The 115,343-nt window shown below is 52.4% G+C and carries 98 protein-coding genes, 2 tRNA genes and 3 rRNA genes (2 of these 103 running past the window's edge); 69 read left to right on the forward strand and 34 right to left on the reverse strand.

The genetic code is table 11. From position 1 onward, the window contains the following. Together H924_RS06250 and H924_RS06255 are read right to left on the reverse strand one after the other, a co-directional pair. A protein-coding gene (locus tag H924_RS06250; RefSeq protein WP_015651115.1) for an LLM class flavin-dependent oxidoreductase crosses the window boundary here: on the reverse strand, positions 1–425 show its beginning. It extends 568 nt beyond the left edge of the window; the window shows 425 of its 993 coding nt (coding positions 1–425); the start codon lies at positions 423–425; its stop codon lies beyond the left edge, outside the window. A gap of 90 nt (positions 426–515) precedes the next feature. Further along, positions 516–833, reverse strand: coding sequence for an ArsR/SmtB family transcription factor (locus tag H924_RS06255; protein ID WP_015651116.1), 318 nt, complete (start codon positions 831–833; stop codon positions 516–518). A 159-nt stretch (positions 834–992) separates the two neighbouring features. On the opposite strand from H924_RS06255, the gene H924_RS06260 reads away from it, so the two are divergent. After that, positions 993–2,042, forward strand: a complete 1,050-nt coding sequence (locus tag H924_RS06260) for an alpha/beta fold hydrolase (RefSeq protein WP_015651117.1) — start codon at positions 993–995, stop codon at positions 2,040–2,042. Here H924_RS06260 and H924_RS06265 read toward each other — a convergent pair. Next, positions 2,039–2,923 (reverse strand): helix-turn-helix transcriptional regulator, encoded by an 885-nt coding sequence (locus H924_RS06265; RefSeq protein ID WP_029703071.1) that lies wholly within the window; start codon positions 2,921–2,923, stop codon positions 2,039–2,041. The genes H924_RS06260 and H924_RS06265 overlap by 4 nt on opposite strands. Positions 2,924–3,094: 171 nt before the next feature. On the opposite strand from H924_RS06265, the gene H924_RS06270 reads away from it, so the two are divergent. Continuing rightward, positions 3,095–3,937: an SDR family oxidoreductase gene (locus H924_RS06270; protein WP_015651119.1), complete on the forward strand. Its 843-nt coding sequence runs from the start codon at positions 3,095–3,097 to the stop codon at positions 3,935–3,937. Between the two features lie 38 nt (positions 3,938–3,975). On the opposite strand, the gene H924_RS14355 is transcribed toward H924_RS06270, so the two are convergent. Together H924_RS14355 and H924_RS06275 are read right to left on the reverse strand one after the other, a co-directional pair. Further along, positions 3,976–4,365, reverse strand: coding sequence for a hypothetical protein (locus tag H924_RS14355; RefSeq protein WP_155885567.1), 390 nt, complete (start codon positions 4,363–4,365; stop codon positions 3,976–3,978). 356 nt (positions 4,366–4,721) lie between these two features. Beyond that, positions 4,722–4,798 (reverse strand) — tRNA-Leu (locus H924_RS06275). A gap of 173 nt (positions 4,799–4,971) precedes the next feature. On the opposite strand from H924_RS06275, the gene polA reads away from it, so the two are divergent. Next, the gene (gene polA, locus H924_RS06280) at positions 4,972–7,614 is read left to right on the forward strand and encodes a DNA polymerase I (protein WP_015651120.1); all 2,643 of its coding nucleotides are present in this window, start codon (positions 4,972–4,974) and stop codon (positions 7,612–7,614) included. 46 nt (positions 7,615–7,660) lie between these two features. On the opposite strand, the gene H924_RS06285 is transcribed toward polA, so the two are convergent. Both H924_RS06285 and H924_RS06290 read right to left on the reverse strand, forming a co-directional pair. Further along, complete coding sequence (locus H924_RS06285) at positions 7,661–9,028, reverse strand: MFS transporter (protein ID WP_015651121.1); 1,368 nt, start codon at positions 9,026–9,028, stop codon at positions 7,661–7,663. A 69-nt stretch (positions 9,029–9,097) separates the two neighbouring features. Then, positions 9,098–9,589: an SgcJ/EcaC family oxidoreductase gene (locus tag H924_RS06290; RefSeq protein WP_015651122.1), complete on the reverse strand. Its 492-nt coding sequence runs from the start codon at positions 9,587–9,589 to the stop codon at positions 9,098–9,100. Positions 9,590–9,754: 165 nt separating this feature from the next. Between H924_RS06290 and H924_RS06295 the strand changes: the two genes are divergently transcribed. Continuing rightward, the gene (locus H924_RS06295; RefSeq protein ID WP_015651123.1) at positions 9,755–10,696 is read left to right on the forward strand and encodes a helix-turn-helix transcriptional regulator; all 942 of its coding nucleotides are present in this window, start codon (positions 9,755–9,757) and stop codon (positions 10,694–10,696) included. Between the two features lie 3 nt (positions 10,697–10,699). Then, positions 10,700–11,584 carry an aldo/keto reductase gene (locus H924_RS06300; RefSeq protein ID WP_015651124.1) on the forward strand — a complete coding sequence of 295 codons (885 nt, stop codon included), beginning with the start codon at positions 10,700–10,702 and terminating at the stop codon, positions 11,582–11,584. Here H924_RS06300 and H924_RS06305 read toward each other — a convergent pair. After that, on the reverse strand, positions 11,581–12,384 hold the full coding sequence (locus H924_RS06305; RefSeq protein WP_029703069.1) for a class I SAM-dependent methyltransferase: 804 nt from the start codon (positions 12,382–12,384) through the stop codon (positions 11,581–11,583). The genes H924_RS06300 and H924_RS06305 overlap by 4 nt on opposite strands. Before the next feature lie 199 nt (positions 12,385–12,583). On the opposite strand from H924_RS06305, the gene rpsA reads away from it, so the two are divergent. From rpsA to H924_RS06335, 5 genes are all read left to right on the forward strand, one after another. Then, entirely contained in the window at positions 12,584–14,047 is a 1,464-nt protein-coding gene (gene rpsA / locus H924_RS06315) for a 30S ribosomal protein S1 (protein ID WP_015651127.1), read from the forward strand. Between the two features lie 748 nt (positions 14,048–14,795). Then, positions 14,796–16,826: a glucose PTS transporter subunit IIA gene (locus H924_RS06320; RefSeq protein ID WP_029703066.1), complete on the forward strand. Its 2,031-nt coding sequence runs from the start codon at positions 14,796–14,798 to the stop codon at positions 16,824–16,826. A gap of 47 nt (positions 16,827–16,873) precedes the next feature. Next, complete coding sequence (gene coaE / locus H924_RS06325) at positions 16,874–17,476, forward strand: dephospho-CoA kinase (RefSeq protein ID WP_015651129.1); 603 nt, start codon at positions 16,874–16,876, stop codon at positions 17,474–17,476. 83 nt (positions 17,477–17,559) lie between these two features. Continuing rightward, entirely contained in the window at positions 17,560–17,919 is a 360-nt protein-coding gene (locus H924_RS06330) for a DUF4259 domain-containing protein (protein WP_015651130.1), read from the forward strand. Positions 17,920–17,985: 66 nt separating this feature from the next. Next, on the forward strand, positions 17,986–18,462 hold the full coding sequence (locus tag H924_RS06335) for an FABP family protein (RefSeq protein ID WP_015651131.1): 477 nt from the start codon (positions 17,986–17,988) through the stop codon (positions 18,460–18,462). Positions 18,463–18,464: 2 nt separating this feature from the next. On the opposite strand, the gene uriH is transcribed toward H924_RS06335, so the two are convergent. From uriH to H924_RS06365, 6 genes are all read right to left on the reverse strand, one after another. Further along, a complete protein-coding gene (uriH, locus tag H924_RS06340; RefSeq protein WP_015651132.1) occupies positions 18,465–19,403 on the reverse strand; it encodes a uridine-preferring nucleoside hydrolase UriH in 939 nt (312 codons plus the stop codon). Positions 19,404–19,439: 36 nt separating this feature from the next. Then, positions 19,440–20,882, reverse strand: a complete 1,443-nt coding sequence (gene uriT / locus H924_RS06345) for a uridine transporter UriT (RefSeq protein WP_015651133.1) — start codon at positions 20,880–20,882, stop codon at positions 19,440–19,442. 13 nt (positions 20,883–20,895) lie between these two features. Next, entirely contained in the window at positions 20,896–21,819 is a 924-nt protein-coding gene (gene rbsK1 / locus H924_RS06350; RefSeq protein ID WP_015651134.1) for a ribokinase RbsK1, read from the reverse strand. Continuing rightward, positions 21,812–22,852, reverse strand: coding sequence for a transcriptional regulator UriR (uriR, locus tag H924_RS06355; protein WP_015651135.1), 1,041 nt, complete (start codon positions 22,850–22,852; stop codon positions 21,812–21,814). Before uriR ends, rbsK1 begins: the two co-directional genes overlap by 8 nt. Positions 22,853–23,315: 463 nt before the next feature. Continuing rightward, positions 23,316–25,343, reverse strand: coding sequence for a glycosyltransferase (locus tag H924_RS06360; RefSeq protein ID WP_015651136.1), 2,028 nt, complete (start codon positions 25,341–25,343; stop codon positions 23,316–23,318). A 139-nt stretch (positions 25,344–25,482) separates the two neighbouring features. After that, positions 25,483–26,421: a WcbI family polysaccharide biosynthesis putative acetyltransferase gene (locus H924_RS06365; protein ID WP_162139359.1), complete on the reverse strand. Its 939-nt coding sequence runs from the start codon at positions 26,419–26,421 to the stop codon at positions 25,483–25,485. Between the two features lie 142 nt (positions 26,422–26,563). Here H924_RS06365 and H924_RS06370 point away from each other — a divergent pair, with 142 nt between their 5' ends. From H924_RS06370 to H924_RS06395, 6 genes are all read left to right on the forward strand, one after another. Then, positions 26,564–27,415, forward strand: a complete 852-nt coding sequence (locus H924_RS06370; protein WP_015651138.1) for a glycosyltransferase — start codon at positions 26,564–26,566, stop codon at positions 27,413–27,415. After that, complete coding sequence (locus tag H924_RS06375) at positions 27,412–28,521, forward strand: glycosyltransferase family 4 protein (protein WP_015651139.1); 1,110 nt, start codon at positions 27,412–27,414, stop codon at positions 28,519–28,521. Before H924_RS06370 ends, H924_RS06375 begins: the two co-directional genes overlap by 4 nt. Continuing rightward, a complete protein-coding gene (locus H924_RS06380; protein WP_015651140.1) occupies positions 28,518–29,453 on the forward strand; it encodes a glycosyltransferase in 936 nt (311 codons plus the stop codon). The genes H924_RS06375 and H924_RS06380 overlap by 4 nt, the downstream gene beginning before the upstream one ends. 7 nt (positions 29,454–29,460) lie before the next feature. Beyond that, a complete protein-coding gene (locus H924_RS14140) occupies positions 29,461–30,210 on the forward strand; it encodes a glycosyltransferase family 2 protein (RefSeq protein ID WP_029703062.1) in 750 nt (249 codons plus the stop codon). A 593-nt stretch (positions 30,211–30,803) separates the two neighbouring features. Next, positions 30,804–32,900: an excinuclease ABC subunit UvrB gene (uvrB, locus tag H924_RS06390; protein ID WP_015651142.1), complete on the forward strand. Its 2,097-nt coding sequence runs from the start codon at positions 30,804–30,806 to the stop codon at positions 32,898–32,900. 98 nt (positions 32,901–32,998) lie between these two features. Continuing rightward, positions 32,999–33,442 (forward strand): universal stress protein, encoded by a 444-nt coding sequence (locus H924_RS06395; protein WP_015651143.1) that lies wholly within the window; start codon positions 32,999–33,001, stop codon positions 33,440–33,442. Between the two features lie 63 nt (positions 33,443–33,505). Here H924_RS06395 and H924_RS06400 read toward each other — a convergent pair whose 3' ends face one another. Further along, entirely contained in the window at positions 33,506–33,907 is a 402-nt protein-coding gene (locus tag H924_RS06400; RefSeq protein WP_015651144.1) for a winged helix-turn-helix transcriptional regulator, read from the reverse strand. Between the two features lie 107 nt (positions 33,908–34,014). Here H924_RS06400 and H924_RS06405 point away from each other — a divergent pair, with 107 nt between their 5' ends. Next, a complete protein-coding gene (locus H924_RS06405) occupies positions 34,015–34,860 on the forward strand; it encodes an SDR family oxidoreductase (protein WP_015651145.1) in 846 nt (281 codons plus the stop codon). Between the two features lie 7 nt (positions 34,861–34,867). Here the strand turns inward: H924_RS06405 and H924_RS06410 are convergent, their stop codons facing one another. From H924_RS06410 to H924_RS06420, 3 genes are all read right to left on the reverse strand, one after another. Further along, positions 34,868–37,168 (reverse strand): HelD family protein, encoded by a 2,301-nt coding sequence (locus H924_RS06410; protein WP_015651146.1) that lies wholly within the window; start codon positions 37,166–37,168, stop codon positions 34,868–34,870. A 367-nt stretch (positions 37,169–37,535) separates the two neighbouring features. Then, positions 37,536–38,438 (reverse strand): DoxX family protein, encoded by a 903-nt coding sequence (locus H924_RS06415; protein WP_015651147.1) that lies wholly within the window; start codon positions 38,436–38,438, stop codon positions 37,536–37,538. Between the two features lie 288 nt (positions 38,439–38,726). Continuing rightward, entirely contained in the window at positions 38,727–39,329 is a 603-nt protein-coding gene (locus H924_RS06420; RefSeq protein WP_015651148.1) for an MBL fold metallo-hydrolase, read from the reverse strand. A 94-nt stretch (positions 39,330–39,423) separates the two neighbouring features. Here H924_RS06420 and uvrA point away from each other — a divergent pair, with 94 nt between their 5' ends. Further along, positions 39,424–42,273, forward strand: a complete 2,850-nt coding sequence (gene uvrA / locus H924_RS06425; protein ID WP_015651149.1) for an excinuclease ABC subunit UvrA — start codon at positions 39,424–39,426, stop codon at positions 42,271–42,273. Here uvrA and H924_RS06430 read toward each other — a convergent pair. Beyond that, positions 42,257–44,251 (reverse strand): DUF2339 domain-containing protein, encoded by a 1,995-nt coding sequence (locus H924_RS06430; protein ID WP_015651150.1) that lies wholly within the window; start codon positions 44,249–44,251, stop codon positions 42,257–42,259. The genes uvrA and H924_RS06430 overlap by 17 nt on opposite strands. A 339-nt stretch (positions 44,252–44,590) precedes the next feature. Here H924_RS06430 and infC point away from each other — a divergent pair, with 339 nt between their 5' ends. From infC to H924_RS06470, 8 genes are all read left to right on the forward strand, one after another. Continuing rightward, a complete protein-coding gene (gene infC, locus H924_RS06435) occupies positions 44,591–45,160 on the forward strand; it encodes a translation initiation factor IF-3 (protein ID WP_015651151.1) in 570 nt (189 codons plus the stop codon). Between the two features lie 28 nt (positions 45,161–45,188). Next, positions 45,189–45,383 (forward strand): 50S ribosomal protein L35, encoded by a 195-nt coding sequence (gene rpmI / locus H924_RS06440; RefSeq protein ID WP_015651152.1) that lies wholly within the window; start codon positions 45,189–45,191, stop codon positions 45,381–45,383. Between the two features lie 62 nt (positions 45,384–45,445). Then, entirely contained in the window at positions 45,446–45,829 is a 384-nt protein-coding gene (gene rplT / locus H924_RS06445; protein ID WP_015651153.1) for a 50S ribosomal protein L20, read from the forward strand. A gap of 110 nt (positions 45,830–45,939) precedes the next feature. After that, entirely contained in the window at positions 45,940–46,269 is a 330-nt protein-coding gene (locus H924_RS06450; RefSeq protein WP_155861933.1) for a YciI family protein, read from the forward strand. Between the two features lie 334 nt (positions 46,270–46,603). Continuing rightward, on the forward strand, positions 46,604–47,536 hold the full coding sequence (locus tag H924_RS06455; RefSeq protein WP_029703057.1) for a carbohydrate ABC transporter permease: 933 nt from the start codon (positions 46,604–46,606) through the stop codon (positions 47,534–47,536). Next, positions 47,533–48,369 carry a carbohydrate ABC transporter permease gene (locus H924_RS06460; RefSeq protein ID WP_015651156.1) on the forward strand — a complete coding sequence of 279 codons (837 nt, stop codon included), beginning with the start codon at positions 47,533–47,535 and terminating at the stop codon, positions 48,367–48,369. The genes H924_RS06455 and H924_RS06460 overlap by 4 nt, the downstream gene beginning before the upstream one ends. Before the next feature lie 57 nt (positions 48,370–48,426). Then, positions 48,427–49,752, forward strand: a complete 1,326-nt coding sequence (locus H924_RS06465) for an ABC transporter substrate-binding protein (RefSeq protein ID WP_015651157.1) — start codon at positions 48,427–48,429, stop codon at positions 49,750–49,752. Positions 49,753–49,825: 73 nt separating this feature from the next. Continuing rightward, positions 49,826–51,046, forward strand: coding sequence for an ABC transporter ATP-binding protein (locus H924_RS06470; RefSeq protein ID WP_015651158.1), 1,221 nt, complete (start codon positions 49,826–49,828; stop codon positions 51,044–51,046). A gap of 57 nt (positions 51,047–51,103) precedes the next feature. Here the strand turns inward: H924_RS06470 and H924_RS06475 are convergent, their stop codons facing one another. Next, on the reverse strand, positions 51,104–51,811 hold the full coding sequence (locus H924_RS06475) for a glycerophosphodiester phosphodiesterase (protein ID WP_015651159.1): 708 nt from the start codon (positions 51,809–51,811) through the stop codon (positions 51,104–51,106). A gap of 115 nt (positions 51,812–51,926) precedes the next feature. Here H924_RS06475 and H924_RS06480 point away from each other — a divergent pair, with 115 nt between their 5' ends. The 13 genes from H924_RS06480 (at position 51,927) to tyrS (ending at position 66,994) form a co-directional block, all read left to right on the forward strand. Beyond that, entirely contained in the window at positions 51,927–52,748 is an 822-nt protein-coding gene (locus H924_RS06480; RefSeq protein WP_015651160.1) for a TrmH family RNA methyltransferase, read from the forward strand. A gap of 114 nt (positions 52,749–52,862) precedes the next feature. Next, positions 52,863–53,900 (forward strand): phenylalanine--tRNA ligase subunit alpha, encoded by a 1,038-nt coding sequence (gene pheS, locus H924_RS06485; RefSeq protein WP_015651161.1) that lies wholly within the window; start codon positions 52,863–52,865, stop codon positions 53,898–53,900. 42 nt (positions 53,901–53,942) lie between these two features. Beyond that, the gene (pheT, locus tag H924_RS06490) at positions 53,943–56,450 is read left to right on the forward strand and encodes a phenylalanine--tRNA ligase subunit beta (protein WP_015651162.1); all 2,508 of its coding nucleotides are present in this window, start codon (positions 53,943–53,945) and stop codon (positions 56,448–56,450) included. Between the two features lie 123 nt (positions 56,451–56,573). Beyond that, positions 56,574–57,617 (forward strand): N-acetyl-gamma-glutamyl-phosphate reductase, encoded by a 1,044-nt coding sequence (argC, locus tag H924_RS06495; RefSeq protein ID WP_015651163.1) that lies wholly within the window; start codon positions 56,574–56,576, stop codon positions 57,615–57,617. A 33-nt stretch (positions 57,618–57,650) separates the two neighbouring features. Next, positions 57,651–58,817, forward strand: a complete 1,167-nt coding sequence (gene argJ, locus H924_RS06500) for a bifunctional glutamate N-acetyltransferase/amino-acid acetyltransferase ArgJ (RefSeq protein ID WP_015651164.1) — start codon at positions 57,651–57,653, stop codon at positions 58,815–58,817. Positions 58,818–58,894: 77 nt separating this feature from the next. Then, positions 58,895–59,848, forward strand: coding sequence for an acetylglutamate kinase (argB, locus tag H924_RS06505; RefSeq protein WP_015651165.1), 954 nt, complete (start codon positions 58,895–58,897; stop codon positions 59,846–59,848). 1 nt (position 59,849) lies between these two features. Beyond that, complete coding sequence (locus H924_RS06510) at positions 59,850–61,055, forward strand: acetylornithine transaminase (protein WP_015651166.1); 1,206 nt, start codon at positions 59,850–59,852, stop codon at positions 61,053–61,055. An 18-nt stretch (positions 61,056–61,073) separates the two neighbouring features. Then, a complete protein-coding gene (argF, locus tag H924_RS06515) occupies positions 61,074–62,033 on the forward strand; it encodes an ornithine carbamoyltransferase (protein ID WP_015651167.1) in 960 nt (319 codons plus the stop codon). An 11-nt stretch (positions 62,034–62,044) separates the two neighbouring features. Next, positions 62,045–62,578: an arginine repressor gene (locus H924_RS06520; RefSeq protein WP_015651168.1), complete on the forward strand. Its 534-nt coding sequence runs from the start codon at positions 62,045–62,047 to the stop codon at positions 62,576–62,578. A 142-nt stretch (positions 62,579–62,720) separates the two neighbouring features. Beyond that, on the forward strand, positions 62,721–63,926 hold the full coding sequence (locus tag H924_RS06525) for an argininosuccinate synthase (RefSeq protein WP_015651169.1): 1,206 nt from the start codon (positions 62,721–62,723) through the stop codon (positions 63,924–63,926). A 67-nt stretch (positions 63,927–63,993) separates the two neighbouring features. Next, positions 63,994–65,427: an argininosuccinate lyase gene (gene argH / locus H924_RS06530; protein ID WP_015651170.1), complete on the forward strand. Its 1,434-nt coding sequence runs from the start codon at positions 63,994–63,996 to the stop codon at positions 65,425–65,427. Between the two features lie 95 nt (positions 65,428–65,522). Further along, positions 65,523–65,702 (forward strand): Trm112 family protein, encoded by a 180-nt coding sequence (locus H924_RS06535; RefSeq protein ID WP_015651171.1) that lies wholly within the window; start codon positions 65,523–65,525, stop codon positions 65,700–65,702. Between the two features lie 26 nt (positions 65,703–65,728). After that, entirely contained in the window at positions 65,729–66,994 is a 1,266-nt protein-coding gene (tyrS, locus tag H924_RS06540) for a tyrosine--tRNA ligase (RefSeq protein WP_015651172.1), read from the forward strand. 359 nt (positions 66,995–67,353) lie between these two features. Here the strand turns inward: tyrS and H924_RS06545 are convergent, their stop codons facing one another. Beyond that, a complete protein-coding gene (locus H924_RS06545; RefSeq protein ID WP_015651173.1) occupies positions 67,354–67,620 on the reverse strand; it encodes a hypothetical protein in 267 nt (88 codons plus the stop codon). Positions 67,621–67,622: 2 nt separating this feature from the next. Between H924_RS06545 and H924_RS06550 the strand changes: the two genes are divergently transcribed. The 16 genes from H924_RS06550 to H924_RS06620 all read left to right on the forward strand — a co-directional run bounded on the left by H924_RS06550 (position 67,623) and on the right by H924_RS06620 (position 87,401). After that, positions 67,623–69,146 (forward strand): 16S ribosomal RNA (locus H924_RS06550). Positions 69,147–69,532: 386 nt separating this feature from the next. Further along, positions 69,533–72,614 (forward strand): 23S ribosomal RNA (locus H924_RS06555). A 129-nt stretch (positions 72,615–72,743) separates the two neighbouring features. Next, positions 72,744–72,860, forward strand: a 5S ribosomal RNA gene (gene rrf, locus H924_RS06560). Together the 16S, 23S and 5S rRNA genes form the textbook arrangement of a ribosomal RNA operon. Positions 72,861–72,989: 129 nt before the next feature. Beyond that, the gene (locus tag H924_RS06565) at positions 72,990–74,336 is read left to right on the forward strand and encodes a hypothetical protein (protein WP_015651174.1); all 1,347 of its coding nucleotides are present in this window, start codon (positions 72,990–72,992) and stop codon (positions 74,334–74,336) included. Positions 74,337–74,347: 11 nt separating this feature from the next. Continuing rightward, positions 74,348–75,331, forward strand: a complete 984-nt coding sequence (locus H924_RS06570) for an HAD-IIA family hydrolase (RefSeq protein ID WP_015651175.1) — start codon at positions 74,348–74,350, stop codon at positions 75,329–75,331. Next, entirely contained in the window at positions 75,325–75,483 is a 159-nt protein-coding gene (locus H924_RS14360) for a hypothetical protein (protein WP_015651176.1), read from the forward strand. The genes H924_RS06570 and H924_RS14360 overlap by 7 nt, the downstream gene beginning before the upstream one ends. A gap of 38 nt (positions 75,484–75,521) precedes the next feature. Then, positions 75,522–76,343, forward strand: a complete 822-nt coding sequence (locus H924_RS06575) for a TlyA family RNA methyltransferase (protein WP_015651177.1) — start codon at positions 75,522–75,524, stop codon at positions 76,341–76,343. After that, positions 76,343–77,293, forward strand: a complete 951-nt coding sequence (locus H924_RS06580; RefSeq protein ID WP_015651178.1) for an NAD kinase — start codon at positions 76,343–76,345, stop codon at positions 77,291–77,293. The genes H924_RS06575 and H924_RS06580 overlap by 1 nt, the downstream gene beginning before the upstream one ends. A 71-nt stretch (positions 77,294–77,364) precedes the next feature. Further along, on the forward strand, positions 77,365–79,146 hold the full coding sequence (recN, locus tag H924_RS06585; RefSeq protein WP_015651179.1) for a DNA repair protein RecN: 1,782 nt from the start codon (positions 77,365–77,367) through the stop codon (positions 79,144–79,146). A gap of 86 nt (positions 79,147–79,232) precedes the next feature. Then, positions 79,233–80,426 carry a putative cytokinetic ring protein SteA gene (gene steA, locus H924_RS06590; RefSeq protein ID WP_015651180.1) on the forward strand — a complete coding sequence of 398 codons (1,194 nt, stop codon included), beginning with the start codon at positions 79,233–79,235 and terminating at the stop codon, positions 80,424–80,426. 20 nt (positions 80,427–80,446) lie between these two features. After that, positions 80,447–81,451, forward strand: a complete 1,005-nt coding sequence (locus H924_RS06595) for a copper transporter (RefSeq protein ID WP_015651181.1) — start codon at positions 80,447–80,449, stop codon at positions 81,449–81,451. Between the two features lie 382 nt (positions 81,452–81,833). Continuing rightward, complete coding sequence (locus H924_RS06600; protein ID WP_015651182.1) at positions 81,834–83,498, forward strand: CTP synthase; 1,665 nt, start codon at positions 81,834–81,836, stop codon at positions 83,496–83,498. A 16-nt stretch (positions 83,499–83,514) separates the two neighbouring features. Then, positions 83,515–84,186, forward strand: a complete 672-nt coding sequence (locus H924_RS06605; RefSeq protein ID WP_029703310.1) for an NUDIX domain-containing protein — start codon at positions 83,515–83,517, stop codon at positions 84,184–84,186. Beyond that, complete coding sequence (gene xerD / locus H924_RS06610) at positions 84,183–85,097, forward strand: site-specific tyrosine recombinase XerD (protein WP_015651184.1); 915 nt, start codon at positions 84,183–84,185, stop codon at positions 85,095–85,097. The genes H924_RS06605 and xerD overlap by 4 nt, the downstream gene beginning before the upstream one ends. A gap of 449 nt (positions 85,098–85,546) precedes the next feature. Then, positions 85,547–86,419: a ParA family protein gene (locus tag H924_RS06615; RefSeq protein ID WP_015651185.1), complete on the forward strand. Its 873-nt coding sequence runs from the start codon at positions 85,547–85,549 to the stop codon at positions 86,417–86,419. A 91-nt stretch (positions 86,420–86,510) separates the two neighbouring features. Continuing rightward, a complete protein-coding gene (locus tag H924_RS06620) occupies positions 86,511–87,401 on the forward strand; it encodes a segregation and condensation protein A (RefSeq protein WP_015651186.1) in 891 nt (296 codons plus the stop codon). Positions 87,402–87,420: 19 nt separating this feature from the next. Here the strand turns inward: H924_RS06620 and H924_RS06625 are convergent, their stop codons facing one another. Beyond that, complete coding sequence (locus tag H924_RS06625) at positions 87,421–87,984, reverse strand: GNAT family N-acetyltransferase (RefSeq protein ID WP_015651187.1); 564 nt, start codon at positions 87,982–87,984, stop codon at positions 87,421–87,423. Between the two features lie 265 nt (positions 87,985–88,249). Between H924_RS06625 and H924_RS06630 the strand changes: the two genes are divergently transcribed. From H924_RS06630 to der, 5 genes are all read left to right on the forward strand, one after another. Further along, a complete protein-coding gene (locus tag H924_RS06630; RefSeq protein ID WP_029703312.1) occupies positions 88,250–89,119 on the forward strand; it encodes a sulfurtransferase in 870 nt (289 codons plus the stop codon). Positions 89,120–89,164: 45 nt separating this feature from the next. Then, a complete protein-coding gene (gene scpB, locus H924_RS06635) occupies positions 89,165–89,743 on the forward strand; it encodes an SMC-Scp complex subunit ScpB (RefSeq protein WP_015651189.1) in 579 nt (192 codons plus the stop codon). 125 nt (positions 89,744–89,868) lie between these two features. After that, complete coding sequence (locus H924_RS06640; RefSeq protein WP_015651190.1) at positions 89,869–90,831, forward strand: pseudouridine synthase; 963 nt, start codon at positions 89,869–89,871, stop codon at positions 90,829–90,831. Continuing rightward, positions 90,828–91,538 (forward strand): (d)CMP kinase, encoded by a 711-nt coding sequence (gene cmk / locus H924_RS06645; RefSeq protein ID WP_015651191.1) that lies wholly within the window; start codon positions 90,828–90,830, stop codon positions 91,536–91,538. The genes H924_RS06640 and cmk overlap by 4 nt, the downstream gene beginning before the upstream one ends. Next, entirely contained in the window at positions 91,535–93,184 is a 1,650-nt protein-coding gene (gene der / locus H924_RS06650) for a ribosome biogenesis GTPase Der (RefSeq protein ID WP_015651192.1), read from the forward strand. Before cmk ends, der begins: the two co-directional genes overlap by 4 nt. An 84-nt stretch (positions 93,185–93,268) precedes the next feature. Here the strand turns inward: der and H924_RS06655 are convergent, their stop codons facing one another. Continuing rightward, positions 93,269–93,679 (reverse strand): GyrI-like domain-containing protein, encoded by a 411-nt coding sequence (locus H924_RS06655; protein ID WP_015651193.1) that lies wholly within the window; start codon positions 93,677–93,679, stop codon positions 93,269–93,271. 181 nt (positions 93,680–93,860) lie between these two features. Beyond that, a complete protein-coding gene (locus H924_RS06660) occupies positions 93,861–94,664 on the reverse strand; it encodes a class I SAM-dependent methyltransferase (protein WP_015651194.1) in 804 nt (267 codons plus the stop codon). Positions 94,665–94,831: 167 nt separating this feature from the next. Here H924_RS06660 and H924_RS06665 point away from each other — a divergent pair, with 167 nt between their 5' ends. Genes H924_RS06665 through zupT form a run of 3 tightly spaced genes read left to right on the forward strand, consistent with a single transcriptional unit; the run spans position 94,832 to position 98,983 of the window. Then, positions 94,832–96,325 carry an ABC transporter transmembrane domain-containing protein gene (locus H924_RS06665; RefSeq protein WP_015651195.1) on the forward strand — a complete coding sequence of 498 codons (1,494 nt, stop codon included), beginning with the start codon at positions 94,832–94,834 and terminating at the stop codon, positions 96,323–96,325. Further along, positions 96,322–98,118 carry an ABC transporter ATP-binding protein gene (locus H924_RS06670; protein WP_015651196.1) on the forward strand — a complete coding sequence of 599 codons (1,797 nt, stop codon included), beginning with the start codon at positions 96,322–96,324 and terminating at the stop codon, positions 98,116–98,118. The genes H924_RS06665 and H924_RS06670 overlap by 4 nt, the downstream gene beginning before the upstream one ends. A 58-nt stretch (positions 98,119–98,176) precedes the next feature. Further along, positions 98,177–98,983, forward strand: coding sequence for a zinc transporter ZupT (gene zupT / locus H924_RS06675; RefSeq protein ID WP_029703315.1), 807 nt, complete (start codon positions 98,177–98,179; stop codon positions 98,981–98,983). A gap of 13 nt (positions 98,984–98,996) precedes the next feature. Here zupT and H924_RS06680 read toward each other — a convergent pair whose 3' ends face one another. Further along, on the reverse strand, positions 98,997–100,550 hold the full coding sequence (locus H924_RS06680; protein ID WP_015651198.1) for a cation:proton antiporter: 1,554 nt from the start codon (positions 100,548–100,550) through the stop codon (positions 98,997–98,999). Between the two features lie 204 nt (positions 100,551–100,754). On the opposite strand from H924_RS06680, the gene H924_RS06685 reads away from it, so the two are divergent. Beyond that, the gene (locus H924_RS06685; RefSeq protein WP_029703316.1) at positions 100,755–101,726 is read left to right on the forward strand and encodes an arsenic resistance protein; all 972 of its coding nucleotides are present in this window, start codon (positions 100,755–100,757) and stop codon (positions 101,724–101,726) included. A 42-nt stretch (positions 101,727–101,768) separates the two neighbouring features. On the opposite strand, the gene H924_RS06690 is transcribed toward H924_RS06685, so the two are convergent. From H924_RS06690 to H924_RS06700, 3 genes are all read right to left on the reverse strand, one after another. Next, a tRNA-Pro gene (locus tag H924_RS06690) sits at positions 101,769–101,842 on the reverse strand. A 99-nt stretch (positions 101,843–101,941) separates the two neighbouring features. Further along, a complete protein-coding gene (locus H924_RS06695) occupies positions 101,942–102,331 on the reverse strand; it encodes a YchJ family protein (RefSeq protein ID WP_015651200.1) in 390 nt (129 codons plus the stop codon). Next, entirely contained in the window at positions 102,332–103,522 is a 1,191-nt protein-coding gene (locus H924_RS06700) for a bifunctional alpha/beta hydrolase/OsmC family protein (protein ID WP_029703317.1), read from the reverse strand. Positions 103,523–103,719: 197 nt separating this feature from the next. Between H924_RS06700 and secA2 the strand changes: the two genes are divergently transcribed. The 5 genes from secA2 to H924_RS06725 all read left to right on the forward strand — a co-directional run bounded on the left by secA2 (position 103,720) and on the right by H924_RS06725 (position 108,801). Further along, positions 103,720–106,011, forward strand: coding sequence for an accessory Sec system translocase SecA2 (secA2, locus tag H924_RS06705; protein ID WP_015651202.1), 2,292 nt, complete (start codon positions 103,720–103,722; stop codon positions 106,009–106,011). Between the two features lie 138 nt (positions 106,012–106,149). Further along, a complete protein-coding gene (gene odhI, locus H924_RS06710; protein ID WP_015651203.1) occupies positions 106,150–106,581 on the forward strand; it encodes an oxoglutarate dehydrogenase inhibitor Odhl in 432 nt (143 codons plus the stop codon). Between the two features lie 137 nt (positions 106,582–106,718). Further along, entirely contained in the window at positions 106,719–107,462 is a 744-nt protein-coding gene (ftsR, locus tag H924_RS06715) for a transcriptional regulator FtsR (RefSeq protein WP_015651204.1), read from the forward strand. A gap of 7 nt (positions 107,463–107,469) precedes the next feature. Continuing rightward, complete coding sequence (locus H924_RS06720) at positions 107,470–108,099, forward strand: bifunctional nuclease family protein (RefSeq protein WP_015651205.1); 630 nt, start codon at positions 107,470–107,472, stop codon at positions 108,097–108,099. A 126-nt stretch (positions 108,100–108,225) separates the two neighbouring features. Continuing rightward, on the forward strand, positions 108,226–108,801 hold the full coding sequence (locus H924_RS06725; RefSeq protein WP_015651206.1) for a MerR family transcriptional regulator: 576 nt from the start codon (positions 108,226–108,228) through the stop codon (positions 108,799–108,801). Positions 108,802–108,888: 87 nt separating this feature from the next. Here the strand turns inward: H924_RS06725 and H924_RS06730 are convergent, their stop codons facing one another. From H924_RS06730 to gndA, 6 genes are all read right to left on the reverse strand, one after another. Then, on the reverse strand, positions 108,889–110,274 hold the full coding sequence (locus H924_RS06730; RefSeq protein WP_029703318.1) for a vWA domain-containing protein: 1,386 nt from the start codon (positions 110,272–110,274) through the stop codon (positions 108,889–108,891). A gap of 96 nt (positions 110,275–110,370) precedes the next feature. After that, entirely contained in the window at positions 110,371–111,270 is a 900-nt protein-coding gene (locus H924_RS06735) for a hypothetical protein (protein ID WP_015651208.1), read from the reverse strand. A 10-nt stretch (positions 111,271–111,280) separates the two neighbouring features. Next, positions 111,281–112,321: a hemolysin family protein gene (locus tag H924_RS06740; RefSeq protein WP_282101577.1), complete on the reverse strand. Its 1,041-nt coding sequence runs from the start codon at positions 112,319–112,321 to the stop codon at positions 111,281–111,283. A 20-nt stretch (positions 112,322–112,341) separates the two neighbouring features. Continuing rightward, positions 112,342–113,724 carry a hemolysin family protein gene (locus tag H924_RS06745; protein WP_015651210.1) on the reverse strand — a complete coding sequence of 461 codons (1,383 nt, stop codon included), beginning with the start codon at positions 113,722–113,724 and terminating at the stop codon, positions 112,342–112,344. A 45-nt stretch (positions 113,725–113,769) separates the two neighbouring features. After that, on the reverse strand, positions 113,770–115,155 hold the full coding sequence (locus tag H924_RS06750; RefSeq protein WP_015651211.1) for a DEAD/DEAH box helicase: 1,386 nt from the start codon (positions 115,153–115,155) through the stop codon (positions 113,770–113,772). A gap of 110 nt (positions 115,156–115,265) precedes the next feature. Further along, on the reverse strand, positions 115,266–115,343 hold the 3' portion of the coding sequence (gene gndA / locus H924_RS06755; RefSeq protein WP_015651212.1) for an NADP-dependent phosphogluconate dehydrogenase. It continues 1,377 nt past the right edge of the window; only the last 78 of its 1,455 coding nucleotides appear in the window; its start codon lies off the right edge, out of view; it ends in the stop codon at positions 115,266–115,268.

Here is a 115,343-nt window from a genome sequence, read left to right on the forward strand (position 1 = left end):
AGTTCTTCCACCATGCCGGGGAAATCATCGGAGTTGCTGCGGTGTAATGCGCGGGCTGTGATTTGATCGGTGCCAGGGGCACGACCTAGACCCAGATCAATACGTCCAGGGAAAATGGATTCGAGGGTGCCAAACTGTTCGGCGATAACCAGAGGGGAGTGGTTTGGCAGCATAATGCCGCCGGAACCTACTTTGATGTTTTTGGTGCGCTGGGCCACCAGACCAATTAAAACTGAGGTAGCTGCGCTGGCGATGGGCGCCATATTGTGGTGTTCTGCAATCCAATAGCGTTCATATCCCCAGCGGTCGGCGTGTTCAGCCAGATCGAGGGTGTTGCGGAAAGCATCGGCCGGGGTGGAACCATCGCTAATTGTTGCTAAATCGAGAATAGAGACCTTGAGGTCGGTGAGGTTTTTGGCTGTCACTGGCTTTCCTCCTTGGAAGAAAAGATGATCATAAGTATTGCGAATATTCGATATTATGGCTAAGCGCAGGCAAAGCGCGGAGAAAACTATTTAAAGTTCTTCGGAGATAAAGTGTGCGATGTTCTTGATCGTTTCCTCCTTGCGGCGGTAATAGGTCCATTGTCCAACCCTTTCGGATTCAACCAATCCGGCACGCTGCAGAATCTGCAAATAGTGCGAGACGGTGGACTGAGACATATTGGCTTTTTCATGAATGTCTCGCACGCAAACACCGCCGGCGTTTCTAATTTCTTCGGTGGCATGTTTAGCGGGCTCAACAAAATAGCGGTCCGGTTCGCCGAGCCACCGGAGAATATCTAACCGTGCTTCATTTGCAAGTGCTTTAAAAATTTCTACCTGGCTTGCCATGTCCACGATACTAATCGAGAATTCTCGATCTATCAATTATTGCCCGCGCAGCGCGTCGAAAAGCGCTTTTCGACGCCACCTTGGTGGCCAAGCTTATCTGTGACCTCTACTATGGCGGTGGTCAATTAGTGATCTGTCTCTCAAGAATGAGGTATATGCATGTTAAAGAATGGTTTTTATGGTGCCGAGGCACATGGAGCATATGAAACCGCATCCATTGGACGCTTGGAATTGGAGGAGGGCGGAGTAATTGAAGATTGCTGGTTGGCCTATGCCACCGCCGGCACCCTCAATGAGGATAAATCCAATGCGATTTTGCTTCCTACCTGGTACTCCGGCAGTCACGGTGCATATTTTCAAACCTATGTTGGTGCTGGCCATGCACTAGATCCGGAAAAGTACTTCATCATCTCCGTCAACCAAATTGGCAATGGACTATCTGTTTCTCCCTTCAATACCGCTGATGACAGCATTTCTATGTCAAAGTTCCCGGATGTGCGCATTGGGGATGATGTCGTTGCCCAGGAACGACTATTGCGTGAGCATTTTGGCATCTCTGAGCTTTTTGCTGTGGTTGGCGGTTCCATGGGAGCGCAGCAAACCTATGAGTGGATCGTCAGATTCCCCGACAAGGTTAAGCGCGCAGCTGCAATCGCCGGCACAGCGAAAAACACCCCACATGATTTCCTCTTCACCCAGATTTTGAATGAAGCTATTGAATCCGACCCCGGGTTTAAGGGCGGAGAGTATGGCTCGCATACAGAGGTTGCTGATGGATTGCGCCGGCAGTCCCATATTTGGTCAGTGATGGGCTTTTCTACGGAATATTGGAAGGGTGAAGAATGGCGCACCCTGGGATTCGAGACCAAGGAAGCTGTACTTTCCGACTTCCTGGATCCACTCTTTTTGTCCATGGATCCCAATACCTTGCTAAACAACGCTTGGAAGTGGCAACGCGGAGATGTCTCCCGCCACACCGATGGTGATTTGGCTGCTGCTCTAGGCCGTGTAACAGCAAAGACCTTTGTTATGCCTATTAGTGAGGATATGTTCTTCCCGGTACGCGATTGCGCCGCCGAACAAGAGCTCATCCCGGGAAGTGAACTGCGGGTAATTGAAGATAACGCAGGACATTTGGGACTTTTTGGAATGTCTGCAAACTATATGCCGCAGATCGATCGAAATCTTAGCGAGCTTTTTGCCTCCTAATCCTTTTGCTCCACGTTGGCTGGCGTGGAAGTCCAACTATTAAGCAAGGACAGTCCATCGTGGGAGGGAGTACCTACGGCTGCTGTTAGTGCCACAAACAGTAGCCCAGGTTCGCTCTCTAAATTCATGGCTTCAAAATTAAGATCCAGATCTCCGACAATCGGATGATGGAAATGCTTTAGTCCGGTGCGGTGCTCGCGCACATCGTGTGAAGCCCAAAGAGTTCGGAAATCCTCACTATTGACGGAAAGTTCACCAACTAGGTCACTCAAAGCGCGTTTATGGGGGTTCCTTCCAGCTTCGGCTCGCAACAATGCCACAGTTTGCTGTGCTACTGCGTCCCAATCCCGATAGAAGTCCCTAGATGTTGAGTTCACAAAAACAAAACGCGCAAAATTGGGTGCTTGTTGTGCCTGCCGGGGCTCTTCATAGATTTCAGAGAATACGGCACGGCCAAGACGATTAATCCCAATCACATCGAGGCGTCCATTATTAACGTATGCCGGAACCGAATCCATCGCGTCGAGAAGCTGCTGTACCCCGGGCCTTATCTGCGCGGTTGCGGGCTTCGTGCACCGCTTTTTGGCACTCGTGTCTTGATTGGCGACTCTGATTAAATCATTCAGGTGGGAGCGTTCAGCTTCATCGAGCTGTAGTGCCCGGCACACACCTTCGAAAACAGCCTCTGAAATGCCCTTGGCATTGCCACGTTCGAGGCGGACGTAGTATTCCACGCTCATTCCAGCCATTAGTGCGACTTCCTCACGACGTAGCCCCGGAACTCGACGGCGTCCGCCAAAATTAGGTAATCCAACATCTTCCGGCCTAAGGCGGGCTCGGCGGGTGGTCAAAAACTCGCGAATATCGTTGCGATTGTCCATTCCTCAAGCTTAAGCCAGTTCATAGCTGTTAGGGGGTCACTGGAATTAACCCTATAAGCAGAGACTGTTTGGGGGCTTGAACACGCTATTTACTTGTAAAAGGAAAGAGTTTCCCTACCGCTTGGCCATTGGATTCAGCAGCGGTATTTCACAAGTAGGAAGTTGGATCTCATGGGTTCTTCAAAAGTTTGGTTTATCACTGGTGCAGGCCGCGGGCTTGGAATCGATATTGCGCACAAAGCATTGGCGGCGGGGCACAGTGTTGTGGCCACTGGTCGCAGTGCAGAACAAGTACTGAAAGCAGTAGGGCAGCACCCACAGTTGCTCACTGTTTCCCTTGATATCACTGATCCTCAGGCGGCATTGGATGCAGTTGATGCTGCAGTTTCGCGCTTTGGTGGAATTGATGTACTGGTTAACAACGCAGGTAACTTCTATGCAGGCTACTTCGAGAACATCAGCCCAGCCCAATTCCGGGCGCAGATGGAAACCAATTTCTTTGGCCCTCTCAATGTCACTCGCGCAGTGTTACCAGTAATGCGCGCGCAGCGCTCCGGCCAAGTTATTACAGTGACCTCAACCGCAGGATTGATTGGCCAAGAATTCTGTGCGGCCTATGCTGCCTCTAAGTTTGCCCTCGAAGGCTGGATGGAATCCCTACGTTATGACCTTGAGCCATATGGGATCTCCACCATGGCAGTTGAACCGGGATTCTTCCGTACTGAATTGTTGGTGGAAGGTGCCTCTACAATTTGGCCAGAATTGGAGATCGACGACTATGCAGAACGCACCAGCCAGACCATTGAGGCTTGGAAGAGCATGAATGGCCAGCAAGGCGGTGACCCAGCCAAGCTTGCTGCAGCGCTAGTGACGTTATCTGATTCGGAAGACCTGCCACTGCGTTTTATTGCCGGCGCTGACGCAATGGAGGGTGTTGAAGACAACTTGGCTACGATTCAGGGGCAGATTGATGCAAACAAGGGACTGTCCGCATCATTGGTTTTTGAAGATTAGGGGAGAGACACTGCCATTAGCTTTTGCAGAGGTATGGATTAGTGACGATTTCGGTTGCTCTCTACTCGTCCAGCCCGGCTAGCGCGAACGGAATTTTCTCCGCCTTCCCAGCCGAGGTGATCTTTACCCCAAGAATCTTCAGCCCAAATTGCGAGATCGTCCTCTTCTCGCCGGCGTTTGCGGCTTTCGCGACGATCTTCACGTGAGGGCAGGGGCGCCTTAGCTTTCAGGGGCTGGACATGAACTTTAGGGCTGATGAACTTATAGATTTTCTTTGAGCCATTGCAGGTTTTCTGAGTGGAATTAACTTCTAGGTGCACTCCAAGCTCGCCCGATAATTTCAAAGCCCGAACCTTTTGTCCACACTCTGGACAAGTAGTCTTACCAGCTGAATCAAGCTGCAGCGGTCTTTGAATTGAAGGGTTCATGGGGTCAACTTTCAAAGTATTTTTGACACTCGATTGGCGTTATTTTAACCATGAGTACGCTGCGAAAGCAGGAGAATGTGAAAATTTACAAAAGGTGTTAGCAAATTTGATGCATGGGTGAGGTGGTGATGTAAGATTCCTATGTTCCCGTCTGTGGTGGGCGGGAACTGGTAGGTGGACGTGGTGTTCCACTCCATGGTGGGACCCCCGTACTAGGCGCCTAGTACGGGGGTATTTTAAATGGTGAGGTGAAGCTTGAATTCTAGGAGTCGTTGTTGCAACGACCCTCTGAACTTAGGTCTCCAAGAAAAATAAAAATCCTCCTACCTGACATATTGCCTGGTAGGAGGTGTATTTGGTGCCCCTGGTGAGACTCGAACTCACACTGGACGGGTTTTGAATCCGTTGCCTCTGCCAATTGGGCTACAAGGGCATTAAAAATAAATCAACTCAAGTTCGTGGAAGAACTTGTCTTGCTGACTGGAAGAAATATTAGACCAAGTTGCCCACAAAATGGAAATCGGGAGGTGAAGTGGGGGAATGTGTCGCCAAATTTAACACTCGCCTACACTCGGATAGGTGACTGAGAAGACTGACCAGACCCTCATGCTTATCGACGGCCATTCTATGGCCTTCCGTGCATTTTTTGCGCTTCCCGCGGAGAACTTCTCCACCACGGGAGGCCAGGCAACAAATGCTGTCTATGGCTTTCTCTCCATGCTCTCCACCTTGCTCAAAGAAGAGCAGCCTTCACATATTGCGGTGGCTTTTGACGTGGGAAGAAAGACTTTCCGCACGGATATGTTCCCGGAGTACAAGGCACAACGTGACGCCACCCCTCCTGAATTTAAGGGGCAGGTGGAAATCCTCAAGGAGATTTTAGCCACGTTGGGCATCACCACCATTGAAAAGGTGGATTTTGAGGCTGACGATGTGATTGCCAGCTTGTCCGTAGCAGCAAAACCTTTGGGCTATAACACCCTCATCGTTACCGGCGACCGCGATTCCTTCCAGTTGGTTAATGACACCACCACGGTGTTGTATCCAATGAAGGGTGTGTCCGTGCTGCACCGCTTTACTCCTGAAGCCGTGGAAGAGAAGTATGGCCTGACCCCACAGCAATATCCAGAATTTGCAGCTCTGCGCGGTGATCCTTCCGATAACCTGCCCAATATTCCAGGTGTGGGTGAAAAGACCGCCAAGAAGTGGATTGTGGAATATGGCACCTTGGAAAACCTTTTAGAGAATGCCGAAGAAATCAAGGGAAAAGTAGGCATTAGCCTGCGAGAACGCATTGATCAGGTGCGTATGAACCGCAAACTCACCGAAATGGTGAAGGATCTCGAGCTACCTGTTGGCCCCGATGATTTAGAGATGAAACCTGCGCAGGTTGCAGAAATTGCTGCGAAGTTTGATGATCTAGAGTTTGGTACCAACCTGCGCGAGCGTGTCCTCGCAGTTATTAAAGCGGAGGGCAATGTTGTTGAAGCCGCCGCTGAAGAAGCTGAGCAGGTTGTCGTCGATACGCTCCCTTTGGCTAAATGGCTGCCAGCCCGCGCTGGCCAGCCACTCGCACTGGCACTAAGCGGTGTGGCCAAACCTGCTGGTGGGGACGCATACGCGGTGGGTATTGCGGATACCGCGCGCCACGCTGTGTTGGCCGATTTGGCTGACATCAGTGCCGAAGATGAACAAGCGTTGGCCACGTGGCTGGCTTCGGAGGACCCGAAGCTGCTGCACGGCGCCAAAGCCGCCTTCCACATGCTGGCTGGCCGCGGCCTTGAGCTCAACGGGGTGGCACACGACACCGCCATTGCGGCGTACCTGTTGCGCCCGGGTCAGCGTACCTATGAGCTTGCCGACGTTTACCAGCGTCATTTGCAGCGTCGCCTCAGCACCAATGACAACGGTGGACAATTAACCCTGTTGGATGCTGCCGATGATCAGTCGCTGGTGGATGATGCTATTGCGATTTTGGAATTGTCTGAAGAACTAACCAAGCAGCTCCAAGAAATTCAAGCCTTTGAGCTTTACCGGGATATGGAAATTCCTTTGGCGGGAATTTTGGCGCGCATGGAAGCCCTGGGTATTGCAGTTGATGTCAATACGCTGGAACAGCAGCTTGAGACCTTTATTGACCAAGTTTCCCAGGAAGAAGAAGCAGCTCGGGAGCTCGCTGGCGATCCAACTCTCAACCTTTCCAGCCCTAAGCAGCTGCAGGTTGTGCTTTTTGAGACCTTCGGCATGCCCAAAACTAAGAAGACTAAAACTGGATATTCCACCGCAGCTGCAGAAATTGAAGCTTTGGCAGTGAAGAATCCACACCCATTCTTGGATCATCTTTTGGCGCACCGTCAGTACCAAAAGATGAAGACCACCTTGGAGGGTTTGATTCGCGAGGTCGCAGCTGACGGGCGAATTCACACCACCTTTAATCAGACTGTTGCCTCAACAGGTCGACTTTCATCCACTGATCCAAACCTGCAGAATATTCCAGTGCGTACCGAGGCTGGCCGTAAAATTCGCTCTGCCTTTGTGGTGGGCGAGGGCTTTGAAACCTTGCTTACCGCGGACTACTCGCAGATTGAAATGCGTGTGATGGCGCACTTGTCTCAGGATCCAGGGTTGATCGAGGCTTATCGCGAAGGCGAGGACCTGCACAATTATGTAGGTTCTAAGGTCTTTGATGTGCCTATCGACGGAGTCACCCCGGAGCTGCGTCGCCGCGTCAAGGCTATGTCCTATGGTTTGGTTTATGGACTTTCTGCCTTTGGACTATCCCAGCAATTAAATATTTCTGCCGGCGAAGCAAAGTCCATTATGGAGTCCTATTTTGAGCGCTTTGGTGGAGTGCAACGCTACCTGGGTGAAGTAGTAGAAAAAGCCCGCAAGGCCGGATATACCGAAACTCTCTTTGGCCGCCGCCGTTACCTGCCAGAGTTAACCTCTGATAACCGCGTGGCCCGCGAAAATGCCGAGCGTGCCGCACTTAATGCACCAATTCAGGGCACCGCAGCTGACATCATTAAGGTAGCGATGATCCGTGTTGATCGTGAGCTACGTGCAGCGGGCGTGAAATCACGTGTCTTGCTGCAGGTTCACGATGAATTGGTGGTTGAAATTGCTACCGGTGAACTTGAGCAAGTACGTGAAATTGTAGAAAAAGAAATGGACAGCGCTATTACATTGTCTGTTCCACTGGAAGTTTCTGCAGGTGATGGCACTAACTGGGATGCTGCCGCGCACTAGGTGAGGAGTAAGCCAGGGTATTTAAGCAATTCGCTGTATTTGCGGATTAAGCTTGATGCCCTGGCTTTTGCTTTTTGATAAAGAAAATAGCGATGGCAGTGGCGAGCGAAAGTGCCAAGGTGGACATAAAAAATCCCAGGTGTGCGCGCTGTAGGACCATCTCCGGGGCGGTAGAGTTGCCCAGGAAAGTAACTGCTAGTGCAGAAAATACCCCAACTCCAAAGGTGCCACCGATTTGGTGAACTGAGTTGACGAGGCCTGATACTGCACCGGATTCTTCCGGCTGTGCACCTTGTACTGACATTGATGTCAAAGGACCAAAAGCAATACCTTGGGCTGCGCCCAGTAGCCCGATGGGGATTATTAAGGACGCGGTAATGCCTGCAGATTGTGGGATAAAGGCAAGTCCCGCCATTGCGATTACCATAAAAACCAACCCGCTAATCAGAAGGGTGCGATTGGAAAAACCTGCGCGTGATAAGCGTGGCACAAAAGAGGCACTAAAGAACTGTAGGAGTGACATGGGTAGGAAAGTAAAACCTGCTTGCAGTGGAGTGAAATCATAGTTGTCCTGCATTAACTGTGTTGCAAAGAAAAAGTAGGACATCACGGAACCCACTAAAAGGAAGCGAGCCACTAGCGCGGCATTCCTGCTGCGATCTCGGAAAAGAGTTAAAGGCATTAATGGGGAAGTTGCTCGCGACTCATTCCAGAGGAACACTCCAAAAAGCACGAGACCTGCAATTAATGAGGCAAGTACCAGTGGGGAACCCCAGCCTTGCTCTGCGCTCATCACTACGGCATAGAGGATCAGCGCAATTGAGCTCGCGGAAAAAATAGTTCCGGGTAAATCCAAACTGCCTTGTTTTGTGACAGATTTAGGCAGTACTCGCGAAGCCATCCAGTACAAGAGGATGGCAAGTGGGACATTAATAATGAAGCCAACTCGCCAAGACAGCATTTGGGCAAATATGCCACCCAGCACCATTCCTAAAGCCACTCCGATGCCAGCAACTGCACCATAAGCAGAGGTTGCGCGCAGACGTTGAGGGCCTTCAGGGAAAAACTCCGTAATAAGTGCCAAAGTTGCTGGAGCGATAATGGCCGCGCCTGCACCTTGCACAAAGCGCGCTCCAATAAGCACCGCAGCATTAGGGGCGAGGCTAATAGCAAGGGAAGAAAGCCCAAAAAGTAATAGGCCTACGTTGAGTACTCGGCGGCGACCAAAAGTATCACCAGCACGAGATCCGCAGAGCAAAAGTGCTCCAAAGCTGAGGGTATAGATATTTTGCACCCATGAAAGATGCAAGGGATCAAGACCTAACTCGGCGCCGATGGCAGGTAGTCCGGTGACCACGATGGAGGTATCTAGCAAAATCATGAGATACCCAAGGAGCACAATAGCTAAAATCATAAATTCTATTGTTGGCTCTTTGGAAAGCAGCAAACAGTGGTGAGTTAGCCCGGTAACGCCAGTACCTGTTTAGGACTCGTGCGAATTCTCAGGTGGACTCTTGCGCGGAAGCTTGCGGACATAGCTAGCAGGAGTCAATGTGTCAGCACTAGCAATGTGAGTTTGTTTTCCGGGAACTTTGTCCGTGTTATGCGCACTTACACATATCCACGAAGCATCGTCTTGGCGGGAAAGAGTAAAACTAAATACGCCAGTGCGCACTCCGGCTCTTTCACCCTGTGGGGTAATTTGTCCTTCCATTGTCCATGCTGCATGAACCACCGCCACATCTACACCCAAGAGACGAGTAGTTACTTTATTTAAGGTCATGACGGTGTCGGGGAACATACGATCAAAACCGTAGGCATGAGCATCGCGGATTTGTTTGCGAGAGTTCCACCACAAGCCGACGACGTTGACAAAATCTGCATCTTCACTAAAAAGCTCTGCTATTTCATCGGCATTTGCTTTGTTCCAGGCAGCCACAAAGTTTTCCGCAACTTGTGCTGGGGAGTTAATCAATGTCCTATTCCTTCTGCCGGGCGAGCTCTGCTTATCACTAGCTTTGAAGTAACCCTAATAAAGTCTAAAGAAAAGCTACCGTGGGGAGGGTTAGGCTCAGATTGTGCCTTGCCTGGTAATCGCAGTACCTCCCTTAGTTTTCAGTGGAGGAATAGATTAGGGGTTATGGATCTACAAGCTGACGTCAAAGAATTCCTCACCACCCGCCGCAATAACTTAAGCCCCAAAAATGCGGGCATGCCGTTTTATCAAGGTAGAAGGCGGGTCCCCGGGCTAAGGCGTGAAGAGGTAGCCATGCTTGCTGGAATGAGCGTGGACTATTACACCCGCTTGGAGCGCGGAAACCTCAGTGGTGTTTCCGATCAAGTCTTATCTGCGCTCGCTCAGGCATTACAGCTTGATGAGGCAGAAACTACGCACCTTTTTGATTTATCTCGTCTGGCAAATGCTGGGGGAGCCGCACGCAAAAAGGCGCAAACTCCAGCTGCAGATAAGGACTCAGTGCGACCAGAGATTAGACGCATTTTGGATTCCATGCAGGATATGCCAGCATTTGTACGCTCTGAGCGTCGCGATATTATCGCAGCCAATGCTTTGGGCCGTGCACTTTATTCACCCTTATATGAGAGCAAGGTATCGCAAACACTTGGCGATAATAAGGATGCAGTCAACGTTGCTCGCTTTACATTCCTGGATCCGGCTGCTCGTGACTTTTTCCCGGAGTGGGAGAAAATGGCAGGCAACTTGGTGGCCAGCCTGCGCGCAGTGGCAGTGAAGTATCCCTTTGATACAACCTTTAGCAATATGATCGGCGAGCTAGTTACCCGCAGTGAGGACTTTGCTCAAATGTGGGCTCAGCATAATGTGCATCTTCACCGCGCAGGTTCCAAAACGGTGCACCACCCACTTGTTGGAGATATCACCCTAGATTTTGAAACCCTCGTGCTACCCGCGGAATCAGAGTTGGCGTTAATAGTTTATTCCGCAGCTCCAAATTCCAGCTCGGCTGACAACCTGCAATTGCTGGCTAATTGGAGCGTGGGTGGCATCGCCGAAACAGGTAATAACAGCCCCTCCCTCAACCTTTCTGTGGAAGATAGCCTTTAAAACATGACCATTCCTAGTTTTACTTTGAACAATGGTGTTAGCCTCCCAGCCCTAGGCTATGGAGTCTTCCAAACACCACCCGCCGAGACAATTGCTGCAGTTAAAGAAACCCTCAAGGCTGGCTACCGTCACATCGACACCGCAGCTGCCTACGGCAATGAACGTGAAGTTGGACAAGCAATCGCTGAATCCGGCATTGATCGCTCTGAAATCTTCATCGAAACCAAAGTCTGGATCTCCGACTACGGCTTTGATGCTACTTTGCATGCTTTTGAAAAGTCCGCCGCCAAGCTTGGGGTTGATACCATTGACCTTTTTATCCTCCACCAGGCACTTCCCACAAACTTTGACCTGACCATCGAGGCTTATAAGGCACTTGAGCAGCTACTTGCTGAAGGCAAGGTGCGCGCAATTGGCGTTAGTAACTTCATGGTTGAGCACCTGGATAAGCTGATTGCAGAAACCACTGTCGTACCAGCAGTAAACCAGTTAGAGATTCACCCTTATTTCCAGCAGCGAGAAGTCCTTGCACGCAATGCTGAGCTGGGCATCCTGAGCCAAGCTTGGTCCCCAATTGGCGGAATTACCTTCTATCGCGAGGGCGAGCACACCAGCACCCTAAACGATCCCACCATCGGCGAGATCGCCAAGAAGTACGGTAAAACCCCAGCTCAAGTTATGTTGCGTTGGCAATTCCAAGAAGGACACCATGCTATTCCAAAGTCGGTGACACCTTCTCGAATTGCTGAGAACATCAATATCTTTGACTTTGAGCTTAACGACGAAGAACTGCGCGTCATCGATGCGCTGGACACTAAAAAGCGTGGCGGCCCTGAGCCCGAAGACATCAACCTAGAAACCTTCGGAATGCCTATTCCAGAGGCTTAAAACGGAAGTGATGCAATAAAAATAGCCGTGCCGGGGAAAAGCTTTCCGCGCAGTGGCGACCATTGGCCCCAGGTCTCAGTGAGATCTGCGGGCCATTCTGGTTCGATAAGCTTTTCCAGCACAAAGCCTGCGTCGATAAGCTCATTAATCCGCGCACCCATGGTGCGGTGCTGTTCGGCATAGGTTAAATGCCCGGTTTCCTCATCTTCTTCCACATAACCTGACTGGTCGAAGTAGCTAATGGTTGCCTCGAGGCCCGCGGGGCCGGGATCATCAGGAAAAATCCAGCGCATGGGATGGGTAATGGAAAAAACGAGGCGACCGCCAGGTTTAAGGACGCGCGCAAATTCACGCATTAATGCCGCGGAATCCTCAACAAATGGGATCGCCCCAAAGACAGAAAATGCCAGATCAAAGGCATTATCTAGGTAGGGAAGTGCCATGGCATCGGCTTGTACCAAAGATACTGTGTGGTTTGGGCCAGCATGGCGCAACATTTCTCGAGAAATATCAAAGGCAGTAACAAACGCCTCTGGGATGTCATGGGAAAGCCAGCGTGAACACGGCGCGGAGCCACAGCCAATCTCTAAGATTTTTGCACCTTTAAGCTGCTCCGCTGTGCCAAGCAGGCGAACATCTTTTTCATGCAGCATCTCCGGGCACCAATAAAATTCACCTTGTGGACTATCCGTTCCAAGGTATGAACCATGCCGTTGGTGATAGTCGGAAGCGTCTAAATCCCACCAATGACGATTGGCTAGCGAAAACTCATTGGTCTCACTGGTATCATATGTGCCCATTTGCTGAATTCTATTTGCTCTAGCTGCACAAACAGCGTAGTGTTGATTAGGCGTGTCGCTGCGTAGGGTGTCGGCGTGTTCTTGTAGGAAAGCACACCGAGCTTGTACGTGAAATCAAAACCCCGTCTATACAGGGTATTTGGGAGACATTGCTTCCTGTCCATTCTAAATTTCCTATCCATTTCGGAGCAATTTACATATGCCCACCAACAATGCACCTCAGGTAGCCATCAACGATATTGGCTCTGCTGAGGACTTCCTTGCAGCAATCGACGCAACCATCAAGTACTTCAACGATGGCGACATCGTTGAGGGCACCGTGGTCAAGGTCGATCGTGACGAGGTTCTTCTCGACATCGGATACAAGACCGAGGGTGTTATCCCATCCCGCGAGCTTTCCATCAAGCACGATGTCGATCCCGACGAGGTTGTCGAAGTTGGCGACCAGATCGACGCTCTTGTTCTCACCAAGGAGGACAAAGAAGGCCGTCTGATCCTTTCCAAGAAGCGTGCTCAGTACGAGCGTGCATGGGGAGCCATCGAGGAGCTCAAGGAGAAGGACGAGCCTGTTACCGGCACCGTCATCGAGGTCGTCAAGGGCGGCCTTATCATCGACATCGGACTGCGCGGCTTCCTGCCAGCATCCCTCGTCGAAATGCGTCGCGTTCGTGACCTGGACCCATACATCGGCCAGGAGCTCGAAGCGAAGATCATCGAGCTGGACAAGAACCGCAACAACGTTGTTCTTTCCCGCCGTGCATTCCTCGAGCAGACCCAGTCTGAGGTCCGTTCCGAGTTCTTGCACCAGCTCCAGAAGGGCCAGGTCCGCAAGGGCGTCGTCTCTTCCATCGTCAACTTCGGCGCATTCGTCGATCTCGGCGGTGTCGACGGACTGGTTCACGTTTCCGAGCTTTCTTGGAAGCACATTGACCACCCATCTGAGGTTGTCACCGTTGGCGACGAAGTCACCGTTGAGGTTCTCGACGTTGATCTCGACCGCGAGCGCGTATCCCTCTCCCTGAAGGCAACTCAGGAAGATCCATGGCGCGTCTTCGCACGTACCCACGCTGTGGGACAGATCGTGCCAGGCAAGGTCACCAAGCTTGTTCCATTCGGTGCGTTCGTTCGCGTTGAAGAGGGCATCGAGGGCCTCGTCCACATCTCCGAGCTGGCTCAGCGCCACGTTGAGGTTCCTGACCAGGTTGTCGCCGTTGGCGAAGAGGTTATGGTCAAGGTCATCGACATCGATCTCGAGCGTCGTCGTATCTCCCTCTCCCTCAAGCAGGCAGACGAGGATTACACCGAGGAATTCGACCCATCCAAGTACGGTATGGCCGATTCCTACGACGAGCAGGGTAACTACATCTTCCCTGAGGGCTTCGATGCAGAGACCAACGAATGGCTCGAGGGCTTCGATGAGCAGCGTCAGGCATGGGAGGCTCGCTACGCAGAGTCCGAGCGTCGCTTCACTGCTCACACCGCTCAGATCGAGCGTCGTCGCCAGCAGGCAGAAGAGGCAGCTGCCGAGGCTCCTGCAGGCAACTACTCCTCCGAGTCCGAAGAGGCAGCTCCAGCAGCAGCATCTTCCGAAGAGACCACCGGTGGATCCCTGGCTTCCGACGAGCAGCTCGCTGCTCTGCGCGAGAGGCTTGCAGGCAACTAATAATTCCTGCGCTTAGCTCTAAGGTGTCAACTGACGTTGACAATTGGCACCACTAGCGCTTGCTCCGCATAAACACCCCGTATCACTTGCTTTAGGGCAGTGGTACGGGGTGTTTTGTATGGGTTGATGGTCGAGCGGCCAAATGGTGGTCTGCACCCGTGCCGGCCCGCACTCATGGCGAACCGAATGGAATGTTGCGCCATAGCCCGCTTAAGAATTGGCTACTCTAATTAGCTTCAGAGACGTTAATAGGGAAGTGTTGTAATGAACTTCGTGGGGTTCAAAAATCTCTGCGCTAGCGCCGCTGAATGCTTGGGGGAAATTTTTGGGAAGCTGGGCCGTTAGATAAAGTTTTGGCCAAATTTGGCCTTTGAGGTGGCATTTCAATAAATTAGATAAGTAATACCTTTTGGATTTGTTTGTACTTGTGTGTTTCGTCTTGTTTTGTGCGGTATTCGGACATATCATTAGGGAGACTTACCACTTATTCGGAATTAAGTGTTCTCCATCACAAAAGATGTAGAGCCCTTGCCAAAAGAAGATTAAAAGCTTCCTGAGCTATCAGGAAAAAAATTTTGCATAGTGTGCAATCGTTTTCTTATGCGGTTCTATTATCACCCTCGATGATAGCACCCCGGAGAATTGGTAGGCGCTGCAGGATCGAACCGCGATCTTGACGGCTCCAATTTCGTTGCGGTAGATAACTCTCTTTGGAGAGCTAAGAGCCGCGCGTTCAGAAAGGTTTGACATGGCGTCCAAACTAACGACGACATCGCAGCATATTCTGGATAACCTCGGTGGTCCAGACAATATTACGTCGATGACCCACTGTGCCACCCGCTTGCGCTTCCAGGTGCGAGATCAATCCGCTGTTGATCAGCAAACGATTGACTCAGATCCTTCAGTGCTGGGCGTTGTGCCACAGGGCTCTACCGGTATGCAGGTAGTGATGGGTGGATCTGTTGCCAACTATTACCAAGAGATGCTCAAGCTTGACGGCATGAGCCGCTTCGCCGGCGGTGAGGATGACGCTAAGCCAGCCGCTGCTAAGAAAGAATACGGCGGAGTCCGTGGCAAGTTCTCTGGCGTAGACTACGCCTTCGAGTTCTTGTCTGATACTTTCCGACCAATCCTGTGGGCCCTGCTTGGTGCCTCACTGATTATTACTCTGTTGGTTCTTGCGGATACCTTCGGTTTGCAAGACTTCCGTGCTCCAATGGATGAGCAGCCTGATACCTATGTATTCCTGCACTCCATGTGGCGCTCGGTCTTCTACTTCCTGCCAATTATGGTTGGTGCCACCGCAGCTCGAAAGCTCGGCGCAAATGAGTGGATTGGTGCAGCTATTCCAGCCGCACTACTTACTCCAGAATTCTTGGCACTAGGTTCTGCCGGCGATACCGTCACCGTCTTTGGCCTGCCAATGGTTCTTAATGATTACTCCGGCCAGGTCTTCCCACCACTGATTGCAGCAATCGGCCTGTACTGGGTTGAAAAGGGTCTGAAGAAGATCATTCCGGAAGCAGTGCAGATGGTGTTTGTACCATTCTTCTCCCTGCTCATTATGATTCCAGCAACCGCATTCTTGCTCGGACCATTCGGTATTGGTGTGGGTAATGGCATCTCCAGCCTGCTTGAAGCTGTCAACAACTTCAGCCCATTCATTCTGTCTATCGTTATTCCTTTGCTCTACCCATTCTTGGTACCACTGGGCTTGCACTGGCCTCTCAACGCCATCATGATCCAGAACCTCAACACCTTGGGTTATGACTTCATCCAGGGACCAATGGGTGCATGGAACTTTGCCTGCTTCGGTCTGGTTACCGGCGTATTCCTGATCGCTTTGAAGGAAAAGAACCGCGCAATGCGCCAGGTTTCCCTTGGTGGCATGCTTGCAGGTCTCCTCGGCGGTATTTCCGAGCCTTCCCTTTATGGTGTGCTCCTGCGCTTCAAGAAGACTTACTTCCGTCTGCTTCCAGGCTGCCTTGTTGGCGGTATCGTCATGGGCATCTTTGACATCAAGGCTTATGCCTTCGTGTTCACCTCCCTGCTCACCATCCCAGCAATGGATCCATGGTTGGGCTACACCGTTGGTATCGCAGCAGCCTTCTTTACCTCAATGCTCTTGGTTCTCTTCTTCGATTACCGTTCCGATGCAGAGCGCGATGAAGCTAAGGCACAGATGGCAGCAGCTGAGCAGGCTAACAACACCCCAGCAGCACCCGCAGCTCCAGTTGCTCCTGCAGCAGGCGCAGCCGTAGCTGGTGGCGCAGCAGCCGCAACTGCAGTTGCTACCAAGCCTCGTTTGGCAGCCGGTCAGGTTGTGGAAATCACCTCACCACTCGAGGGCCGCGCAGTTCCCCTTTCTGAGGTACCGGATCCAATCTTCGCTGCTGGCAAGCTTGGACCAGGTATCGCAATTGAACCAACCGGTAACACCGTAGTAGCACCAGCTGATGCGACTGTCATCTTGGTTCAGAAGTCCGGACATGCCGTAGCGTTGCGCTTGGATAGTGGCATCGAATTGCTCATCCACATTGGTCTGGACACTGTTCAGCTCGGTGGCGAAGGCTTCGAGGTTCATGTTGAGCGCAAGCAGCAGGTAAAGGCTGGCGATCCTTTGATCACCTTCGATCCAGAGTTCATTCGCTCCAAGAACTTGCCTTTGATCACCCCAGTTGTGGTCTCCAACGCTAATAAATTCGGTGAGATCCTTGGCATCGAAGCAGCACAGGCAGACGCCACCACCACGGTAATTAAGGTTAATGGCGCTGAATAAGCTCAAACCTTGCCCATAACAGGGCAGAACAAACTAATCTGGTCAGTATGTTAAAGATTGGACTGACCGGCGGGATCGGCAGCGGTAAATCAACCGTTGCCGATCTTTTGTCGTCTGAAGGATTTTTGATCATCGACGCAGACCAAATCGCCCGCGAAATAGTGGAACCTGGTCAACCAGCCCTAGCGGAATTGGTAGAGGCTTTTGGCCCAGAGATCATCAAAGAAGATGGTTCACTGGACCGTCCAGGGCTTGCTGCCAAAGCATTTGTAGACCCTGAGCACACCGCATTGCTTAATTCGATTACGCATCCACGCATCGCTGAAGAAACTGCTCGACGTTTTGCGGAAGCCGAGGCCAATGGCACCAAGGTGGCGATTTATGACATGCCGCTGCTCGTGGATAAGGGCTTGGATCGTGGCATGGATATGGTGCTGGTGGTGGACGTCAACGTTGAGGAGCGCGTGCGCCGCCTCGTCGAAAAGCGCGGTTTGGGGGAGGAAGACGTGCGTCGCCGCATTGATTCCCAGGTTCCCGATGAGGTGCGTTTGAAAGCTGCAGATGTGGTGATTGACAATAACGGCAGCTTGGATGACCTTAAGGCGAATATGAAGAACGTTATTGCGGAGATTTTGACGCGTTCTAAGTAGCATCCTTGGGCAGAAATTTATCTGCGCCAGAGATTGCAGCTTAAACCCCCACGCACCTTCCTAAAAGCGGTATTCTAGCGCCCATGAAGATTTGGAATACTGGTCCCTTTGATAATGAGGAAGCTCAGGAAGTGTTAGAGGATCTCCGCGAGGGGCACCTGGATCCCGCGGAGCTGCTGCCTGACATCGGCCAGCGGCATATCGAAGAGGACCAGGGAGCTCTGATTATCGCGCTCGCACACCTGGCAGCCGGTAATCAGCCTGCGGAAGGCGCGGCGGTGGACGTCGAAAAGCTTCAGACTCCGGCTATGAAGGATAAGCTGCGCCAATGCCTGGAAGCGGTATTGATTGATGGTACGGTTTCGGCGCTTTATGCGCGCTGGCAGCGCGAGGGCGAGAAGCTCCACGAGTGGAAATCGCGTTCCTACGTGCTCTTAAAATAAGACGCTTTTCGACGAAAAACCGCTGCGCGGGCGCGAAACTGGGTTAAGTGGTTAGGCTTAGTGCTTATGAACCTTCACCCAAATGTTGCGCCATTTTCCTTTTTGATCGGTACTTGGAGCGGTGCTGGCCGTGGATATTATCCGACTATTGCGGGTTTTGAATACCGCGAGACCGTAACTTTTAGTGCGATTCCCGGCAAGCCCTTTTTGCGCTATGAGCAAAAGACGCAGGGTGCACACGGTCCGATGCATACTGAGCTGGGATTTTTCCGTCCTGTGGGGGAGGGCAAGCTGGAATTCACTCTCGCTCAGCCTACGGGCCAAACTGAGCTTTTGGAAGGCGCTGTTGCAGAGTTTGATGGCGAGCTGCGCTTCGATTTTGAGCAGTCCACTGTGGTGAACTCGCCGGCTGCTAAAGAAGTAAAAAGCACTGCGCGTTTTTATGTGTTAAATAAAGAACGCACAGTGCTTAAAACTCGATTTGATATGGCTGCTGCAGGTCAACAATTGCAGCAGCATTTGGAAAGCCACTTAGAAAAGTAGGCTTAGCCGATTCGCTCGACGGCGTTGATAACCAAGTTCCAGAACTTATCAAAGTCCAGCTTTACTGCAACCTGAGTGGTGCAATCGGCAGGCGCTGGGGAGCGGAAATCTGCAACGGTCATGCCGGTGGTGAGCGCACCCGTGAGCTCTACATCAAGTGGAGCCTTGCGGGTGGTGAACACTGAATTATCGATGAGGTAAGCAACTGCGCAAGGATCGTGCACTGGTGGGTTCTCAAAGCCCTGGGCATCTTGGTAGTTCTTGCGGAAAGCGGCAAATAGCGCAACCACAAAATCAGCGGTATGAGTGCCAAGTACTGCGATCTTGGCCTCCACCTCAGGGGTTGCCAGTGCTTGGTGGGTAAGATCCAGGCCGACCATGGTCAGTGGCCACTTTTCATTAAAAACAATGTGGGCTGCTTCAGGGTCAATCTTGATATTAAATTCCGCAACAGCAGTCCAGTTGCCCTCGTGGTAGCCACCGCCCATGAGCACAACTTCCTTCACGCGCTCAGCGATGCGAGGTTCCTTTCGGACTGCCAGTGCGATGTTGGTCAGTGGTCCAGTAGGAACCAATGCCACAGTGCCGGGCTCATTGTTCATGATGGTGTCGATGATGAAGTCCACAGCGTGGGTATCAGAAACCTGCTTGGTGGGTTCTGGCAACTCAAAGTTGTGGATTTCCATACCGGTATCGCCGTGGATGTCTTCTGCAACTTCAACGGCGCGCACCAGTGGGCGGGTAGCACCGGGGTAAATTGTGGCATCAATGCCTGCGATAGTGGCCACTACCTGCGCATTGTGGGTGACCTTATCGATGGTGTGATTGCCGCCCACAGTGGTGATGCCCAGCAATTCAATTTCTGGGCTGCCGGCAGCAAGCAGCATAGCTACTGCATCATCGTGGCCAGGATCGCAGTCGAGAATAATTTTCGTGCTCATGTGGTTCTCCTTTGAAATGGGGTGGTTTTAGGCCTGCTATTTTGCGGAGGTTTCCGCGAGGTTTTTAGCCGCCACGGTGTCTTTGATGGTTTCTGGACGTGGAATCATCAGGGAGCAGAGGAAGGCAGCTGCCAAAATGATCACGCCAGCCCACATACCTGCTGCGTATCCGCCATTATTGTCACCAAAGCTGGTAGCTACGGCGAAGAGGATGGCAAAGGAAATTCCAGCACCCAAGTTAAAGGCACCAGCATTCATTCCTGGGAGGTAGCCCTGGTTATCTGCAGGGGAGAGAACCACGCCAAGGCCGTTGAGCATGATATTGGCGATGCCGGCATAAGCGATACCCACAAAGACGGACATTGCCAAATAAGCCAGGTGTGAGTCGGTACCCACCAAGAAAGTTGCTCCGGCGACGCCAATGATGGTCAAGACGATGCCGATTTGCAGCACAATCTTATAGCCGAGCTTTCCAGCCATTGCTCCGGCGATTGGTCCAAAAATAAGTCCAGCCAGCGCATAGGGAGTAAGAGTCCACCAAGAGACAACTCCTGCGGACATGCCAGCGCCATTGTCCACGTCTTGCGCCAGGTTTGGCAGCAAGCCGTTCATCACCGCAAAGACACCAGTCATGGTCAAAAGCGTGGTGAGCAGCAGCGCCCAGGTGCGACGTTGTCCCAAATATTCCACGCTAACCAGAGGGTTCTTAACGCGCTTTTCGATGTTGTAGAAGACCACAACGCCGGCGATGCCGATAATAAAGAGCGCAACAACCAGACCCCAGTTAGCTGCGGAGAGCTTGCCTGCCTCATTAAAGGCCATAAGCAGAGAGCCGATGGATACTGCCAGCGGAAGCACACCCAGCCAGTCCATCTTAGGAGTTTCGGTAGCGGTGGATTCCTTCACACTGAAGGGGAGCGAGAGGGCAGCGACAGCACAGAAGGCAGCCATGACCCAGAAGATGGAACGGAAACCAAACGTTTCAGCCAGCCAGCCACCAGCAAGCGCATCCACGCCACCGATACCACCGTTAACGGAGGTGACAATTCCGAGTAGCAGCGCATATTGCTTTTCATTGGTTACCTGCTGGCGCAGAATAATCAGACACAGTGGCACGGTTGGACCAGCAACACCTTGGATGAGGCGACCCAGGAAGAGGATGGTCACATTCGGGGCAAAGGCAGCGACAATACAGCCGATACCGGTAACAATCATCATGCCGACCAGCACTTTGCGGCGACCAATCAGATCGCCCCACCGTGGCAGGAACAGGGAAAACAGCGCGGCCGCGGTGAAGAAGGCAGTCTGCGTCATGCCGATTTGGGCAGCTGTTGCATTAAGTTCAGTTTCCATGGTGGCCAGTGCTGGCGCCAGCATAGAGGCGTTGAGCTGGAAGGCGAATACCGCGACCAGCAAGGCGATCATCAATGGTACGACTGTGGCGGCCGAGGTTTTACTCGGCTGAACAGGAAGTGACATCAGTGTTCTCTTTTCAGTGAATGATTGAGGGGAGTTCAGTGGTCAGGGTGGGGTAGGAGGCTTGAGCACCCGGTTTGGTTGCGGCATAGGCGCCAACGCGCGCAGCAAAAGTTGCGGCCTCAATAAGGCCAGCACCTTCAGAAAGCTTTGCGACGAGTGCCCCCGCAAACGCGTCTCCACTTCCGGTTGTGTCGACTGCCTGGATTTTGGGGGTAGGGATTTCCGTGAGTTGGCCAGGTGTGCCAACCAGAGCACCTTCGGCACCAAGGGTCATCACCACGGAAGCAAAACCCTGATTCAGCAATTCCGCGACCAATCCTTGGGGATCCGAAGTGGTCGCTGGTGTTCCGAGCATGTCCAGCACCAGAGCACCTTCGTGTTCATTGACCAGCAATGGATCTGCACGACGCAGCTGAACATGGCCCACGGACACAACTGGAGCCAAATTGATCACCACACGTCCTTGTGAAAGATCGACGGCACGCTCGAAACCATCGGCAGGGATCTCACCTTGAAGCAACACGATGCCGGAATTCTCAATGAGTTGGGAATGTTTATCAACAAATTCCGCTGTGACAGACGCGTTTGCACCAGGGATAACAATGATGGAGTTTTCCCCATCGTCAGACACAGTGATGATGGCAAGACCAGTGGGACCATCCACAATGGCAATCGCGGACATATCTGCTCCTGATTGACGCATGTGTGTCAGCGCCTCGCCAGCCATTTGATCAGTTCCAACCGCACCGATCATGGTGACTTTGGCACCTAATTGTGCTGCCGCCACAGCTTGATTGGCACCTTTGCCACCAGCACTAACTGTGCCGCCGCTGCCCAGGAGGGTTTCTCCGGGTTCAGGGTGGCGTTGAACTTTGGCGGTGAGATCGGCATTGATGGATCCAACAACGACAATGTCGGTACAGGTTGAGTTACTCATTGGGGAGTGCATTCTTCTTCCTTAGAGGGGAGTTGATGATTGATTCACGATGAATAAGGGCAGTGGGGATCGTAGTTTTCGTGACGTTGGGCACCGTGCCTGCTATTAATTCGGTCAGGATAGACACTGCTCGTTGGGCTAGTTGTTCCACATTTTGATCAATCACCGTCAATGGATGGGGCTGTAGGGCAAAGAGCGGATGGGTATCAAAACCAATCACGCTGAGATCCTTTCCGATAACCAAACCAGCCTTATGGCAGGCTTCAATGACACCGATCGTCATCATGGAATCGCCCGCAAAAAGAGTTTTAGCTCCCTGGTTGAGCAATTTTGTAGCACCGTCAAATCCAACGCTTTGTTCGTACCCACCCAGAAAAACGAGCTGCTCGCCGATGTTGGAGTTGGCACAGGCTGCTTTGAAACTCTCTAATCGTTCGCGACCTGTCGAAGTACCCATGGGGCCAGAGAGATAGCCGATCGGCACAGCGTTGTTGTAGGCCAGGAGTTCTACTGCTGTGGCGATTCCTGGTTGGGGATTAGAAGTCACCGTCGGGATTGTGGAGTCTCCCGGAAGCTCTCGGTCAACCAACACCACGGGCATTCCTTGCTTCTGCAAGTCCTCTAGTTGATTCGCACATTCTTCATTAGGCACGCAGACGATTCCATCGACACCATGCGAGGTTAGAAACTCCAAAGACCTAGACATAGTGGTGGCATCTTCATTGCTGTTGGTGATAATCGTGGCTAGTCCGGCATTGCTAGCAATGCTCTGAATCTCGGTAACCATGGCGGCGAAGTAATGGTTAATCAAACTGGGAACAATGACACCAATGGTGTTGCTGCGAGAACTGCGAAGCGCACGAGCTTGGGCATTGGCCCGGTAGCCCAGATCAGAGGCTAATTGCTGGATTCTTTCACGAGTCGATGCGGCAACCGCCGGATTATCCGCCAGTGCCCGCGATGCTGTGGCGATGGAGACACCTGCTTGACGAGCGACATCTTTAAGAGTCGGTCGGAATTTTTCCGTCGCCACGACGCCCCCTCCTTATCTCATTGCCTACCTTGATGCAATCGTTTACATAAACTGTTATTTCAACCTATTACGTGCAGGGCTACGTTGGCAACAGGGGTAGGAATTGGGGGATTACTTTCATCAAGATGACCCTTTTGTCCCAATTGGGTCTGAGACTGTCTCTACTTTAGTGGTTGAGGGTTTGATAGCTCATGTTCTGCGAGAAGTGGCAGGTGAATTTTTCTGAATGTAACCGGCTAGCCAAGGTATTTCGCTCTGTAAGCGTGGACGGTGAACTGTTACATTGCGGTTCTTACCCGAGACCTAGAAGCGGGCACCAAGTAAAAACCCTACGACTGGTCTCCGCATTAGATATGACATTTAGACGCTACAACCAAAGCGATGAAAAATCTTCTCTCACAACTCCAATCCTCCCAAAGCCATATCCGGGCGAAAATGACTCTGATGGTAATCGCAAAGGAGATCACCAGCTGGCAAACCATCTTTCTAATCGTAGTGATCCCTGCCATGGATTCATCTGGGTGTGGATAATTGCGGGGGTTTGGCAAGTAATTCGCTTATATCGGATTTGCCCTACATTCCGGTTTTTGTGGCACAAAACTCCGTGGCCACCGAGCTGCTCCACACGCAGGAGACATTCCGCGAGATCGGTAGGAGGGCAGAGGGGTTGGCTCAGTTCGATGCTGATTCTCCCTGTTGCAAGACCCACGCGTGGATCGGCTTGGAATAGCTCGGACATGGGACCCACCACACGAACGTCACCGGCTTGGAGCCAGGCTGTTACCACTGGTTCGGGAGTATTCCCTGGAAGGTATACAACAATGTCTTGTTGCTTGAAAAATACACCGGCAGGGCGCGCTATCGGGTGAGTTATGCGTGAAGCCAGGGCGATAGACTCAGTATTTTTCTGCGCGAGCTTGTCCTTCTCAGGCTGGACGCGGACATCCCACTCCGGCTCAAGGTGATCGGCGACGGCTTCGGGGTCGTGAATGAAGATAGCACCGGTGTTCCACAGTCGCCATCCGAATTCCCAGTCTTCCCCACCATAACCAATCATTGTCTCGTCGAACCCGTCGACGTGAGAAAACAATTGCTTCGAGGTACCTAGCACTGAGGAAATAATGAAGCGCCAGGAGGTATCATCGGATAGACGCAGGTGGTCGGTATATTCCCAGGCATCACGGAGCCACTGCGGTTCTACTCCGTCCTGAAGACGGGTACCCACCACCACACTGCGGGGATCAGCTGTGATCCATCTGCTCATCGCACTTAAATACCCAGGGCGGGGGACCGTATCGCCGTCGAGAAAAATTAGCACCTCGTGAGAGGCTGCCCGGGCACCTAAGTTGCGTGCGGCTGCTGCACGAAACCCCTGGTCTTCCTGGCGAACTACTGTAATGGGCAACGTCGAGGTAACCTCAGGCGGAATGTCGGATCCGTCGTCGGCGATAATAATCTCCACTTTGCCTTCATGGTTGTTTTTCTCGATCCCTGCGATGACTTTTTTTAAGGAGTCGATGTCGTTGTAATAGGGAATTACGACGCTGACTGGTGCCGGATCATCAACAGGCCTTGGTGGTATGTTGCCACGCAGCCATGGTCCGAAATGTTTGATCCATAGATCCTGCCAGGAGGTGGACACCTCCTGCCACCCCCAGGTAGGGAGTGTGTTAACGCGCTGGGTAAATTCTGGGTCTTTGGCCGCTTCGGCGAGCGCAGAAGGCCAATCGTTAACCACCACCACCTGCTCGGGATGATTAGCTGCAACTTCACGAGCATAATCGCTATCGGCTACCAACACACGTCTCCCGGCAGCGAGCCAGCGCATTAAAGATCCTGATGCAGAGAAGTGTCGGTGGGCACATACGGGGATGGCAATGCGGTCCATCTCCGCCCACAAATCAGCATCGGAAAGGTAACCGGTAACTTCCACCCCGGGCAACTCCATGTTCTCATGGCCTAAGGAGTACGTGCCGAGTGCGCGAACAGAAAGTCCGTCCACCTGCCGCGCCGCTGTGGCAATGGTCTCATGGCCTTTGCCTGGATAGATAAAACCAAGGATACCGACAGTACCAGGATCCGGGGTGCTGGCAGGGTCGGGTGCCTCAGGAAGCGGTAGAGCAATGACATGAATATCGCTGTCGAAGAAGGAAGCCTCGTGGAATGAGTTAGTAACCGAGAGGTCAGCCATTCGGGCCAGGCGCTGGTAAGCATTACTGCGGCGTTCGAAACGCTCCAGTCCTTCCTCGGGTTGAGGTACGTCATGGAAGGAAACACTAAACGGATGACCTTCTACAGCGGCCAAAACGGCATCTACTGCAGACTCTGGATCGGGGCCGAAAAGGTGGTCGGTAAACGTAACATGGATCGGGCCCGGGTGAAGTGTGTCCTCAAGCCCAGCTCGGAGGCCGCCACTGTGAGTTGCTAGTAGTCGCGCGTATTCGGTTACACCGTGTTCTGTGGGACCTACTAACAGGTGGGTTATATTCATCCGTAGCGCTCCTTTTCAAGCCAAGCATTGCATCGGGCAATGATCTGCGACTTTATCAAAACCCACTGGGGCTGCGGGGTGTGATTGCCATGGTCGGTCATCGTTATGGTTCATTTATTCCATCCATCGGACCACATTTCTAGATCAAACCTAGCAATCTCAGTCGCTGCCCATGACGTTTCATTCCTGCTTTCATCACCTCTGGGTGCTCGTGGTAGAACGCAAGCTGCGCTTGATGGATATCTTCAGGGGGTAGAGGATGCCACGTCTCACGTCCCATTACCGTCACACCTAAGGCGCAGGCAGCCCTGGCGTCTATCGGGGCATCTAAGCCGCCCAGTAATTCGCGGCCAGGATCCTGCAGTTCACCGGATACACCGATGGCTGACAGTACCTGATGTGCGAGAAATTCCAAGGTGCTGTTGTCAGGATGGTTAATGGTATGCCAAATAGGCCAGGTCTCGATGAAGTCAGAAACCCGCACCGTGCCATGGGCCTTTTCACGCTTCCGCAGCTCAGCGATGCTCATCTCAGCCAGTTCACGCAGTTTTTCTTCCTCTACGGAAGGCACAGCTGGAGCATCGATTCCTCGTGACGCAGCGACTAGGGTCCGCAGATCGTGGTAGGGCACAACCGGCGGATTGAGGGACGAATCGCTTGGGGAGCGGATGATGACCTGATAGGGCATGAGGCCATCAAAACGCAATACTGGGAACGTAACTACCCTGCCACTATCTGGCAGAAAACTGGCCAACTGGTCGGTGCCACAGGGCAACCCCCGATAATTATCGCGCACCGGTTGCATAATCAGAATATCGGTGGTCTGCAACACCACCCTAATAAGATCGATATCTTCGCAGGTCCATTCATGGATGGCGGGGATACGGAAAGAATTCACGGCTCCGGTGGAATCAAGGAGTATGCGCAAGGATTCCGCCTGGCAGTTGCCGACTACCGCTATAGTGGGATTTTCACTGATTTGGATGGGAGCGCGAAGTCGGTAGAACTCTGCGTAATGGCGACGGCGGGCCACAGTAGCAGCTCCCAAAAGCCTATTATCATATACCTGCGTAATCATTAAAGATAATATTACAGGTTATACAAGAAGATTCGCCCATATCTAGAAAGGTGGTGCTGTGTCAATCAAAGTGCTGTCCATTCCGTCAAGCCATCCATACCCGCGAGCGTTGCAACCCGTGGGGGGATGGGAAGGAATCACAGTGTTGCCGGATCCAGTGGTGAACCCTGATAAGCCAGAGCAGTGGTGGCCCCACCCCGCGTTTACACCTGAATGGTGGATCAACCCACGGAAGGTGGATGTGGTTCATGTTCATTTCGGGTTTGAACATCTTACCGTGCAACAGACCAGACAGTTCACTGAAGTTCTCGATCGCAATGGTATTCCGCTGGTGCTTACGATTCATGATTTGGATAATCCCCACCTGACTGACCAGACCAATTACCACGAACAACTGCGTATCCTTACCCGGGCTGCTGCTCATGTATTTACGCTGTCGCAGCAGGCAGCGGAGCTCGTCAACAGGCGTTATAACAGCGCAGTCGAGGTGACGCCACACCCCGCGATCACCAAAGGTCAGCCACACCCGACTACTAACCGCGCCGGGGTGTTCCTTAAATCGGTGCGTGCCAATGTCATCACCGATCCGGGGTTTTATCGCGATCTAGGTGCGGAGATCTACATCCATGAGAATGGGCCATTGGAACTAACCAGTATGGCCGATCACGTACACATGCCCATGGATGATCAAACATTGCACACCACGATCGCTCGACACCGAGTGGTTGTATTGCCATATAAATGTGGAACCCATTCTGGCTGGTTGCGCATGTGCCGCGATCTCGGCGTCAGCGTAGCCGTCCCTGATTGTGGTTGCTATGCATCTCAGATGCCGGGTGATGACGGTGTGGCTACCTACCGCACCGGTGACGGCAAAGATGCAGCTCGCGCCGTGGCAATGCTAGAAAGCTGCTACCCCGCGCGTCCACACCCGGTGCCAGATGTCAGTGGCCAACATCGTCACGTTTATCTCGCTGCAGCGGGTGAGTTATGAAAATTGCTGTTGTTGCACCGGGCCGACACCCCATTATTGAACCCTATGCCGGTGGCCTAGAGGCCTATTGCGGCATCCTAGTCAATAGTCTGCGCAACCGAGGGCATGAGGTGGACTTGTACGCCACAGCTGGGTCCGAGGGGCATGTCCGTGATTTTGAGTTCCCCAGACCAGATTGGCGGTTCACTGCCACCGAGGAAAACGATCACGACTATCCGCCTGGGCATTCGGAACAGGAAGATCGGGCATTCGCGCGTCTGCGGGCGCACCTTGAGGCAAGCAACTACGACGTGGTGCATAACAATAGTTTGCACCCGGAACTGTTGCTATCACAGACCCTACCCCTGGTTACCACCTTGCACTGCCCACCAGTAGATCGTATGGCAGCGGTGGCACCGGAATCGAGAAGCGTTTTTACCGCAGTTAGCAACTCTACCGCCGCCAGCTGGGCTCTGCCTGGAATCCAGGTCATCCCTAACGCGGTGGATTGTTCTGTCTGGCGAGAGGGGCCTGGAGGTCAGAGTGCTATTTGGTTTGGACGTATTGTGCCGGAGAAGGCACCACACTTGGCTATCGACGCCTGCCGCAAGGCTGGAATCCCACTGACGATTGTGGGCCGACGTTCCAGCCCGACCTATTGGGCAAGCGAGATCGTACCGCGTCTAGGCAACGATGTGGAGTGGATCGGAACTCTCAATCACACCCTACTGGCGGAGCGGGTTGGTCATTCTCGCGTCGCGGTGATCACCCCGGAGTGGGAAGAACCCTTCGGGTTGGTCTCCATCGAGGCGATGTCTTGTGGCACCCCGGTGGCGGCATTTGCCCGTGGTGGGATGGCTGACGTACTAGATGCCTCACCATGCCCTTCGGTACAGGCTGGTAACGTTGAAGCGCTCGCTCAGGCCATTCGTGATTCGAGGTTCATCGACCGTGCAAGGGTCGCCCATTATGCCCGTGAAAATTATGGGATAGCTGCTTTCCTCGACCGCTACCTCGCGGTGTATAGAAAAGTAACAGCAGAGAGATCGGACCGGAAAAAAGCTCCAGTCACCACCGGAATTGTGTCCCGTATCGCCGCTTTTGCCCATGAGGAGGCCCAGCCATGATAGGCATGTATGCACACCACAGCGGTAGCGGGCACCTGCACCGCGTTCGCTCAATTGCCAGGCATCTGAAAGACGAAACCGTGGTCTTTTCCTCCGCACCCGGCGCGGATATCCAGTTGCCCTTGGACACTGACCCGGATAATCCCGCCCCCCGGGATCTGACGGCTGGGGGGACCCTCCATTGGTCGCCTATAGGAGTACCAGGACACACACAGCGTTTGGCGCTTATCGCCGCCTGGATCACCAAGCATCGCCCCCGCGCATTCTATGTAGATTGTTCCGTCGAGATCGCTAGCTTCGTACGTCTCATGGGCATTCCCGTAATTACGATCGCCATGCCAGGATTTCGACATGATCAACCCCACCAATTGAGCTACCACCAGGCTAGCGCCATAATCGCTGCATGGCCGGACTGGGTTCCCGTACCTACTCACCTGATTGCCCACGTGAATAAGCTTCACATGGTTGGTGGTATCTCCCGCTTCGAACCTCCGACGCAGTCATGCCAACGGTCCGGCGTCATAATCCTTCGTGGTGCAGGCGGAGACGACTTTGATAAGCATACCTGGCCGGAGGCCACGGTGCTTGGCGGAGATAGATTCGTGGACAACCCCATTCCACTCCTTTTGAGTGCTTCGGTAGCGATCGCAGCGGCCGGACAGAACTCCGTGGCTGACCTTGCCATTACTAGAACTCCTGCAATCATCCTCCCGCAGGACCGTCCCTTCGGTGAGCAGAGCACCACTGCAAAGACGCTGACTCAAGCCCGGATTGCCGTAGTTCCCACCACATTCCCGGAACCGGGAGAGTGGGAGGTTTTGTTTGAACAGGCGAGGAATAGAGCAGCGAACTGGCACCTCTGGCAAGCCGAAGGTGCAGCTAAAAGAGCTGCAGCGGTGATTGATGATGTGGCCAACGTGGAAGGAAATTAACCAGAATATGAAGTATGCGGTAGTGACCATAGCTGATGATTCACGACAAGCGCATGTGGACATGCAGCTGGAAGGATTGAAGAAATGGGCGCAAGGTACTCCACACTACCGTGGGTATATTGACACAGATATGAACCTTGCGCGTGCCCGCAACGAAGTAGCTGCCAGGGCTGTGGCAGATGGGGTCGAGCTGCTGATTTTCCTTGATGCTGATTGCATTCCAGGGCCCTTCTTAATACCTTTCTACGTGGAGGCAGCGCGTAACTGGCCTGATGAAGTCCTCTGTGGCCCGGTCACTTACCTTCAGGAACCTGACGATCGGGGATATCAATTAGACACTTTGCTGGAGTTGACTAACCCCCACCCAGCGCGTCCGAACCTGCCCGCGGGGCAGAGTAGATTAGGGACAGAAGAGGAGTGGAAGTTATTTTGGTCGCTTTCCTTCGCGATGAGTACTTCCGCATGGCAGGATAGCGGAGGCTTTGATGAGGGTTATGCTGGGTACGGAGGCGAAGATACTGATTTCGCGTTTAGCCTCCGGGCGCAGGGTAAAAAACTGCGCTGGGTGGGCGGAGCCCACGCCTATCATCAGTGGCACCTAGTATCCTCTCCACCAGTCGAACACCTCGATGATATCTTGGCTAACGCGACGCGCTTCCACTCCATTTGGGGTATCTGGCCTATGGAAGGCTGGCTGGTGGCATTTGCTGAACGCGGGTTGGTGAAGCGTAGTGACGATGGCTGGGTACGCACCTAAAGTGACACTTGTCGACGCTAAACCTCTACATCTGAATGGCATGTTCTAGATGGAGTGGGCATCACTGCAACTTTGCCTGAAAGTTTTTGAAAATCGACCTGAATCTGGACAATGATATGGCCCGTCCGGCAATCAGAAACTTTCTCTAGGAGACTCTGAATGGTCTAGCTCAGCAGAATTATGCTTGATTGATCGTACGTTTCGACATGATTGGCATTCTTCCGACAATAATTAAAAATGGGAACTGAATATAGGGCTTTGTACTTTTCTCAATACAAACCTCTCTGGTCTATGAAGAGATAAAAACCAGAGATCTCACCGGTTGCGGTTTATTCTCCCTTTCAAGTGGTGTGTACCACGCAGTAGATTACTGTCGCATCAGCTGCCAAATAACGATTCGAAAGGCTGAATCGTGTGCTAATGGTTCGGGCTTCTTAATGTGTATGGAATCTTTAGGGTATTTGATGCGAATTCTAGAGGTTCGCCACAACGCCATGTGTGAACCAAAGGGATCAACCGTCGAAAAGCGTTTGCTTGCGCAGTGATTTGCTGTGGGCCGCAACGTGTCCATCCTGTGGCGTATCCTAGAATGCATGGCTTTTGCTGCTGAACATCCTGTCCTGTCCTACTCTGAGCACCGCCCGGTTGGTGAGATCGAGCGAAGCGATGACAAATTTGAGGTTATTAGTGAATTTGAGCCTGCGGGTGACCAGCCCGCGGCTATTAAAGAGCTCGATGAGCGCTTAGACCGTGGTGAGCGGGACGTGGTGCTGCTGGGTGCTACCGGTACGGGTAAGTCCGCAACGGCGGCGTGGTTGATCGAAAAGCAGCAGCGCCCCACTTTGGTTATGGCTCCGAATAAGACGTTGGCTGCGCAGTTGGCTAATGAATTGCGGCAGCTGTTGCCCAATAACGCGGTGGAGTATTTCGTGTCTTATTACGATTACTACCAGCCAGAAGCGTATATCGCGCAGACTGATACCTATATTGAAAAGGACTCCTCGATTAATGAGGATGTGGAGCGTCTGCGTCACTCGGCGACGTCGTCTTTGCTAAGTAGGCGAGACGTCGTGGTGGTTAGTTCGGTGTCATGTATTTATGGTCTGGGCACTCCGCAGTCTTATCTTGATCGCTCCGTTGTGTTGAACGTGGGGGAGGAGATCGACCGAGATCGCTTTTTGCGCCTGCTGGTAGATATTCAATACGAACGCAATGATGTGGGCTTTACTCGTGGAGCTTTCCGCGTGAAAGGCGACACCGTGGACATCATCCCGGCCTATGAGGAATTGGCGGTGCGCATTGAGTTTTTCGGTGATGAAATTGATGCGTTGTACTACATCCACCCCGTGACTGGTGACACCATCCGGCAGGTGAATGAGATCCGTATTTTCCCAGCTACGCATTATGTTGCAGGACCAGAGCGGATGGAAAAGGCTGTCACAGATATTAAGGCGGAGTTGGAAGTACGTCTGGCTGATCTGGAGAATCGCGGCAAGTTATTGGAGGCGCAGCGTCTTCGGATGCGTACTGAATATGACTTGGAAATGATCGAGCAGGTTGGTTTTTGTTCGGGCATTGAGAACTATTCTCGCCACATCGATGGGCGTGGGGAGGGGACAGCGCCGGCCACGCTCATTGACTATTTCCCAGAGGATTTCCTCACCATCATCGATGAGTCTCATGTTACGGTCCCTCAGATCGGCGGCATGTTTGAGGGCGATATGTCCCGTAAACGTAACCTCGTAGAATTCGGTTTCCGCCTGCCGTCTGCGATGGATAACCGCCCATTGACCTGGGAAGAGTTTGATGAACGCCGTGGCCAAACAGTATTCATGTCCGCAACTCCAGGCAAGTTTGAGATCGCCGCTGCCGATGGTGAGTTTGTGGAGCAGGTCATTCGCCCGACAGGATTGGTGGATCCAAAGGTCACCGTGAAGCCAACGAAGGGGCAGATCGATGATCTAATCCATGAAATTCGCGAGCGCACCGATAAAAAAGAGCGCGTCTTGGTGACCACTTTGACCAAGAAGATGGCCGAGGATCTCACCGATTATCTGCTGGAAAACGGCATTAAAGTGCGTTACCTGCACTCCGATATTGACACCTTGCAGCGTGTGGAATTGCTGCGTCAGCTGCGCCTTGGTGAATATGACGTGCTCGTTGGTATTAACCTGCTTCGCGAGGGTCTTGACCTGCCGGAAGTTTCCCTGGTAGCAATTTTGGATGCCGATAAAGAAGGCTTCCTGCGCTCGACCACCTCGCTTATTCAGACCATTGGCCGTGCCGCCCGTAACGTCTCCGGCGAGGTCATCATGTATGCCGATAAGATCACCGATTCCATGGCTAATGCCATTGAAGAAACGGATCGACGCCGTGAAAAGCAGGTTGCTTATAACAAGGAGCACGGCATCGACCCGCAGCCGTTGCGCAAAAAGATTGCCGATATCCTAGACCAGGTCTATGAAAACACTTCCGACTCCGCCGGCAGCGGATCCGGAGAGGCTGCGGTGGTTGCGAAACCAGATATCTCCAGCTTGCCTGCCAAAGAGGTGCAAAAGCTTATCGACGACCTGAGCGCCCAGATGGCTGCGGCGGCCAGGGAGTTGAAGTTTGAGTTGGCTGGACGTCTGAGGGATGAAATCTTTGAGCTCAAGAAAGAACTCCGCGGAATTAAAGACGCAGGTATATAAGATGAATTAAGCCCTTAATCACCAACTATTTTGTTAGACTTATGCACAATGACACAGCAGCAGGGATTATCCTGCCTAGAGCTTTAGGGAAAGGTGACATGAGCGAGAATTACAGCAAAGTCGTCGTCGGAACAGATGGATCTAAGTCTTCTCTGCTCGCGGTGGAGCGCGCTGCGAAGATTGCCGCAGCCTTTGATGCCACATTGATCATTGGTTGTGCATATTACGAGAGCAAAGATGATGCCTCCAAGACGCTGCGCCAGGATTCCATGACCATTCTCGGTGATGATCCCGCCCGTGCAAACCTGGAAAAGGCTTCTGAGGTTGCTCGCGCAGCTGGTTGTGACAAGATTCAGGCAGAGGTTCGTTCTGGCACTCCAGTTGAAGCACTGATGGCCATGGTTAACGATAACCAGGCTGACCTACTCGTGGTAGGTAACCGCGGTATTAACTCACTGACCGGCCGTTTGCTAGGTTCGGTTCCTGCTGATGTGGCTCGTCAATCCGACTGTGATGTCATGATTGTTCACACTGTGAGCTAAAAGATTTTCTTTAAAGCTAAAGCCGGTTTTCATTCACCCTAAACAGGGGAGTGGAGACCGGCTTTAATCGTCTTGATGTTTGGCATCAAATTCTTCTTGGGCCTCGAGGACTTTGGCGAGCTCGGCTTCTACTGTGCCGGCTAGTAGGCGCAGCGGTTCAGCGATCTTTAGCCCGAGAGGCGTTAAGTGATAATCCACATGGGGTGGGATTGAGCTGTGGACAGTGCGTTCAATCATTCCATCCCTTTCCAACTTGGAAAGGGTTTGGGAGAGCATGCGATCACTTACGCCCTCCACCTGACGGCGAATTTCGGAGAACCTAAGTGGGCTTTCTGTTTGTTCCAAGGCCAGAATGGTTAATCCGCCCCATCTGCCGGTGACCTCTTGCAAAGCTACTCGGGAGGAACACGCAGCGGATAAAACATTGGGCGCTGGGGTTTGAGTATCAGTGGCTTGATCTGTCATGGGAAATAGTTTAGTCCCCACCATTAACTAAAGAAAGTATTGCGCTTACTTTTTATTAGTGCTAAGTTTGCATAAGTAAATTTTCCCGCAGAAAGAGATATAGAAAAATGCGCATTGCAGTTACTGGTGCAACCGGAAACCTCGGACACTTTGTCATTGATTCCCTCATCAACCGTGGCGTCGCCGCTGCAGACATTGTGGCAATTGTCCGCAATGAAGCAAAGGCTGCAGATTTGGCTGAGCGCGGTATCAACCTTGGTGTTGCAGCCTATGAGGATGAAGTAGCACTCACCGCAGCTTTGCAGGGCGTGGATCGCCTTGTACTGATCTCCGGCAGCGAGGTAGGAAAGCGCGTTGAGCAGCACACCAACCTCATCAATGCAGCCAAGGCTGCAGATGTAAAGCTCATCGCTTACACCAGCTTGCTCAATATTGAGTCCTCTGACCTTTCCTTGGCTGAAGAGCACCGCGTCACCGAGCAACTCTTGGCAGACAGTGGCGTTGAATATGCACTACTGCGCAATGGTTGGTACTGGGAGAACTACGCTTCCGCAATTGATACCGGCAAGGCTATGGGCCAATTCTTCGGTGCAGCTGGCGATGCCAAGGTATCCGGCGCAGCACGTAAGGATTATGCAGAGGCTGCTGCTGTTGTCATCACCAGTGAGAACCAAGCTGGCAAGGTATACGAGCTTGCCGGTGCGCCAGCTTTGACCTACCAGGGAATTGCAGATGCTGCCGCTGAGGTTATTGGTTCCCCAGTCACATATGTTAACCAGACTGTTGCTGAGTACCAGGCAGTTCTTGAGGGCGCAGGCCTACCAACCGGACTTGCCGGCATGATTGCAGATTGGGATAGCAGCATTGAAAAAGGTGCCCTCTATTCCGAGAGCACCGATCTTCAAGACCTCATTGGCCGTCCATCCACATCTGCTGCAGAGGCACTTGCTTAAGCATTAGTTAAAGAGAAATCTCTCCAAGAACACTCAAGGTCTGGGTTGCACGCGTTACTGCAACATAAAGATCCTGCAGCCCTTGGGGAGATTCTTTTATAATCCCCTCCGGATCAACCACAATGACGTGGTCAAACTCCAAGCCCTTGATTTCCTCAACCAGGAAATGATTATGGGCTTGAGTAAAGCGTGCTTGGGAAGAAATAACCGCGATGCTACGTTCTGGATCCTCTCGGAGAAATGCCTCTTTGAGCTGCTCAGTGTCGGCATCTGTGGGAAAGAATTCTACGGCACGTCCAGATTCTCGGATTGCAGTTGCCGGTGCCAAATCAGGATTAATTCGGGCTAACAGTTGGTTTGCCACCACCATAATTTCCGCAGGGGTGCGGTAATTCACTGTGAGTTCGTGATGACGGAATCTGTTCTTGATAAATGGTTCCAAAGACTCGGACCAATCGTCAACACCTGCAGGCGAACCGGTTTGTGCGATATCACCAACCAGCGTCATCCACCTGGAAGGGCTGCGACGGAAAACCATACGCCATTCCATGGGGGAGAGTTCCTGTGCCTCATCTACAATGACATGGCCATAAGCCCAGGTGTGGTCAGCCTTTGCACGTTCAGCGGTGGAACGGTTATCCCGCACTTCTTGGCGCTGGGCGAGGGTTTCCGCATCGATAATATCGAATGCCGAGAGAATTTCTGCGTCTGGATCGATATCAGGATTTTCATCAATATCCGAGGACTGAGAAGAACTCAAGACGTCTAGGACTTCTTGAGCATCTTCAATTTCCTGACGCCACTTTTTCTGGGCTTCTTCTCGAGCTTCATCTGGATCAGGTAAGCCAATAAGAGTGGTTAGTTCATCTAAAAGCGCTGCATCAGAAGGTGCCCACGGAGCGTCTTCTGCACGAAGGAGTGATGCGTGGGTTTCCTCGTCATAACCGGCTGCTGCAGTTTCGATGCGCTCAGCGTCGGTAAGCAGATCCTGGAGGACCTGCTGAGGCGCCAACTCCGGCCAAAAACCTTCAATGACCTGCAACAGGGCCACGTCGTCAAGCAAATCGTCGTGTAATTGATCAATATCTGCTGCAGAGAGCAGGTTTTTGCCACCCAAAGGATCGGCGCCAATGGTCTGCGCCATTTGGTGAGCCAACTGCTCCACCAGATGCTCGCGGAAAATTGGACGCGCTAAATTATGCGGCTGACGGGAGCGACGGGCGCGGGTGCGTGACTTAGCCACAGTTTTTTCATCGATAACGATCACGATGCCATCAACGGTGACTTCAAGCGGGATTTCAGGAACAGTCTGATAAGCCCGCACTGCCTCATTGAGGATGGTGGCCATTTCCTCAGAGCCCTTGATTTCTCGGGTGAGCAAATCCTCATGACCAGTGGGTTTGATGCCAGGGTAGAGATCGCCAATGGTGGATAAAACCACGCCAGTTTCACCGAGTTCGGGCAAAACGTGAGAAATATATTCCAAGAAAGTCTTATTCGGACCGATGATCAAGACACCAGATTTGGCCAATTGTTCGCGCCAGGTATAGAGCAAATAGGCCACCCGGTGCAGTGCCACGGCGGTCTTACCGGTGCCGGGGCCACCCTGGACGACCATGACGCCTCTGGTGGTATCGCGAATAATTTCATCCTGCTCGCGCTGGATGGTTTCCACAATATTGGTCATATGCCCAGTACGAGCTGCTTGCAAAGCTTGGTGCAAGGCAGATTCGGAACCAACGCCTTGCTGTTGAGCAGCGGCTAAAGCAGCATCACCTGATAAAACCTCATCATCAATTCCACTCACCTTGCGGCCGCGAGTGCGGATATGGCGCCGTAATTCCACGCCTTCTGGCTGCACCGTGGTAGCTAGATAAAATGGTCGCGCCATGGGAGCGCGCCAGTCCAAAAGCAGGGTGCGGTAATTATCTTCACGTGCATCCAAACCCATGCGGCCGATATAACGACGATCAAGAGTGGGCTTGCCCGGAACGGGATTTTCTGGGGTCTCGCCAGATTCTTCAGCAACGTCAATGCGGCCAAAAACAAGTCCTAATTGGGCTAAGTTGAGGCGATCGAGTTTTTCATTAAGTCCGTGATATTCAGTTTCACGGCGCACCAAAGCCTCGGGATCAGGGTTGGATGGGTCGACGTCCTTCATCACTTCCGCCAACCGCTCATTTGCCCTATTTACCTCATCATCGAGGCGTTGAAAGAGCATATCAACATAAGCCTGTTCCTCCTGGATGGCTTTTACTGCGGACTCTTGCACATCCGCACCAGCAGGGAAGTGGCCTGGGGTGGTCATTGAGATAGACCTCCTGAATTCCTGATCTAAGTACCTAACTTCATGTGACTTGGTAGAAAACTCATCTGCTTAAAACCCAAAGATGAAGGAGGCTAAAGGTGCCACCCGAGAAATAATATGGCCAGCAATCTGATGTTTTGCGTTTTCAATACAACACCAAGAAGCTCTTAATCATTCCAGATAGCACCTCAACTCGCGCATTCACCATGCAAAAATGCAGGCGAAAGTGGGAGATCTCCGAACTTCCAGCACTTTAGCCAGTAAAAATAACGTCGAATAAACGAAACCGCCACGCAACCTCCATGATGGGAGTGCGTGGCGGAGCGTATGCAAAGGCTAAGGCCTAAATAAGCGGGCTAAAGAAGTATTACTTGAGCTTCTTCTGTGCGCGGTCAACAGCCTTATCAGCACGCTTTTGCAGCTTGCCGTAATTCTTATTTGCCTTCTTTGCAGCACGGCCGGTGGTTTCCTCCGCAACCTGAAGTGCAAAGTTAGCCTTATCCTGCGCCTTGGTTGCGGCCTTAACTGCGGAGTTACGCGCGGTCTTAGCGTTGGTCTGAGCAGCGTCTAGCCAGTCTGCACGATTGTCTTCAACAAACGCGGTTGCCTTGTGAGCATAATCGGTGACGGTATCAGCAGCCTTGCGGGCAGTTTCGGTTGCAGTCTTCAGCCAATCTTCCTTGTTCTCACCCACAAATTCCTGAGCGGTGTGAGCATACTCGGAAACCTTGCCGGTGGTGTCAGAAATCCAATCAGAAGCCTTCTCACCGATCTTCTCGGTTTCAGACTTGGTTGGAAGTGCCTGCTGAATCTGCTTCTTACCAACCTGAGCAGCGTGGTTTGCACGCCACTTCACGCCTGGCTTGCCTTCGGTATCTACTGCAGTAATAAACAGGCCACCTAGCAGTGCGATGTTGGTGACAAACCCATTGCGACGATCGCGCTTTTCATTGGCATCCTGAGTCTCCCAGAATGCGTTTCGAGCCAAGATGGTTGGAACGGTAACAACAGCCAAGGCTGCTGCGGAGATGCGAGGAAGCCGACCTAATGCGAGCAAAGAGCCGGCACCTACTTTGGTGCCACCGATGATACGGGTGACAGTTGCTGGATCCTTGGAAATCCGCTTTGCGTATTTGCGGGGGAGCACATAGCGAATACGGTCCAAGACCACCTCGGTTCCTTCGACATGTGCCTGGGGGTTCAGGACGGTTTCTGCACCATCGGCGATGTACACCGAAGCTAGCATTGGTCGGGCGAACTTGCGGATCATGTATTTATGCTCCTATCTAACGGTTTTTCCAGGCCACTCCAGGTGGTGGTCGCATGGGTTTTTCCAGAGTTATTCTCTACTCAATTATCTTACCTAGGTTATGACTGGTGTGCCGTGAAGTTATCACCTTTTGGAGGGTTTTGTCAGCTATCTAACAATGAATTTTGGAAGTGTTCTCAAAACGAACAGAATGCACCCTAATTTGTGGGGTGAGCTGCGCGTCTATCCGGAAAAACTTTGATGAAAACTGCTTGTAAAGCTCACTGACTGTCCGTTTCGGGGGGTGGCTTACCAGCGTCGCTCCCACCACGCCTCTAGCTCTGGGCGTTCTTGACCCAAGGTGGTTTCCTTGCCGTGACCTGGCCAGATAATTGAATCATCAGGATATGTCTCAAAGAGTCGCTGCTTAACATCATTAAAGAGGCGAACAAAGTCACCTTCACTGCTGGTCTTGCCTAGTCCACCTGGGAAGAGGCTATCTCCCACAAAAAGGTTGGTCTTGCCGTCGATCTCAGCAACAAGGGTTGCACCACCCGGGGTGTGACCGCGCAAAATGATAATGGGCAGTTCGAAACCTTCAAACTCAATGACATCTCCATGATGTAGCTCAACGTCAACTGTTGCAGGTAGTGCTGGCACCTCCAAAAATGGGGCATAATGGGTAGCTCCGGTAGCGTCGAGAATATCCTCGAGGGCGCGAACGTGATCCGAGTGGCGGTGGGTAGTGAGAACCTTGGTGATTTTTACCCCTGCATCCTGAGCCATTTTTAGCAGTGCGGGTGCGTTGTCGGCAGCGTCAATCAAAAGGCCATTTCCTTTAGCGGCCAAAAGGTAACAGTTATTGTCCATCTGAGAGACGGAAATCTTATGTAAGACGAGTTCATTGGTCATAGAAGATAGGGTAGCGCAAATTCAACTTTCGATGCTATGTTCGAAGTAATAAATCTTGAATCAATTCCTAATTAATTTGAAGGGCAGTTGAGCAGTGGCTGATCGCCTTGTAGTGCGCGGTGCGCGTGAACACAACCTCAAAGGTGTAAATATTGATCTTCCGCGTGACTCCATGGTGGTGTTTACCGGACTGTCTGGATCTGGAAAGTCCTCTTTAGCCTTTGACACCATCTTTGCGGAAGGCCAACGTCGATACGTTGAATCTCTTTCCAGCTATGCTCGTATGTTCCTGGGGCAGATGGATAAGCCAGATGTTGATCTAATTGACGGACTTTCTCCTGCGGTCTCTATTGACCAGAAGTCAACCAACCGCAATCCGCGTTCCACCGTGGGCACTATTACTGAGGTTTATGACTATCTGCGTTTGCTTTATGCACGTGCTGGAACTGCACACTGCCCAGTGTGTGACGCTCCCGTTCAAAGGCAAACTCCACAGCAAATGGTGGACCAAATCCTGGAAATGGAAGACGGATTAAAATTCCAAATCCTGGCTCCAGTCGTTCGCACGCGCAAAGGTGAATTTGTTGATCTTTTTGCAGATCTTGCAGCTCAGGGCTATTCCCGCGTCCGCGTTGATGGCGAAGTGCACCAACTGTCTGATCCACCGAAGCTAGAAAAGCAGATCAAACACGATATTGATGTGGTGGTTGACCGTTTGCAGGTCAAAGCCAGCCAAAAGCAGCGCCTTACTGATTCTCTAGAAACCGCCCTACGTTTGGCAGACGGCGTTGCAGTTTTGGAATTTGTGGGCCTTGAAGAGGATGACCCACAGCGCCTGCGTCGCTTCTCAGAGAAGATGAGCTGCCCCAATGGTCACCCTCTCTCAGTCGATGAGTTGGAACCACGTGCCTTTTCGTTTAACTCTCCTTATGGTGCCTGCCCAGCTTGTGATGGTCTCGGTGTGCGCACCGAGGTAGATATTGATCTAATCGTTCCAGACCCCGATGCACCTGCTATTAAAGCTATACAGCCGTGGAATTCCAGCCCTAACCATTCCTATTTTGAAAAGCTGATTGAAGGCCTAGCTAAAGCTATGGACTTTGATCCAAAAACTCCCTTCAAAGATCTTTCCGCTCCGCAGCGCAAGGCACTTATTTACGGTACTAAAAAAGAAGTGAGCGTGCGCTATAAAAACCGCTATGGGCGCGTGCGTGCCTGGACGGCTCCTTTTGAAGGCGTCATGGGCTATTTTGATCGCAAGCTGGAACAAACCGATTCTGAAACCCAAAAAGATCGTCTCCTAGGCTATACCCGCGAGGTAGCTTGTCCAACCTGTAAAGGAGCAAGGCTCAAGCCAGAAATTCTCGCTGTACGTCTGGATTCCAAATCTCATGGCGCATTGTCCATTGCAGGACTTACCGCACTTTCAGTACAGGGAGCTTTTGACTTCCTCGATAATTTGACCTTGGGCAAGCGCGAAGAGATGATCGCCGGTGCAGTGCTGAAAGAGATCCATGCCCGCTTGAAATTCCTGTTGGACGTGGGTCTCGCATACCTCACATTGGACCGTGCTGCAGGCACCTTGTCCGGCGGTGAAGCACAGCGCATCCGCTTGGCCACCCAGATTGGCTCGGGTCTGGCCGGCGTGCTTTATGTGCTAGATGAACCTTCTATTGGTCTACACCAGCGCGATAACCAGCGTTTGATCACCACCTTGGAGCATCTTCGCGATATCGGAAACACTCTCATTGTGGTTGAACACGATGAAGACACCATTCGACGCGCCGACTGGCTGGTTGATATCGGACCACGTGCTGGTGAATTTGGTGGTGAGGTTGTTTACCAAGGCCTGCCAGAGGGCATCTTGGATTGTGAAGAATCTCTAACCGGTGCCTATCTATCCGGCCGTCGCACTTTGGGAGTGCCTGATAAGCGGCGTGAGATTGATCCTGAGCGCAAACTCACCATTGTTGGAGCAAAAGAAAACAACCTCCAAGACGTTGATGTGGATATTCCGCTGGGAGTCTTGTGCTGTATTACTGGTGTATCTGGCTCGGGTAAATCCACGCTCATTAATCAGATCTTGGCAAAGGTTTTGGCTAATAAGCTCAATCGCGCCCGCCAGGTGCCAGGACGTGCCAAGCGAGTAGAGGGCTTGGAGCATCTGGATAAGTTGGTGCAGGTAGATCAGTCGCCAATTGGTAGGACCCCTCGTTCAAACCCAGCCACTTACACCGGTGTATTTGATAAGGTCCGTAATCTCTTTGCAGAGACCACCGAAGCAAAGGTACGCGGATATAAACCAGGCCGTTTCTCCTTTAATATCAAGGGAGGCCGCTGTGAAGCCTGCCAAGGTGATGGCACACTCAAAATTGAGATGAACTTCCTGCCAGACGTTTATGTTCCTTGCGAAGTATGTAGTGGTCAGCGCTACAACCGCGAAACTCTCGAGGTGAAATACAAGGGTAAAAACATTGCAGAAGTCCTCGATATGCCTATCTCTGAAGCAGCGGATTTCTTTGAACCCATCACCTCAATCCACCGTTACCTAGCAACATTGGTGGATGTGGGACTGGGGTATGTACGCCTTGGTCAAGCAGCAACCACCTTGTCCGGTGGTGAAGCTCAGCGTGTCAAACTTGCTGCTGAACTGCAAAAACGTTCCAATGGGCGCACCATCTACATCTTGGATGAGCCCACCACAGGTTTGCATTTTGAAGATATTCGCAAGCTGATGATGGTAATTCAAGGTTTGGTGGACAAGGGCAACTCAGTTGTTGTTATTGAACACAATCTTGATGTCATTAAGGCTGCGGACTGGGTGGTGGATATGGGCCCTGAAGGTGGCTCCGGCGGCGGCAATGTGGTCGCCGAAGGCACACCTGAACAGGTCGCTGAGGTTTCAGGTTCCTATACGGGCCGGTTCCTTAAAGAACTGCTGTAGGGGCAGGGGTTTCGTCGACAAGCTCAGTGCTGTTATTTCGACGCCCGCGCAGGGCGGCGATGGCGAGCAAGGCGATGCCAGAGAGCAAGAAGGCGATTGCGCGTGGCACACCAGAAAGTGCAACAAGGTCGAAAAAGACCAGCTTAATGGTGCCCGCGAGCGCTAACGCCACGCCGGTCCAGAGCGCTCCGGGGACGTTGAAGAGCCGGCGGCTGAGCATGGCGGCGGCGGCGATAATCATCCACAAAATGGAAACCGTGGCGTGGCCGATAATAAATCCCAGCAACATGCCACTATTTCCGGCTAGCAGACTTCCCATAAAAGTGACGATTGTTACGATTGCGGTGGCCGAAAGTGTCAGCAAGATTAGGCCGACAAGTAGTTGCAGCCACAAAGGTTGTCCATAAAATGTGCGACGCCCCAGGATCGTGACACCAATAAATGCGAGAATCAGCAGCGCCTGCACCAGAGCCGAAATATCGGTGAGCCACAGCGGGGCGAGCGAGACCACATGACGCAGCAACGTTCCCGTCATAAACACCGCAGCGCACAGCCACACTAGCCACGGAATAACGCCAAATTGCCGCTCCCGTGGCAGGCGTTGCAGCACCATAAATAGCAGACAAGCAACCACTAGGAATGTAAGGGTCATCCAATTGCGTGTTGTTAGCGAGCTGCCAAAAACCATCACAAAACTGCCAGCAACCAGGCATATTGCCATTACCGCAGTCAGCCTCTTAAAGCTGCTCGGCGCAGCTCCTTGATAAAGAACAGTGCTTGTCGACGCGCCCTTGAGCGCTCCAAAAAGGGCAAAGCAGGAGACCACCAGGCCCAAAAAGAGGCCAATCCAGGGATATCCATGATCGCTAACCAGGAGGCTGGTTGCCATGGAAATGGGGATCGGTGCGAAAATTCCTACGCCCACTGCGGTGGGGTCACCATTAAAGCTGTTCCAATACTTTGATACTGCTTTGGTTTCCGCTGTGGAGCCACCGGCTGGGTGATCCCAAAGTGTCAGGCCAATTAACAACACCGCAGTGCAAACTCCGACTGCGGCGGCAGGCCACGTGGTGGCGACCCAACTTTCGACCAGGAAAATCTGAATGCCAATACCCAATACCGCAGCTGCAATGCGCATGCTGCGGGTGGAAATTCGCCAAGACATGATGAGGGCAACAACAATGCCAAATGTTGGCCACCAGGCATTGTTGTTGAATACAAAGCTGAGAGCACAGAAGCCGGTAACGAGGGTGGCACCCAAGAAAACAGCTGGTGTGGCGGGTATTCGCTGGTCCTTTGTTTCAGTGCTCCAAATTCTGCCAAGAAGCAGATAAGCGCTATTGCCCAACAAGATAATGAAGGATCCTAAACCTTCGGGTATCCACTCCAAAATAAATATTAAGGCGCAAGTGGTTGCAATAAACGCGATTTGTGATGTCACCGTTAGTGCAACAATTGCTTCGATGCGGCCCTTTTTGGAACGTAGCCACAACGCAGCACCCAGCAAAATCAGCCCAATAAAATAAGCACCGACTACGCGCCCCAGCGGTCCAAGCCAGCCCCGTTGGATCGCAACAGAAACCAATAAAATGACACCAGCGACGGTAATAATCCCTCCGCCGATGGCTACCGCTCGCATAATCTTTTCTTCAGAGCTCAGCTGCTTTTTCACCTTTGCAGGCTTTTGCGGTTTTGGATAAGCAATGGTTTGAGCTGCTGCAGGGGCCTGCCATTTGTTCGTTTCCACGCTGGCCGTACCGACAGGAACGTTTAGGTTACGCGCTGAAATAGCGGGAATGAGAACAGACTTTGAATGCTCTGGGGTCTGTTCTGGGGTCATTTCTGCTTGCTGCGCAGAATCCAAGCGGGCGAGCAAAGAATCAATATCTTTTTGCGCCTCAGCCAACGCAGCCGCGGAAGCTGAGAGTTTTTCCACAGCCGCTCTGAGGGTAATCCGGTCAAGAGACTTGGGGTCCATAATCCAAGGCTAAGGGTTATTGCAGGTGGAAAACATGGATGAAACCCTATTGTTACCAAACGGGGTTAGCTGGGATCAGAGAATGAGTAGCGGGATGCGATTTGGAATGGGGGAGTGAAGGTGTTAAGGTATAGAACACTACCGCCCAACGCGTACATGTATGCGTGGGCCGCAAGAGGAGATCTTCCCACCTAAGGCCGCCGAGAGATCGGTTGGATACAGGTAAAGCAAGTAGTGATGTCACGGACTAGTGCCCGTGGATAACTCTTGGAAGTCAGATCTCCCGTTCATCACGTGTGATGAACGGGTTTTTGGTCTGCATAGGGGCAATCGCCTTGAGTGGTTCGGTACGTCAATTTTTCCCGCACTGCTAACAGAGGAGTCCACATCAGCGCTGAAGCTCGCATTAATGAGCGTATCCGAGTTCCCGAGGTCCGTCTTGTCGGACCAAATGGTGAGCAGGTTGGCATCGTCCGTATTGAGGATGCACGCAAGCTCGCTTTCGATGCAGACCTAGACCTGGTCGAGGTCGCACCCAACGCCAAGCCTCCGGTCTGCAAGATTATGGACTACGGAAAGTTCAAGTACGAACAGGCTCAAAAAGCCCGTGAGTCACGCAAGAATCAGCAGCAGACAGTGGTCAAGGAGCAGAAGCTTCGTCCCAAGATCGATGATCATGATTATGAGACGAAGAAGAGCAATGTGATCCGCTTCCTCGAGAAGGGATCCAAGGTCAAGGTTACGATCATGTTCCGTGGTCGTGAGCAAGCCCGCCCAGAGCTTGGCTACAGACTCCTTGAGCGCCTGGCAAACGATGTTGCAGATTTCGGCATCGTAGAAACCCGCGCGAAGCAGGACGGAAGAAACATGACAATGGTTCTCGGTCCGGTGCGCAAGGGCAAGAAATAATCACGAATAGGGTTTAAGGACAACTTTCATGAAGAACAAGACCCACAAGGGCACCGCAAAGCGCGTCAAGGTGACTGGTTCCGGCAAGCTCGTTCGCGAGCAGGCTAACCGCCGCCACCTCCTCGAAGGCAAGGCATCCACCCGTACCCGTCGCCTGAAGGGCATCGTTGAGGTTGACAAGGCCGACACCAAGCGCATCAAGCGCCTGCTCGGCAAGGCTTAAGTCTAAACAGACTTTCGCCCACAAACCCTCCACCTTTCAACAAGATTTAAGGAAGTACCACCGTGGCACGTGTCAAGCGGTCCGTCAACGCCAAGAAGAAGCGTCGCGAAATTCTCAAGTCCGCCAAGGGCTACCGCGGCCAGCGCTCCCGCCTTTACCGTAAGGCAAAGGAGCAGTGGCTGCACTCCATGACTTACTCTTACCGCGATCGTCGCGCTCGTAAGGGTGAGTTCCGTAAGCTGTGGATCCAGCGCATCAACGCTGCTGCCCGCATGAATGGCATCACTTACAACCGTCTCATCCAGGGCCTGCGCCTTGCTGAGATCGAGGTTGACCGCAAGATCCTTGCTGAGCTTGCTGTTAACGACTTTGCAACCTTCTCCGCAATTTGCGAGGCTGCAAAGGCTGCACTTCCTGAGGACGTTAACGCTCCTAAGGCTGCATAAAGTACTTTTGTACTTGCAGAGACCTGTTTCCCACATTTCCGAATGTGGGGGACAGGTCTTTTTGCTATTTAACCCGCTACACTTGGGCAGCATGAGTCAATTTCTCCTTGGTGTGTACCACGATCCTGGCGTCCAACAAAGCGGCACAGCATAATCAGTCTGAAGAAGCGATGCAGGCGTCATTTGCGCAGGTAGAAGCATTTAACAAGAAACTTATCGACGATGGCCATTTTGTGTACGCATGTGGCCTGACACCGCCGGAATCTGCTCAAGTAGTGAATCCTGATGCCACAATAACCGCAGGTCCAGCCGTATCCGGGGATAAGATGCTGGGAGGTTTCTGGGTTATTGAGGCCTCAAGTCCTGAGGTCGCAGTAGCGTTGGCAGAACAAGGTGCGGCCGCCTGCGGACAACCGGTAGAGCTTCGTCCAATGCAATAATCGCCGTCGTTCTCGACGAATGAGTTGCTGCAGAAATTGGTGGCGTGGGAACTGGTTTTTATTCCGGTGCTTTGGCCACCATTTGCATGCCGACCTCAGCTTTTTCTACGTCACGGGACTCCCGCATGAGTTTCCGCTCAGGGATCGCTTAGAAAAGTTGAGACAGAAGAAGTGATAATACCGACGCCATGTAGCACCTTGCAAGGAAGAGTGAAGAAGAATAGCACTAATTAACCTAATGCTTGCTCAATGCTCATGTGATTGACGCTTTTGTAGCTATCAATTAAGTCAGAAAACATTTAATAGTCATTTCAATCGCATAGCATTTCCGATCGTGTCCACATTACTTCTAGAACCAGAAGTGGATAACTTGCGTAAACGTGCCAAGCGCTCCAAAAGGAATGAGTGGTGGCTTGCCGCCGCATTACTCTTTCCAAACCTGCTGCTCTTGGTCCTTTTTACGTACAGACCACTGATCGATAACTTCCGGCTATCTTTTTTTAACTGGAATATTTCCTCTCCCAACTCAACCTTTATTGGGCTCAACAACTACGTGGAGTTTTTCACACGTGAAGATACTGCCCAAGTTCTGCTCAACACCCTTGTATTCACCTTCTTCGCAGTGGTGGGTTCAATGGTGCTTGGCTTGCTCCTTGCCATGTTGCTGGACCAAAAGCTCTTTGGACGTAACTTTGTGCGCTCCATGGTTTTTGCGCCTTTCGTGATCTCCGGTGCAGCAATCGGTGTGGCGTTCCAATTTGTTTTTGACCCCAACTTCGGTTTGGTGCAAGACCTGTTGTTACGCCTGGGAATAAGCTCTCCCCAGTTCTACCAAGATCCCAAATGGGCTCTATTTATGGTGACATTCACCTTCGTGTGGAAGAACCTCGGCTATTCCTTTGTGATCTACCTGGCCGCTTTGCAGGGATTAAATAAGGATCTCGCTGAGGCAGCGGATATTGATGGCGCAAGCGCATGGACACGATTTTGGAAGGTCACCCTTCCGCAATTGCGCCCAACTACCTTCTTCCTCTCGATTACCGTCACCCTCAACTCCGTGCAGGTCTTCGACATCATTCACACCATGACTCGTGGTGGCCCCTTGGGCAATGGCACAACAACCTTGGTTTACCAGGTCTACACCGAAACCTTCAGTAATTACCGAGCAGGTTATGGCGCCACCATTGCCACCATCTTGTTCCTCATTTTGCTGACAATCACGGTTATCCAAGTTCGCTATATGGATAAGGAGAATAAGCAAAAATGATCTCCACAAATAACAGCCTGCTGCTAAAAATCATGGGTTATGTGGGCATGATTGCGGCGATTCTCTTTATCGGAGTGCCGCTGCTGTTCATCGTTCTTACCAGTTTCAAGCAACAATCTGAGATTTATACCCAACCAGTTACCTGGGTGCCTTCAGAATTTAGCTTGGAAAACTACCAGAGCGTTTTTGAACGTGTGCCTTTCCTTGACTACTTCAAAAACTCGGTCATCATTACCGTAATTTTGTGTGCCGTCAAGATTGTTTTGGGCGTCATTTCTGCTTATGCGCTCTCCATTTTGCGATTCCCCGGCCGTAACCTGGTGTTCCTCCTGGTTATTTCGGCATTGATGGTTCCTTCAGAAGTTACCGTTATTTCCAACTACGCATTTGTGAGCCAGTTGGGTTGGCGCGATACCTACCAAGGCATCATCGTTCCATTGGCCGGCATCGCTTTTGGCACCTTCCTTATGCGAAATCACTTCATGTCAATTCCAACCGAATTGATTGAAGCCGCACGCATGGACCACTGCGGGCATTTCCGCATGTTGTGGAAGGTTTTACTGCCGATCTCTATGCCCACCCTGGTGGCTTTCTCCATGATCACCGTGGTTAATGAATGGAATCAATACCTGTGGCCATTCCTCATGGCTGAAACGGAAAATTCTGCAACCTTGCCAATTGGTCTAACCATGCTGCAAAACAATGAAGGCGTTTCCAACTGGGGTCCGGTTATGGCGGCCACCATCATGACCATGTTGCCCGTGCTTGTGATGTTCCTGGCGCTGCAGCAATACATGATCAAGGGCCTCATCTCTGGCGCTGTCAAAGGCTAAAAGTCCACCGGCACCCCAAATATCTTCTCAACCTCCTCACCTTTAAAGGAAAAAACAATGTCTTTTAATCCTCAGATTTCTCGTCGTAATTTCCTCGCAGCAGTTGGCGTCGCAGGCGCTGGCGCTACCTTGGCTGCGTGTGCAGGCACCGGTGGAAGCACCTCCTCCGCAGAAGGTTCCAGCGCAGAAGGCGCAACCAACACCATTGTGTGGTGGTCTAACCACCCTGCAAACTCCAAGGATGTTGAGCTAGAGCTCATTTCTCGCTTTGAGGCTGAGAACCCAGATCTAAAGGTTCAGCTGATTGATGCTGGCGCTAACTACAAGGAAGTTTCTCAGAAGTTCAACGCAGCACTGTCCGGTGGCGACCTTCCTGACCTGGTTGTGCTTTCTGATACCGAGTGGTTTAACTTTGCCATCAACGGAGCAACCGCAAACATTGATGAGGTAGCAAAGCGCAACAACATCGACACCTCCACCTATGTCGATTCCCTCTACAATGACTACACCCATGAGGGTGGCCACTATGGTCTGCCTTTTGCTCGTTCCACCGTGCTTTTCTACTACAACAAGGATCTGTGGGCTAAGGCTGGCCTCGAGGATCGTGGACCAAACTCTTGGGAAGAGTTCTCCGAGTGGGGCCCTAAGCTGCAGGAAGCAATTGGCTCCGGCTTTGCACATGGTTGGGGAGACGCAACCAACTACCTCTCCTGGACTTTCGAAGGCCCAATGTGGTCCCTCGGTGGCAACTACTCTGAGGGCTGGGAGTCTCGTCTGACCACCCCAGAAACCATCCGCGCAGTTGAGTGGTTGAAGTCCACCGTGGACAACGGATACGCAACTGTCTCCACCGATGTCACCAATGAGTTTGCAACTGGCCTTATCGGCTCCTGCATTCAGTCCACCGGTGACCTTTCCTCCGTTGCAGAAGCTGCCACCTTCAACTGGGGTGTCGCTCCACTGCCAAACCCAACTGGCGAAGGTGCTTGCCCAACCGGTGGTGCTGGCCTGGGCATCCCATCTGGTATCTCCGAAGAGCGCCAAAACAACGCTATGAAGTTCATTGACTTCATCACCAACACCTCCAACACCGGCTACTGGTCCCGCGAGACCGGCTACATGCCAGTTCGTAAGGACGCAGCTCAGGACACTGAGCACGCTGCATTCCTGAAGGAAAACCCTGCATACAACGTTGCAGTGGAGCAGTTGCCACACACCCGTTCCCAGGACAACTTCCGCGTGCTGCTGCCAAACGGTGACCGCACCATCGGCGATGCGCTGGAAAAGATCTGCCTCACCGGTGCAGATATCGATGTCACCTTGGCTGATGTTGAGACTCAGCTCAACACCATCTACAAGCGCGACATTGAGCCACTGATCTAAGTAACACCCATCTGCACAACCCCTCAGAGCTGCCTCACTAAGAGGCAGCTCGGTTTGAAAGGAAGCTATCACCATGGCGTCAATCGTCTTTGAAAACGTCACCCGAAAGTACACCCCAGGCGCTCGGGCAGCCGTCGATAAGCTCAATCTAGAAATTGCCGACGGTGAGTTTTTGGTACTTGTTGGCCCCTCTGGCTGCGGCAAGTCCACCTCATTGCGCATGCTCGCCGGCCTTGAGCCTATCGACGAAGGACGTTTGCTTATCGACGGCAAAGACGCCACTGGTTTGCGTCCCCAGGACCGTGACATCGCCATGGTTTTCCAAAGCTATGCCCTTTATCCGAATATGACTGTTCGGGAAAACATGGCTTTTGCTTTGAAAAACCAAAAGGTGAAAAAAGCTGAGATTGAAAAGCGCGTTACTGAGGCCTCTCGTATTCTGCAGCTTGATCCTTATTTGGATCGCAAGCCTGCAGCACTTTCCGGTGGCCAGCGCCAACGTGTGGCAATGGGTCGCGCTATCGTGCGCGAACCAGCAGTGTTCTGCATGGATGAGCCACTGTCAAACTTGGATGCCAAGTTGCGTGTATCTACCCGTGCAGAGATTTCTGCGCTGCAAAGGCGTATGGGTGTGACCACGGTTTATGTCACCCACGATCAGGTGGAAGCGATGACCATGGGAGACCGCGTGGCTGTCTTGCTATTAGGTGTGTTGCAGCAGGTTGATACCCCACAAAACCTATATGACTATCCTGCCAACGCGTTTGTAGCAAGCTTTATTGGCTCGCCTTCAATGAACCTTATTGAAGGCACCATTGCAGGGGATGCGGTGCGCATTGGCAAGAACGTCAAGATCAACTTGCCGGATCATCTCGCCGCGCACTTGCGTCAAAACCCAGGTGAGTTTGAAGGCCGAGCAGTGATTGTGGGTGCTCGACCAGAGCATATGTATCTCACTTCCGCGCAGGAAAGCGGTGCAATTGCTGCAGAAGTCAGCCACATTGATGAACTTGGTGCTGATTCCATGGTTTATGTCATGGCTGAAGGTGTAAAAAACCCCAATACTGATGTTTTGGGTGAGGGCATTCCAGAAGATATGCGTGTCCAGGTAATCCCAGCTGAAGCAGGGGATAGGGCACAGATTGGTATTCGGGTGGACCGTCATCATGGCCTGCGCCCGGGCGATAAGGTACATGTCGTGGCAGCCCCACAAGATGTTCACCTTTTTGACGGCCTTGATGGTCGCCGCCTGGGTTCGGCGAAAGAATCTGCTCAGCAAAAACAGCAGGCATAAATAAAAGCCACACAAAAAATGCAGCGTCTCCATGTGGAGACGCTGCATTTTTTTTGTTTACCACTGCAAAGGTGAAGGATTTCCAGGATTTAAAAATCTGGTGGGATCACTTACTGTTACAAAATCCACGCCAGCCTGCTGCGCAATATCAAAGGAATGTTCATCACGAATAGTCCAGCAACCCACCTTGATACCTCGAGCATGCAATGCGGAAATTGCCTCTAGTTCCAAGGACTTCCAGTAGGGAAGTACCGCAGCTGCGTTGCGGGCTGGCACTTGCTCCAAAACGCTGAGATCGCCAAAACCATGTTCTCTTAAAAAGCCCAAGCGTGCTGCAGGCAACCGATCTGCAAGTTCCACCGAAGCGACGTCAATAAAGCAGATAAATAGCAGCCTTTCCAATTCGGAAGGCTGTCGCGCCAATAAGGTCTGAAGCGCCGGTACGGCGCTCGGCGCCTTAATTTCTACCTGGATGGGCAACTCAGTGGCTGCCAAGACTTCCTCCAGTGTTGGGACGCGGGAGCCGTCGAGAAGCGTTATTTCTTTAACCTGCTCCAGCGTTAAAGACGCCACTGGAGCATCGCGGTGTGCAGAATCCGCTGCAGCCACGCGCGCTGCGGTGCGGTCATGGAGCACAATCAGCTGGTTGTCCAGGGTGGTGTGCACATCCAACTCAAATGCATCCGCGGGGGCTGCAGCCTGAAAAGCAGCCATGGAATTTTCTAGGTGCAAATCCTCAGCACCACGGTGGGCAACAATATGCATAAAATCCACTTTCTAAGAGCCAAAATTAAAGCCCCAGGATAAACGTTTGAGGTAACCGGAGCGTGAATCAAAGGTGTCATCTGTTGATTAACTTGGCCCCTGTTAGTCTTAACGCATGGCTTTGGACTTTAATGACCCGTTCACCGAACGCACCCCGCGGATTGTAAATGCCGCAAAATTGCACCGCGCATCTCAGCGTCGCAAAGATAAAAAATTCCTCGTTGAGGGCGAAAACTCCGTAGATGCAGCAATTGCAACCGGTGCCGCAACCGACCTCTTTGTTACCGAAGAAGCAGCTCAGCGCTTTGAAGCGGTGGTGCGCACAGCTGGATATATGAACGTTTATATCCACGCCATCACCGATAAGGCCGCAAAACACCTCAGTGATACCGTCACCACCACTGGCATTTTTGCGCTTTGCGACGACGTGATGTGGTCAGTGGGCAAGGCCATCAACGGCCAACCACGCCTGGTGAGCGTACCGGTAGAAACCCGCGAACCCGGCAACGCCGGCACGCTTATCCGCGTCTCCGACGCGGTTGGCGCGGACGCTGTAGTTTTTGCTGGTGAATCCGTGGATCCCCAGGGTGCCAAGGCAGTGCGTTCCTCCGCTGGATCCTTGTTCCACATTCCAGTAGCGCGTAATACCGACATCAATGATGTACTGGGTCAGCTGCGCTCTAAGGGACTGCAAATTCTAGCTACCTCCGCAGATGGGGAAGTAGACCTTGATGATGCAGAAGAACTACTTTCCAAGCCTACTGCCTGGCTTTTTGGCAATGAAGCCCACGGCCTTGGCGAAGAGCTTTTGGCTAAAGCTGATCACCGCATTCGCATTCCGATTCGGGGACGCGCAGAATCCTTGAACCTGGCAACTGCAGCCGCAATCTGCCTTTATGAATCCTCGAAGGCACTTTTTGCCGACGAAGAGCGCTAGCTCTAAACAGTTATAGCAACCTCACCCCGCAGTAGATACCGCAACAGAGTATGATGGCGGGGTTAGTTGAGCATTTGATTTTATTGAACTTTAAGGGAAGGGCTGGACTACACGGTGTCCGAAATTCAGTTGACCGAAGCCAGTTTGAATGAGGCAGCAGATGCTGCGATCAAGGCTTTCGACGGCGCTCAAAACCTGGAGGAGCTCGCCGCACTGCGCCGTGACCACCTCGGCGAAGCAGCGCCAATCCCACAGGCACGTCGTTCCCTAGGAAGCATTCCTAAGGACCAGCGTAAAGATGCGGGTCGCTTTGTCAACATGGCACTCGGCCGTGCAGAAAAGCACTTTGCTCAGGTCAAGGTGGTTCTTGAAGAAAAGCGCAATGCTGAAGTTCTCGAACTTGAGCGCGTGGATGTCACCGTTCCAACCACCCGCGCCCAAACTGGCGCCCTGCACCCCATCACCATCCTGAATGAGCAGATCGCTGATATCTTTGTGGGCATGGGCTGGGAAATCGCCGAGGGACCTGAGGTTGAAGCTGAATACTTCAACTTCGATGCCCTGAACTTCCTGCCAGATCACCCGGCTCGTACCCTGCAGGATACTTTCCACATCGGACCAGAGGGCTCCCGTCAGGTCATGCGTACCCACACCTCACCAGTACAGGTACGCACCATGCTCGACCGTGAAGTTCCTATTTATATCGCCTGCCCAGGCCGTGTTTTCCGCACCGATGAGCTAGACGCCACCCATACCCCAGTTTTCCACCAGATTGAAGGTTTGGCAGTTGATAAGGGCCTGACCATGGCTCATTTGCGCGGCACCCTGGATCACCTAGCTAAGGAGCTTTTTGGTCCAGAAACCAAGACCCGTATGCGTTCCAATTACTTCCCCTTCACCGAGCCTTCCGCAGAGGTAGATGTGTGGTTCCCTAATAAGAAGGGTGGCGCAGGCTGGATCGAGTGGGGCGGCTGTGGCATGGTCAACCCAAACGTGCTGCGTGCAGTAGGTATTGATCCAGAAGAATACACCGGTTTCGCCTTTGGTATGGGTATTGAGCGCACCCTGCAGTTCCGCAATGGACTGAGCGATATGCGCGATATGGTCGAAGGCGATATTCGCTTCACCTTGCCATTCGGTATCCAGGCTTAAATTTCCCGCACCTTTTTAGAAACTTTAGGAGTTACTTCCACCATGTTGATTGCACAAAACTGGGTGACGGGATTGCTCGGCCATGCCAATGCAGGTTGGTCCGTTCCCGCCGCAGACCTTGATTCCGGATACGTCCGCGTCGGTTTTGAAACCGAAGGCTATGAAGCCATTCCCGAAACCACTGGCCCTTTGGTCATTGGCCGCGTTGAGACCATCGAAGAGCTCACTGGTTTCAAGAAGCCAATCCGTCATTGCCATGTCAATGTTGGCGATGCCAATGGCACCGGCGAATTGCAGTCCATTGTTTGTGGCGCTCGCAACTTTGCGGAAGGCGACACCGTGGTAGTAAGCCTGCCAGGTGCAGTTTTGCCTGGTGGCTTTGCAATTTCCGCCCGCGAGACCTACGGCCGTATGTCTGCTGGCATGATCTGTTCTGCTGCAGAACTGGGCTTGGCAGATAAGCAAAACTCCGGCATTATCACCCTCGATCCATCCGTGGGCGAGCCTGGTACTGATGCACGCGACGTTTTGGGCCTTGATGACACTGTTTTCGATGTCAACATCACTCCAGACCGCGGATATGCACTTTCTGCCCGTGGCCTAACCCGCGAGCTTGCATCCGCTTTTAAGCTCAGCTACACCGATCCTGCTCTTAACCCTGCAGTTGCCGGCATTGAAGTGAAGGTTCCAGAGGTTAATGGAACTTTGATCGATGTTGATCTGCGTCCTGAGACCAAGGCCGTGCGATTTGGCCTTCGTAAGGTTACTGGCATTGATCCAAAGGCAGAATCCCCATTCTGGATGCAGCGTGAGCTCATGCTGTCGGGTCAGCGTCCAGTTAATGCTGCTACCGACGTCACCAACTATGTTATGTTGCTGCTTGGTCAACCAATGCACGCCTTTGATGCCAACCTCATTAGCGGCAACCTTGTTGTCCGTAATGCGCAGGCAGGAGAGAAGTTCGAAACCCTTGATCACGTTAAGCGCGAGCTTAATGAAGAAGATGTTGTTATCACCGATGACAAGGCCATTCAGTCCCTCGCCGGTGTAATGGGTGGACTTACTTCTGAGATTTCTGATACCACCACCGATGTTTATTTCGAGGCTGGTATCTGGGATAGCATCACTGTTGCGCGCACCTCACGCCGCCACAAGTTGAGCTCCGAGGCTTCTCGACGCTACGAGCGCGGTGTTGACCCAGCTATCGTGGAAATTGCCCTGGATATTGCAGCAACCTTGTTGGTTGACATCGCTGGCGGCACCGTTGAGGCCGGACGCACCCTGGTTGGTGAAGTTCCAACAATGCCAACTATCACCATGTCTGTAAAGCGCCCATCCCAGCTTGCTGGTGTGGAGTACACCCCAGAAACCGTGGTTGCTCGCCTAGAAGAAGTCGGCTGCACCGTTGTAGTATCCGGCGAGACCCTTGAGGTCACCCCTCCAACCTGGCGTTCCGATATCTCCATGGCAGCTGACCTGGTTGAAGAGGTTTTGCGTTTGGAAGGTCTGGAAGCAATTCCAACCATCGTTCCAACTGCACCGGCTGGCCGCGGTCTTTCTGATAAGCAAAAGCGTCGCCGCGCAATCGGCCACGCACTGGCTTATAACGGTTATGCCGAAATCATCCCAAGCCCATTTATTGATGGCTCCATCTTTGATGAGTGGGACTTGCCTGCTGATGATGAGCGTCGACAGACCGTCGCAGTGCTTAATCCTTTGGAAGCAGATCGCAACGTCTTAGGCACCACCTTGCTGCCTTCCATGCTTGATGCTGTGAAGCGCAACGTAGCTCGTGGTCACAAGGATTTCTCCCTCTTTGGTTTGCAGCAAGTATCCATTAAGCAGGGTAGTGGTGTTTCTCCAATGCCTTCTGTCGCTGCACGTCCAAGCGCAGATGTGGTAGCCGAGCTTATTGATTCCCTTCCTGCTCAGCCGCTGTATGTTGCAACTGTGGGCACCGGGCTCATTGAGTTTGAAGGCCCATGGGGCAAGGGTCGCGAATACACCTTCGCCGATGCCATTGAATCTGCACGCGTCGTAGCCCGCGCTGCCGGTGTGGAGGTGGACTTGGCCAATGCAGAATACTTGCCTTGGCACCCAGGCCGCTGCGCGGCTTTGCTTGTCGACGGTCGGGTTGTCGGTCATGCAGGTGAGCTGCACCCCCAGGTTGTTGAGAAGCTAGGTTTGCCAGCGCGTACCTGCGCAATGGAGCTCAACATCAGCGCGCTGCCTTTCACTGAAAAACTGCCTGCTCCCGTGTTGTCTGCTTTCCCAGCCCTGTACCAAGACATTGCATTGGTCGTGGATGAAGAAGTGTCTGCTGAAGCAGTTCGCGCCACCGTTGAAGAAGGCGCTGGAGATTTGGTAGAGGCAGTAGAACTCTTTGATATCTACCGCTCTGAACAATTGGGCGAGGCTAAGAAGTCTTTGGCCTTCTCTATTCGCTTCCGCGCCAGCGACCGCACTTTGACCGATGAGGAAGCCAATGAGTCTCGACTCAAGGCTGCTGAATTGGCCAAGGAGCGTTTTAATGCAGAGATGCGTGGTTAATTAAAAAACCGCTCTTACCCCCTGATTTTGGAATAACCTTCCAAAATCAGGGGGTTTCTGCATAATTTCCACAAACATGAATGAATAATTTGCATGATCATGCATAAGGTGTATGGTGAAGGTATGACGATCAAGGTAGCAATTGCCGGAGCCAGTGGATATGCCGGTGGAGAAATCCTCCGCCTCCTGCTCAATCACCCAGCCTATCTAGCGGGGGAACTAGAAATCGGTGCTCTCACCGCTAGCTCCACTGTTGGCAGCACCCTGGGGGAGCTGATGCCACACCTGCCGCAATTAGCCGATCGTGTTATTGAAGACACCACCCCAGAAGTGCTTTCTGGTCACGATGTAGTCTTCCTTGGACTGCCTCACGGTTTCTCTGCAGAAATCGCATTGCAATTAGGTCACGATGTTACCGTTATTGACTGTGCCGCAGACTTCCGTTTGCAAAATGCTGCAGACTGGGAGCGGTATTACGGTTCCGAGCACCAAGGCACCTGGCCTTATGGCATCCCGGAGATGCCAGGCCACCGCGAACAACTTAAAGGTGCTAAGCGGATTGCGGTTCCAGGTTGCTTCCCAACCGGAGCTACCTTAGCCCTTTTGCCAGCCGTTCAAGCTGGACTTATTGAGCCAAATGTCTCTGTAGTCTCAATTACTGGAGTTTCTGGCGCTGGCAAAAAAGCCAATGTAGCCATGCTCGGTGCAGAGACAATGGGATCCCTCAAGGCTTATAACGTGGCTGGTAAGCACCGCCACACTCCAGAAATTGCGCAGAACCTCGCAGAAGTCACTGCTGAGAAAGTTACCGTGAGCTTCACCCCGGTGCTGGCTCCATTGCCACGCGGCATTCTCACCACCGCCACCGCACCGCTTAAAGGCGAAGTAACCGCGGAGCAAGCTCGAAAGGTTTATGAGGACTTTTATGCACAGGAAACCTTCGTGCATGTGCTCGCTCCCGGCGTGCAGCCTCAAACTCAATCAGTAGTCGGCTCCAATATGTGCCATGTGCAGGTAGAAGTCGATGCGGATTCCGGCAAATTGCTGCTTACCTCCGTAATCGACAACCTCACCAAGGGCACCGCCGGTGCAGCCATCCAATGCATGAACCTTTCACTAGGCTATGCAGAAAGTGCCGGCCTGCCACAGGCTGGCGTCGCACCCTAAATAAAAAACCACACAATTTTCAAGGAGAAACAGATGGCTGAACAGGGCATCACCGCACCAAAGGGGTTTGTTGCATCAGCAACCACCGCGGGCATTAAGGCATCCGGCAACCCAGATATGGCACTGGTTGTTAACCAAGGCCCAGAATTTACTGCGGCTGCAGTTTTTACCCGCAATCGCGTATTTGCGGCACCAGTAAAGGTCAGCCGCGAAAACGTAGCAGATGGTCAAATCAAAGCAGTTCTATATAACGCTGGTAATGCCAATGCTTGTAACGGCCTGCAGGGTGAAAAGGACGCACGCGAATCTGTTGCAGCATTAGCAACCGCTTTAGAAATTGAAGCCAGCGACATTGGTGTGTGTTCCACCGGGCTGATCGGTGAGCTCCTGCCTATGGACAAGATCAACGCTGGCATTAACCAGCTCGTTGCCCCAGGTGCTTTGGGGGACAATGGCGCAGCAGCTGCCAAAGCAATCATGACCACCGATACCGTGGACAAGGAAACTGCCATCTTTGCCGATGGTTGGACCATTGGGGCGATGGGCAAGGGTGTTGGCATGATGGCACCTTCTTTGGCAACCATGCTGGTGTGTCTAACCACTGATGCCTCCATCACTCCGGAGATGGCACAAATCGCACTTGCTAAGGCAACTGCAGTTACCTTTGACACCCTGGATATTGATGGATCGACCTCCACCAATGACACCGTGTTCCTCTTGGCTTCTGGTGCCAGCGGCATCACCCCAGCACAAGATGACCTCAATGATGCAGTTTATGCAGCGTGTTCTGACTTGGCTGCCAAGATGCAAGCCGATGCTGAAGGTGTAACCAAGCGCGTATCAGTTACTGTCACCGGCACCACCAACGATGAGCAGGCCATTAATGCCGCTCGTACCGTTGCGCGCGACAACCTCTTTAAGTGCGCGATGTTTGGTTCGGATCCTAACTGGGGCCGTGTACTTGCCGCAGTAGGAATGGCCGATGCTGATATGGAACCTGAGAAGATCTCTGTTTTCTTCAATGATCAAGCAGTCTGCCTTGACTCCACCGGTGCTCCAGGTGCTCGTGAGGTTGATCTTTCCGGTGCTGATATTGCCGTGCGCATTGACTTGGGAACTGGGGGAGAAGGCGAAGCAACTGTTCGCACCACCGACCTCAGTTATTCCTATGTGGAGATCAACTCCGCATATAGCACCTAAAAAACACCCGCACATCGCCTGACTGCGCCTGGAAGGCACAGTGGGAGGGCGCGTCGAAAAGCACTGGGGAGTAAGAAATGAATGATTTGATAAAGGATCTTGGCTCAGAAGCACGGGCGAATGTGCTGGCTGAGGCGCTGCCATGGCTGCAGCATTTCCGCGACAAGATCGTGGTTGTCAAATATGGCGGAAACGCCATGGTCGACGAGGAACTTAAAGCCGCATTTGCCGCTGACATGGTATTTTTGCGTACCGTTGGCGCAAAGCCAGTGGTTGTCCATGGCGGTGGCCCACAGATTTCTGAGATGCTCAATCGTGTTGGTCTGCAGGGCGAATTTAAGGGTGGCTTTAGGGTTACTACTCCTGAGGTCATGGATATCGTGCGCATGGTGCTTTTTGGGCAGGTCGGCCGCGATCTAGTTGGTCTTATCAACTCTCATGGTCCTTATGCCGTTGGTACTTCAGGTGAGGACGCGGGGCTTTTTACCGCCAAAAAACGCCTGGTCAACATCGATGGGGTAGCAACTGATATCGGTTTGGTCGGCGATATTGTCAGCGTTGATGCCTCTCCACTGATGGACCTGATTGAAGCTGGGCGCATTCCGGTGGTTTCAACCATCGCTCCCGGTGAGGATGGCCAGATTTATAACATCAACGCAGATACCGCAGCTGGCGCCTTGGCCGCAGCGATCGGCGCGGAGCGTTTGCTGGTGCTTACCAATGTTGAAGGCCTCTACACTGATTGGCCCGACAAGAATTCCCTGGTTTCTAAAATCAAGGCAACGGAGCTGGAAAATCTACTCCCAGGACTTGATTCCGGCATGATTCCGAAGATGGAATCCTGCCTCAATGCAGTGCGCGGGGGAGTTAGTGCCGCTCACGTTATCGATGGCCGCATTGCACACTCGGTGCTTTTGGAGCTTTTAACTATGGGCGGCATTGGCACCATGGTGTTGCCCGATGTGTACGACCGCGAGAATTACCCGCAGGGCACAGTGTTTAGAAAAGACGATAAGGATGGAGAAAACTAAAATGAAAAACCTTGCAACGGTGGATAACACCCTCCAGTCCTGGCCACAGGTCATTCTCAACAGCTATGGCACACCACCAATCGAGCTAGTGTCCGGCAAGGGCGCAACCGTCTCCGATGACCAGGGCAATGTTTATATCGACCTACTCGCTGGCATCGCTGTCAACGTCCTTGGCCACGCACACCCCGCCATCATCGAGGCCGTGAGCAGCCAAATTAGCCAACTCGGCCACGTATCAAATCTCTTTGCCTCCCGCCCGGTGGTTGAGGTTGCTGCCGAGCTCATTCAGCGTTTTTCGCTTAACGACGCGCACCTCGCCGCGGACACCCGCGTTTTCTTCTGCAACTCGGGCGCCGAAGCAAACGAGGCAGCTTTCAAGATTGCACGCTTGACTGGGCGGGGACGTATCCTTGCAGCCGTGGACGGATTCCACGGCCGCACCATGGGTGCGCTAGCACTTACCGGCCAGCCAGATAAGCGTGAACCTTTTGCACCAATGGTCCAAGGTGTGGAGTTCTATCCCTATGGTGACCTTGACTACCTGCAAAAATTGGTAGCCACCAACCCTAATGATGTAGCAGCAATCATCTTGGAGCCAATTCAGGGTGAAACCGGCGTTATCCCAGCTCCAGAAGGATTTCTGACTGGTGTGCGCGAATTGTGCACCGCCAATGGCATCTTGATGATCGTTGATGAGGTCCAAACCGGGATCGGCCGTACCGGAAACTTCTTTGCGCACCAGCATGAAGGCATCATCCCTGATGTTGTCACCATGGCAAAGGGCTTGGGTGGCGGTCTGCCTATTGGAGCTTGTCTTGCAACTGGCAAGGCTGCTGAACTAATGACCCCCGGCAAGCATGGCACCACTTTTGGTGGTAACCCGGTTGCCTGCGCCGCAGCGCGTGCCGTGCTTTCCATAGTTGATGATGAATTCTGCACTGACGTTAACCGCAAAGGCGCACAATTTACCGAGGCTTTGTTGAAGCTGGATGGTGTTACTGAGGTGCGTGGCCGTGGCCTCATGCTCGGTGTGGTTCTTGATAAGCCAGTTGCTAAACAAGCTGTAGCGGAAGGCCTCAAGCACGGCGTCATTTTGAACGCGCCGGCAGACAATATCATCCGCCTCACTCCACCTTTGGTGATCTCTGAAGATGAAATCGCCGATGCAGTAAAGGCAATTGCCGACACTCTGGCAGCCTTGTCCTAAACCCCGAGGAGAAAACCCATGACAAACACCCCACTTGTACGTCACTTCTTGGCTGATGATGATCTCAGCCCAGCTGAGCAGGCAGAAGTATTAAAGCTTGCTGCAGACCTAAAGAAGGCACCTTTTTCTGAGCGTCCCCTCGAAGGACCAAAGTCTGTTGCAGTGCTTTTTGATAAGACCTCTACCCGCACCCGCTTCTCCTTCGACGCTGGTATCGCACAGCTTGGTGGCCACGCCATCGTGGTTGATTCCGGCAGCTCTCAGATGGGCAAGGGCGAGACACTGCAAGATACCGCCGCAGTATTGTCCCGCTATGTAGAAGCAATTGTGTGGCGTACCTATGCACACTCCAACTTCCACGCGATGGCGGAAACCTCCACCGTGCCTTTGGTGAACTCCCTTTCCGATGACCTGCACCCTTGCCAGATCCTTGCTGACCTGCAGACCATCATTGAAAACCTGGCACCAGAAGAAGGCCCAGCAGGACTTAAGGGCAAGAAGGCTGTTTACCTCGGCGATGGCGATAACAACATGGCCAATTCCTACATGATTGGCTTTGCTACCGCAGGCATGGATATCTCCATCATTGCGCCAGAGGGTTTCCAGCCCAAGCAAGAGTTTGTTACTCGCGCCCAAAACCGCGCGGCTCAAACTGGCGCCACCGTAGTTGTCACCGACAGCCTTGATGAGGTTGCCGGCGCCGATGTAGTTATCACCGACACCTGGGTATCAATGGGTATGGAAAATGACGGCATCGATCGCACCACGCCTTTTGTTCCTTATCAAGTCAATGATGAGGTCATGGCGCGCGCGAACGAAGGTGCCATTTTCTTGCACTGCCTGCCTGCATACCGTGGCAAGGAAGTTGCAGCCTCTGTCATCGACGGCCCTGCCTCCAAGGTTTTTGATGAAGCGGAAAACCGCCTGCACGCCCAAAAGGCCTTGTTGGTTTGGCTGCTAGCTAACCAGCCAGCCTAGGAGAGACGACCATGAGCACTGAAGAAACCGCAGATCACATCATCTCACCGGCAACGCGCACTGCACGTCAGGCGCTCATTGTCCAGATCCTAGACCGCCAAAAGGTCACCAGCCAGGTACAGCTTTCAGAGCTGCTGCTCGACGAAGGCATCGACATCACTCAGGCAACTCTCTCCCGAGATTTGGATGAGCTTGGTGCCCGCAAAGTCCGTCCCGATGGTGGTCGATCCTTTTATGCCATCGGGCCCGTCGATAGCATCGCCCGCGAAGATCTCCGCGGACCTTCTGAAAAATTACGCCGCATGCTCGATGAGCTGCTAGTTTCCACCGATCACTCAGGAAATATCGCCATGTTGCGCACTCCGCCTGGAGCAGCGCAATACCTGGCTAGCTTTATCGACAGGGTGGGGCTTAAAGAAGTAGTAGGCACCATCGCAGGTGATGACACCGTCTTCGTTTTGGCCAGGGATCCGCTCACTGGAAAAGAGCTGGGCGAATTGCTGGGGAGACGTTCAACTCATCCGAAGTTGGAAGGTAAGGTATAGCACGAGCGTGTCAGTGCTTTACTTTGCCGAGGATGCGGAATTATTCCAAACCACTTCGGAGCCATAACAAAAAGTATGTACGACCGTTCGCCACCCCCCAGCGGACGGCAAGAATTTTAAAATTTAAAGGAGCTTTAAACACATGACTAATCGCGTCGTACTAGCGTACTCCGGCGGCCTCGACACCACCGTTGCCATCCCATACCTGAAGAAGATGATTGAGGGCGAAGTTATCGCAGTTTCCCTCGACCTCGGACAGGGTGGCGAGAACATGGACAACGTGCGCCAGCGCGCATTGGACGCCGGTGCTGTTGAGTCCATCGTGATTGACGCTAAGGATGAGTTTGCAGAGGAGTACTGCCTGCCAACCATCAAGGCAAACGGCATGTACATGAAGCAGTACCCATTGGTTTCTGCAATCTCCCGTCCGCTGATCGTCAAGCACCTTGTTGAGGCCGGCAAGCAGTTCAACGGCACCCACGTTGCACACGGCTGCACCGGTAAGGGCAATGACCAGGTTCGTTTTGAGGTCGGCTTTATGAGCACCGACCCAAATCTGGAGATCATCGCTCCAGCTCGTGACTTCGCATGGACCCGCGACAAGGCAATCGCCTTCGCTGAAGAAAACAATGTGCCAATCGAGCAGTCCGTAAAGTCTCCTTTCTCCATTGACCAGAACGTGTGGGGTCGCGCAATCGAGACCGGTTACCTTGAGGACCTGTGGAACGCTCCTACCAAGGACATCTACGCATACACCGAGGATCCAGCACTGGGCAACGCTCCAGATGAGGTCATCATCTCCTTCGAAGGTGGCAAGCCAGTAGCTATCGACGGCCGTCCAGTAACCGTGCTGCAGGCTATTGAAGAGCTCAACCGTCGTGCAGGTGCACAGGGTGTTGGCCGCCTCGACATGGTTGAGGACCGCCTCATCGGCATCAAGTCCCGTGAAATCTACGAGGCACCAGGTGCAATCACCTTGATCAAGGCTCACGAGGCTTTGGAAGATGTCACCCTGGAGCGTGAACTTGCACGTTATAAGCGCCTTGTTGAGGCGCGTTGGTCTGAAGAGGTTTATGACGGACTGTGGTTCGGTCCGCTGAAGCGCTCCCTCGATGCTTTCATTGACTCCACCCAGGAGCACGTCACCGGCGATATCCGTCTGGTGCTGCACGCAGGTTCCATCACCGTTAATGGTCGTCGTTCCAACCACTCCCTCTACGACTTCAACCTGGCTACCTACGACACCGGCGACACCTTCGACCAGACTTTGGCAAAGGGCTTTGTCCAGCTGCACGGTTTGTCCTCCAAGATCGCCAACAAGCGCGACCGCGAGGCTGGCGCTAACTAAGCCTTCAGGCTTGCCCGCAGCATTGTTTTATTAAAGATTTTCAAGAAGAAAGTAGAAGGATCAACGCGTGGAAAAACACGGAACCAATGAAGGTGCCCTGTGGGGCGGTCGCTTCTCAGGTGGCCCCTCTGAGGCCATGTTTGCACTGAGTGTCTCAACCCATTTTGACTGGGTGCTCGCTCCCTATGACGTGCTTGCCTCCAAGGCCCACGCCAAGGTCCTCCACCAGGCACAGCTGCTTTCCGACGAAGACCTCAAAACCATGCTTGAGGGCTTGGACCAGCTCGGAAAAGATGTCGCTGACGGCTCCTTTGGCCCTTTGCCTTCCGACGAGGATGTGCATGGCGCTATGGAACGTGGCCTCATCGATCGCGTTGGTCCTGAAGTGGGCGGCCGCCTGCGTGCGGGTCGTTCCCGCAATGACCAGGTAGCCACCCTCTTCCGTATGTGGGTGCGCGACGCTGTACGTGGCATCGCACTCGGTGTCAGTGAGCTTGTCGACGCCCTAGCCACTCAGGCAAAGGCGCATCCTGCTGCCATTATGCCTGGTAAAACCCACTTCCAAGCAGCTCAGCCGGTGCTGCTGGCTCATCAGTTGCTGGCTCATGCCCAGCCGCTGCTACGCGATATTGAACGAATCAAGGATCTGGACAAGCGTCTAGCAGTATCTCCATATGGCTCCGGAGCGCTGGCTGGATCTTCTTTGCAGCTCAATCCTGAGGCAATTGCGGAGGAACTCGGCTTTGATTCCGCCGCTGATAACTCTATCGATGCCACCAGCTCCCGTGACTTTGCTTCTGAAACTGCCTTTGTGCTGGCTCAGATCGCTGTCGATATGTCACGCTTGGCTGAAGAAATTATCGCTTGGTGTACCCCAGAATTTAACTACATCACACTGTCTGATTCTTGGTCTACCGGCAGCTCCATCATGCCCCAGAAGAAGAACCCAGACGTGGCAGAGCTGACCCGCGGTAAGACTGGTCGTTTAATCGGTAACCTCGCTGGTTTGATGGCAACCTTGAAGGCTCAGCCTTTGGCTTATAACCGCGACCTGCAGGAAGATAAGGAGCCCATTGTTGATTCGGTGGCGCAGCTTAACCTCTTGCTCCCCGCGATGACAGGCTTGGTTTCCACCCTCACCTTTAATACTGACCGTATGCGTGAGCTGGCACCCGCTGGCTTTACTCTGGCTACCGATTTGGCCGAGTGGATGGTGCGCCAAGGTGTACCTTTCCGCGAAGCTCATGAGGCTTCCGGTGCCTGCGTTCGTATCGCAGAGGGCAGGGGAGTAGACCTGGTTGACCTTAGCGATGAGGAATTTGCCAGTGTTGATCCACGCCTTACCCCTGAGGTGCGCGAGGTACTCACCATCGATGGTGCAGTTGCCTCCCGTGCTACCCGTGGCGGCACCGCCGGTGTCCGCGTAGCGGAGCAGCTCGGCCGAGTAGAAGCCGCAAGCGCGGCTGGTGCGCAATGGGCACGCGAGGGCGTTCGTCGATGAGCGTTAAATGCTTTTAAAAATCCCGTTCCTTTTGGTTCGGGATTTTTCCATGCCTTAATGCGCCACAATTTTTGGGGGCAAGTAGTATAAGCCATATGAGTCTTGATCCGAAGCTTCTAGAAGTCCTGGCCTGCCCAAAGGATAAGGGTCCACTGCGATATCTGGAGAGCGAACAGCTCCTGGTGAATGAGCGTCTCGGTTTGGCATATCGCATTGATGCCGGAATTCCCGTTTTGCTTATCGACGAAGCGACCCCGTGGACCCCAGCTAACTAGATTTTGATCAAGGAAAAATTTAAACAATGAGCAATATTATTGACGAACTCTCCTGGCGTGGCCTGATTAACCAGTCCACCGACCTGGATGCACTACGTGAAGAAACCGCAGAACCAATCACCCTGTACTGCGGTTTTGACCCAACCGGCCCATCTCTGCATGCTGGCCACTTGGTTCCTTTGCTGATGCTGCGCCGTTTCCAAAAGGCTGGCCACAACCCAATCGTGCTGGCTGGTGGCGCAACAGGCATGATCGGCGACCCTCGCGACGTAGGTGAGCGCACCATGAACTCTGCCGATACCGTTGCAGATTGGGCACAGCGCATTTCCGGTCAGCTCAGCCGCTTTGTTGATTTTGAGGGCGAGCACGCTGCACGTTTGGTGAACAACGCCGAGTGGACCAATGAAATGTCCGTAGTTTCCTTCCTCCGTGATGTGGGAAAGCACTTCTCCCTCAACACGATGCTGGCGCGCGATACCGTTAAGCGCCGCTTGGAAAGCGATGGCATTTCCTACACTGAATTCTCCTACATGTTGCTGCAGGCAAATGACTATGTAGAGCTCAATAAGCGTTTTAACTGCACCTTGCAGGTTGGTGGCGGTGATCAATGGGGCAATATCGTCTCCGGTGTTGACCTCAACCGTCGTGTAAACGGCAAGTCCGTACATGCCATTACCGTTCCACTGGTTACTGACTCCGAGGGCAAGAAATTTGGTAAGTCCACCGGTGGCGGAAGCTTGTGGCTCGATCCTGAGATGACAAGCCCATACGCTTGGTACCAGTACTTCATCAATGCTGCCGATGCTGACGTTATCCGTTACCTGCGTTGGTTCACCTTCCTTACTCAAGAAGAATTGGCTGAGTTGGAAGTAGAAGTTGCTGAGCGTCCAGGTAAGCGTGAAGCTCAGCGCCGTTTGGCTCGTGAAATGACAAACTTGGTGCACGGCGAAGAAGCAACTGCTGCTGTTGAGCTGGCAGCTCAGGCACTTTTTGGTCGCGCTGATCTAAGTGATCTGGATGAAAAGACTCTTGCAGCTTCGGTTTCCGAGACCGAAGTGGCAGAAATTCAGGCCGGCGAGCCACGCACCATCATTGACCTATTGGTTGCCAGCGGTTTGGCTGATTCCAAGGGTGCTGCCAAGCGCGCAGTTAAAGAAGGTGGCGCTTACGTAAATAACGAGCGCATTAGCTCCGATGATTGGGAGCCAGCAGCCGAGGATCTACTGCATGGTTCTTGGTTGGTGCTTCGTAAAGGCAAGAAGAACTTTGCCGGCGTGAAGATTGGTGGCTAATTTCTCGCTTTGCGAGGGGATTTCCGGGTTGAGGTTTTTGAAACCTCAGCCCGATTTTTTTGTTTTGTGGGTTGACCTGCAGGTTTGTAGGTTCGCGAGGGAGTGTGTAAATTAATTCGAGTCGCCAGGACAGCGCATCCGCTTCTTAGAAGAGGTTGTTAGCTGATAAAGGTAAAGACAAGGTGAAATTGAAGTTGACTTTAAATTTAAAGTGAACTACAGTGAATCTTCAGCTGCTTAAGGCAACATCAAACTTTAGATTGATGTTGGCTGGGTATGTGTATGTTGTTTGAGAACTCAATAGTGTGCCATTTATTTTATTATGTTTACCATAATCCCCAAACATGGTTTGGGGTTGGTCATGCCGGGTGGTGGGTTGCATATATCCCACCACTGTAAATAAGGAACATGCTCTTTGGGGTGTGTTTTAGTTTTTGTGCATGGTTGTGGTAGAACACTTTTGTTTCCCACTCTTTGACCCCGTCGGGTTGGTGGGGAACGTTTTTTGTTTTATTTTTATAACCATTATTTTTGGTTAACAGCCAGTCAATCACCCTTTTTTGTGGTGGTTGGTTGTTTGTTGTTGGCTGGGTTTTGGGCTTTTCACGGCCTTGAATTTTTTTCATATTTTGTGGAGAGTTTGATCCTGGCTCAGGACGAACGCTGGCGGCGTGCTTAACACATGCAAGTCGAACGATGAAGCTTAGCTTGCTAGGTGGATTAGTGGCGAACGGGTGAGTAACACGTAGGTAATCTGCCCTGCACTTTGGGATAAGCCTGGGAAACTGGGTCTAATACCGAATAGGACACACTATCTTTACGGTGGTGTGTGGAAAGCTTTTGCGGTGTGGGATGAGCCTGCGGCCTATCAGCTTGTTGGTGGGGTAATGGCCTACCAAGGCGTCGACGGGTAGCCGGCCTGAGAGGGTGTACGGCCACATTGGGACTGAGACACGGCCCAGACTCCTACGGGAGGCAGCAGTGGGGAATATTGCACAATGGGCGAAAGCCTGATGCAGCGACGCCGCGTGGGGGATGAAGGCCTTCGGGTTGTAAACTCCTTTCGCTAGGGACGAAGAGTTACATTGACGGTACCTGGAGAAGAAGCACCGGCTAACTACGTGCCAGCAGCCGCGGTAATACGTAGGGTGCGAGCGTTGTCCGGAATTACTGGGCGTAAAGAGCTCGTAGGTGGTTTGTCGCGTCGTCTGTGAAATCCCGGGGCTTAACTCCGGGCGTGCAGGCGATACGGGCATAACTTGAGTGCTGTAGGGGAGACTGGAATTCCTGGTGTAGCGGTGAAATGCGCAGATATCAGGAGGAACACCAATGGCGAAGGCAGGTCTCTGGGCAGTAACTGACGCTGAGGAGCGAAAGCATGGGTAGCGAACAGGATTAGATACCCTGGTAGTCCATGCCGTAAACGGTGGGCGCTAGGTGTAGGGGACTTCCACGTCTTCTGTGCCGCAGCTAACGCATTAAGCGCCCCGCCTGGGGAGTACGGCCGCAAGGCTAAAACTCAAAGGAATTGACGGGGGCCCGCACAAGCGGCGGAGCATGTGGATTAATTCGATGCAACGCGAAGAACCTTACCTGGGCTTGACATATACCGGATCGGCGTAGAGATACGTTTTCCCTTGTGGTCGGTATACAGGTGGTGCATGGTTGTCGTCAGCTCGTGTCGTGAGATGTTGGGTTAAGTCCCGCAACGAGCGCAACCCTTGTCTTATGTTGCCATCACGTGATGGTGGGCACTCATGAGAAACTGCCGGGGTTAACTCGGAGGAAGGTGGGGATGACGTCAAATCATCATGCCCCTTATGTCCAGGGCTTCACACATGCTACAATGGTCGGTACAGCGAGTTGCCACACCGTAAGGTGGAGCTAATCTCTTAAAGCCGGCCTCAGTTCGGATTGGGGTCTGCAACTCGACCCCATGAAGTCGGAGTCGCTAGTAATCGCAGATCAGCAACGCTGCGGTGAATACGTTCCCGGGCCTTGTACACACCGCCCGTCACGTCATGAAAGTTGGTAACACCCGAAGCCAGTGGCCCAACCTTTTAGGGGGGAGCTGTCGAAGGTGGGATCGGCGATTGGGACGAAGTCGTAACAAGGTAGCCGTACCGGAAGGTGCGGCTGGATCACCTCCTTTCTAAGGAGCTTTAAATAAACTCATCCTCAACAGTTGTTGGGTTGTATGGGTTGTTGGTGTTGGAACCCATGTGTGGTTGCCATCAACACAAATTAATCGGGTGGAGATGACCCTTGGTGTGGTAAACACTTCTCTCTGTGGGGGAAGATAAAAATAGGTGGCATGCTGTTGGGTGTCTGAAATGACATGTAATGTGTTGTTTCTTCATCAGATCATGATTATCCAGTGATTGTGCACGGTTGTGTGTGGTTGGTGGTGGTGATGGTGTGTTGTGTGAGAACTGTATAGTGGACGCGAGCATCTTTATTTTTTGTATATTTTTTTGTGTATCCGAACGTGACACACGATGAATGCTTGTTTGAGTGTTTGTTGGTGTGTTGTCTTAGTGTTTTGTTTTTAAGAGCACACGGTGGATGCCTTGGCATATCAAGCCGATGAAGGACGTGAGAGGCTGCGTTATGCCTCGGGGAGTTGCCAACTAAGCGTTGATCCGAGGATGTCCGAATGGGGAAACCCAGCTGCAGTAATGTGTGGTTACCTGCCGGTGAATATATAGCCGGTTGGGAGGTTTACACGGGGAAGTGAAACATCTCAGTACCCGTAGGAGAAGAAAACAATTGTGATTCCGTTAGTAGTGGCGAGCGAACGTGGATGATGGCTAAAGCTTATGTGTGTGATACCCGGCAGGGGTTACATGTAGGTGGTTGTGGGGTTACAGCGTGTGTGTTCTGCCGGACACTGGCACATGGTTAATTGATTAGTGGAAGTGGTGTGGAAACGCCTGCCGTAGAAGGTGATAGTCCTGTACGCGAAGATCAGTTGGTGTGTGTGGTTGTTTTTCCCAAGTAGCAGCGGGCTCGTGGAATCTGCTGTGAATCTGCCGGGACCACCCGGTAAGCCTGAATACTTGATATGACCGATAGCGGATTAGTACCGTGAGGGAATGGTGAAAAGTACCCCGGGAGGGGAGTGAAATAGTACCTGAAACCGTGTGCTTACAATCCGTCAGAGCCTCACTTGTGGGGTGATGGCGTGCCTTTTGAAGAATGAGCCTGCGAGTCAGCGGCATGTCGCGAGGTTAACCCGTGTGGGGTAGCCGTAGGGAAACCGAATCCTAATAGGGTGTGTTAGTGGCATGTCTTGGACCCGAAGCGGAGTGATCTACCCATGGCCAGTGTGAAGCAGAGGTAAGACTTTGTGGAGGCGCGAACCCACTTAGGTTGAAAACTGAGGGGATGAGTTGTGGGTAGGGGTGAAAGGCCAATCAAACTCCGTGATAGCTGGTTCTCCCCGAAATGCATTTAGGTGCAGCGTTGTGTGTTTCTTGCCGGAGGTAGAGCTACTGGATGGTTTAGCGGGACCAACATCTTAGCGACATCAGCCAAACTCCGAATGCCGGTAAGTCAGAGCACAGCAGTGAGACTGCGGGGGATAAGCTTCGTAGTCGAGAGGGAAACAGCCCAGATCGCCGGCTAAGGCCCCTAAGGGTGTGCTAAGTGGAAAAGGAGGTGGGGTCGCGAAGACAGCCAGGAGGTTGGCTTAGAAGCAGCCATCCTTGAAAGAGTGCGTAATAGCTCACTGGTCGAGTGATTCCGCGCCGACAATGTAGTGGGGCTTAAGCACACCGCCGAAGCCGCGGCAATGATACTTTATTGTGTTGTTGGGTAGGGGAGCGTCGTGCACGCGTTGAAGCAGCCTGGTAATGGTGTTGTGGAGTGTGTGCGAGTGAGAATGCAGGCATGAGTAACGAATGATGAGTGAGAAACTCATCCGCCGGATGACTAAGGGTTCCTGGGTCAAGTTAATCTTCCCAGGGTGAGTCGGGGCCTAAGGCGAGGCCGACAGGCGTAGTCGATGGATAACGGGTTGATATTCCCGTACCCGAGTGTGTGCGACCATGGTGAATCAGTGATACTAACCACCCGAATGCTTCCATGTGTCATCTTTGATGATGTGTGGTTGTGGTTTGCGTGGGACCTGATCTGGTAGTAGCTAAGTGATGGGGTGACGCAGTGAGGTAGCTAAGCCACTTATTGGATTGTGGTGTAAGCGTGTAGCACTGTTGGTAGGTAAATCCGCCAACTATTAATGTGTGAGGCGTGATGCAGAGCCCTTTTGGGGTGAAGTTGGTGATCCTGTACTGTCGAGAAAAGCCTCTAGCGATGTACATATTCGGCCCGTACCCTAAACCGACACAGGTAGTCAGGTAGAGAATACTAAGGCGTTCGGGTGAACTGTGGTTAAGGAACTCGGCAAAATGCCCCCGTAACTTCGGGAGAAGGGGGGCCATCATAGGTGAACACCTTTGCGGTGGGAGCGTGTGGTGGTCGCAGAGAATAGAGGGAAGCGACTGTTTACTAAAAACACAGGTCCGTGCGAAGACGTTTAAGTTGATGTATACGGACTGACGCCTGCCCGGTGCTGGAAGGTTAAGAGGACCGGTTAGCTGTTAAAGGCGAAGCTGAGAATTTAAGCCCCAGTAAACGGCGGTGGTAACTATAACCATCCTAAGGTAGCGAAATTCCTTGTCGGGTAAGTTCCGACCTGCACGAATGGCGTAACGACTTCCCTGCTGTCTCAACCACAGGCCCGGTGAAATTGCAGTACGAGTAAAGATGCTCGTTACGCGCGGCAGGACGAAAAGACCCCGGGACCTTCACTATAGCTTGGTATTGGTGTTTGATTCGGTTTGTGTAGGATAGGTGGGAGACTTCGATCATATGACGCTAGTTGTGTGTGAGTCGTTGGTGAAATACCACTCTGATCGGATTGAATGTCTTAACCTTGGCCCATGATCTGGGTTGGGGACAGTGCCTGGTGGGTAGTTTAACTGGGGCGGTTGCCTCCCAAAATGTAACGGAGGCGCCCAAAGGTTTCCTCAGCTTGGTTGGTAATCAGGTGGTGAGTGTAAGTGCACAAGGGAGCTTGACTGTGAGAGTGACAACTCGAGCAGGGACGAAAGTCGGGACTAGTGATCCGGCACCAACTTGTGGTTGTGGTGTCGCTCAACGGATAAAAGGTACCCCGGGGATAACAGGCTGATCTTCCCCAAGAGTCCATATCGACGGGATGGTTTGGCACCTCGATGTCGGCTCGTCGCATCCTGGGGCTGGAGTAGGTCCCAAGGGTTGGGCTGTTCGCCCATTAAAGCGGCACGCGAGCTGGGTTTAGAACGTCGTGAGACAGTTCGGTCTCTATCCGCCGCGCGCGTTGAAACTTAAGGAAGGCTGTCCCTAGTACGAGAGGACCGGGACGGACGTACCTCTGGTGTGCCAGTTGTTCCGCCAGGAGCAGGGCTGGTTGGCTACGTACGGAAGGGATAACCGCTGAAAGCATCTAAGCGGGAAGCCTGTTTCGAGATGAGGTTTCTTTTGAGGTTCCCTATAGATTATGGGGTTGATAGGCCAGATCTGGACGCATTGTAAGGTGTGGAGGTGACTGGTACTAATTTACCGACAACAAAACACGAACAATCCTTATGGGGTTGTTGGTGATACGCAAAATATGTAACGAAAAATAGCACAAAGATTTGCTCGCGTCCACTATGCAGTATTTGACACAACACGCGCATCGGATTGTGGTGTGGTGGTTGGTTGTGTCGGTGGTGATAGTAGCAGGGAAACGCCCGGTCCCGTTCCGAACCCGGAAGCTAAGCCTGGTTACGCTGATGGTACTGCACTCGGGAGGGTGTGGGAGAGTAGGTTACCGCCGACCTAAAACTTAAAAGTGAAACAGAAAGAGTGTGATTCAATGGTAGAGGTGTTTATTTCCCTCCCATTGAGTCACACTCTTTTTGTCGTTCTATAATAAAGTCTTTACTCGGTTCTCTAATGAAGGAACAACATGGCTGATAATTTCGATCGCTCGCGCGACAATGACCGCTCAGGAAGTCGCCCTCCTCGCAGTGACCGTGGCGGATACCGCGGTGGACGCGCAAACGATGACCGTGGATCTTCACGTCGTCCCTCCGACAACGGTGATTCTCGCGAGCGTGGAAGTTATCGCGGAGGTTCCTCCGACCGTTCCCGTGACGATCGTCAGGGCTCCGGCTCTGGCTCCGGTCGCTTCGAGAATCGTAACCGTGACGGATATCGTTCAGACCGTTCCTCCAGCAGCGATCGTCGCGATGACCGCAATGATCGTGGCGGATACCGCGATCGTAATGACAACCGTGGTGAATACCGTGGCGGCGACAACCGTGGTGGAGCAGACCGTCCTCGTGGCGATCGCCCATACGCACGCAATGATCGTAATGACCGTGGTGCAGCAGGACGAAGCTCCTACCGTGGCGATGACCGCCGTGACGATCGTCGCGATGATCGCAGGGATGACCGTCGTGGACCTTCTCAAAGCCGTGACGGTGAGCGTCGTTATGAAAAGCGCGATGACAATCGCGGTGGCCGACCAGGCGGTCGCGATCAGCGCAGCCATGCTAACCGTGGCGGCCGCGAAGTTCAGCGCGACACTCTCAACCCACAGCGTTCCGGTTTCCGTGAAGAGCGCCTGAACACTCGTCTAAATGAGCCTGATTTGCCAGGCGATATTGACATCAAGGATCTTGATCCAATGGTGTTGCAGGATCTGCGCGTGCTGTCCAAGGACAATGCAGATGCTGTAGCAAAGCATATGATCATGGCTGCTACCTGGCTTTCTGATGATCCAAAACTGGCTTTGCGTCACTCTCGTGCAGCTAAGGATCGGGCCGGCCGTATTTCGGTGGTTCGTGAAACCAACGGCATTGTTGCTTATCATGCAGGTGAGTGGAAGGAAGCTCTTTCTGAGCTGCGCGCTGCTCGTCGTATGTCTGGCGGACCTGGCCTAATTGCTGTGATGGCTGACTGTGAACGCGGTTTGGGCCGTCCAGAAAAGGCTATTGAGCTTGCTCGTTCCGAGGACGTTAGTGAACTGGATGAGGAAAACACCATCGAGTTGGCTATTGTCGTTGCGGGTGCCCGTCATGACCTCGGCCAGCACGATGCTGCGGTTATTGAATTGCAGCGTGTTAACCCTAGTTTGACCTCCACTGGATTCACTCAGTCTCGTCTTTCTTATGCCTATGCTGATGCGCTTGTTTTGGCTGGTCGTAGCGATGAAGCTCGTGAGTGGTTCCAGCATGCTGCAGACCTTGATGAAGATGGATTCTTGGATGCAGAGGAGCGTATTGAACAGCTCGATAAGGGAAGCAACTAGACTGTGAGGTTATGAGTCTAATCACGGAGTACGACAGCCTTTTGCTGGATCTTGATGGCACCGTTTATGAAGGTGGACGGGCCATCTCCCACGCAGTGGAATCCATTACAAACTCCGGCCTGCCGGTCATGTATGTCACCAATAATGCATCTCGCGCCCCACAAGTGGTGGCGCAACAATTGCAAGATATTGGACTTGAAACAGCGACCGCCGACTCCGTGATGACCTCCGCACAAGCTGCTATCCGCATGGCAGCCCAAGAGGTGCCCGCTGGCTCCAAGATGTTGATCCTCGGCACTGATTCTTTTAGGGATCTAGCTCGCGCAGCGGGCTTTGAGGTTGTTGCCTCAGCGGACGATCAACCTGCAGCAGTTCTCCATGGCCACAATCCGGAAACTGGATGGGCCCAATTAAGCGAAGCTGCCTTGGCAATTGCCAAAGGCGCACGCTATTTTGCATCAAACTTAGATTCAACCTTGCCCATGGAGCGCGGACTGCACGTGGGTAATGGGTCTATGGTCGCCGCCGTAGTTAATGCCACCGGAGTTAGCCCACAGTCTGCTGGAAAGCCTGGTCCTGCCATGTTTTATGCCGCAGCTGAAATTTTGCAGTCCACCCGCCCTTTGGCCGTAGGTGACCGCCTGGACACTGATATCGCCGGCGGAAACGCAGCGGGTATGGATACTTTCCAAGTGCTAACTGGCGTCAGTGGGTTTTATGATCTCGCATTCGCCTCCGTCGAAAAGCGCCCCACCTATATTGGCAGCTCCCTGGCTGACCTTTTCAGCGACCCCGATACCCTGCGGCCTGGTGCCCAGGGCGGTTTTGAGGCGCTTGTCGACGGCGCCACTGTGGTCCTGAGTGGCGGGGAGTCAGGCGAGCCTATGCACGCGCTGCGCACCGTTTTAGCAGCAGCCTGGGCTGCCCCGCAGCCCATTACTGAGGTTGTTGCGCAATCTCCAGCTGCGCACAAAGCTTTGGAGGCCTGGTGGTAGCGCCCAAACCACAGGACCCGCGCAGCAGCGCCGACCCTGAATTAATTGCTGCCAAAGTTAATGAAATCCTCAGTAAAACTGCGGAAAACCTCAGTGAAGAAGCTGCCTTTTTGGAAGAGGCACACCGCATCCTCAATGAAGCTTTGGCTTAAAACCCACACGTGGAATGAAGAAAGAAGAACACCTCTAGATGGTTGCACGCAGAAGATTGGATGCAGAACTAGTTCGTCGCAAGATCGCGCGTTCTAGGGAACACGCTGTGGAGATGATTCGTGGGCAGCGTGTGTATGTGGCCGGAATTTTGGCTCTGAAGCCAGCCACCGTAGTGGAGCCAGAAGTCTCAATTCGAGTTGAAGAAGATACCAGTGAAAACTGGGCATCCCGTGGCGCACATAAGTTGTTGGGCGCCCTGGAAGCTTTTGAGCCCGCGGGGCTTAGTGTTAAGGGCCGGCGCGTACTTGATGCCGGCGCGTCAACTGGTGGGTTTACGGACGTTTTGCTGCGTCGAGAAGCTTCCGAAGTGGTCGCCGTGGACGTCGGATATGGTCAGCTGATTTGGCGCTTGCAAAACGATGATCGCGTGCGCGTGGTTGACCGCACCAATATTCGCTATATGACGCTGGAGGATACTGGCGGAGAATGCGACATGATGGTCGGCGATCTCTCCTTTATCTCCCTCAAGCTCACGCTGCCGGCAATCGCCGCCGTGCTCAGTGAAGGCGCTGACCTATTGCCTATGGTCAAGCCTCAATTTGAGGTCGGAAAAGAGCGCCTAGGTAATGGTGGAGTTGTGCGCTCACCGCAGCTGCGTGCGGAAGTTACCCAAGATATTGCCGAATTTGCAGTTACGCTAGGCCTTAGCTTGAAGCAGGTTGTAGCATCTCCTTTGCCGGGACCATCTGGAAACGTAGAGTATTTCCTCTGGTTGGTCAAAGATGACGGCAAAACTATGCCAGATGCTGCACAATTGCATGAGATGATTACTAAAGCAGTGGAAGAAGGGCCGCAATAATGAGCGCAGCCAAAAAACGGTCTGTTCTTTTGGTACCGCACACCGGTCGATCCTCAAATATTGAGTCTGCAGTGATGGCTGCAGAACTTCTTGATAGCTCCGGAATTGAAGTTCGGGTGTTGGTCAATGCTGAAGATGATCCCATTGCACACCACCCCGTATTAGGAAATTTTGTGCAGGTTCATCCCACTGAGGATGCAGCTGCAGGCGTTGAACTAGTGCTGGTGCTGGGCGGTGATGGTACCTTCTTGCGCGCTGCTGATATGGCACACGCAGTGGATTTGCCCGTTTTGGGCATCAACCTTGGACATGTTGGATTCTTGGCGGAGTGGGAATCGGATTCCCTGGAAGAAGCCATCAAACGTGTTGTCGAATGTGACTACCGCGTGGAAGACCGCATGACCTTGGATCTGGTTGTCCGTGATGACAATCTGGTGGAAATTGGCCGTGGCTGGGCGCTAAATGAGGTGAGCATTGAAAACCTCAATAGGCGTGGTGTTTTGGACGCTACCTTGGAAGTAGATGAACGCCCAGTAGCTTCTTTTGGCTGCGATGGTGTCCTTATTTCGACTCCAACGGGCTCGACAGCCTACGCTTTCTCTGCTGGTGGCCCAGTATTGTGGCCAGAACTTGATGCCATTTTGGTAGTGCCCAATAATGCCCATGCGCTCTTTACAAAGCCCCTGGTAGTAAGCCCTAAATCCTCAGTAGCAGTGGAATCTAAATCAGATACCTCACCCGCTATTGCAGTGATGGATGGTTGCCGTCAATTGTCTATGCCACCTGGATCGCGTGTTGAGGTTTCCCGCGGACATCGTCCAGTGCGTTGGGTGCGCCTTGATTCTTCGCCATTTACCGATCGTTTGGTGAGCAAATTGCACCTGCCGGTGGTGGGTTGGCGCGGACCGCATAAATCAGCTGATCTACAAGACGGCAGCTCAGCGGGGTAGTTCGAAAATTTTTCGAACAAGTAGCACGGATGTTCGCATGAATGTCCGTGTTTTGTTGTACACTTTGAGGCATGCTCGCAGACATCGCCATTGAAAACCTTGGAGTGATTCCAGCCGCCTCAGCTGAGTTCAGCTCGGGGCTTACCGTGCTCACCGGTGAAACCGGCGCAGGTAAAACCATGGTTGTTACTGGTCTCCGCCTTTTATGCGGTGGACGTGCGGACGCCTCACGGGTGCGTACCGGATCCCCTCAAGCGGTTGTGGAAGGCCGTTTTATTACCGAGGGAGTACCTCAAGACATTGTCGAACGTGCGACCGGAATAGTTTCGAACGCCGGTGGCGCAGCAGATGAAAATGGGGAGTTTTTGGCGGTACGTTCAGTTAACGCCAATGGCCGTTCCAAAGCTCATTTAGGTGGCCGAGCAGTGCCAGCAGCTACCCTTAATGAATTCTCAGATGAACTGTTAACCATCCACGGCCAAAATGATCAATTGCGTTTGCTCTCTGCGGAGCGCCAATTGGACGCACTGGATCGGTTTGATCCCCAATTGGCGGAGCTGCGCAAAGCCTATGGCGCAAAATACCTCACCTGGAAAACGCTGCACCGGGATTTGGAAAAGCGCATTTCCAGCCGCCGAGAATTAGCCCAAGAGGTTGACCGCCTGCAATTTGCCATTAATGAAATTGATGAGGTTGCACCACAACCAGGCGAGGATAAAGAACTGCTCCTGCAGATTCGCCGGCTCCAGGATGTTGATACCTTGCGTGAACAAGCTGCCAGTGCGCTTGCAGCAATTGACGGTGCTAGCTCTTTGAGTGAAGCCATGGGTGGATCTCAAGGCTTTGATGATGCTCAAGAATCTGCCTCCGATCAGTTGGGCCAGGCAGAATCCGCCTTGGGAAGCAGTGAAGATCCCACCCTAAAGGCGCTTTCTGCGCAGTTGGGGGAGATCACCACGATGCTCAGTGAGGTCTCTATGGAACTGGGCGGATTCCTTTCAGACCTGCCTGCAGATCCCCAAGCCTTGGATGAACTATTAACCAGGCAACAGCAACTGAAATTGCTCACCAGAAAATACGCCGCTGATATTGACGGCGTAATCACCTGGCAGCAAAAAGCTCAGGTTCGCCTAGAGAGCATTGATATTTCCACCGAGGCACTGGACAAGCTTAAAGAGGACCTTAAAAAGGCTGAGTTGGCCATGAATAAGGCTGCCAAAAAGCTTTCCACCTTAAGAGCTAAGGCTGCTAAAAAGCTGGGCGATACCGTCACTGAGGAACTGCAGGGTCTTGCCATGCAAAAGGCGCGTTTTGTAGTTGATATTCGCACTGTTGCCGCCGGACCGACCGGAATGGACCAGGTGGAATTTCAGTTGGCAGCTAATTCCTTGGCGCAACCTCGCCCCTTGGCATCCTCTGCCTCCGGTGGTGAGCTTTCCCGCGTGATGCTTGCCCTCGAGGTGATCTTATCGGCAGGAACCACCGGAACCACCCTAGTTTTCGACGAAGTTGATGCCGGTGTCGGTGGCCGGGCAGCTGTAGAAATTGGCCGTCGCCTGGCTCGACTTGCAACTGCCAACCAGGTTATTGTGGTCACGCACTTGCCACAGGTTGCTGCTTACGCGGACACTCACCTGCATGTCGCCAAAGATGTCCATGAAAAGGCAGTGACTTCAGGAGTGGAAACCCTAAGTTATGAGCGCCGAATTGAAGAGCTTTCCCGAATGTTGGCTGGTTTGGAAGATACTGCCACTGGTCGCGCACATGCTACTGAGCTGTTGGAACGTGCACAGCGGGAGAAGCAAGATATTTGCGCGAGTGAAAATAGGGAACTTTTAGCAGCAAGTGCCTAGAAATTTCCATGGTGCGTCCTAAAATCTTCCAAAACTGAGATTATTTTTGGCGCGCCTCCACCAAAGGTTGAGACTTTGCCCGCACAATGGGGGCTATGAGTCTGTTCAACCGCAATGCCGACCTACCTGGCCTGCAAGGTGCTACCCGCAATTGCACCACTCAAGGCAAGGGGTTTAAGCGTCTTTCTGAGGGCGATCTCGCAATTATCGATGCACCAGATCTCTCCAGGGCTTTTGCCCAGCGCTTGCTCGCTGCCCGCCCCGCAGCAGTACTCAACGTATCCCGGTTTACCACCGGTGCAGTGCCCAATTTTGGGCCCCAAATGCTTCTCGACGCAGGAATCATCCTCGTTGAGGGCTTTGGCAATGAAATCGTTGACGGTATTAAAGACGGTAAAAAAGGTCGCCTCACCGAAGACGGACAACTCTTCAATGGTGAGCGCCTGATCGCTTCCGGAACTCCGGTAAACGCAGCTTCCGCTGAAAAGTCCTTCACCGAAGCCCAGCAATCCTTGCTGGATCATATGGAAGCCTATTTTGGCAACACCATTCAGTTCATTCACTCTGAAGCTCCACTGCTTATTGATGGTTTAGGCATCCCTGACACCGGCAACACCATCGAAGGCAAGAAGGTTCTGGTTGTCAGCCCTGGCAACAACCACCGCAGCAAACTCAAAGAACTCCGCAACTTCATTCGGGAATATGACCCAGTACTTATCGGCGTTGATGGGGCAGCAGACACCCTCGTGGAATTGGGCTACAAACCAGCATTGATCGTGGGCAATCCCACGGGCATCGGCGCAGATGCCTTGCGCAGTGGCGCACATGTCATCTTGCCTGCTGATCCCGATGGCCACACCGTTGGTCTGGAGCGCATTCAAGACCTCGGCATTGGCGCCATGACGTTCCCTTCCTCGGTAAGCTCCGCCACTGATTTGGCCCTCTTGCTGGCTAATTATCACAACCCACAGATGATCGTAAACGTCGGTGGCCCTGTCACCCTCGACGATGTCTTTGCCGGCCAGGAGGACGCGGACCCCGCAGCGCTGCTCACTCGTGCGAAGGTGGGCACCAAGCTTGTCGACGGCTCCGTGATCGCGGATCTTTATAATGTCCGCAGCTCAGGTAGCTTTGCCTGGCTGTGGGCGCTGCTAGGAATTTTGGTAGCAGTTGCAGTCATCATCGTTATCGCTGGTACGGCTGGCGGCGGATCATTTGTAGACAACCTCATCGACACCTGGAATAGCTTCGCGCTAACTGTCCAGGGTTGGTTCAAATAAGAAAACGGGGTTGAACTTATATGGCTAAAAAGAGCGCCAAGGGTGCCACCGCAATTGCTGGCATTGCTTTTGGACTAGCGGCCGGTGTGGCATTGGGAACCTATGTTTTGGCTCCTAATCTCCCGGAAAATAGCGATCCAAATGCTCCAACCTCAGCAGACCTTAAAGCTGCACAATTAGAGGCTGAAGTTAATGCAGTGCAGGCCGATCAAGCCGATAGTATTATCGACCACATTGTGGAAGATGTCGTGGCCGGAACACTGACTGACCGTCCAGTCTTGATTATGCACACCACAGATGCCGAACAATCCGATATTGATGATGTCTCCTGGTTGCTCAACCAAGCAGGTGCCATTGATGCCGGTACGATCACCCTGGAAGATTCCTTTTTCTCCCAAGACGGTGCTGACCAACTGAAATCCATCGTGGCAAATACCTTGCCTGCAGGAGCTCAGCTTTCTGAAACTCAGTTAGACCCGGGTACTCACGCCGGTGAAGCACTTGGTGCAGGTTTGATGTTAAATCCTGAAAATGGAGAGCCACTAGCTAGCACCGCTGAGCGAGGCTTATTACTTAACGTACTACGCGATAGTGGATATATTTCTTATCAAGACGGCACTATTTTGCCTGGCCAGGTAGTTGTTTTTATCACCGGAAATAGCGACGGCAGCGGTGATAGTGCCTTTGCCGCAGAAACTCAATCGATGTTCGCGCGCGCCCTAGATTCCAAGGGCTCCGGCGTAGTGGTCGCAGGCCGTATTCTTAGTGCTTCAGACACCGGAGTTATTGGTCGTCTCCGTGCTAATCCAGATGCAGCATCAAAGGTTTCTACAGTGGATTCCCTTGATCGCACCTGGGGCAAGATGGCAACGGTCCTTTCCATACGCGATGAACTTGCTAATCGCTCAGGGGCCTATGGCTCAGCTGCTTCTGCAGAGGCAGCAAGCCCATCTCTTGATGGGGCTACTCCTGCACCAGCCGATGATTCCACCGAGGCTGATGGGGTGGAGGTAGCTACTCCTTAGCTCCACTTTCCTAAGCGCCAAACTCCTAGTTAATTTCTGCTAGGAGTTTGGCGCTTTTTTGCGGGCAAAACATCATCTATTAGGCGATAGTTAAGTCTTGTGTTTTAGAGCCCTAAGCTGCGGTTATTTACATCTGTTCTAGGTATGTTATGCTGGGGTTCCGTAGGTTTGAAAAGTCGGAAACTTCGCCGAGTTTTTCACTGCGGATTTTTTGTTTTCTGGGCTCTTTTTCCCAAAACAAATCTCTCGCATTGCTGAGAAACGGCGGGGACCGTGGCCACGTGCCGGCAGTTTAAACACACCATTCGTTTAAGTTCACCGCACCGCCTTAGCTCGGAAAAACATCTGAGCTTCGGTCGATATAGGAAGGTCCCTGAAACTCATGACCTCACCACGCAATACGCGTACCACCAAGCACATCTTTGTTACCGGTGGCGTTGTTTCGTCCCTGGGCAAGGGACTTACTGCTGCTAGCCTTGGACAGCTTCTGATCGCTCGGGGTCTCTCCGTCACTATGCAGAAGCTTGATCCTTACCTCAACGTTGATCCAGGCACCATGAACCCATTCGAACATGGCGAGGTGTTTGTTACCGAAGATGGTGCAGAAACCGACCTTGACCTGGGCCACTATGAGCGTTTCTTGGATCGCAACCTGACTCTCAATGCCAACGTAACCACCGGCAAGGTGTACTCCACCGTTATCGCCAAGGAACGTCGCGGCGAATACTTGGGCAAGACTGTCCAGGTCATTCCTCATATCACCGATGAGATCAAGGCTCGTATCCTTGCCATGGGTGCACCAGATGCCAATGGCAACGTTCCAGACGTTGTTATCTCTGAGGTCGGTGGCACCGTGGGTGACATTGAGTCCCAGCCATTCCTGGAAGCAGCTCGTCAGGTCCGCCATGAAATCGGTCGCGATAACTGCTTCTTCATTCACTGCTCTTTGGTTCCTTACCTGGCTACCTCCGGTGAGCTTAAGACCAAGCCAACCCAGCACTCCGTATCTGAGCTACGCGGAATCGGCATCTTGCCAGATGCACTTGTACTGCGTTGTGACCGTGAGGTCCCACAGGGTCTTAAAGACAAGATCGCCATGATGTGTGACGTTGAGAATGAGGGCGTTGTATCCTGCCCTGATTCCAACTCCATCTACAACATTCCAGATGTGCTTTACCGTGAGCACCTGGATACCTTCATTATTCGTCGCCTGGGACTTCCTTTCCGCGATGTTGATTGGACCAGCTGGCACAACCTCATTGATCGAGTCAACAACCCTAAGCACGAGATCAACGTTGGCATCGTGGGCAAGTACATCGACCTGCCAGATGCTTACCTCTCCGTAGTTGAGGCAGTCCGTGCGGCAGGTTATGCCAATTGGACCCGCACCAACATCAAGTGGATTGCCTCTGATGATTGCGAAACCCCAGCCGGTGCTAAGCGCGCTTTGCAAAACGTTGACGCTGTAGTAATCCCAGGTGGCTTTGGTATTCGTGGTATCGAAGGCAAGATCGGTGCTATCACCTATGCCCGTGAAAACAAGGTTCCTTTGTTGGGACTTTGCCTTGGTCTGCAGTGCACCGTTATTGAGGCCGCTCGCCAGGCCGGTCTGGAAAACGCTTCCTCTACTGAGTTTGATCCTGAGGCAGAGCAACCAGTTATCGCCACCATGGAGGAGCAGAAGGCTGCTGTATCCGGTGAAGCTGACCTAGGTGGCACCATGCGTTTGGGTGCATACCCAGCCACCTTGCGGGAAGATTCCTTGGTTGCAGAACTCTACGGCACCACTGAGGTTTCCGAGCGTCACCGTCACCGCTACGAGGTCAACAACGCTTACCGTGGTCAGATTGAAGAAGGCTCGGATCTAATTTTCTCCGGTACTTCTCCAGATGGCCAGTTGGTTGAGTTTGTGGAATACCCTAAGGACGTACACCCATTCTTGGTTGCAACCCAGGCACACCCTGAATACAAGTCCCGTCCAACCCACGCGCACCCACTCTTTGTGGGCTTGGTTAAGACTGCCCTCGAGCTAAGCCAGCGCGCTTAGTTCTACAATGAGTCCCATGACTTCACATGGGACAGCCCCGGGTACACATGAGTTCACTGTTACGGAAACTGAACTCCTTTTGGAATCGCCCATTTTAAGTGTGCGGCGAGATACTCTCATCATGCCGGGCGGCACCACCGCCCGGCGAGAGATCATCGAGCACTTCGGGGCTGTGGCAGTGGTGGCCTTTGATGGTGAAAAAATCGCCATGGTTCACCAATACCGCCATAGTGTGTCAGATCGTCTGTGGGAGCTTCCTGCAGGCTTGTTGGATATTGCTGATGAGGATGCACTAATCGGCGCCCAGCGCGAGCTGATGGCAGAAGCTGGGCTCAAAGCCAATAAATGGTCAGTACTTACCGACCTCATTACTTCACCAGGTTTCTGCGATGAAACCATTCGAGTCTATTTGGCTCAAGATCTGGAAAGCATTCCACGCCCTGAGGTTACGGGTGATGAAGAAGCCGATATGGTTTTCCAGTGGGTGCCTTTGGAAGAAGCTGTTGCTATGGTTTTTGATGGCAGGCTTGCAAACTCTGTAGCAATTGGTGGCGTCCTGGCTGCCGATGCAGTTATTGCAGGACGCGCGGCAGCGCGGCCCACTGATGTACCTTTCCCTTATCGCCCAACCGCACTGGCGGAGCGTCGCAAAGCACGGGGTATTGTCCCCGACATGAAAAAGCTGTGAGTGTCGCAGCAACCGTCAAAACCTGGCTCACGCATCTGGCTGTGGAGCGCGGGCTTTCGGATAATACGCTGAAGAGTTATCGGCGGGATTGCGCGCGATATGCGGAATGGCTGGAGCGCGCTGGCATCGAAGAATTAGGCGATGTCACTACCTCCCATGTGGAAAATTACGTCATGGATCTGAGGCGTGGAGTGGATGGGCGCCAACCACTTTCAGCTTCTTCGGCAGGCCGGGCGTTGATTGTAGCACGTGGTTTACACAAATTTGCACTCGCTGAAGGCCTAGTTAAGTTTGACGTCGCGGCGGAAGTTTCGCCTCCGGCAACTGGTCGCCATCTACCCGATACTTTGAGCATTGAGGAAGTGGGTGCCTTGATTGACGCGATTCCTACCTCAGATATTGCTACTCCAGTAGATATCAGGGATAGAGCCTTGATTGAGGTACTTTATGGCACTGGTGCGCGTATCTCTGAGGCCGTGGGTTTAGTGGTTGATGATGTTGCCGATAGGCCCGAGGTTTTAAGAATCCTGGGCAAGGGTTCCAAGCAGCGCATTGTACCTTTTGGGTCAATGGCTAAGAAGGCGGTGGAGGACTACCTCACACGTGCGCGGCCTGCATTGTCCAAGGGTAAAAGCCATGCGCTTTTTCTCAACCAACGCGGTGGAGAGCTCTCGAGGCAGTCAGCGTGGGCGGTGTTGAAGAAAGCCGTGCAAAGGGCAGGGCTAGATAAGGATATTTCCCCGCACACCCTGCGTCATAGTTTTGCCACGCACCTTTTAGAGGGCGGGGCAGATGTGCGTGTGGTGCAAGAGCTCTTAGGGCATTCCTCGGTGACAACTACGCAGATTTACACTCATGTCAGCGCCGAAAATTTGCGTCAGGTTTGGCGCGAATCTCACCCCCGGGCATAAACTCCGGGAGTCAACTCCGGGCGAGAACCTTGCGATTACACCTGCACAGATATCGCCCAATTTTATGGATATCTTGTGTATCTTTTTTAGCCCTTCAAAAAGTCAAGCCTCTGAACTTCATTTAGGGAAAAATCACCGTGTTTTCGCAGGTTTTTCATCCTTGCAACGCAGAGTAGCTGGGCAGTAGCCGGACAGTGTTCGGCGTGTGAGGCGACGGTATGTCCAAATGGTCTATATCCTGAATGTATTGTGGTCTTAGATAGTTAATGACATCGTGATAATTCTTTTATCGCGCAGTGATCGTCTGAGCTGGTCTCAGGGCCGGTCTTAGACAGCTAAAGATAGTCACGGTACGTCACAAAGCGTCATTTAAACCCGGTGGTGAAAGACTTGTTCATCACCAAAGATGGCCATTGAGAGCAATTCGAGTCAAGGAAGAGAGTTTGACTGTGAGTGATGCGGGGAAGCAGAACACTTCTAAAGTGGAGGTCGGGCTCACCGGCCGACCCCTGCGTGAATTGCCGGACCCCCAGCCTTTGGAAAAGCATGGTCCAGCAACAATTATCGCCATGGCAAACCAAAAAGGTGGCGTGGGTAAAACCACCTCCACCATTAACCTCGGTGCATGCCTCGCAGAGGCAGGGCGTAAAGTCCTGCTCGTTGACTTGGATCCTCAAGGTGCTTTAACTGCGGGCCTAGGTATTCGTTATGACGATGTTGATGTCACCGTCTATGACCTCATGGTGGACAATAACTCCACCATCGATCAGGCTATTCACCACACCACGGTCCCAGACCTAGATGTAGTGCCAGCAAATATTGATCTCTCCGCCGCTGAAATCCAGTTGGTTAATGAGGTTGGTCGTGAACAAACTCTCGCTCGTGCCTTGCGTCCTGTGATGAAGGAATATGACTTCATCATCCTGGACTGTCAGCCATCCCTTGGATTGCTGACGGTCAATGCGCTCGCATGCGCCCATGGCGTAATTATCCCAATGGAGTGTGAGTATTTCTCATTGCGCGGCTTGGCTTTGCTCACCGATACCGTGGAGAAGGTTGCAGATCGCCTCAACTTCGATCTGGAGATCTTGGGCATCTTGGTCACCATGTTTGATCGTCGCACTTCCCATGCGCGTGAAGTGATGTCGCGAGTGGTGGAAGTTTTTGATGAGAAGGTTTTTGATACCGTCATCACTCGCACGGTGCGTTTCCCTGAAACCTCTGTCGCCGGCGAGCCTATTATCACGTGGGCTCCGACTTCCCAGGGCGCTGAGCAATACCGCGCGCTGGCACGCGAAGTCATTCACCGCGCTACCCACTAAATTGCTTGTCGACGCCACCCTCGTGGCAGGCCTTCAGGCATGTCACTGGGGTGACAGCAGCGGGGTGGGTTAAGGTTTTTAAAGAATTCTTATGACTACAGTCGCTGAAAAACATCAGGAGCTCTCCGCAGGAGAACCAGGGGTTGGCCCCATTGGGCCGGAACCTCTTGTTTCTCCAACCCCGGAAACAAATGAAGACGCCGCGGGGTTCAAGGTTCAGCTAGATAATTTTGAAGGTCCTTTTGACCTCCTATTGCAGCTGATTTCAAAAAAGAAACTTGATGTCACTGAAGTTGCCTTAGCTCAAGTAACCGATGAGTTTATTTCTTATACGCGCGCACTTGGTGAAACTAGTGATCTTGATGAAGTCACAGAGTTCTTGGTGGTGGCAGCAACCTTATTGGATCTTAAAACTGCCCGCTTATTGCCACGTGGTGAAGTAGATGATGAAGAAGATTTAGAACTGCTTGAGATTCGCGATCTGCTCTTTGCCCGCCTTTTGCAATATCGCGCTTATAAGCAGGTTGCCGATCTTTTTGGGCAATGGCAGCGAGAGGCCCGCAGGCGATATCCGCGTGCAGTGTCTTTGGAAGCACAATTTGTGGATCTTTTGCCACCTGTTTCCTTAGGCCATTCTCCCCAGAGTTTTGGTGAACTTGCCGCAGCGGTGTTTAAACCACAACCCCCAGAAGGTGTACGCACCGACCACATTCACCAAGTTGCAGTATCGGTGCCGGAACAAGCAGGAAAAATCCTAAGCACCCTCAAACTTGCTGGTATTGACCATTTTCTTACCTTCCAATTGCTCACTCGTGATTGCACCGTGTCCATGGAAATCGTGGGAAGATTCTTGGCACTTCTAGAACTTTATAAAGCTCGCGCCATTGAGACTGTGCAAGACGAGCCTCTGGGCGAGCTTAAAGTGGCGTGGACAGGAAAAGAAGTTGATCCAGCGGTAGTGGCTGCCAGCGATTGGCAATAATCCACCACCGGTGCAGCTGCTAGGGACGATTCTTTAATAACTCCAAAACCTCGTCGCTTAGTGGCCTGTCAGCATAAATCCGCACATTGGGCTCATTGGGATCGTTCTCAGTACCAATGCGACGGCCTTCCCAAACAGGGGAGAGACCAAGCTTTTCCAGAATGTGATAAGACGCAGGGTGGTTGGTTGTCACGCGGGCAGTAAGTGGCAGGGAATCGTCGATACGCTTGGTGGCAGTTGTGGCGGCATTTGAGATCTCGGTGGCATAACCATTGCCCCAAAGATCTGGGCGAAGGCGGTACTTCAGATCCCATACCTTGCCATCTACTAGCTCTACGCCACCAACGCCTACAAATTCCGCCGGACGCTCGCGCAGATATACACCCCAAGGTCCAAGATCTTTTTGATTCCAACTATCGTTGGTCCGCTTGATGATCTCGCGGGTTTCGCGGAGGTCTTTGTGCCGAGCTTGGGGGCGGTGCTCCCAAAGGCGGGTATCAGAGTAAATCTGGTGTGCTTCATCAACGTGCTCCACATTTAGCGGAACCAGGATGAGCCTGTCGGTGCGTGTAATCGTAGCCATGGAGAAATGTTAGAACATCACTAACGGCTAATGTGACCGCTCTCACGAAATTGTTTAGTTTGTGTCCTTTTTCAAAGAGTTTTCCCAGGATTGCATCAAAAAGAGAAGAATGCAGAGCTTTCCGCATTAACCCCGCGTAGGGGTGATTTAGTAGCTTAAAAACCAGGGTAGAGGTTGAGCAATTCTGTGGTTGTGTGAATTAAATCGGGCTATATTCACCCAAATTAAGTGTTTTTAGTGATCTTAAGCACTATGATGGCTGGTTATGACTTCTGTATATTCATCTCCGACAGAGCATGATCATGCCCCTTTAGTGCCGTTCTACCCCGATGGTCCGGTAGTTACCGTGAGCTGGCTTGCTGAACACCTAGGCCAGGACAACCTCGTCGTGCTGTGTGCTGCAATGAATGATGCAGAACAGGCCCAAGCGGCCGGAATCCCTGGCGCCCACCTTGCTGATCTGGAAGCTGATTTTTCCGATCAATCGGCAACACTTCCTCACACCGTGCCGGGCAATCTTAAAACTGTGTTGGAAAGCTATGGCATTAGCGATGACACCACAGTGGTGGTTTATGACCGACAGGGCTTAATGGTCGCACCGCGAGTGTGGTGGCTATTGCGTGCCGCTGGCCTAACAAAGATCGGCGTTTTGGACGGAGGCTTACCGGCATGGCAAGCAGCTGGGCTAGACGTTACTGAGCTGGCAATTCCTGTAGCTAAGGGGCACATTAACGCTACGCCTCGTCCTGAACTTTTGGTCGGTGCTGATGGGGTAGAGCGTGCCATTGCGCGATCTAGTAAAGCAGTAGTGGATGCACGCAGTGCCGGACGTTTTTCCGGAGTGGAAGATGAACCTCGTCCGGGCTTGAAAAAGGGCTCAATTCCCGGCAGTGTCAATATTCCTTTTGATGAAGTTGTGGATGCAGAGGGATTGTTAAGGGCACCTGCGGATTTACGTGAACTTTTTGAACACCGCACCCACCACGCAAAATCCCTGGTGTTTAGCTGCGGCTCAGGAGTAACTGCCTGCGTTGATGCGTATGCTGCCGTTGTTGCAGGTTATGAAGACGTAGTTGTTTATGACGGATCTTGGGCAGAGTGGGGCAATCCTAAAAATCAGCGCCCGATTGCATAAACCAGCTTCCTTAATGGTCAAGCCGAGCGAGTAAACTCTCACTCCATGAATGACTTTGACCCCGCATTGATTCCAGCCATGAGTTTGATTCCTCAAACCCGATCCCGGCTGGAATCAATTTTATTGGTGGTTGATTCACCAGTTCCAGCTAGCACTTTAGCCCGAGTTTTAGGCAGTGAGACCGGGGCTATTACAGGCATTTTGCAGGAGATGGCCACTGAACTTGATGAGCGGGGAAGTGGCATTGACCTGCGGGAAACCGCAGAAGGTTGGCGTTATTACACCCGTCCGGAAAACGCCGACATCGTGGAGCAATTTCTCCTGGATGGTAACCAAACGCGATTGTCTCGTGCAGCCTTAGAAACCTTGGCTGTTGTTGCATATCGGCAGCCGGTGACGCGTTCCCAAATTTCCGCGGTCCGTGGCGTCAATGTTGATGGAGTAATGCGTACCCTGCAGCTGCGCGGGTTGGTTAAGGAAGTTGATGTTGAGGAATCAACCGGTGCTCACCGCTATGCAACCACAGAGTTATTGCTTGAATTATTAGGTATTGAATCTTTGGATAAATTGCCTGACCTGGCGCCGTTATTGCCCGAGGTTGACTCCATTGATGAAGACTTCTAAATTCCTGAACTATGTGGCCTAGATAGCTGAGTGGTGTTATAGCTGCGGGAATAGTGGTTTTGAGTGTTGTGGTGTAGGATTTCTAAGATTCAACTTCATAAGATTTCAAGATTAAGGACACTAACGTGACCCCACCCGCTCGCCGTGATGGCACACCGGAAAAGAAGCAGAGCAATCGCTCTGGCGGCTACCGGTCCAATGTTCGTGGTTATAAGCCAGGATCCACCCGCCCAGATGCCCGCCAGCAGCAGCCAAAGAAGGAAGAACTCCTTCTTTCAAATGCTAAACCTGCCAAGAAGCAAAATGTATCAAACAATGATGATTGGTCATTGGGCTTCCTCAATCGCAACGATTCCAACGGAATCCGCCTCCAAAAAGTGTTGGCCCAAGCCGGAGTAGCTTCCCGTCGCCACGCTGAAATCATGATCGACCAAGGTCGTGTTGAGGTCAACGATAAGATCGTCACCGCTCAAGGTGTCCGCGTTGATCCTGCTAAGGATGTCATCCGTGTTGATGGCGTTCGCATCAACATCAACGAGGATCTTGAATACTTCATCCTCAATAAGCCACGTGGCATGCATTCCACCATGAGTGATGATCTCGGTCGTCCTTGCGTGGGTGACCTGGTCAGTGAGAAAACTGCCTCCGGTCAGCGCCTTTTCCACGTCGGTCGTCTTGACGCCGACACTGAAGGTCTGCTTTTGCTTACCAACGATGGTGAGCTCGCCAACCGCCTCATGCACCCTAAGTACGAGGTTCGCAAAACCTACTTGGCAACTGTGCGCGGTGAAGCCGGAAGCAAGCTTACCTCTGCCTTGCGTGATGGTATTGAGCTAGAAGACGGTCCTGCAAAGGCTGACTTTGTGCAGATCATCGATACTTTCCAGGGCAAGTCCTTGATTCGCCTGGAGATCCACGAGGGCCGCAAGCACATTGTGCGTCGTATGTTTGCAGAGCTCGAGTACCCAGTTGAGCGTCTGGTCCGTACCAAGCTGCACACCGTGCAATTGGGCGATCAAAAGCCAGGCACCTTGCGTGCGCTGAACTCTGCAGAGCTCGCCAGCCTCTACAAGGTGGTGCAGCTGTGACAGCAGTGTCCAATATGCCTAATGGTGGCTTGATTGTTGCAATCGATGGTCCCTCCGGCACTGGAAAATCCACTACTGCACGCGCTTTAGCCACCCGCCTCGAGGCAAAATACCTCGATACGGGTGCGATGTACCGAGTTGCCACCTTGCATGTGCTCAACAAGGGCATCGATCCAACTGATGCTGAAGCTGTAATTGCGGCTACGGCAACATTGCCTTTGACTATCTCCGATGATCCAGCCTCCACCGAGGTTCTTCTTGGTGGTCAGGACGTACAAAAGGAAATTCGTGGACCAGAGGTGACCGCACAGGTCTCGGCCGTTTCCGCGATCCCTGAAGTCCGTGAAAACCTGGTTGCCTTGCAACGCGCTTTGGCTTCCAAAGCGCAACGCTGCGTGGTTGAAGGCCGTGATATCGGAACCGCAGTGCTTGTCGACGCGCCCATCAAGGCGTATCTCACCGCCTCAGCGGAAGTACGCGCCCGCCGGCGCTTTGATCAAGATACCGCTGCTGGTCGCAGCGTTAATTTTGACGAAGTGCTCGCTGATGTACAGCGTCGTGATGAACTTGATTCCACTCGTGCTGCTTCTCCGCTGAAACCAGCAGAAGATGCACACATTGTAGATACTTCCACTATGACTATGGATGAGGTCCTCGATCTCCTTGTCCAGTTGACTGAAGCCTCCGCCGAAAGGAGCAAACAGTGACCGATAAAAATAATATGCCAGGTGAAGAGGACGAGACCGTCTTCGTTTACCACACCCACAAAGGTGAAATGGATGTTGTGGGAGCTTTTGCCGATGAGGAAGAACTTGCGCCTCATGGCGGTTGGGCCTCAGCTGACTTTGACCCCAGCGAATTTGGTCTAGATGATGATGACTTCGCTGAAGACGATGATGCAGACTTCGATCCCGAAGATTTTGATGATTCCGATTTTGCAGAACCTGACTTTGGCGAAGGTTATGGCGAAGAAGACTGGGAGCAGATTGAAACTGCTTTTGGCATCAAGAGCCCTCACCTTGAAGAATCCTTGTGCACAGTCGCTATTGTTGGTCGTCCAAACGTGGGTAAGTCCACGCTGGTAAACCGCTTTATTGGACGTCGTGAAGCAGTGGTGGAGGACTTCCCGGGTGTTACCCGTGACCGAATCTCCTATATTTCTGACTGGGGCGGCCAGCGCTTCTGGGTGCAGGACACCGGTGGCTGGGATCCTAACGTTAAGGGCATTCACGCCTCCATCGCTTATCAGGCAGAAGTGGCTATGCAAACCGCAGACGTTATCGTCTTTGTGGTTGATACCAAGGTCGGCATTACTGAGACTGACTCTGTGATGGCAGATAAACTGCTGCGCTCTGAGGTTCCAGTTATTTTGGTTGCCAATAAGTTCGACTCTGATAGCCAGTGGGCTGATATGGCTGAGTTTTATGCACTTGGCCTGGGCGATCCTTACCCAGTGTCTGCTCAGCACGGTCGTGGTGGCGCGGATGTCTTGGACAAAATTTTGTCCCTGTTCCCAGCCGAGCCGCGCTCGAAGTCGATCGTTGAAGGCCCACGCCGAGTAGCGCTCGTCGGCAAGCCCAATGTTGGTAAGTCTTCATTGCTTAATAAGTTCGCCGGCGAAACCCGCTCCGTTGTTGACAACGTTGCTGGTACCACCGTTGATCCAGTTGACTCCCTGATTCAATTGGATGATCACCTGTGGAAGTTTGTGGATACCGCAGGCCTTCGAAAGAAGGTTAAGACCGCCACCGGCCACGAGTACTACGCATCCTTGCGTACCCACGGTGCTATTGATTCAGCAGAACTCTGTGTGCTTTTGATTGACTCCTCGCAGCCAATCACCGAGCAGGATCAGCGTGTGCTGGCCATGATCACCGATGCTGGTAAGGCTTTGGTTATTGCCTTCAACAAGTGGGACCTCATGGATGAGGATCGTCGTATTGATCTTGATCGTGAGCTTGACCTGCAGTTAGCACACGTTCCTTGGGCAAAGCGGATTAATATCTCCGCTAAGACAGGTCGTGCTTTGCAGCGCCTTGAGCCTGCAATGTTGGAAGCTTTGGCAAGCTGGGATCGCCGCATCTCCACTGGCCAGCTCAACACTTGGCTGCGTGAAGCAATTGCTGCAAACCCACCTCCAATGCGTGGTGGTCGCTTGCCTCGTGTGCTTTTTGCCACGCAGGCATCCACCCAGCCTCCTGTTGTAGTGCTCTTTACCACCGGATTCTTGGAAGCTGGCTACCGCCGTTACCTCGAGCGTAAATTCCGTGAGCGCTTTGGATTTGAAGGCACTCCAGTACGTATTGCAGTACGTGTTCGTGAGCGTCGTGGCAAGGGCGGCAAGCGCAAATAAGCGTCGCCAAATGCGCTAAAAGGCCGGTGAACTTGAATATTCTTCAAGTTCACCGGCCTTTTAGTCTTTAAAAACTTTAAAGGCTTAGGACTGCAGCAAAATATAAAGATCAGTTCTTAAAGTTGCAGGATCGATATCCGGGGTGGGTTCGGTGACATAAACCTCCCACAAAGGAAAAGCAGGAGTCTGTCCGGATTGCTCGATGGCCTCCATAAAACCTTGCCAGGCCTGGGGTAATCCGTCATAGGCGCCGATATGGGAAATTCGGGCGACTTTACCGGCAGGAATTGTGGAAGGCATAACGGTAACGTGCTGCTCGCTTACTTCCTCCGCTAAAACATGATCAACAGAAATTCCTACCTCAAAGGTGACAGTATCGGTGGGCATGCGGTGATGAAGAGCAAAGCCTGGGACTTGGGGGCTGATTCCGCGCTGCGCCAAAGTGGGGATCAACGCGTGGAAAGTTTGATCAAAGGCTACATCCATCTCAGACATGGGGTAGTCGGTGAAGAATACAACTGCGGTGGGTACTTACGGGACCTCAAGGATTTCAAGGTCTGTGGCAGGGGCAGAATTTAGGTATAGGTCTTTGGAAGCCATTAGATTTATCCAATCACAATCAACTACCGCGAATATTTGGTTTTTCTTAACTTTAATTCGCTACCATACCGAAAAGTCACTTCTTTCGAGTGAGTACAAAAGCATCACAGCGGTAGGGAAGTGCTACCTCTTCAGCTTCGCTAAAAGCCAGATGTTCATAGAGATACCAGCGCAAGTTATTGTCCACGCGTTCTTGAATTTTGGGGCTAGAGCGCAACCAGTAGGAACGGGTGTGCGCCAATTGGATTATTTCTTCGGGGCTAAGGTGCTGTTCCCAGGTGGTGCGTAGGGTTGTACTGATTTCCCATGGAGCAGCAACCTCAGGGATAAAACCCGGTTTGAGTACATCTCCGGCATGCATAATTCTGCTTAAACGATGCACCCAGGGGATAGCGGTATCTAAATTGTTCCATACCAATAACACCGCTCCGCCAGGAGAAATTATGCGATCAAATTCGGCAGCGGCAGCCGGCACATCAACCCAATGCCAGGTCTGGGCACAGCTGACTAAATCAACGGAGTTCGGCGCTAAAGCAGTGGCCTCTGCAACTGCCTGCCAAGCCGGAATTGTGGGAAAAGAATTATGCAAAACGCGCAACATATCCATGCTGGGATCGAGCGCGAGCACGTTATGCCCAGCAGTGTCCAGCAACCCAGTGAGTTTTCCGGTGCCAGCTCCGACATCTGCAATCCTGGAATATCCGGCAGCCAATTCAACAACGTCAGTTGGATAACCAGGGCGCGCGTCATTATAAGTGGTACTGCCATGGTTGAAGGCTCGAGCCCCAATTTCTCGGTGCTGCTCACCATTAAATATGGGGGCATTCTTTTTAGAGACCGGAGGAATTGGTGGATGCAGGGAATAAGAGGATTCTGTCATGACGAAGCATTATTCTAGCCCTTCTTAGCACCTCCGAATAACGATATATCGGTTGCTCAAGAACTGCGATAGAGTTCAACCTTGTGTCTATACCTTCCACCGCTCCCAGCACTGGGAGCATCATTGATTATTCCGCTTTACCGGGGCCCGGCGCGCAACCTTCAAAAATGCCTGCTCTGGATGCTAAGATGTGGACTCTTAAAGTAGCTTTGGGCCAACGCCCATGGAGTTTTATTGCTTCCATTGGCATGGCAATTTCATTTATTTGTAATGGCTTAACCCCAGTAGTGGTGGGTCGCGCTGTAGACGAGGCAATCGCTAACTCTGACTTAATGAAGTTGGGCTGGTGGATCGCCATACTGGCGGGACTTTTTGTGCTGGCTATCGCAGTGAACTGGATTGCCCGCTATATGATGGTGCGTTCCCAACAGCTGTTGAGCCATGATCTGCGCACGATGGTCACTGATCGCATTCAAGATCCACGCGGTTTGGCTGGCCGCGAGCGCACTGCTGGCGGACTGTTATCTATTGCTTCTTCGGATACTCAAAGAGTGGGCGATATTGTCATGATGACGGTATTCCCCGTAGCGGAGATCGCATCGGTGATTTATAGCGCGGGCATGATGTTTGCTATCAATCCTTGGTTGGGGTTGGCGGTTTTAGTAGGCGGACCATTATTGGTGGTTATTGCTTTGCAGGTGTCCAAGCCTTTGCAAAAGCGCTCCGGTGCACGTCAACAGGCAGTGGCCCAGGCTGCAGCTACGGCCACCGATGTGGTGCAGGGCCTGCGCATTCTTAAAGGCCTCGGCGCGATAGTCACGGTACGGGGGCGTTATGCGGAAGTCTCAAGCCTGGCTTATCACAAGACTATTTATGCCAATGCTGCCGAGGCGCGGCTAAATGGAATCACCGAGGCAGTGGGTGCCATTTTTGTGGCAGCGCTGGGGTTAGCTGCAGGTATTTTGGCCTTAAACGGTGGCATGAGCGTAGGAGATCTCATTACGGTCGTGGGCCTTACACAATTTTTGATTGTTCCCATGACCATGTTGGGCCGTAACTTGGCATCGCGTTGGGCATCGGCTGAAGCCTCCGCAAAACGCATCCGCGAGGTGCTCGGTGCAGATTTTGAGCGCAGCTCAGAGCTTGATGAAGCTAAAACCCAGGCGCTTATCGACGCACTCCCATCAGGTCTCACGGTAGTGCGCTCGGCAGGGGACCACCGCGAGCTGGTGGCACTATTGGAATCTTTGCCGCGAAATCGAGTTATTGTGGCGCCGCATGCGGCCGATCTTTTTGATGGCACAGTTAGTTACAATGTATTCCCCGATAAGGACATTGCCGCACAAGCTATTGACGTTGCCTCCTGTACAGACATTCCAGGTGGTGGGGATAAGCGGGTAGGCGAGGGTGGCCGATTACTTTCTGGTGGTCAACGCCAACGAGTAGCGCTAGCCAGGGCAATTGCCTTTGATCCCGAGGTGTTGGTTTTGCAAGATCCCACCACGGCGGTGGACTCGGTAACTGAGCAAAATATTGCCGAACAGGTTGCAGAATTTAGAGCCGGAAAGATCACCTTAGTTTTTAGCAACGCCCCAGCTTGGAGCGCAGTTGCTAACGCACACAAAGAGGCCAATGAGTTGGAGCAGGTGCTAAAAGCATGAGTTTTTCGTCGAAAAGCACGCCCTTAAAGGCGGATACCACGCTGCGGTTCCCGCTAGCCACCCTGCCCCAGGTGCGCCAGGAAGTGGCGCGGCAGTTGAAGCGGATTCGCCATGCTCGCTGGTGGTTTTTATTATCGATGCTATTGCTGAGCGCTGGCGCCTATGCCTCGGTGATGGTGCCGCAGCTGCTGGGACGAATTGTGGATGTGGTGAATCGAGGCGGTGCCGTTGCAGAACTTCTGCACATTGGTATGTGGCTGGTGCTCGTCGCAATTGTTGGTGCCTTATTAAGCGCTAGTGGTTTTTATCTGGTGGCCCGAATTTCTGAACGTGTTATTGCCAATCTCCGTGAAGATATGGTGGGAACTGCGCTGGGGTTGCCCACGCACCGGGTGGAAGATGCCGGCGCCGGTGATCTGGTAAGCCGCTCAACAGATGATATTGCGGAGCTATCTTCGGCGGTGACAGAAACCGTACCGATCCTTAGCACCTCATTGTTTACGATTCTCGCAACGACCATTGCACTGCTGAGTTTGGACTGGCAATTTTTGCTCATCCCAGTTGTGGTGACACCGGTGTATTTCCTGGCTGCGCGCCATTATTTAAGTAAAGCTCCACAACGTTATGCCGATGAGCGTGCGGCCATGGCAGAGCGTGCCCGTCGGGTACTGGAGGCTATTCGTGGCCGGGCCACAGTACGTGCTTTTTCCATGGAGCAGACCGTGCATCAAAATATTTCTAATGCCTCCTGGAGTGTGGTGGTTAAGGGTATTCGGGCACGAACTACCATGCTGATTCTTAATACGTGGATGCTGCTTGCAGAGTTTTTGATGCTCACCGGCGCTCTGGCAGTGGGTTTTCACCTGGTTTCAAGTGATGCATTGACCGTGGGTGCAGTTACCGGCGCGGTGCTCATGATTATTCGATTGCGCGGACCGATGAATATGTTTATGCGTGTTTTGGATACTGTGCAATCTGGTTATGCCTCATTGGCGCGAATCGTTGGCGTGGTGGCTGATCCGCCGCAGCCTATCCCCGATAGTGGTGCGGCAGCCCCACAAGGCCGGGTGGAATTGCGCAATGTGAGTTTCAGTTATGGTGATTCCTGGGCAGTCCATGACATCAATATCACTATCAACCCTGGTGAAACTGTTGCTATGGTCGGCGCCTCGGGCGCCGGCAAAACCACCGTGGCAGCGTTGCTTGCAGGTTTGCGCGTTCCCGACCACGGTGAGGTGCTTGTCGACGACTACCCGGTTTCTCAATTATCCGATCGCGAAAGAATCGCTCGCTTGGCGATGGTGAGCCAGGAGGTCCATGTATTTTCTGGAACCCTGCGTCAAGATATGACTTTGGCAAAACCTGAAGCTAGCGATGCTGAGTTGATTGCTGCATTGGAGCAGGTGCAAGCAGGTGAGTGGTTTGCACAGCTTCCCGCAGGATTAGACACCGTGGTGGGTGCGCGTGGCATTCAATTAGAACCAGTTATTGCCCAGCAATTAGCCCTGGCACGAGTGCTGCTGCTGGATCCAGCGATTGTGATTATGGATGAAGCTACTGCAGAGGCCGGTTCTGCAGGTGCTGGAGCCTTGGAATTGGCTGCCGATGAAGTAACCCGAGATCGTTCTGCTTTGGTGGTGGCGCATCGCTTGGACCAAGCAGCGCGTGCTGACCAAATTTTGGTGATGGATAAAGGCCAGGTTGTCGAATGTGGTACCCACGAGAATTTACTGGCAGAGGGCGGGATTTATCACCGCCTGTGGTCAGCATGGCGTAAAGGCCGGGGAGATTAGGAAGTTTTTCTTCTCCAAGCATTGACTGTTCAATGTATTGAACATTAATATTCACGCTATGGAATTATCGTCTTTTGCAGTGGCCCTTGGCCTTACCCTTTTTGCCGGGTTAGCAACCGGCATCGGTGGCCTCATTGCCATCTCACGCAAAACACCGGGAGAAAGATTTTTGGCTGGCTCCCTAGGTTTTTCCGTCGGTGTGATGCTTTATGTGTCCTTTGTTGAAATCTTCCCCAAGGCACGAGTGGAATTGATTTCCGTGTGGGGCGAACGAGGTGGCAGTTGGGCGACGGTGGGCGCTTTCTTTGGTGGCATTGCACTCATCGCGATTATTGACCGCTTAGTTCCCAGTGCCATCAACCCTCATGAGCCAGGCACAGTTGGCGGGGCAGTAGATGGTTATGAACGCCGCGCCCGCATGATGAAAATGGGAGTGTTGACCGCAATCGCCATTGCCATCCACAATTTCCCCGAAGGTTTCGCTACCTTCCTATCTGGGCTTTCCGATCCGACTGTTGCTATCCCAGTGGCCTTGGCAATCGCGATCCACAATATTCCCGAGGGAATCGCCGTCGCCGTACCTCTGCGTGAAGCCACGGGATCGCGAAAAAAGGCCCTGATGTGGTCCACCTTGTCTGGACTTGCAGAACCAGCCGGCGCACTCGTGGGCTATTTGATCCTGCTACCTTTTATGGGGCCTTCCACCTTAGGCCTGTGTTTTGCGGCAGTGGCTGGCATCATGGTCTTTATTAGCGTTGATGAACTGCTTCCCACCGCTATTTCAACCGGCAAGCACCACACTGCCATCTATGGCCTTTTAGCTGGTATGGCAGTGATGGCAATTAGCCTCTTGCTCTTTATTTAGTGGCTTGTGTGTGCTAGCGTTGTGCCGCCATGAGCATACGGTCTACTACTGAAAGCACCTCATCCACATAAGCCGGGTTGATGCCCCGTTCCCGGCGCGCTTGCAGGAGCTCTGCCTGAGCTGCATGAAGTGCCTCAATTCGCGCAAGCCTAGCCTTTTTGCGCATTTTGGAGAGATCTTCAATAGTTTCTTCTTCAGCCGCGAATTCCTGCGCAATCCAGCCCTTAATGGAAGCGATTTGTTCATCCGCCAATTCACTATGCGTCAGCAGGTGTTTGGCAGCAGCCTTCTTGGCGCGATGGGTGAGAACTTCAATGCTTTTATCACCAGCAGCATCCGGACCCTTATCCAAATTAAGCTTGCCCACTAGCCAAGGCAAGGTTAGGCCTGGTCCCACCATGGTGAGCAACAAAACCACGAGGGCAATAATTTGGAGTTCATGGTGATAAGGGAAAACATTTGCCGGAATAGAAAGCACCAAAGCTAGGGTGACTAAACCACGCATACCGGCCCATGTCATCAACAGCGCTTCCTGTAGCCGCAATGGCGCGCGCAAAACACTCTCGGCAACGCCCTTATGGGCAATGACCTTTCGGTTCTGCTTGTAGTTGAAGAACATCCAGGCTCCGCGCACCACAATGGCAACGATGGAGAGCACGATTCCCACCCATACTGCATGCCAGAGTTCGGATCCGACCTGATCAATAGCAGCGCGGACATTTAGCCCGATTAGTCCAAAGGCCACACCCGTAAAGAGAATTTCTACCGTGCCCCAAAATGCCTGGCCAGACAATCTATCCTCGGCACCAATTGCAGCGCGAGAATTCAGCTCCACCGCAGCAATCACAATGGCAATAACACCGGAACCGCCAATCTCTTCTGCTCCTGCATAAATAGCAAAGGGCAATACCCAGGTGAGTGCATTGCGCGCCCCAATAGAGCTCACGTGATCGCTAAACCACGCAGCTACTCGGCCCACAATAAGGCCCAAAATGACCGCTGCAAAACAAGACCATAAGAACTCCAGAACACCTGTCGTCCAGGAGAGTTCTTCACCTGCGACCAATGCCACGAGCGCAACGTGGAAAGTAACGATACTGGCTGCATCATTAAAAAGGCCTTCGGTCTGCAAGGTGGTGGTAATACGTTTGGGAATTCCCGCTGGCTCAGCAACTGCATCCACTGCAACAGGATCTGGTGGGGCGATAGCTGCGGCCAAAATAATAGCTCCAGCGATGCCGATTCCAGGAAGCAACAATAGTGTTACTCCAGTCAAAGCAGCGATGGTGATAAACACCAATACCACTGACATGGAAATGATGGTGGATACCTGGGACTTGATCAACGCCCAGGATGACTTGCGAGCCAGTGCCCACAACAGCGGTGGAATGAAGATGGGCAAAATAAGATCTGCCGGGATATCAATTTGTGGCAAAAACGGCAGTAGCGCACCGCCAGCAGCCACAATTGTCATAAGCGCAGGCCAGGGGAGTCCGGTGCGATCGCCAACGGCCACCACCGCAACGGTGGCCAACAGCAGACTGATGAGCATGAACAAGATCGTCATGGAAGTCTTTTCTATTGAGTTTCTCTAATGTGTTAAACCATTTTGCATCCAAGAAACTTATATTTGTGGCAACAACAACGAAGAACTCAAAATTTTTCAGAAAACTTTCAGAATTTAGGTGGGTTTAGACTAAAAACTGCACTATCTCACTCGATCAGTTTTATGGCATGGGTTTAGCCCTAAAAGAAAAGGACTTTGAAGGATTTGCCACAACTTATTCAATGGTGGACCAAGCATCAGATTCTCCTTTATCTCGGCGCTCTGCTCTTGGGTGGCCTGTTTGGTCTCGGATTTCCAGCAGCTGCACCTAGTATTGAACACCTCATTAATCCGGTCCTCATGGTGCTGCTTTATGCCACTTTTCTGGCGGTACCTCTGACCAAGTTGAGTAATGCTTGGCGCGATCTTCAATTTCTGGGCGGCTTGCTGACTTTAAACTTCCTCATTGTCCCGGTCATAGTCTTTGCCCTCTCACGCTTGGTAGCCAATGAGGAGGCACTGCTGGTGGGAGTGCTATTGGTGTTGTTAGCACCCTGCATTGACTATGTCATTGTGTTTTCTGGGGTGGCAGGAGCGGCAAACGAAAAACTCCTGGCAGCTACTCCAGTACTCATGCTTGTGCAAATGCTGCTGTTGCCGGTGTATCTGCGGCTTTTTGTTGGCCCTGAACTATTAGCAGCTATTAATTTGGCTCCCTTTGTTGAGGCGTTCCTTCTGCTTATTGTGGTGCCTTTGGCGGCTGCACTAATTACCCAGTTTTTGGCGCAGCGTGTAACTACAGCTCAGCGCCTTATGGACTTCATGGATGCTGTGATGGTGCCATTGATGATGTTGACCCTGGCAGTAGTGGTGGCCTCTCAAATTTCGGCAGTGAGCTCTGAGGTGAGAGTCCTATTAAACGTTATTCCGATTTACGTGGCCTTTTTAGTGATAATGGTACCGGTGGGAATGATCGTGTCTAAAGCCGCTGGCCAAGATGTGCCATCCACCCGCGCAATGGTGTTTTCTGGAGCAACCCGAAACTCCTTGGTGGTGTTACCGCTGGCCTTGGCGTTGCCTGAAGAACTATCGCTAGCTGCAATTGTGGTGGTAACTCAAACTCTGGTGGAACTCGTGGGCATGGTTATGTATGTCCGAATAATTCCGCAGGCCACTAAGGATAAAAAGCCAGCTTAGAGAGAATTTAATCCCTCTAAGCTGGCTTTTTGTTTAAATTTGTCGGACCGACAGGATTTGAACCTGCGACCCCTACACCCCCAGTGTAGTGCGCTACCAAACTGCGCCACGGTCCGCCGTTGCCATCAAAACCAGGGGTCAATCGGCAACGAGAATAGGTTACATCAGTGTGATCTTTAAAGAGAAATCCGCTGGTCATAACCACGATTCAGGAGCTACTCAACCTCACCCGCAGAATAAACCCACCGGCCATTTACCTTGCGGAAGGTGGAATCTTCCTCCTGAATACCAGAGGCTATTCCTTTATAAAATGCCTGGAATTTCACACGACCAAAGTCATCAAAAATTCCACCTTGGGATGTTTCGAGGACGTCCAGTCGGTAGAACTTAATGCCCAGATCTAGTTCCAAGGTTGCAGGCCTGGTGTCTGGATCCCAGGTATCCAAAAGATATTGCTGATCTCCAACGGCAAAAGCACTAAAGCGAGAGCGCATTAGGTCTTCTGCAGTGGGCGCGGTCTGTGCACCTGAGTGGAAACGGTAACAGCATTCGCCATAAGTTAGGCCAGTGCCACAGGGACAGCGTTTGTCTAGCTCAAAGCTCATTTAGCGGGCCTCATCTTCAATAATGACGCCCTTGGAAAGCAAACGCTCCAAGTCGGAAGTTCCAGCAGCAGCAAGTAGCTCGTGGTGCTCATCTGCAGAAAGCTCGCCACTCAGTGAAATTTGCCGGCGTAATCTAATCTGGCCTTCGTCTTCACCAACAACCCGAGAAATAACTACCTCAACATCATCCAAGGACTTGATACGGGCATTCTTGGCAGCCTCGCGAATGCTTTGAGAAGTAGCCGCAGCAAGCGCTGACACCAACAAAGACGTCGGGGTATAGCCCAGGTTCTTGCCACCTTGGCTCTTTTCACGGTCGGTAATAAAGGTATGACGGCCAGTTCGGACCGCATCGCCAAACTTGCTTGCCTTAATTGATTTGGCCTGGGCTACACCTTCCGGCAGCTCAAGTTCCCTTGATTCCGCATTAAGCGGATCCAAATAAGGCTCAACCCAGGTACGGATAATCTGAGCTGCTCTTTGAGCAGTGCCATCCTTGGTCAAAAGGTGGTCAGCTTTATCCAAAGCCACCAAAGACTTGGGGTATCGGGTAAGACGGAAGATGAGCTGAGCATTATCCACACCAACGGTTTGGTCGATGGGAGAGTGCAGCAACAGGAGAGGGCGACGCAATTTAGGAAGGTGTTCTTCGGGGTTGGTGTCTGCCAAATCTTCCAAGAATTCACGGGAAATAGTGACATCACGGCCCCCCAATGTGAGGGTAACCGCGCCATGCTCATCTACTTCACCAATGCGGTCTGCGAAGTGCAAGACAGCGTGTGCTGGGTCAAAAGGGGCGCCCAAGGTGGCAACGGCGCGCAAAGACTTGATGTAGGGAGCTGCTTTTAAAGATGCAGCACCACCTAAGGAGTGTCCGATAAGCAGCTGTGGAGCAGCGTAGTTTTCTTCCAACCAACGTCCTGCTGCGACAATGTCTTGCACATTGGAGCTGAAGGTGGTTTGAGAAAACTCACCTTCAGATTGGCCAAGACCTGGGAAATCAAAGCGTAAGCAGGCAATTCCGGAGTCTGCCAAGGTTTTGCTCACTCGTGCAGCTGCTGGGGTAAACCGCGAGCCGGTAAAGCAGTGAGCAAACATCGCATAAGCGATGGGATCAGTATCGGGAAGATCAAGAGTTGCCGCCATCATCAGACCTTCTGAGGAGGGCAGTTTCACACTGACAGAGTGCACCGGTGGGACCTTTCACAAAGCGTCTAGCTTATTTCTCCACCACTTTAGGCATGTTTTTAGGTTAGGTCATCATTAGATGGGTATGCCTTTGAACAACTCCCCCCTCTGTTGCAACCTGGGTCACCCAAAAGATTGAGCAAGGTGAGATTGAGTAGGGTGGGAGAGATGAATCCATCTAGCTCACCGGAGGTATAACAGTGGCCGGTTTTGACTGGTTTTGGAAAGCGCTTGGCGGAAAGTCCAGCCGCAACCAAAAGCGGAGCTTGGCAATTGTTGATCAAGCTGAATCTCACTTTAGCGATCTTGAAGCCCTAGATAATGCTGCACTGGCAGCACGGGCGCGAGCTTTGGCTGAAGGCGGGGAAATTAGTGATCAAGCTGAATTCCTGGCCATTTTGGGTATCGCAGCCCAGCGCACCTTGGGGCTAAAGCCTTTTGCCGTGCAATCTCAAGCAGTACTGCGCCTTATTGAAGGTGACGTGGTGCATATGGCCACTGGCGAAGGAAAAACCTTGGTTGGCGCGATGGCTGCCACCGGTCTTGGCTTGATGGGCAAAACAGTTCATTCCATCACCGTTAATGATTATTTGGCGGTGCGCGATGCTGAATGGATGCGTCCACTGGTGGAATTTTTTGGACTGAGCGTTGCCAGTATCAGTGAGAAAATGACACCTACGCAGCGTCGAGAAGCTTATAAAGCGTCGATTGTCTACGGTCCGGTCAATGAAATCGGCTTTGACGTGCTGCGTGATCAGCTTATTACCCGGCGCGAAGACGCCGTGCAACACGGCGCTGACGTTGCCATTATTGATGAGGCTGACTCCGTGCTTGTCGACGAGGCGTTGGTGCCACTCGTCCTTGCCGGTAACCAACCGGGGCATGCCCCGCGGGGCAAAATCACTGATGTGGTGCGTACCTTAAAGGAAAATGAGGACTACACCGTCGACGATGATCGTCGCAATGTGTTCCTTACTGACAAGGGCGCGGCAAAATTGGAAACCCAATTGGGCATTAGCAGCCTTTATGATGACGAGCACGTAGGTTCCACGCTGATTCAGGTCAACCTGGCGCTGCACGCCCAAGCGTTGTTGTTGCGTGATATCCACTACATCGTGCGCGAGGGCAAGGTTATGCTTATCGACGCCTCCCGCGGCCGGGTGGCTGATCTTCAGCGCTGGCCTGACGGTTTGCAGGCGGCAGTAGAGGCCAAAGAAGGCCTCGCCGTATCCGAAGGCGGAAAGATCCTCGATACCATCACCTTGCAGGCATTAATTGGTCGCTATCCCATGGCTTGTGGCATGACCGGTACCGCGGTCGAGGCCACTGATCAGCTTCGAACCTTCTATGACCTGCATGTTTCGGTAATTGAAAGAAATCATCCGCTGCAGCGTTTTGATGAAGCCGATCGCATTTATGCCACCATGGCTGAAAAGAACCGTGCGATTATTGAGGAAATTACGCAGCTACACAGCACCGGTCAACCAGTGTTGGTGGGCACCCATGATGTAGCGGAATCTGAAGAGCTCGCTGCTGCCTTGCGTGAACGTGACATTGAAGTAAGCGTGCTCAACGCTAAAAACGACGCTCAAGAAGCTCGTATCATTGCCGAGGCTGGCGATATTGGGCGCGTTACCGTATCTACCCAAATGGCCGGTCGTGGTACCGATATTCGCCTCGGTGGCGCCGATGAAGCCGACTATGACGAGGTAGTTAAACTTGGTGGCCTTGCGGTCATTGGAACTGCGCGTCACCGTTCCGCACGTCTTGATAATCAGCTGCGAGGTCGTGCCGGCCGCCAGGGAGATCCAGGCTTGAGCCTATTCTTTGTCTCTTTGGAAGATGATGTCGTTGTTGCTGGCGGTTCTGGGGAAAGCGTGTCTGCGCAGCCTGATGCCCAGGGTCTCATTGATTCCAATCGAATTCGAGATTGGGTGGCTCACTGCCAACGCGTGACGGAGGGGCAACTCCTGGAAATCCATTCCCAAAGCTGGAAGTACAATAAGTTACTTGCTGATCAGCGCGTCATTATCGATGAGCGTCGCGATCGTATTCTAGACAGCAACCTCGCATGGGAAGAACTGCGGGAACGCGCAGGGGAGCGAGCTGCTGAACTTGCCGTCCTTGACCCAGAGGTGCTTGAACAAGCAGCACGCGAGATTATGCTCTACCACTTGGATTTCAACTGGTCTGAGCACTTGGCCTTGATGGATGACGTACGTGAGTCTATTCATTTGCGTGCTATTGCGCGTGAAACTCCATTGGACGAATATCATCGTATTGCAGTACGCGAGTTTAAGGAGCTGGCACAGCGTGCAGTAGATGATGCAGTCTCCACCTTTAAAACCATAACCATTGATAAAGATGGCGCTCACCTTGATGAATCTGGTCTTGCACGGCCTTCAGCAACGTGGACCTACATGGTTTCCGACAACCCCTTGGCAGGGACTGGAAACTCGGTTATCAGAGGAATTGGCAATATCTTTCGTTAAACCCTAATTTTAAAACCCCTGTTCACAGCGATTTACTTAGATTTTCCCCACATTAGGGGAGGGTAGCTCCGCACTTCACATCGTTACAGGGGCTATGATGAACATCGTTAAGAACAATGTCGACACGGAGGAAATTCAATGAGCGACAACACCGGCACGCCGGAGCCACAGGTAGAGACCACCTCGGTTTTCCGCGCTGATTTGTTGAAGGAAATGGAGTCGAGCACTAACACGGCTCCTGCCTCCACTGGTGCGGAGAACCTTCCTGCAGGTTCTGCCCTTTTGGTAGTTAAGCGTGGCCCAAATGCAGGCGCTCGATTCCTTCTGGATCAGCCAACCACCACTGCTGGCCGCCACCCAGAAAGTGATATCTTCCTTGACGATGTCACCGTTTCTCGCCGCCATGCAGAATTCCGCATCAATGATGGCGAATTTGAGGTTGTAGACGTCGGATCCCTCAACGGAACCTACGTTAACCGCGAGCCACGTAATGCTCAGGTTTTGCAGACCGGTGATGAAATCCAAATTGGTAAGTTCCGTTTGGTTTTCCTCGCAGGTCCAGCAGAATAAGAAATATTTTTACAATATTTTTTAGTGTGTTTACCCATTGCGGTTGCAAGATTAACGATCCTGCAACCGCTTTGCGTATACATTTTTAAATTGTCCATCTTCCACCCCATTAGTCCACAGCAGGTAGCAGCAGCATCGTGAGCGCACTCCGTAAAACAGCATCTGGTGGCACCAAAGCCCACCCGCAAAAAAAGAGCAAGACCATGTCCATTGGAGTGGTTCTGGAGCGCTTAAATGCCGAGTTTCCCGATGTTACAGTTTCCAAAATCAGGTTCCTAGAATCTGAGGGGCTGATCAGCCCGGAACGCACCTCTTCAGGTTATCGACGCTTCACTGAAGCTGATGTCGATCGACTGCGTTATATCCTGCTCACCCAGCGTGATAATTACCTTCCCTTGAAGGTCATCCGTGAGCAACTAGAAGCCATGGACAATGGCTCTGTCACTGCGATCCTAAATCCGCATTCTGCTCAGCCGCTGGTAAGCCCAGAAAAATTCCAGGCTCCCGCAATCACCCGCCTGACTGATACTGATGTAGCAGAACAAGCCGGTGTGAGCGTCAAAAGCGTTGCTGAGTTGGTTACTGCTCGCCTCATCAAACCTGATGTGGCCGGTTTTTTCACCAATGATGATGTCATGATTGTCAGCACTGCCAGTGCGCTCAAAGATATGGGCTTTGACATTCGTAGTCTGAAATCTTTGAGCAATGCAGCTTCCCGTCAGGCCGATTTAATTGCTCAAGTTGCTGATCCAATTGCTCGTGGCAAAAGTGATGTAGCGCAGCAGCAGGCCGAGGAAATGGCACAGCAGATGTGTTCTTTGGTAGTCTCCATGCACGCCTCTTTGGTCAAAAACGCCACTCGCGAACAGCTGGGATACTGATTTATACATGAGTTTTATTGAGCTTGAATTCCATGGCATTCACACCATGGAACCAGATGGATTTACCTGCGCACTTTTCCGGTGGGATCAGGGTAATAAGATCTTGCCCGTTTGGATTGATCCAGAAGACGCCTTAAAGATCCAGGCTTATCAGGCTGGATTTAGCCCGCGTCGTCCCACTGCACATGAACTTCTTGCGGAGGCTTTCCAACGCCTTACCCCCTGGGTGAGTGACTTGCGTATTGTCTCGCATTTTGAGGGCGTGTATATGGCCTCAATTATCACTTCTGAAGGTGAAGAATTTGATGCGCGCCCAAGCGATATCATTATGCTCGCTGAACTTTTGGAAGTTCCCATCTCTATTGATGAAGAAATTTTGCAGCAAACTGCGATCTTTATCAATGATGAGGATTTGGAAGCCAATTTCGGCATCGTGATTGATCGTGCAGACGTGGAAGAGATCATTGTGCCCGAGTCAGCTTCGGGAGATGCCCAGGCAGATGCCGATTTTCAGCAGCTTATGCAAAGCCTTGGTGTATCAGAAGATGATCTTTTTAAAGGCGATGGTTTTGCCGGCGGTGAAGAAGAACCAGGTTCTAAACCAGGCTTTGACACCGATGACAAACCTGACTTTTAGGCGTGTCTGAGGACATTTACTTGACTCTGGTCTAGGCTAGAGGCCAGACTTAAAGATAAGTTACACGTTTAAAACTCACACTGACGTGGTTTAGGCCACGTCATCACTGAAGTATCGGAGACATCAGTGTACGAAGATAATAATTATCAGGAAGAGCTTTATACCGGATCACCCGTACAAGGCTCTCTTTTTGAGGTCGGTCCCGACGAAGAAGTTGGCTACCGAGTTCCAACCGCCTGCCAGGTGGCCGGTATTACTTACCGCCAGCTGGATTATTGGGCACGCACCAAACTTGTGGTGCCTTCCATTCGTGGTGCCCGTGGCTCGGGATCCCAGCGTCTATATTCCTTCAAGGACATTTTGGTCCTAAAGATTGTTAAGCGTTTGCTGGATACCGGTATTTCACTGCAGAACATTCGTTTAGCCGTCGATAAGCTGCGCGACCGCGGCACCAATGACCTCGCCGAGATCACCCTGGTCTCTGATGGCACCACAGTGTATGAATGCCGTTCCAATGAAGAGGTTATTGACCTCCTCGGTGGTGGCCAGGGCGTATTTGGTATTGCTGTGCCTGGCATCATGAAGGAACTCACCGGCGATATTTCTGCCTTCCCTTCAGAGCGTATTGACGAGCACCTACAGGCAGAGCCCATCAATTTTCAAGATGAGCTAGCAGCCCGTCGCAATCGTCGTACCTCCTAAGGCCTAGCAAAAACTTTTAAACCCCCTGTGGGAGAAATCCTCCGAACTTCTCTCACAGGGGGTTAGTTGTGTTTTAAAGGCCGTGGCCTAGAGACCAAAGGCAGCGCGCAAAGCTGCGTTGATCTCATCGACAGTACTTGCCTGAGTTGCAGTGCCGCCGTGGCTGGTTGCAAAGTCCTGGAGCACAGTATCTACCGCATCCGGGCCAACGTGCACCACATGCAAGGAGATATTGGACGCTGAGGCAGCTTCTAGATCAGCAAGGAAGCTTGAGTCCTGATATTCGCCCGCAGATCCTGAGGTGACAATAACAACGCGTATAGGCTGCCCTGCAGGGGAGCCCTCCTTGGCAATTTGAGTAGCTGCGACCACTGAGGCACGGGTTAGTGGAACACCACCAGTGCCCAGGCGTACCACTGCACCGGCGGCATTTTCACCAGCGGACTGATCAGGGAAAGACACATTGGCACGCCAGCCCTTGGTGACACCAGGATTAAGAGGGGAAGAGTAGTTATTAAGCGCTACTTGGTTACCCTGGGCACCAGTTTCACGGGCAAGATCAGCCAAGATACGAGTGATAACGGTGTGATAGGACTCCTGGCTGTCGCTAACCACTCGGTCCATATTGGAGGAGGTATCAAGGTTAATGATGGTATCGGAAGGAGCTGGGGCAGCTGCTACAGGTGCTGCGGGAGCTTCGGTGGTTGTGGTTGGTGCAGCACTTTCAGCTGCGACCAAGACGGATTCCAGGGCTGCCGGATCAGCGGCGCCGGACTCAAAATCTGCAGCGGCAAAATCTGCCCCGGCGCGGGCCTGATCCTCAGTGATTTCAGCGTTGGAATTGGTTGCAATTGCCCATACCGGAACACTGGCTCCATCAACTGCGGTGAAGGTATATCCCTCAGGCAGCTCAGCACCTTCGATGGTGGCAAAAGCGGGGGAGCTTTCTGCACCGGTCATGGTGGTGTCTTGGTTGGCTGCCAAAGCTGCAGCTGCAGCCTCCTCAGTATCAGCCATTGCCAAGGCAACGGCAGCGGCGGTTGCTGAATCCGTGGCAACCGGCAGGCTGACCTGATCCAGGGTGATGTTGGAGGCATCAGTGCCGGCAGCTACTGCAATGCCTGCTGCTACGGAGCCAACCTGTGGCCAGCTATCTTCAGCGGAACTGGCCACTGCACCAGTTTCCGCCAGAGCGCTTGCTGCATCGGTGCGTGAACCTGCAAAGAGATAAGTTGCGGCGGGTTGTTCACCGCTGACGGCCTCTGCGGTGACGCAATAATCGCGAGTGACAGGGGAGGAGGCATTAAAGGTTTCGACAGCACTGGCAACGGCGGAGCTATCTCCTCCGATTGGCAAAGAGAGCTCGCCGGACACACATTCCTGGGTGGTTTCAGCAGCTTGGTTTGTGGTGTTATCCGAGCGATTGAGAGCCCAGGCCACGATCAGGGCAATGATGGCCACAATGGCGATCACTGCGATGGTCAAAGATTTAGACAATCTAAAATTCGATTGTCCGCTGGAATGTCGTGCCACGGTACTCCCTCGCTCAAAAAACGTACATGGGGTGAACTAGTCTGAAAGTTTAGCTGCTAAAGCTTGTGATGTGAGGTAGACAAGCCGAGCTCGAATGGGTTTTGCGCGTTCTGAAATGGCTCGCTGTCGAGCCACATATTCTGCTTTGCCCTCAGGGGTTTCAATAGCAACGGCTCCAAAGCCATGACCGCGCACATCATAGGGTGAAGCCTCCATATCCAAGATGCGAGTATCACGAGCTAGTTCAAAGGCATCGAGGAATAGATCGCCAGGAATCAATGGACCAAGCTTGGCAGCCCACTTATAAAGGTCCATATTGGCGTGCAAACAACCGCATTGATCGTTTTTGGGTTGATCTTCTCGGGTTAAAACCGTGAGGTTAAGTGGGATTGCAGGCTCGGTGAAGAATCTAAATGCGTCAAAGTGGGTGCATTTGATATTGTGCGATTCCACCACGCGGTCTGTTTCCGCAGCTCCTAAGCGTAGAGGAAGATCATGGCGCAGATTATCTGACTTATAAGCCATGGCCCATTCATGCAGTCCAAAACAATCAAATTGGGCGTGATTAGTTTCGGTAGCTGAGAGCAACTCATGGATATAGCGCACTGAAGAGCCCCGACGTTCCATAAAAGCGGCAAGATCGAGTTCTACTCCCGCCGGATGCTGCGGGGTTTCGTCGACAAGCTTATAAAAACGCTGAGTGGTATGTGGGGCTGGTTCTTCTAGCCGCACGCCAAGCCCCGGATGCCAGGTTTTAAGGTGCGCGGCGCGCACCGGGTAGTACTCGAAGAGGAAATCAAATACGGGGTGCTTGATATGAGCTTGTCGACGCGCCAGATGAGCCTTGGTGAACGAATCAGCCCGCGCTTGGTGAGCGCGGGCTTGTTCCGTCCACTCAGCCTTATCGAGGTAGCTTAAGGTGAGGGAGTCTAACACAATCTTTTCTTTACTCTGTGGTGCTTTCGTGGGTCCAGTCGTTGACGGTGCCCACATATTCTTCGATGAGATCTTCTAGGGTAATCACACCGAGTAGTTCACCGCGCTGGCGTACTTGGGCCATGTGGGCGGAACGGTGGTGCATAAAGTCCAGCACATCGTCCATGAGACCATCGGCATCAACGTTAACCAAAGGACGCAGCGCGGTACGCGGGATGATTTCATGGGGGTCCATCTTAGGATCTGCCAAACGCGGCAAAATATCCTTGATGTGAATATAACCCAAATAGGAACCATCGCGGCCAGCGACCGGGAAGCGGGAGAAACCGGTTTCGCGGACAGCTTCCTCCAATTCCATCAAAGTTGGTCCGGAGCGACCAAAGTCAAGGGAGCGTACATCTTCATCGCGGATAACTAATTCCTTAATGGAGCGGTGCTCAGAACGTAGGGCCTTGGACAAACGTGCATGCTCTTCAGCGTCAAGGAGTCCTTCAGAACGTGATTCGGAGATCATCGAGGCCAGCTGCTCTGGGTCCACGGTGGAATCTAGCTCGTCTTTTTGCTCGACCCCAAAGGCTTTTAAGGTAATGCGGGCAATCCAGTTCATAAACTCAATTAATGGTCGAGTGATCTTGACAAACATGATGAGAACTGGAGTTAGCCACATTGCCAGGGTTTCAGGGCCTGCGATGGCAATGTTTTTTGGCACCATTTCACCAAAGAGGATGTGTAGCCAGGTGATAATTCCGAGGGCGATGACAAAGGAGATGGGGTGAATAAGGTCCGCTGGAACACCAAAGGCCTTAAAAGGTTCTTCAATAAAGTGCGCGATTGCCGGTTCTGCAACTTTACCTAGCAACAAAGAACATAGGGTGATGCCGAACTGTGCGCCTGCCAGCATGATAGAGAGGTGCTCGGTGGCATAAAGAACTTTTTCTGCAGCTTTTTTGCCCTGGGAAACTAGGGAGTCTAAGCGGTCTCGGCGCGAGGAGATGAGTGCGAACTCGGCAGCAACAAAAAATGCGTTAGCTGCAAGTAGCGCAAGGACCATGAGGATGGTTAGCCCGATGCTCACTTTTCATACTCCTTTGCTTCTTCGTGGGTGATGGGGGTCAAAACGGCCTTATCAATGCGGCGGTCCTCCATTACGGTTACGCGCGCAATCCAGCGCCCGGAAAAGCCTGACTCAAATTCATCCATGGATGGGGTATCGGTCAGCGGAAGCAAAGTGACGTCTCCAACTCGAGGGATTTGGCCCATGGAGTACATGATCAAACCGCCAAGGGTTTCAAAAGGACCTTCGGGGGAGACATAACCTACGCGTTGTTCCAATTCATCGGTACGGACCAAGCCGGATACTTCCCAGCTGGCGCCGAATTGTTGGAAATCACGTTCGGCATCTGAATCATCGTGCTCATCATGGATTTCGCCGAGGATTTCCTCCACGACGTCTTCGATGGTGACCAAACCTGCAGTGCCGCCGTATTCATCGGCGATAAGAATCACCTGGGAGCCGGCAGAGCGCACTGCGTTAAGGACGGCGTCACCATCAAGGCTGGCGGGGACGACCGGGATTTTACGGGCCAGATCGCGCACCATGGTGGTGGCGCGTTCTTCGCGCACCACAGAAAAAGCGTCCTTAATATGGACCATTCCGATGGTGTCATCAAGATCGCCTTCAGTCACCGGGAAACGGGAATGGCCAGTCTCTAATGCAAGCTCGATTAGGTCATTGACGGTATCGGTAGCCTTAAGAGATTCGATGGTGGAACGTGGTGTCATAAATTCATCTGCGGTGGCGTTACCAAATTTCAGGCTGCGGTTAATTACTTCAGCGGTGTTTTGATCAAGCCCGCCGCTTTCTGCGGAACTACGTACCAGGGCGGTAAGTTCCTGTGCGGAACGCGCCGAGGCTAGTTCCTCTGCAGGTTCAATGCCCATTTTGCGCACAATAAAGTTTGCAGACTTGTTCATGCCTTTAATAAAAGGCTTAAGCGCAGTATTAAATACGTTGACCGGGTGGACCACGAATCGAGCCACACTAAGGGGATTGGTAATGGCCCAGTTTTTTGGCACAAGTTCGCCAAAAACCATTGACAATACAGTTGCAACAATTAGGGCAATGATCATGGCGATGGCGGTGGTGGCGGAAGCACTTAAACCAGTGAGTTCCAATAATGGGGTGATAAATTTTGCCAACACTGGTTCGGCAAGGAAGCCGGTAGCCAGGGTGGTAATCGTGATGCCGAGCTGGGCTCCAGATAGCACGAAAGACAGATTTTGGTGGTCCCTCTGCACTGCACGGGCGCTGCCATCGCCCTTTTGTTTAACGTGGGTTTCAACAGTGGATTTTTCTAGACCGGTGAGTGCAAACTCGATGCCGACAAAAAGACCTGTACTGGCTGTGAGAAGCACAAAACCTAGCAGTGAGAGGATGCTTATGAGTATGTCCATTGGCGTATGTTGAGCATTATGCCCTTAGACAAAGCCTAAGAGGTTTTAGCTCCGGGGACCATCTTTCTTTGAAGTCTGACGCCGTGAACCATTGCGGTTTCCGCCAGTGGAGCTTGCGCTACCACCAGTGCCACCGCTGCGTTTTCCGCTGGTTGCTTTACGACGGGGATTCCTGGTGGAACCCTTGCTGTCAGAACGGTTGTGAGTATTTTTTTGTACCCTCTTTGGCTGTTGCTGTTGCTGTCCGGGGACGGCGAGCGGAGTGCCGGAAGGGCGCTGTGCACCAGTAATCTTAGCCAGCTCAGGGGAATCTTTGTGAACCTTAACTTCAGCAGCCTCAACGCCTGCCTTTTTGAAAAGTTCGCGGACTTCCTTGATCTGATCATCGGTTACCAGTGTCACTACTGTACCGGAAGTTCCAGCGCGTGCAGTACGACCCGCGCGGTGTAGGTAAGCCTTGTGCTCAGCAGGTGGATCAACGTGAACCACCAAGGAAACATCGTCAACGTCGATGCCACGAGCGGCGATGTCAGTAGCTACCAATACGGAGATGGAACCATCAGAGAATCCAGCAAGTGCGTTAGTGCGGGTGCTCTGGCCCTTATCACCATGAATGCCCACTGCGTTGATTCCTTCGCGACGCAGTTTCTTTACCTGACGGTCAACTCCATGCTTGGTACGCATGAACATGATGGTTTTGCCTTCGCGGGCAGCAATGCGAGTGATTACTTCATTGCGAGGATCGCGGCTACCAACCAGCAGACGGTAGTGCTCCATGGTGTCCACAGACGCCTGTACCGGTGCGGTGGAGTGTGTGACCGGCTTGTGCATATAACGATCAACCAATTTGCTCACATCTCCGTCAAGGGTGGCGGAAAACAGCAAACGCTGTCCCTTTGCAGGGGTGAGATCCATGAGCTTTTTTACCTGTGGCAAGAAGCCCATATCAGCCATTTGGTCGGCTTCATCAAGTGCGGTGATTTCCACTGCAGCCAAAGAAAGCTTCTTTTGGTTGACCAAGTCTTGGGCGCGACCTGGGGTGGCCACCAAAATGTCAACGGGGGAAGCAAGTGCGGTGATGTTGCGGTTGATGTTGACACCGCCGACAACTTCCAGGGTGCGCAGTCCCATAACGCGGGCGGGATCTGCCAGGCGTTCACGGACCTGAGCTGCGAGTTCACGGGTGGGGACCAGGATAAGTCCGCGGGGGCGACCGGGCTTGGAAGCGCCGGATTTAGCCAAACGAGTGATCATGGGCAGGCCGAAGGTGAAGGTTTTTCCGGAGCCGGTTGGGCCACGTCCCAGCACATCTTTTCCAGCGAGTGCATCGGGGATGGCGGCTTCTTGAATGGGGAATGCTTCAGTAATTCCTTGGCCACGAAGTTCCCGGACGATCTCCTCGGGAAGATTAAGTTCTAAAAATGTAGTCATTAATAAACAACAGTAGTCCTACCAGAGCAAAAACACCGCTTTTCGACGAAGCCCCCGCCGCAGCACTCAAGGTGCGCGGCGGGGGCGGGCGTCGAAAAGCTTTTTAAGTTTTAAGCCTCAGACTCGGTGCGATCTCCGGACCACTCGGTGTGGAAGGAGCCGTCCTTGTCGACGCGCTTGTAGGTGTG

The organism is Corynebacterium callunae DSM 20147 (assembly GCF_000344785.1).
Lineage (GTDB): Bacteria > Actinomycetota > Actinomycetes > Mycobacteriales > Mycobacteriaceae > Corynebacterium > Corynebacterium callunae.

What these genes read in the sequence shown, in the direction of transcription:
- H924_RS06255 (WP_015651116.1), bottom strand. Translation starts at nt 833, where the DNA reads ATGGCAAGCCAGGTAGAAATTTTTAAAGCACTTGCAAATGAAGCACGG.
- H924_RS06260 (WP_015651117.1), top strand. Translation starts at nt 993, where the DNA reads ATGTTAAAGAATGGTTTTTATGGTGCCGAGGCACATGGAGCATATGAA.
- H924_RS06265 (WP_029703071.1), bottom strand. Translation starts at nt 2,923, where the DNA reads ATGGACAATCGCAACGATATTCGCGAGTTTTTGACCACCCGCCGAGCC.
- H924_RS06270 (WP_015651119.1), top strand. Translation starts at nt 3,095, where the DNA reads ATGGGTTCTTCAAAAGTTTGGTTTATCACTGGTGCAGGCCGCGGGCTT.
- H924_RS14355 (WP_155885567.1), bottom strand. Translation starts at nt 4,365, where the DNA reads ATGAACCCTTCAATTCAAAGACCGCTGCAGCTTGATTCAGCTGGTAAG.
- polA (WP_015651120.1), top strand. Translation starts at nt 4,972, where the DNA reads ATGCTTATCGACGGCCATTCTATGGCCTTCCGTGCATTTTTTGCGCTT.
- H924_RS06285 (WP_015651121.1), bottom strand. Translation starts at nt 9,028, where the DNA reads ATGATTTTAGCTATTGTGCTCCTTGGGTATCTCATGATTTTGCTAGAT.
- H924_RS06295 (WP_015651123.1), top strand. Translation starts at nt 9,755, where the DNA reads ATGGATCTACAAGCTGACGTCAAAGAATTCCTCACCACCCGCCGCAAT.
- H924_RS06300 (WP_015651124.1), top strand. Translation starts at nt 10,700, where the DNA reads ATGACCATTCCTAGTTTTACTTTGAACAATGGTGTTAGCCTCCCAGCC.
- H924_RS06305 (WP_029703069.1), bottom strand. Translation starts at nt 12,384, where the DNA reads ATGGGCACATATGATACCAGTGAGACCAATGAGTTTTCGCTAGCCAAT.
- rpsA (WP_015651127.1), top strand. Translation starts at nt 12,584, where the DNA reads ATGCCCACCAACAATGCACCTCAGGTAGCCATCAACGATATTGGCTCT.
- H924_RS06320 (WP_029703066.1), top strand. Translation starts at nt 14,796, where the DNA reads ATGGCGTCCAAACTAACGACGACATCGCAGCATATTCTGGATAACCTC.
- coaE (WP_015651129.1), top strand. Translation starts at nt 16,874, where the DNA reads ATGTTAAAGATTGGACTGACCGGCGGGATCGGCAGCGGTAAATCAACC.
- H924_RS06330 (WP_015651130.1), top strand. Translation starts at nt 17,560, where the DNA reads ATGAAGATTTGGAATACTGGTCCCTTTGATAATGAGGAAGCTCAGGAA.
- H924_RS06335 (WP_015651131.1), top strand. Translation starts at nt 17,986, where the DNA reads ATGAACCTTCACCCAAATGTTGCGCCATTTTCCTTTTTGATCGGTACT.
- uriH (WP_015651132.1), bottom strand. Translation starts at nt 19,403, where the DNA reads ATGAGCACGAAAATTATTCTCGACTGCGATCCTGGCCACGATGATGCA.
- uriT (WP_015651133.1), bottom strand. Translation starts at nt 20,882, where the DNA reads ATGTCACTTCCTGTTCAGCCGAGTAAAACCTCGGCCGCCACAGTCGTA.
- rbsK1 (WP_015651134.1), bottom strand. Translation starts at nt 21,819, where the DNA reads ATGAGTAACTCAACCTGTACCGACATTGTCGTTGTTGGATCCATCAAT.
- H924_RS06360 (WP_015651136.1), bottom strand. Translation starts at nt 25,343, where the DNA reads ATGAATATAACCCACCTGTTAGTAGGTCCCACAGAACACGGTGTAACC.
- H924_RS06365 (WP_162139359.1), bottom strand. Translation starts at nt 26,421, where the DNA reads ATGATTACGCAGGTATATGATAATAGGCTTTTGGGAGCTGCTACTGTG.
- H924_RS06375 (WP_015651139.1), top strand. Translation starts at nt 27,412, where the DNA reads ATGAAAATTGCTGTTGTTGCACCGGGCCGACACCCCATTATTGAACCC.
- H924_RS06380 (WP_015651140.1), top strand. Translation starts at nt 28,518, where the DNA reads ATGATAGGCATGTATGCACACCACAGCGGTAGCGGGCACCTGCACCGC.
- H924_RS14140 (WP_029703062.1), top strand. Translation starts at nt 29,461, where the DNA reads ATGAAGTATGCGGTAGTGACCATAGCTGATGATTCACGACAAGCGCAT.
- uvrB (WP_015651142.1), top strand. Translation starts at nt 30,804, where the DNA reads ATGGCTTTTGCTGCTGAACATCCTGTCCTGTCCTACTCTGAGCACCGC.
- H924_RS06395 (WP_015651143.1), top strand. Translation starts at nt 32,999, where the DNA reads ATGAGCGAGAATTACAGCAAAGTCGTCGTCGGAACAGATGGATCTAAG.
- H924_RS06400 (WP_015651144.1), bottom strand. Translation starts at nt 33,907, where the DNA reads ATGACAGATCAAGCCACTGATACTCAAACCCCAGCGCCCAATGTTTTA.
- H924_RS06405 (WP_015651145.1), top strand. Translation starts at nt 34,015, where the DNA reads ATGCGCATTGCAGTTACTGGTGCAACCGGAAACCTCGGACACTTTGTC.
- H924_RS06410 (WP_015651146.1), bottom strand. Translation starts at nt 37,168, where the DNA reads ATGACCACCCCAGGCCACTTCCCTGCTGGTGCGGATGTGCAAGAGTCC.
- H924_RS06415 (WP_015651147.1), bottom strand. Translation starts at nt 38,438, where the DNA reads ATGATCCGCAAGTTCGCCCGACCAATGCTAGCTTCGGTGTACATCGCC.
- H924_RS06420 (WP_015651148.1), bottom strand. Translation starts at nt 39,329, where the DNA reads ATGACCAATGAACTCGTCTTACATAAGATTTCCGTCTCTCAGATGGAC.
- H924_RS06430 (WP_015651150.1), bottom strand. Translation starts at nt 44,251, where the DNA reads ATGGACCCCAAGTCTCTTGACCGGATTACCCTCAGAGCGGCTGTGGAA.
- rpmI (WP_015651152.1), top strand. Translation starts at nt 45,189, where the DNA reads ATGAAGAACAAGACCCACAAGGGCACCGCAAAGCGCGTCAAGGTGACT.
- H924_RS06460 (WP_015651156.1), top strand. Translation starts at nt 47,533, where the DNA reads ATGATCTCCACAAATAACAGCCTGCTGCTAAAAATCATGGGTTATGTG.
- H924_RS06465 (WP_015651157.1), top strand. Translation starts at nt 48,427, where the DNA reads ATGTCTTTTAATCCTCAGATTTCTCGTCGTAATTTCCTCGCAGCAGTT.
- H924_RS06470 (WP_015651158.1), top strand. Translation starts at nt 49,826, where the DNA reads ATGGCGTCAATCGTCTTTGAAAACGTCACCCGAAAGTACACCCCAGGC.
- H924_RS06475 (WP_015651159.1), bottom strand. Translation starts at nt 51,811, where the DNA reads ATGCATATTGTTGCCCACCGTGGTGCTGAGGATTTGCACCTAGAAAAT.
- H924_RS06480 (WP_015651160.1), top strand. Translation starts at nt 51,927, where the DNA reads ATGGCTTTGGACTTTAATGACCCGTTCACCGAACGCACCCCGCGGATT.
- pheT (WP_015651162.1), top strand. Translation starts at nt 53,943, where the DNA reads ATGTTGATTGCACAAAACTGGGTGACGGGATTGCTCGGCCATGCCAAT.
- argC (WP_015651163.1), top strand. Translation starts at nt 56,574, where the DNA reads ATGACGATCAAGGTAGCAATTGCCGGAGCCAGTGGATATGCCGGTGGA.
- argJ (WP_015651164.1), top strand. Translation starts at nt 57,651, where the DNA reads ATGGCTGAACAGGGCATCACCGCACCAAAGGGGTTTGTTGCATCAGCA.
- argB (WP_015651165.1), top strand. Translation starts at nt 58,895, where the DNA reads ATGAATGATTTGATAAAGGATCTTGGCTCAGAAGCACGGGCGAATGTG.
- H924_RS06510 (WP_015651166.1), top strand. Translation starts at nt 59,850, where the DNA reads ATGAAAAACCTTGCAACGGTGGATAACACCCTCCAGTCCTGGCCACAG.
- argF (WP_015651167.1), top strand. Translation starts at nt 61,074, where the DNA reads ATGACAAACACCCCACTTGTACGTCACTTCTTGGCTGATGATGATCTC.
- H924_RS06520 (WP_015651168.1), top strand. Translation starts at nt 62,045, where the DNA reads ATGAGCACTGAAGAAACCGCAGATCACATCATCTCACCGGCAACGCGC.
- H924_RS06525 (WP_015651169.1), top strand. Translation starts at nt 62,721, where the DNA reads ATGACTAATCGCGTCGTACTAGCGTACTCCGGCGGCCTCGACACCACC.
- H924_RS06535 (WP_015651171.1), top strand. Translation starts at nt 65,523, where the DNA reads ATGAGTCTTGATCCGAAGCTTCTAGAAGTCCTGGCCTGCCCAAAGGAT.
- tyrS (WP_015651172.1), top strand. Translation starts at nt 65,729, where the DNA reads ATGAGCAATATTATTGACGAACTCTCCTGGCGTGGCCTGATTAACCAG.
- H924_RS06545 (WP_015651173.1), bottom strand. Translation starts at nt 67,620, where the DNA reads ATGAAAAAAATTCAAGGCCGTGAAAAGCCCAAAACCCAGCCAACAACA.
- H924_RS06565 (WP_015651174.1), top strand. Translation starts at nt 72,990, where the DNA reads ATGGCTGATAATTTCGATCGCTCGCGCGACAATGACCGCTCAGGAAGT.
- H924_RS06570 (WP_015651175.1), top strand. Translation starts at nt 74,348, where the DNA reads ATGAGTCTAATCACGGAGTACGACAGCCTTTTGCTGGATCTTGATGGC.
- H924_RS06575 (WP_015651177.1), top strand. Translation starts at nt 75,522, where the DNA reads ATGGTTGCACGCAGAAGATTGGATGCAGAACTAGTTCGTCGCAAGATC.
- H924_RS06580 (WP_015651178.1), top strand. Translation starts at nt 76,343, where the DNA reads ATGAGCGCAGCCAAAAAACGGTCTGTTCTTTTGGTACCGCACACCGGT.
- recN (WP_015651179.1), top strand. Translation starts at nt 77,365, where the DNA reads ATGCTCGCAGACATCGCCATTGAAAACCTTGGAGTGATTCCAGCCGCC.
- steA (WP_015651180.1), top strand. Translation starts at nt 79,233, where the DNA reads ATGGGGGCTATGAGTCTGTTCAACCGCAATGCCGACCTACCTGGCCTG.
- H924_RS06595 (WP_015651181.1), top strand. Translation starts at nt 80,447, where the DNA reads ATGGCTAAAAAGAGCGCCAAGGGTGCCACCGCAATTGCTGGCATTGCT.
- H924_RS06600 (WP_015651182.1), top strand. Translation starts at nt 81,834, where the DNA reads ATGACCTCACCACGCAATACGCGTACCACCAAGCACATCTTTGTTACC.
- H924_RS06605 (WP_029703310.1), top strand. Translation starts at nt 83,515, where the DNA reads ATGACTTCACATGGGACAGCCCCGGGTACACATGAGTTCACTGTTACG.
- H924_RS06620 (WP_015651186.1), top strand. Translation starts at nt 86,511, where the DNA reads ATGACTACAGTCGCTGAAAAACATCAGGAGCTCTCCGCAGGAGAACCA.
- H924_RS06625 (WP_015651187.1), bottom strand. Translation starts at nt 87,984, where the DNA reads ATGGCTACGATTACACGCACCGACAGGCTCATCCTGGTTCCGCTAAAT.
- H924_RS06630 (WP_029703312.1), top strand. Translation starts at nt 88,250, where the DNA reads ATGACTTCTGTATATTCATCTCCGACAGAGCATGATCATGCCCCTTTA.
- scpB (WP_015651189.1), top strand. Translation starts at nt 89,165, where the DNA reads ATGAATGACTTTGACCCCGCATTGATTCCAGCCATGAGTTTGATTCCT.
- H924_RS06655 (WP_015651193.1), bottom strand. Translation starts at nt 93,679, where the DNA reads ATGTCTGAGATGGATGTAGCCTTTGATCAAACTTTCCACGCGTTGATC.
- H924_RS06660 (WP_015651194.1), bottom strand. Translation starts at nt 94,664, where the DNA reads ATGACAGAATCCTCTTATTCCCTGCATCCACCAATTCCTCCGGTCTCT.
- H924_RS06665 (WP_015651195.1), top strand. Translation starts at nt 94,832, where the DNA reads ATGCCTGCTCTGGATGCTAAGATGTGGACTCTTAAAGTAGCTTTGGGC.
- H924_RS06670 (WP_015651196.1), top strand. Translation starts at nt 96,322, where the DNA reads ATGAGTTTTTCGTCGAAAAGCACGCCCTTAAAGGCGGATACCACGCTG.
- zupT (WP_029703315.1), top strand. Translation starts at nt 98,177, where the DNA reads ATGGAATTATCGTCTTTTGCAGTGGCCCTTGGCCTTACCCTTTTTGCC.
- H924_RS06680 (WP_015651198.1), bottom strand. Translation starts at nt 100,550, where the DNA reads ATGACGATCTTGTTCATGCTCATCAGTCTGCTGTTGGCCACCGTTGCG.
- H924_RS06695 (WP_015651200.1), bottom strand. Translation starts at nt 102,331, where the DNA reads ATGAGCTTTGAGCTAGACAAACGCTGTCCCTGTGGCACTGGCCTAACT.
- odhI (WP_015651203.1), top strand. Translation starts at nt 106,150, where the DNA reads ATGAGCGACAACACCGGCACGCCGGAGCCACAGGTAGAGACCACCTCG.
- H924_RS06720 (WP_015651205.1), top strand. Translation starts at nt 107,470, where the DNA reads ATGAGTTTTATTGAGCTTGAATTCCATGGCATTCACACCATGGAACCA.
- H924_RS06740 (WP_282101577.1), bottom strand. Translation starts at nt 112,321, where the DNA reads ATGGTCCTTGCGCTACTTGCAGCTAACGCATTTTTTGTTGCTGCCGAG.
- H924_RS06745 (WP_015651210.1), bottom strand. Translation starts at nt 113,724, where the DNA reads ATGGACATACTCATAAGCATCCTCTCACTGCTAGGTTTTGTGCTTCTC.
- H924_RS06750 (WP_015651211.1), bottom strand. Translation starts at nt 115,155, where the DNA reads ATGACTACATTTTTAGAACTTAATCTTCCCGAGGAGATCGTCCGGGAA.